Origin of the sequence: Streptomyces sp. 5K101, from assembly GCF_046506645.1 — a bacterium.
In the GTDB taxonomy this organism is placed as follows: Bacteria; Actinomycetota; Actinomycetes; order Streptomycetales; family Streptomycetaceae; genus Streptomyces.
Map to the genome: position 1 here is coordinate 1 of NZ_JBKFFO010000021.1, position 85,801 is coordinate 85,801.

The following is an 85,801-nucleotide window of genomic DNA, read 5'->3' on the forward strand; positions in this document are numbered from 1 at the left end:
GTTTCGGTGGTCATTGCGTTAGGGAAACGCCCGGTTACATTCCGAACCCGGAAGCTAAGCCTTTCAGCGCCGATGGTACTGCAGGGGGGACCCTGTGGGAGAGTAGGACGCCGCCGAACAATCATTGAGCCTCAACCCCCGTACGAGTACGGGGGTTGAGGCTTTTCTGCGTCCTGCTGGTCCCCGGGCGTTCTCCCGGCGTTCCGCTTGCCGGCAGCGGGCGCGGTAGGCGGTCGCACGTTTTGGAAACGCCCGTACGGATGGGCTATGCTTCATCTCGTTGCCGCGGGGAACACCGCGAAAGCAACAGGCCCCTATAGCTCAGTCGGCAGAGCGTCTCCATGGTAAGGAGAAGGTCAACGGTTCGATTCCGTTTGGGGGCTCGGCACTCAAGAAGGCCCCCCGCCATCGTGGCGGGGGGCCTTCTGCGTTCGGTCAGTTCTGGTGCGGCTCGTGGACGCGCATCGCCAGGATCGCCATGTCGTCCGATGCCGGTTCCGCGGCGAAGCGTTCGACCGCCCTGAGCACGCGGGCAGCCACCGCGCCGGCCGTCAGGCCCGTACACGTCGTGAAGACGTCGGCGAGGCCGTCGTCGCCCAGCATGCGCGTGCCCTCGCGACGCTCGGTCACGCCGTCCGTCACGCACAGCAGGACATCGCCCGGATCCAGCGTCACGACCTGCTCGTACAGCTCCAGGTCGTCCATCACGCCCAGCAGCGGCTGCGGGTCCGCCGCCGGTTCCACGGTGCCGTCCTGGCGCAGACGCAGGGGCAGCGGGTGGCCGGCGCACACGACCTTGAGAACGGCACTGCCGTCCTCCTGCGGCCACAACTCCCCGTACAGCAGCGTGAGGAAGCGGCTGCGGGCGCCCTCGTCGAGGATGGCGGCGTTGAGCCGCTCCAGCACCGCGGGGCCGCCGAAGCCCTCACGGGCCAGCAGTCGCAGTGCGTGGCGTGCCAGGCCGGTGACGGCCGCGGCCTCCGGGCCCGTGCCGCAGACGTCGCCGACGGCGAAGCCGTACGCGCCGTCGCGGATCGGGAAGAGGTCGTAGAAGTCGCCGCCCACCTCGTTGCCCTCGCCGGCGGCGCGGTAGATGACCTCGACCTCGACGCCCGGGATCTGCGGCAGTCCCGGTGGCAGCAGGCTGCGCTGCAGGGACTGGCTGATCGCCATGCGCTCGGAGTAGAGGCGGGCGTTGTCGAGGGCCAGGGCGGCGCGGCGCGAGAGGTCCTCGGCGAGTTCGAGGATCTCCTGCCGGAAGTGGTCGTCGGACGGCTTGCCGAGCGTGAGCATGCCGATGACGCGGTTCCGCGCGACGAGCGGGAGGACGACCGTCTCGCCGCCGACGGCCGCGGCCGTCGCCAGCGTCGCGCCGATGCCGGAGGAGACCGGCGGGGTGGAGCCGAGGCCCAGCTCGCGCTTGGAGGCGAGCAGGGCGGCGCGCTGTGCGGTCTCCGCCGGCGCGTTCCACACGCGGGCGCCCGGCGTCGGTACGGGGTCCGGGGGATCGATCCTGGACAGGAGGGCCTTGAGACCGTCGATGCGGTCCTCGTCCTCGTGGAGCACGTAGCTGAGGTACGGCTCCGACGACTGGTCGGCGATCGTGTAGACCGCACACCAGGTGGCGAGGGTGGGGACCGTCATCTGGGCCATCAGAGCCAGGGTCTGGTCGCGGTCGAGTGTGCCCGCGAGCAGGTCGGACGCCTCCACGAGGAAGGACAGGGAGCCGCGTCGCAGCCGTTCCAGTTCGCCGAGGCGGGCCGACTCGACGGCCAGCGCGATGCGGTCGGCGGCGAACTGCAGGCGCAACGCCTCCTCGTTGGAGTAGCGGCCCGCGGATTCGGTGGCCACGCCGAGGGAGCCGGTGAGCCGGCCCTCGACCTTGAGCGGGACGGTGACGACCGAGCGCATGCCGGTGGAGTTGAGGAGAGGTACGGCGCCGGGGACGGCGGTGAGGTCCTCGTGGACGGCGGGCATGCGCGCCGAGCCGTAGCGGCCCGTGCCGGCCTCGACCGGGACGCGCGCGAAACGCTGGCGAGCCGAGGGGAGTCCGGTGGTGGCGCGTACCTCGAGCTCGGTCTCGTCGTCGGTGGCGAGGAGCAGGAACGCGGCGTCGCCGTCGAGCATGTCCCGGGCCCGTTCGACGGTGCGCTGGAGCAGGCCGTCGAGATCGTCCGGGGCGGGTGAGCCGATGAAGACCTCGAACGGGTCGGTCGTGCGGTGCTCCGAGCCGTGGTCGGAGCCCGGAGCACGTTGCGGGGTCTGGAGAATGGCCCGCTCGTCGTCGCGTACGAGGAGACAGACCGTGGACGGCTCACCGTTGGTGTCGCGTACCCGGAGGTGCGAGGCGTAAACAGGGACGACGCGGCCGTCCGTGCCGCGGATGCCGTAGCTGCCTTCCCAGCGGGAGAGTTGCAGCGCCTCGGCGATGCCCGTGCCGATGCCGGGGGTGTGCGGCCAGGCGGCGAAGTCGGTGAGCGGTTTGCCGATGACCTGTTCCGAGGGGTAGCCGAAGAGGTGCTCGGCGTCCTCGTTCCATACGACGATCGTTCCGCTGCGGTCGATCTGGGTGACGGCCACGCGTACCCGGTCGTCGGCGACCGGGAGCATGGCCGTGGGGAGGGCAGGGCCGGCGGACCGGGTGCCGACCGGGCGCTGGGGCAGGTCGAGTTGGAACCAGACCTGCTTGTGCGTGGGCGTGTACTCGACGCCCCAGCGGGAGGCGAGTGCCGCGCACAGCAGCAGGCCGCGGCCGTTCTCCCGGTCGGGGCTGCCGAGCGAGTGGCCGGTGCCCTGAATCGGGATCTCGCGCTCGGGATAGCGGTCGGCGACCTCGATCCGGACACCGTCCTCGCTGCGCAGGCACAGGACGTCGGCCGAGGTGCCCGCGTGGACGACGGCGTTGGTGACGAGCTCACTGGTGAGGACCACGGCGTCGTCGACGACGTCCGAGTACCCCCAGCCCTGGAGGGTGTCGCGGACAAAGGCGCGGGCGGTCGCGACGGACCGCCCGACGGGGTCGAAGCTGGCGGCCGCCCGCGCGGTGATCACAGAACTCCTCTTACGCGTCTCGACGCCCGGCTCTGCCATGATCGGCTTGCCCCTCCCCGTGCCCGGTGGTCGTAGCTGCACCGCACCGCCCCCGCCGGGCGGACCGGGGCGGTTGGACAGCCGGATGCCAGGTTACTTACCTTCGCTGTCCGAGCGGATGCCGGTTGCGGCTGTTTCCGCCCTCCGGGGGTGGGGACGCTATGCGAAGCTGCCGAACTGTTATGGCCTGGTTCCGGCATGGTGAAACACTGGGCAGGCTTCTTGAGTAGGCCCGGGCAGTACGGTCAACCCCTGCGGGAGGGACACGGTGGAGTCTGGCGTGGCGGCGCGCGGCAAGGATGCGCGTGCGAAAGGCGGACGGTCCCGGAGCAATGGGACAACCGAAGTCGACACAGCAGCTCTCAACAGGCTGAAGTCGGCTCTGGTGGCGATGCGCGACGGCAACTTCCGGCGTCGCCTGACGGTGTCCGGCGACGGCGTCATGGCCGAGATCGCGGCGGTCTTCAACGAGGTCGCCGACCGTAATCTGCATCTCACCGGGGAGATCGCACGCGTCCGCAGGATGGTCGGTCGCGAGGGGAAGCTCACGGAGCGGCTGGAGACCGGGGCCTGCGAGGGCTCGTGGGCGGCCGCCGTCGACGCCTCCAACGAGCTGGTGGACGACCTCGCACGCCCGGTCTCCGAGGTCGGCCGGGTGCTGTCGGCGGTCGCCGAGGGTGATCTGGACCAGCGCATGGAGCTGCGTTCGCTGTCGACCGACGGCCAGGACGGCACGGTGCGGCCGCTGCGGGGCGAGTTCCTGAAGGTCGCTCGTACGGTGAACAGCCTGGTGGACCAGCTGTCGGCGTTCACCGACGAAGTGACGCGGGTCGCGCTGGAGGTGGGCACCGAGGGCAAGCTCGGCGGCCAGGCCCAGGTGCGCGGAATGTCCGGTTCGTGGAAGGACCTCACGGATTCGGTCAACACCATGGCGTACCGGCTGACGGCTCAGGTGCGGGACATCGCCCTGGTCACGACGGCCGTCGCCAAGGGTGACCTGTCGCAGAAGGTGACCGTCCATGTGGCGGGCGAGATGTTGGAGTTGAAGAACACCGTCAACACGATGGTGGACCAGCTCCAGTCCTTCTCCTCCGAGGTGACGCGGGTCGCCCGCGAGGTGGGCACGGAGGGCGAGCTGGGCGGTCAGGCGACCGTTCCCGGTGTGGCCGGCGTGTGGAAGGACCTCACCGATTCGGTGAACACGATGGCCGGCAACCTGACGTCCCAGGTGCGCGGCATCGCCGAGGTGACCACGGCCGTGGCCAACGGTGATCTGTCGCAGAAGGTCACGGTCAGCGCGCGCGGCGAGGTGGCGCAGCTCGCCGAGACGATCAACCAGATGACCGAGACGCTGCGGACGTTCGCGGACGAGGTCACGCGTGTGGCCAGCGAGGTCGGCGCGGAGGGGCTGCTGGGCGGTCAGGCGCAGGTGCCGGGTGCGGCGGGGACGTGGAAGGATCTCACCGATTCGGTGAACACCGTCTTCCGCAACCTGACCACCCAGGTGAGGGACATCGCGCAGGTGACGACGGCGGTGGCCAACGGTGATCTGTCGCAGAAGGTCACGGTCGATGTCGCGGGCGAGATGCTCGAGCTGAAGAACACCGTGAACACCATGGTGGACCAGCTCCAGTCGTTCGGTTCCGAGGTGACCCGGGTGGCCCGGGAGGTCGGCGTCGAGGGCCGGCTGGGCGGTCAGGCCGAGGTGCCGGGTGCGGCGGGGACGTGGAAGGACCTCACCGATTCGGTGAACACCGCCTTCCGTAACCTCACCGGGCAGGTGAGGGACATCGCGCAGGTGACGACGGCGGTGGCCAACGGTGATCTGTCGCAGAAGGTCACGGTCGATGTCGCGGGCGAGATGCTCGAGCTGAAGAACACCGTGAACACCATGGTGGCGCAGCTGTCCTCGTTCGCCGACCAGGTCACGCGGATGGCCCGGGACGTGGGCACGGAGGGCCGGCTCGGTGGTCAGGCCCGCGTGGACGGCGTCAGCGGTACGTGGAAGGAACTGACGGACTCCGTCAACTTCATGGCCGGCAATCTGACGTCCCAGGTGCGTCAGATCGCGCAGGTGACGACGGCGGTAGCGCGCGGCGACCTGTCGCAGAAGATCGACGTGGACGCACGCGGCGAGATCCTGGAGCTGAAGAACACCATCAACACGATGGTCGACCAGCTCTCCGCGTTCGCGGAGCAGGTGACCCGGGTGGCCCGCGAGGTGGGCACCGACGGGCGGCTGGGCGGTCAGGCTCAGGTGCCCGGCGTGGCCGGTGTGTGGCGTGACCTGACCGACTCGGTGAACGGCATGGCCGAGAACCTCACCGGCCAGGTGCGCAACATCGCCCAGGTCGCGACGGCGGTGGCGCGCGGCGACCTGTCGCAGAAGATCGACGTGGACGCACGCGGCGAGATCCTGGAGCTGAAGAACACGCTCAACACGATGGTCGACCAGCTCTCCAACTTCGCGGAGCAGGTGACCCGGGTGGCCCGCGAGGTGGGCACCGAGGGCATCCTCGGCGGCCAGGCGGAGGTGCAGGGTGTCTCGGGCACCTGGAAGGACCTCACCCAGTCCGTCAACTTCATGGCGAACAACCTGACGAGCCAGGTGCGCAACATCGCCGAGGTCACGACGGCGGTCGCCAAGGGCGACCTGTCGAAGAAGATCACCGTTGACGCCAAGGGCGAGATCCTGGAGCTGGTGACGACGGTCAACACGATGGTCGACCAGCTGTCGGACTTCGCGGACGAGGTGACGCGGGTCGCCCGCGAGGTGGGTACGGAAGGTGTGCTGGGCGGCCAGGCGCGGGTGCGCGGCGTCACCGGCATCTGGAAGGACCTCAGCGACAACGTGAACCTGATGGCCAACAACCTGACCAATCAGGTGCGCAACATCGCCCGGGTCTCCTCGGCGGTCGCCAACGGTGACCTGACCAAGAAGGTGACGGTCGAGGCACGCGGCGAGGTGGCCGAGCTCGCGGACACGGTCAACACTATGGTGCGGACGCTCTCGTCCTTCGCCGACGAGGTGACCCGCGTGGCCCGCGAGGTGGGCACCGACGGGCGGCTGGGCGGTCAGGCGCACGTGCCGGGCGTCTCCGGCACCTGGAAGGACCTCACCGAGTCGGTGAACTCCATGGCCTCCAATCTCACCGGCCAGGTGCGGCAGATCGCGACCGTCACCACCGCGATCGCGAAGGGCGATCTCACCCGCAAGATCGACATCGATGCGCGGGGCGAGATCCTGGAGCTGAAGACGACGATCAATACGATGGTCGACCAGCTGTCGTCGTTCGCAGAGGAGGTCACGCGCGTGGCCCGTGAGGTGGGCACCGACGGGCAGCTGGGCGGTCAGGCGCGGGTGCGGGACGTCGACGGCACCTGGCGCGACCTGACCGAGTCGGTGAACGAGATGGCCGGGAACCTGACCCGGCAGGTGCGCGCCATCGCGGCCGTCGCCACGGCGGTGACACGCGGCGATCTGAACCTGAAGATCGACGTGGACGCCGCGGGCGAGATCCAGGTCCTCCAGGACAACATCAACACGATGATCGCGAATCTGCGCGACACCACCCTCGCCAACGAGGAGCAGGACTGGCTGAAGGGCAATCTGGCCCGTATCTCCGGTCTGATGCAGGGCCGGCGCGATCTGGACGACGTGGCCTCGCTGATCATGAGCGAGCTCACGCCGGTCGTCTCGGCTCAGCACGGCGCGTTCTTCCTGGCGATGCCGACGGGCAGCGGCCAGGAGGTGCCGGACGGCGGGGAGTCGTACGAGCTGGTCATGCGCGGCAGTTACGGCTATTCGGCGGGGCTGATGCCGACGTCGTTCCGGCCGGGGGAGACCCTGATCGGTACGGCTGCGGAGGAGAAGCGGACGATCCAGGTCAATGTGCCGCCGGGTTATCTGAAGATCTCGTCGGGGCTGGGTGAGGCGTCCCCGGCGTATGTGATCGTCCTTCCGGTCCTGTTCGAGGGGAAGGTCCTCGGTGTCATCGAGCTGGCGTCGTTCCAGCCGTTCACGCAGATCCAGCGGGACTTCCTGAACCAGATCGCCGAGATGATTGCCACGAGCGTCAACACGATCAGCGTCAACACCAAGACCGAGGTGCTGCTGAAGCAGTCGCAGGAGCTCACGGAGCAGCTGCGCGAGCGCTCCGCCGAGCTGGAGAACCGGCAGAAGGCACTCCAGGCGTCCAACGCCGAGCTGGAGGAGAAGGCCGAGCTGCTGGCCCAGCAGAACCGCGACATCGAGGTGAAGAACACCGAGATCGAGGAGGCGCGGCAGGTGCTGGAGGAGCGGGCGGAGCAGCTCGCGGTCTCCATGCGCTACAAGTCGGAGTTCCTCGCGAACATGTCGCACGAGCTGCGGACGCCGCTCAACTCCCTGCTCATCCTGGCGAAGCTGCTCGCGGACAACGCCGACGCCAATCTCTCGCCGAAGCAGGTGGAGTTCGCGGAGACGATCCACGGCGCAGGTTCCGATCTGCTGCAGCTGATCAACGACATCCTCGACCTGTCGAAGGTCGAGGCGGGCAAGATGGACGTCAGCCCGACGCGTATCGCGCTGGTGCAGCTCGTGGACTACGTCGAGGCGACGTTCCGGCCGCTGACGGCGGAGAAGGGGCTCGACTTCTCGGTCCGTGTCTCCCCGGAGCTGCCGGCGACGCTGCACACCGACGAGCAGCGGCTGCTCCAGGTGCTGCGCAATCTGCTGTCGAACGCGGTGAAGTTCACCGACAGCGGCGCCGTCGAGCTGGTGATCCGGCCGGCGGGCGCCGATGTGCCGCAGTCGATCAGGGAGCAGCTGCTGGAGGCGGGGTCGCTGCGCGACGCGGACGCGGATCTGATCGCCTTCTCGGTGACGGACACCGGCATCGGGATCGCGGCCGGCAAGATGCGCGTGATCTTCGAGGCGTTCAAGCAGGCGGACGGCACGACCAGCCGGAAGTACGGCGGTACGGGCCTCGGCCTGTCGATCAGCCGGGAGATCGCGCGGCTGCTCGGCGGCGAGATCCACGCGGCGAGCGAGCCGGGCCGGGGCTCCACGTTCACGCTGTACCTGCCGCTGCAGCCGACCGAGCTGCCGCCGCACGGGTACCCGCAGCTCGAGCCCGGTGTGGGCGATGTGCGGGACAAGGACACAGCCGGCGAGGACGGGGGCGCGCAGGCGCGGACCGCTGTCCCGCGTCCGGCCGCGCCCCCCGTGGGTCCGGCGGCACTGCTGCGCCGGCGCCGCAAGGCTCTGAACGCGAGGAGCGGGCAGCAGGCGCAGCTGGGGGAGGCGCAGGAGCCGTGGGGCGAGGCGACGGCCGGGCAGGAGGGTGCCGAGGAGCGGCGGGTGTTCGCGTTCGACGGCGAGAAGGTGCTGATCGTCGACGACGACATCCGCAATGTGTTCGCCCTGACGAGCGTGCTGGAGCAGCACGGCCTGTCCGTGCTGTACGCGGAGAACGGGCGGGAGGGCATCGAAGTCCTGGAGCAGCACGACGATGTGACAGTCGTACTGATGGACATCATGATGCCGGAGATGGACGGGTACGCGACGACGACGGCGATCCGCAGGATGCCGCAGTTCGCGGGTCTGCCGATCATCGCCCTGACCGCGAAGGCGATGAAGGGGGACCGGGAGAAGGCGATCGAGTCCGGCGCTTCGGACTATGTCACCAAGCCGGTCGATCCCGACCATCTCCTCTCCGTGATGGAGCAGTGGATGCACGTCAAGTGAGCGGGCCCGGCCCGAACCACCGGTTGTTGCTGATCGGTTGCGTCCGAATGCGTGTGGACCTGAGATTTACGGGGAACTATCCGGTCTCCCCCCACGTTTTCGGTACGTGCACAGTGACATCACGGTGACAGGGTGTGGCGACGGGCGGGGTGCGGCTACCATGACCGGCACAAGGACGGGCGACGCAAGGGAGTCGTCCCCTGGGGCGGCGCCCGGTGCGTCCTCCGGCTCTTCGAGCCGGAGGGACCCCATGCCGGGGCGAGGAGGACGGGGCATGGTGCAGAAGGCCAAGATCCTCCTGGTCGATGACCGGCCGGAGAATCTGCTCGCGCTGGAGGCCATCCTCTCCGCGCTCGATCAGACGCTGGTGCGGGCATCGTCAGGGGAGGAAGCGCTCAAGGCGCTGCTGACGGACGACTTCGCGGTCATTCTGCTGGATGTCCAGATGCCGGGAATGGACGGTTTCGAGACCGCCGCGCACATCAAGCGGCGTGAGCGGACCCGTGACATTCCGATCATCTTCCTCACCGCGATCAACCACGGCCCCCACCACACCTTCCGCGGCTACGCGGCGGGAGCCGTCGACTACATCTCCAAGCCGTTCGACCCCTGGGTGCTGCGCGCGAAGGTGTCGGTCTTCGTCGAGCTCTACATGAAGAACTGCCAACTGCGGGAGCAGGCGGCGCTGCTGCGCCTGCAGCTGGAGGGCGCCGGCCAGGTCGAAGCGGGCGGCAGCCGAGAGCCCGCCGGTCTCCTCGCGGAACTGTCGGCACGACTCGCGGCAGTTGAGGAGCAGGCCGAGGCGCTGTCCAAGCAGCTCGACGACGACTCCGCCGATGCCGCGGCGGTGGCGACCGCCGCCCATCTCGAGCGCAAGCTCACCGGCCTGCGCCGGGCGCTCGACGCGCTGGAGCCCGGCACCGGCGGGGGCACGCCGACGCTGCCGTCGCAGAGCTGATCCGCCGCGGGGTCTCGTGACGGCGTCACGCGGCGCTGACGGAGCGTCGGTTCGTCGCCCCTTCAGGCACGACACGAACGGGTGAAGCAGTGGGCACGCGTGTCCACCGGCGTCAACACCGGTAACCTCACCACCATGGCCTCACGTACGTCCGGCAAGGGTTCCCAGGGCACGGCGGGCACCGCGAAGCCGCGCGCCGGCCGTACGACCGGCGCGGCGAAGAAGGCGGCGCCCGCCAAGAAGACCGCCGCGAAGAAGTCCGCACCCGCGAAGAAGGCACCGGCGAAGAAGGCCGCGGCCCGGAAGGCGGCTGCGCTCAAGCCCGCACCGTCCCCCACCGGGGGCGTGCACCGGCTCGCGCGCGCCCTCTGGCTGGGCCTGGCGCACACCGTGGGCGCCATGTTCCGCGGGATAGGGCGTGGCGCCAAGGGACTTGACCCCGCGCACCGCAAGGACGGCATTGCGCTCCTGCTCCTGGGTCTCGCGATCATCGTCGCCGCCGGCACCTGGTCGAATCTGCGCGGGCCCGTCGGCGATCTCGTGGAGATGCTGGTGACGGGCGCCTTCGGACGCCTCGATCTGCTCGTCCCGCTCCTCCTCGGCGCGATCGGCGTGCGCTTGATCCTCTGTCCCCAGAAGCCCGACGCCAACGGCCGGATCGTGATCGGCCTGTCCGCGCTCGTCGTCGGCGTGCTGGGGCAGGTGCACATCGCCTGCGGATCCCCCGGCCGCGGGGAGGGCACCGAGGCCATGCAGGACGCCGGCGGCCTGATCGGCTGGGCCGCGTCCAAGCCGCTGATCTTCATGATGGGCGAGGTGCTGACGGTCCCGCTGCTGGTGCTGCTCACCGTTTTCGGCCTGCTCGTCGTGACCGCGACCCCCGTCAACGCTATCCCCCAGCGTTTGCATCTGCTCGGCTCCAGGCTCGGCCTGGTCGACGCCGCGCCCGAGCCCGGCGAGGGCACCCACGACGACCGGCGCTACGACGACCAGTGGCGCGAGTCCCTGCCCGGCCGACCGCGCCGCTCCGCCGGGCGCCGCCAGGACGAGGCCGCCGACGTCTACGACGCCGACCAGGCCGAGCAGGAGGCGCTCGAACGGCGCAGGCGACCGTGCCGGCCCTCCGCGCAGCCCGCCATGGGGCGCGAGATGGACGCCGTGGACGTCGCCGCGGCAGCGGCGGCCGCTCTCGACGGAGCCGTACTGAACGGCATGCCGCCCTCCCCGCTCGTCGCCGACCTCACGCGCGACGTCACCGCCGAGCGCCGTCGGGCCGCCTCTGCGGTGCCCAGCGCCCGCGAGCCCGAGGAGGCCGGGCCGAGGGAGCCCCAGAGGCCTGCGGCCCAGGGCCCTGTCCCCGACCTGACGAAGCCGGCCCCCGAGGAGTCCCAGCCCCTGCCGCCGCGCGCCGAGCAGTTGCAGCTGTCCGGCGACATCACGTACGCGCTGCCCGCGCTGGACCTGCTGGAGCGCGGCGGCCCGGGCAAGACGCGCAGTGCCGCCAACGACGCGGTCGTCGCCTCGCTCACCAACGTCTTCACGGAGTTCAAGGTCGACGCGGCCGTCACCGGCTTCACCCGCGGCCCGACGGTCACCCGCTACGAGGTGGAGCTCGGCCCGGCCGTGAAGGTCGAGCGCATCACGGCCCTGACCAAGAACATCGCGTACGCGGTCGCGAGCCCCGACGTGCGGATCATCTCGCCGATCCCCGGCAAGTCCGCGGTCGGCATCGAGATCCCCAACACCGACCGCGAGATGGTCAACCTCGGAGACGTGCTGCGCCTCGCGGACGCCGCCGAGGACGACCACCCGATGCTCGTGGCGCTCGGCAAGGACGTCGAGGGCGGCTACGTGATGGCCAACCTCGCCAAGATGCCGCACGTCCTGGTCGCCGGCGCCACCGGCTCCGGCAAGTCGTCGTGCATCAACTGCCTGATCACCTCGGTGATGATAAGAGCGACTCCGGAGGACGTCCGGATGGTGCTCGTCGACCCCAAACGGGTCGAGCTGACCGCGTACGAGGGCATCCCGCACCTGATCACGCCGATCATCACCAACCCCAAGCGGGCCGCCGAGGCCCTGCAGTGGGTGGTGCGCGAGATGGACCTGCGCTACGACGATCTCGCGGCCTACGGATACCGGCACATCGACGACTTCAACCAGGCCGTGCGCAACGGCAAGGTCAAGCCGCCCGAGGGCAGCGAGCGCGAGCTCCAGCCGTACCCGTACCTGCTGGTCATCGTCGACGAGCTCGCGGACCTCATGATGGTCGCCCCGAGGGACGTCGAGGACGCCATCGTGCGCATCACACAACTGGCGCGCGCGGCCGGCATCCATCTGGTATTGGCGACCCAGCGGCCCTCGGTCGACGTCGTCACCGGCCTGATCAAGGCGAACGTGCCCTCACGGCTCGCGTTCGCCACCTCCTCGCTCGCGGACAGCCGGGTGATCCTCGACCAGCCGGGAGCGGAGAAGCTCATCGGCAAGGGCGACGGACTGTTCCTGCCGATGGGGGCCAACAAGCCGACCCGTATGCAGGGCGCCTTCGTCACCGAGGAGGAGGTCGCGGCCGTTGTCCAGCACTGCAAGGACCAGATGGCCCCGGTCTTCCGGGACGACGTGGTGGTCGGCACGAAGCAGAAGAAGGAGATCGACGAGGACATCGGCGACGACCTCGACCTGCTGTGCCAGGCCGCTGAACTGGTCGTCTCCACGCAGTTCGGCTCCACGTCGATGCTCCAGCGCAAGCTGCGCGTGGGCTTCGCGAAGGCCGGGCGGCTGATGGACCTCATGGAGTCGCGCAACATCGTCGGCCCCAGCGAGGGGTCCAAGGCACGTGACGTTCTCGTGAAACCGGACGAATTGGATGGAGTGCTCGCCGTGATCCGGGGAGAGACTCACTCGTGAGGGTTCCGGGAGCAACCGTTTCCCTTGGTCGTACGTCAAGTTGGAGGGAGGAACAGAACGGTGTTCCGCCCTTGGGAACTGCGTCCATTCCGATGGCGTACAAAGTCCCGCCGCCCGGTTGCCCCACCCTTTCGTACCACCCCTAGACTGAACCTCCAGCAGGTGGCTACACGCTCGAAAGGCGCCCCCGTGTCCATCGGCAACTCCCCCGAAGACAACAGGCCTTCCGTCGAAGACGCCCGGCCGTCGATCGGTCACGCCCTGCAGCAGGCGCGTATCAGCGCCGGTCTGACCGTCGACGAGGTCAGCTCCTCCACCCGGGTCCGCATCCCCATCGTGCACGGGATCGAGGAGGACGACTTCACCCGCTGTGGCGGCGACGTGTACGCGCGCGGCCACATCCGCACGCTCGCGCGCGCCGTCGGGCTCGATCCGGTGCCGCTGGTCGAGCAGTACGACGCCGAGCACGGCGGACGTCCTGCGCCGACGCCGGCCGCACCGCTGTTCGAAGCCGAACGCATCCGTCCCGAGCGACGACGGCCCAACTGGACCGCGGCCATGGTCGCCGCCATCGTCGTCGTGGTCGGTTTCGCCGGCTTCACGCTCGTCAGGGACGGCGACACCCAGGGCACCCGGGTCGCCGAGGGCCCGGCGCCCGAGGCCGAGCCCAGCCCGACGAAGGCCGACGTGACCAAGCCGGCCGACCCCAAGCCCGACCCCTCGGACAGCGCCATCGCGGCGGTGCCCAAGGACAAGGTCACGGTGAAGCTGTCCGCCACCCACGACAAGAGCTGGATCTCCGCCAAATCGCACAACGGCAAGCTGCTCTTCGACGGCACCCTGCTCAAGGGCGAGTCCAAGACCTTCCAGGACGACGAGCGCGTCGATCTGATCCTCGGCAACGCGGGCGCGATCGAGCTGTTCGTCAACGGCAAGAAGGTCGAGGACGACTTCGAGATGGGCGGCGTCGAGCGGCTGTCCTACACCAAGGGCGACCCCGCGGCGGGCTGACCGGCCAGGGCGTCGCCCCGCCCACGGGCGGGCGGCGGGAGGCCGACGGTCCGGGGAACCCTCGGGGCAGGGGCGCGGGCCGGGACAAAGTAGTCTTGAGCCCATGCCCGAACGCCGTACCGTCGCCCTCGTCACTCTTGGCTGCGCCCGTAACGAGGTGGACTCGGAGGAGCTCGCAGGCCGCTTGGCAGCGGACGGCTGGGAGCTCGTCGAGGAAGCCTCCGACGCGGATGTCGCCGTCGTCAACACCTGCGGATTCGTCGAGGCCGCCAAGAAGGACTCCGTCGACGCCCTGCTGGAGGCCAACGATCTCAAGGATCACGGCCGTACCCAGGCCGTCGTCGCGGTCGGCTGCATGGCCGAGCGGTACGGCAAGGAGCTCGCCGAGGCGCTGCCCGAGGCCGACGGTGTGCTGGGCTTCGACGACTACGCCGACATCTCCAGCCGCCTCCAGACCATCCTGAGCGGCGGCAGCGTGGAGGCCCACACCCCGCGCGACCGGCGCAAGCTGCTGCCGCTGAGCCCCGTCGAGCGCCAGCAGGCCACCGAGGTGGCCCTCCCCGGCCACGGAGACGTCGCCCCCGCGCCCGAGGACCTTCCCGAGGGCGTCGCCCCGGTGTCCGGCCCGCGCGCGCCGCTGCGCCGCCGCCTCGGCACCAGCCCTGTCGCCTCCGTGAAGCTGGCCTCCGGCTGCGACCGCCGGTGCACCTTCTGCGCCATCCCGTCCTTCCGCGGCTCCTTCATCTCGCGCCGCCCGAGCGACGTGCTCGGCGAGACGCGCTGGCTGGCCGAGCAGGGCGTCAAGGAGGTCATGCTGGTCTCCGAGAACAACACCTCGTACGGCAAGGACCTCGGCGACATCCGCCTGCTCGAGACCCTCCTGCCCGAGCTGGCCGGTGTCGACGGCATCGAGCGCGTCCGCGTGAGCTACCTCCAGCCCGCCGAGATGCGCCCCGGCCTGATCGACGTGCTCACCTCCACGCCCAAGGTCGCCCCCTACTTCGACCTGTCCTTCCAGCACTCCGCCCCCGGCGTGCTGCGCGCCATGCGCCGGTTCGGTGACACGGAGCGCTTCTGGGAGCTGCTGGAGACCATCCGGTCCAAGGCCCCCCAGGCAGGTGTACGGTCCAACTTCATCGTCGGCTTCCCCGGCGAGAGCGAGGCCGACTTCGCCGAGCTGGAACGCTTCCTGGGCGCTGCCCGCCTCGACGCCATCGGCGTCTTCGGCTACAGCGACGAGGAGGGCACCGAGGCCGTCTCCTACGACAACAAGCTCGACGCGGACGTCATCGCCGAGCGCCTGGAGCACCTGTCGAGACTTGCTGAGGAGCTCACGGCGCAGCGCGCCGAGGAGCGCATGAATGAGACCCTCGAAGTACTCGTCGAAAGCGTGGACGACGAGGACGGCGCCGTGGGCCGCGCCGCTCACCAGGCGCCGGAGACGGACGGCCAGGTGCTGTTCACGTCCCCCGAGGGCCTCGTCCCCGGCCGGATGGTCGAGGCGAAGGTCGTGGGTACGGAGGGCGTCGACCTGGTCGCGCAGTGTCTCGGCGAGGAGGCGGGCAGATGACCGGAGTGCCGGCATCCGCGGCGGGCGGCTCCGGGAGGCCGGCGCCCGGCGGCAAGCTGGGCGCTGCGGCCGTCAACCAGGCCAGCCTGTGGAACATCGCCAACATCCTGACCATGGTGCGCCTGGTGCTGGTGCCGGGCTTCGTGGTCCTGATGCTCCAAGACGGCGGCTACGACCCGGCCTGGCGCGCCTGGGCCTGGGCGGCGTTCGCCGTCGCCATGATCACGGACATCTTCGACGGCCACCTGGCCCGCACGTACAACCTGGTCACCGACTTCGGGAAGATCGCCGATCCGATCGCCGACAAGGCGATCATGGCGGCCGGGCTGATCTGCCTGTCCGCTCTAGGGGACCTGCCGTGGTGGGTGACCGGCGTCATCCTCTTCCGTGAGCTCGGGATCACGCTCATGCGCTTCTGGGTGATCCGGCACGGGGTCATTCCGGCCAGTCGCGGCGGCAAGATGAAGACGCTCGCGCAGGGCACGGCGGTCGGGATGTACGTGCTGGCGCTCACCGGCCCGCTGGCGACCCTGCGCTTCTGGGTGATGGCGCTCGCGGTGGTCCTGACGGTCCTCACCGGCCTCGACTACGTGCGACAGGCGATCGTCCTGAGGCGCAGGGGGCTCGCCGAAGAACGGGCGGCGAGGACCGAGACCGAGGGCGCGGAACGGTGAACACGGCGGCTCGTGTGCTGGCTCTGCTTGCGGAGCGTGGCGAGACGCTGGCCGTCGCCGAGTCCCTCACGGGCGGTCTGGTGGCCGCACAGCTGACGGAGGTCCCAGGGGCCTCGCGGTCCTTCCGGGGGTCCGTGACGGCCTACGCCACCACCCTGAAGAGGGATCTTCTGGGCGTGGACGGGGCCCTTCTGGCTGAGCGCGGCGCCGTCGACGCGGAGGTGGCGGCGCAGATGGCGGCCGGTGTGCGGGGCCGTCTGGACGCCGTCTGGGGCATCGCGACCACCGGTGTCGCCGGCCCCGAACCCCAGGACGGACAGCCGGTCGGCACGGTCTATGTTGCCGTTTCGGGACCTTCCGGAGCCGGGAAAGTGGCAGCTTTGCGGTTGAACGGCGACCGGGAGGAAATCCGTAGAGAGAGTGTACGCAGAGTGCTCGACCTGCTCTCTGACGAACTCCACGGGAATGCGCGGACACAGGATACGGAACAGAACGGGGGGACTTGATGTTTGCAGCCCTGAGTGAACACGACATCGCTCCCCGCACGGCCGCGGCGCGAGGCGGTACGGTGGGGCGAGAAGGATGCGGCTACGCGGTCCGAGGAGGGAGCCACCGATGATTCTGCTCCGTCGCCTGCTGGGTGACGTGCTGCGTCGGCAGCGCCAGCGCCAGGGCCGTACTCTGCGCGAAGTCTCCTCGTCCGCCCGAGTCTCGCTCGGCTATCTCTCCGAGGTGGAGCGGGGGCAGAAGGAGGCGTCCTCCGAGCTGCTCTCCGCCATCTGCGACGCGCTTGACGTACGGATGTCCGAGCTCATGCGCGAGGTGAGCGACGAGCTGTCTCTGGCCGAACTGGCCGAGTCGGCAGCCGCCACCGAGCCGGTGCCCGCACCGGTACGCCCGATGCTCAACTCCGTCTCCGTGACGTCGGTGGCAGGTGTGCCGACGGAGCGGGTGACGATCAAGGCGCCCACGGAAGCGGTCGACGTCGTCGCCGCCTGATCCGTAAGGCACTGCACGGCTTTGTTTGGGGCAGGCCCCGAGTGGTACGCGAGTACCGGTCGGGGTCTTCTTCTTGCCCCCGAATGACCCTTTCAGGTAGTTGTGCGATTGTGGAGCGTAGTCGCGTACCCCTAGGGAGGACACGCATGTCTGTCGTGAAGAGCCCTCTGTCCGAGGCGGACCTCAAGACGGTCGGCGACGCCCTGCGAGGCGCGCTGGTCGATCTGGTCGATCTGGCCCTGGTGGCCAAGCAGGTGCACTGGAACGTGGTCGGTCCCCGCTTCAGGTCTGTTCACCTGCAGCTCGACGAAGTCGTCGCCACGGCGCGTCAACACTCCGACACGGTGGCCGAGCGCTCGTCGGCGATCGGTGTGACGCCGGACGCGCGCGCCAAGACGGTGGCGGCGCAAAGCGCGATCGGATCCGTGCCGGACGGCTGGATCAAGGACGTGGACGCGGTGCAGACCCTGGTCGACGCGCTGGCCGCGGTCATCGGCCGGATGCGGGAACGCATCGAAGCGACGGAGAAGCCGGACCCGGTGACGCAGGACATCCTGATCGGGCTGACAGCCGACCTCGAAAAGCACGCCTGGATGTTCCAGGCGGAGGCCGTGTAACGGGCGGCGGGGCTCGGAGAGTTCGCCATGCCGCGCCTGCGGTGCTCGCGGATGAGGGCATTCGGTGAGCTGCTTTGGCGGCTCTCGAAGAGAAGCCGGGCGGACACGGTCGTTCGAGCGCCGGGGGCCGGCACCCGTGCGCCCTCCCGGCGATCGTGCGCGTCCCGCTAGCGTGGCCCGGAGGAGGCGGCATGGCGATACGCACAGCGGTCCTCGTGCCCGTCGCGTTGCTCGGGCTCGCAGCGGGCGCGGTCTGGTGGTGGGCTGTCCTTCGGCTGGCACTGGTGCCGGAGCACGCGGGCGTCCTCGAGGGGGCGGTGGCGGCAGGCGGTTGGGGGCTGAGCCTGCTGCCCGTGCATGTGTCCGCGACCCGCGGTGTCACCAGGGCATCGCGACGCCGCCGTTCGGCCGGAATATCTGACCCGTCGTGAACGACGAGGCGTCGGACGCGAGATGAAGCACCGCGTGTGCGATGTCCTCCGGTTCGCCGACGCGGCGCAGCGGCGACCTCCGGATCATCGCCGTCTCCACTCTGGCCTGGTTCTCTGCATCATGACGGTCCGTCATGGGCGTGCGTACCCAGCCGGGGGCCACCGCGTTGACGCGCACGGCGTGCGGCCCGAGCTCCGTTGCGAGCGTTCTGGTGAGCTGGACGACCGCCGCCTTGGCCACGCTGTAGCAGAGAAGCCCTGCCTGGGACGCATCGACGGCGCTGGACGCCATGGTGATGATCGAGCCGCGGCCGCGGCCTTCGCCGGTGTCGCCCGGCCGCGGGCCATCGGCCGGAGGGCCGGCCGAGGAGATCATGACGCGGGCCGCCTCCTGGCAGGTGTGGAGCACGCCCTTGAAGTTGACCGCCAGGACCCGGTCGAGGTCCTCGTCCCGGGTGTCGAGCACGGTGCTGGTGTGCATGATCCCCGCGATCGCGGCCACGATGTCGAGTCCGCCCGTGCTGTCGACCGCGGACCTGACCTGCGAACGGTCGGTGACATCGAGGGTGTGGGTGACGGCGGTGCCGCCGCTGCCGTGGATCAGGGACTCGGTCTCGGCGAGGCCCTTCTCGTCGATGTCGGCGCAGTGCACGACGGCCCCCGCCTCGGCGAGCAGGACGGCCGAGGCGCGGCCGATGCCGCCTGCGGCTCCGGTGACGAACGCGGTGCGGCCGCTGAGGTCGTACGCCGACAGGCCCATCAGCCGACCGTACGGCCTCATCTGACGGACCGTCAACTAGTCGGTCCCGCCTGACAGCGTGGACACCAGTACGTGGGGCGCTCGCGGCTGCCGTCTCCCTGGTCGGCCTTGCGCACCGGGGCACCGCAGCGCGGACACGGTCGCCCCTCACGGCCGTAGACGTACAGCTGCTGCCCGGGGCCGCGGCGGCCCGTCGTGACGCGTTCGGGACGGGACTTGTTGGCATCGAGGAGCCGCTGGGCGGTGGCCACGAGGCGGGCGAGCGTGTCGGCGGGCAGCTCGCCGACGGGAAGCCAGGGCGTCACGCGGGCGAGGAAGGCAAGTTCGGACTTGTAGACGTTGCCGATCCCGGCGAGATTGCGCTGGTCGAGCAGGGCCTCGCCGAGGGGGCGGCCGGGGTCGGCGAGGAGGTTGGCCACGGCTGTGTCCGGGTCCCAGTCGGGGCCGAGGAGATCGGGGCCGAGATGTCCCACGGCCTGGTCCTCGTCGGCGGTGCGGAGCAGCTCCAGGACGGGCAGGCGGTAACCGACCGCCGTGTACGCCTCGTTGCCGAGGACGGCACGGATCTGGTGCGCGGGGCCGCCGCGCCAGCGCTCACCGGTGCCGTAGACCTTCCAGGAGCCGTCCATCCGCAGATGCGAGTGCAGGGTGAGGCCGCCTTCGATGCGGGTGAGGAGGTGCTTGCCGCGCGGGGTGACGTCGAGGACGGTCCGGCCGGTGAGATCCGCCGTCGCGAACCGGGGCACCCGCAGATCGAAGCGGGTCAGCACGCGGTCGGCCAGTGCGCTGTGCAGGCGGTGGGCGGCCCACCAGACGGTGTCTCCTTCGGGCATGGCATCCATGATGCGCGACGGCGGGGGAGTGGGCTGGTGTCGTTGCCGTCGGGGCGGTGGGGGGCGGGCGCGGGTCCGCACGGCGGGGCGGCCGGTGGTCGGGGGTGGGGGTCTGCGGGGCGGCGGGAGGGCACGAGACGTGCGCCAGGTGGCGCCGGCGTGGGGGTCAGGGGCGCAGGCGCAGCCCCCTCGGGGTGGCATGGAACCCGGCGCTCTCCAGGACCCGGCCCAGTGGCGAGGTGAGGGCCGGAGTGCCGTTGGCCCGCTCCACGGTCACCGTGCCCAGCGCGCCCTCGCGGGCCGCCGTGGCCAGGGCGGTGGCCGCCGCGTGCAGAGCCGGAGCCTCCGGGTCCGTCACCCACGAGAGCAGGGTCTTGCCGCCGCGCTCCATGTAGAGCGTCAGCTCGCCGTCCACCAGGACGACGAGGGAGCCGGCCTTGCGGCCCGGCTTGTGCCCGGCGCCCTCCGGCGGCTCGGGCCAGGGCAGTGCCGCCCCGTACGCGTTCGCCGGGTCGGCGGCGGCCAGGACGACCGCGCGGGGTGCCGTCTGGCCCTCTTCCCGGTCCCGGGCGGTCGAGACGGCGCGCAGCCGGTCGACCGCGCCGTCCATCGCGAACTGGGCGGCTCCCAGGCCCTCGACGACATAGCCCCTGCGGGCCTGCCCGCTGTCCTCGAAGGCCGACAGGATGCGGTACGTCGCGGAGAACCCGCCCTCCACGCCCTCGGCGGCGACCGCGCCGCGGGTGACGACGCCGTGGCGGTCGAGCAGGGTGCGGGCGAGAGCGTGCGCCCGGTGGGTCGGCTCCGGCTCGGCGGCCGGCAGCAGGGACCAGCGGCCGCTCACGGTCGGCGGGCCGGAACGGGAGGTGGGACGGGCCGACGCCGTCAGGGTGCCGTAGCGGCCGCGGGGCACGGTGCGCTTGGCGCGGTGGGCCGTCGAACCCGCTGTGCGGCCCGAGCCCAGCAGGGCGCGCAGGGGAGCCAGGGTGTCGTTGGTGAGCCGGCCGGACCAGGCCAGATCCCAGATCGCGTCCGCCAGTTGGGGATCGGTGGCGTCGGGGTGGGTGGTGGCACGGACCTGGTCGGCGATCTGGCGGAAGAACAGTCCGTAGCCGCCGGACAGGGCGTCGAGCACCGACTCGTGCAGGGCCGTCAGCTCGAGCGGGTGCGGCGGCGGGAGCAGGAGCGGGGCGACGTCGGCGAGGTAGAGGGAGACCCAGCCGTCCTTACCGGGCAGGGCCCCGGCACCCGCCCACACCACCTCGCCCGTCGTGGTCAGTTCGTCGAGGAGCGTGGTGCTGTAGTGGGAGACACGGGATGGGAGGACGAGCTTCTCCAGCGCGGACGCGGGGACGGCGGCGCCCTGCAGCTGCTCGACGGCGCGGGCCAGCCCGTCGATGCCGCGCAGCCGGTTGCTCCCCATGTGCTGCCACTGGGGGAGGAACGCGCCGAGCGCGGCGGGCGGGACCGGCTCCAGCTCGTGCCGGAGCGCGGCCAGGGAGCGGCGGCGCAGGCGGCGCAGCACGGCCGCGTCGCACCACTCCTGACCGATGCCCGAGGGATGGAACTCGCCCTGGACGACGCGGCCCGACGCGGCGAGCCGCGCAAGGCCGCCCTCCGTGACGGCCGGACCGAGCCCGAAGCGGGCAGCGGCCTGGGCCGAGGTGAACGGACCGTGCGTCCGTGCGAAACGGGCGAGGAGGTCGCCGAGGGGATCTTTGACCGGCTCGGTGAAGGCCTCGGGAACACCCACGGGCAGCGCGGTGCCCAGGGCATCGCGCAGCCGGCCCGCGTCCTCGACCGCGGCCCAGTGGTCCGCGCCCGCGATGCGGACGCGGATGGCGCGGCGTGCGCCGGCCAGCTCCTGCGGCCAGTCCGGGTCGCCACCGCGCTCCACGAGCTCCGCGTCGGTGAGGGGGCCGAGAACACGCAGGAGATCGGCCACGCCCTCGGCGTCCTTGACCCGCCGGTCGTCCGTCAGCCACTGAAGCTCCCGCTCCAGCTCGGTCAGGACGTCCGCGTCGAGCAGCTCCCGGAGCTCGGCCTGTCCCAGCAACTCGGCCAGGAGCCGGGAGTCCAGCGACAGGGCCGCGGCGCGCCGCTCGGCGAGCGGCGAGTCTCCCTCGTAGAGGAACTGGGCCACGTAGCCGAAGAGCAGCGAGCGGGCGAACGGTGACGGCTCGGGGGTGGTGACCTCCACCAGGCGGACCCGGCGGGACTCGATGTCGCCCATGAGCTCGGTGAGCCCGGGGACGTCGAACACGTCCTGGAGACATTCGCGGACCGCTTCGAGGACGATCGGGAACGAGCCGAACTCGCTCGCCACCTGGAGCAGTTGAGCCGCGCGCTGGCGCTGCTGCCACAACGGGGTGCGCTTGCCCGGATTGCGCCGCGGCAGCAGCAGCGCGCGGGCCGCGCATTCTCGGAACCGCGAGGCGAACAGGGCCGAGCCGCCGACCTGGTCGGTCACGATCTGACTGATCTCGCCCTTGTCGAAGACCGTGTCCGCGGCTCCCACCGGTGCCTGCTCGCTGTCGTACGCCGTGTCCACGTGGACGGGGTCCTGGTCGAGGAGGTCCAGGCCCATCAGGTCGGCGTCGGGCAGACGCAGCACGATGCCGTCGTCCGCGTGCATGACCTGTGCGTCCATGCCGTAGCGCTCGGCGAGGCGGGCCCCCAGGGCCAGGGCCCAGGGTGCGTGGACCTGTGCGCCGAACGGCGAGTGGATCACCACGCGCCAGTCGCCCAGCTCGTCCCGGAAGCGCTCCACGAGGATCGTGCGGTCGTCGGGGACATGGCCGCAGGCCCGGCGCTGCTCGTCGAGATACGCCAGCACATTGTCCGCCGCCCAGGCGTCCAGACCCGCCGCCACCAGGCGCAGGCGGGCGTCCTCGGGCGCCAGCCCGCCGACCTCGCGCAGGAACGCGCCGACCGCGCGGCCCAGCTCCAGGGGACGGCCCAGCTGGTCGCCCTTCCAGAAGGGGAGGCGGCCGGGGACGCCGGGGGCGGGCGAGACCAGCACCCGGTCCCGGGTGATGTCCTCGATCCGCCACGACGTGGTGCCCAGGGTGAAGACGTCGCCCACCCGGGACTCGTACACCATCTCCTCGTCGAGCTCTCCCACCCTGCCGCCGCCCTTCTTCGGGTCGGCACCGGCGAGGAAGACCCCGAAGAGCCCACGGTCGGGGATCGTGCCGCCGGAGGTGACGGCGAGCCGCTGTGCTCCGGGCCGGCCGGTCACCGTGCCCGCGACGCGGTCCCACACCACGCGCGGGCGCAGCTCGGCGAACGCGTCCGACGGATAGCGTCCGGCGAGCATGTCCAGGACCGCGGTGAAGGCCGACTCGGGCAGCGAGGCGAACGGCGCGGCACGGCGGACCAGTGCCAGCAGGTCGTCGAACTGCCATGTGTCCATGGCGACCACGGCCACGAGCTGCTGGGCCAGCACGTCCAGCGGATTGGCCGGAACGCGCAGCGATTCGATGGATCCTGTGCGCATCCGCTCCGTGACCACAGCGGCCTGCACCAGGTCGCCGCGGTACTTGGGGAAGACGACACCCGTGGACACGGCTCCCACCTGGTGTCCCGCGCGGCCGACGCGCTGGAGGCCCGAGGCGACCGAGGGCGGTGACTCCACCTGGACGACGAGGTCGACCGCGCCCATGTCGATGCCCAGCTCCAGGCTGGACGTGGCGACGACGGCGGGCAGCCGACCCGCCTTCAGGTCCTCCTCGACCAGAGCGCGCTGCTCCTTGGAGACCGAGCCGTGGTGGGCGCGGGCCAGCAGCGGCGGCGCGCCCTGGGCTGCCCCGGACTGCGCCATGATCTCCGCCGGGGGCCCGTCCTCCGGCAGAGGGGCGCCCGTCGCACGCTCGTAGGCGATCTCGTTGAGCCGGTTGCACAGACGCTCCGCGAGGCGGCGGGAGTTGGCGAAGACGATCGTGGAGCGGTGGGCCTGGACGAGGTCGGCGATCCGCTCCTCGACGTGCGGCCAGATCGAGGGCCTCTCGCCGGGCCCCTCGGACGTGTCGGCCGCAGGCGAACCCCCGAGCTCGCCGAGGTCCTCGACAGGGACCACGACGGAGAGGTCGAACTCCTTGCCGGAACGCGGCTGGACGATCTCGACCCTGCGCTGCGGCGACAGGTAACGGGCGACCTCGTCGACCGGGCGCACCGTCGCGGACAGCCCGATCCTGCGCGCGGGGCGCGGCAGCAGATCGTCGAGACGCTCCAGCGACACGGCGAGGTGCGCGCCGCGCTTGGTGCCCGCCACGGCGTGGACCTCGTCCAGGATGACCGTCTCCACGCCGGACAACGCCTCCCGCGCGGAGGACGTGAGCATCAGGAACAGCGACTCGGGCGTGGTGATCAGGATGTCCGGCGGCCGTGAGACCAGCGACCGGCGCTCGGCGGCCGGGGTGTCACCGGAGCGGATGCCGACCCGCACCTCGGGCTCCGGCAGGCCCAGCCGCGCCGCCTCGTGCCGGATTCCCGTGAGCGGGCTGCGCAGATTGCGCTCGACGTCGACCGCGAGCGCCTTGAGCGGGGACACGTACAGCACGCGGCAGCGCTTCTTCGTCTCCGCGGGCGGTGGTGTGGAGGTGAGCCGGTCGAGCGCGGCGAGGAACGCGGCGAGCGTCTTGCCCGAGCCGGTCGGCGCCACGACCAGGACGTCCGAGCCCTCCCCGATGGCCCGCCAGGCCCCCTCCTGCGCGGCGGTGGGCGCGCTGAACGCCCCCGTGAACCAGCCTCGGGTCGCGGGGGAGAAGGAGTCGAGCGCAGTCCTGGCCATGCCCCCCATCGTGCACCCGACCACTGACAACCGTGTCCAGGACGTGGACCGGCAGGTGGCGGCCCGGGCCCGCGACGCAGAATTGCCGTATGGAAACCGACGCGGCACCGGACCGGGAGGACGAGTGGGCGCGGCACTGGCAGTACCCCGGCGTACCCGGTCTCGACCTGCTGCGGGCCCGCTACGTGCGTCACTCCTTCACCCGGCACACGCACGAGGGCTTTGTCCTCGGCGCCGTTCGCCGGGGCATCGAGGACGTGCTCATGCCGGACGGCACGATCAGGGCCAGGCCCGGCACCGTGGTGATGATCAACCCCGAGGTGCCGCACTCGGCGAAGGCGGGGGTCCCCGAGGGGTGGGTGTACTCGACCCTGTACCCGTCGTCCGAGCTGGTCGCGACGATCGCCGAGGAGGTGACCAGCCTGCGCGGCACGGCCGGGTTCGCCGAGACGATCGTCGAGGACCCGGACACGGCCCGGCTGGTGCACGAGGTGCACCGCGCCGCCGAAGCCGGCAACGCACTCGCCGCCGACAGCGTGCTGCGCATCGCGGTGGCGCGGCTGCTGCGACGCCACGGCCGCACGCTGCCCGCCCGCGCGCCGCTCGCCGCCGGGGCCCGCACGGCGGAGCTCGCCAAGCAGCTCCTGGAGGAGCGGATGGCCGACCCGCCGTCCCTGGAGGAGCTCGCGCAGCAACTCGGCACCAGTCCCTTCGCGCTCCTGCGCGCCTTCAAGTCCGCGTTCGGGCTGCCGCCGCACACCTGGCTGACGGACGCGCGCGTGCGCCGGGCCCGGCACCTGCTGGACGCCGGGACGGCTCCGGCGGAGGCGGCCGTCGCGGTCGGCTTCACCGACCAGCCGCACCTCAACCGTCACTTCACCCGGATCGTGGGCGTGCCTCCGGGGGCCTACCGGCGCGAACGCGCAAGAACGTACAAGACGCCCCACCGGAAGCCCGCCTAACGTCCCTGACGTGGCAGAACAGACAGCTCACCCAGAGATATCCACGACCGCGGCACCGGTGTCCGGGCCGCAGGGAGTCACCAAACCGGACTCGGCCGTCGTCCGGGACGCGCTCGGCGTCGGGATCGCCGTCGGCCTGTCCGGATTCGCCTTCGGCGTGACGTCGGCGGGCTCCGGACTCACCCTTCTCCAGACCTGCGCGCTCAGCCTGCTGGTGTTCACCGGCGCCTCTCAGTTCGCGCTCGTCGGGGCCATTGCCGCGGGCGGCAACCCCTTCGCCGCCGCCGCGGGCGCCTTCTTCCTCGGCGTGCGCAACGCCTTCTACGGGCTGAGGCTGTCCCAGCTGCTCGCCCTGCCCCGCTTCGTACGGCCGCTGGCGGCCCACTGGGTCATCGACGAAACAACCGCGGTCGCCCTCGCACAGCCCACACGGCGCAGTGTGCGCATCGGCTTCACGGTCACCGGACTCACCCTCTACGTGCTGTGGAACCTGACCACGCTCCTCGGGGCGCTGGGCGCCGAGGCCATCGGCGACACCGACGCGTGGGGACTGGACGCGGCCGGGCCCGCCGTCTTCCTCGCGCTGCTCGCTCCCATGCTGCGCACGGCCACGGAGCGCGCGGTCGCCGGACTCGCGGTCGTCCTCGGACTCGGGCTCCTGCCCGTCCTGCCCGCGGGGGTACCGGTGCTGGTGGCGGCGCTGGCGGCGCCCGCCGTGCTGTGGCTCAAGGGCCGTGCGAGCGGCCGGGCAGCCCGGGCCGCGGACCGGAGCGACCGCGGAGACGACGAGGGAGAGACCAACGGGGCCGCGCGTACGACGGCCCGCGGGAAGGGAGAGGACCGTTGAGCGTCTGGATCGCGATCGCGGCGACCGCCGTCGGCTGCTACCTCGTCAAACTCGTCGGCCTGCTGGTGCCCGCCGACACCCTGGAACGCCCCCTCGTGCAGCGCATGGCCGCACTGCTGCCCGTCGCCCTGCTGGCCGCGCTCACCGCACAGCAGACCTTCAGCGTCGGCGACGCCCTCGTGCTCGACGCACGGGCGGCCGGGCTGGGCGCCGCGGCGGTCGCCCTCGTCCTGCGCGCGCCCTTCCTGGTCGTCGTCGGAGCGGCTGTCGCGGTCGCTGCGGGCGTCCGGGCGCTCGGGGGCTGAGCGGCCACGCGCGCGTGGCCCTCGTCGTCATCCGCGCGTACGCGCATCGGCGGGCGGATCACGCCGGGCCCCGGCCGCTCGGGCGAGACAGGGCCCGGTGGATCAGCCGATGGCGCGGCCGTACGCCTGGAGCGTCCGCAACGCCTCGATGGTCGCCGACGGCCGGGCCTCCAGCGCTGTCCCCGGTGCCCACGCGCGGTAAGTGATCGGCCACCCGCCGTCCTGCTCCTGCTGCGCCGCCAGGTGCTCCAGGGAACGTTCCATCTCCTCGTCCGTGAACCAGCGGCGGGCGAGCGAGGCCGGCGTGGGCGCGTAGTGGTACGGGAAGTGGTGCTCGCCGGGCGCGTAGCCCGGCGCCACGGGCTGGTCGTCGAGCCGGCGCGGGTCGAGGGCGACCAGCCGCTGTTCGCGGACCATCCGGCCGAGCCGGTTGGCGGCGGCCTCGGCGCGCGAGCGGTCCGGGGCGCTGTCCAGGAAGGCGACCGCCGCCTCGACCTCGTACGGATGGGACTTGTCCAGGGCGTCGACGGCCGCCCAGCAGAAGTCCGTAGCCCGGAACAGCCAGGCGTGCCACACCTGATTGCGGTGCAGCAGGCCGACGACCGGGCCGGTCGCCAGCAGCTCGCTCGGCGGGTTGTCGACGATCGGGAGGAACGGCGCGGCCGGATAGCCACGCTGGGACGGGTGGATGGCGGGCAGCGCGCCGTCCGGCGTCGACACCTGGGTGAAGTAGCGGCAGATCCGCTCCACGCGCAGACCGCCGCAGCGGCCGATGGAGTCCAGCACCCGAAGGGCGTGCGCCGTGTGCAGGGGCTGGCTGACAGGGCCGCGCAGATCGGGCTCGAGCGCGCAGCCGTAGCCGCCGTCCTCGTTGAGGTACGCGGCGAGAGCCGTCTCGACGGCGTCCGAGCCGCCGCCGAGGAAGTGGTACGCGAACCGCCGCTGTTCGAGGACGCGGGCGGTCAGCCAGATGAAGTGCTCGGCGCGGGCGAGAGGAGACGCAGGAGGCGTCTCATGGGTTGCTCCGGTTCCAGCCATGTTCCGACGGTAGGGCGGAAAGGGTTTCTGGCAAGCCCGACGGGCGGGGCTGCACTCTCAGGGCGGGATACTGGGGTCATGCGGTTGACGATTTTCTGGGAGCGGATGGCCGACCACTTCGGCGCGGCCTACGCCGACTCGTTCGCACGCGATCATGTGATGTCCGAACTCGGCGGCCGCACGGTCCACGAGGCGCTGGCCGCGGGCTGGGAGGCGAAGGACGTGTGGCGTGGGGTCTGCGCCGCGATGGACATCCCCGCCGACAAGCGCTGAGACACCGGGCGGGCGCTGAGACGCCGGGCGAGTGGTGAGACGCCGGGCGAGTGGTGAGACGCCGGGCGGGCGCTGAGACACCCGACGTGCGCGGAGACCCCGGGGCAAGCGCTGAGACACCGGGCGGCCCACCCCTTGCCACCGGCGTACGGGACACTTGCCTGGTGGACCGGACCGACAGCAACGCCCAGGACGAGACCGCTGCGGAAACGACCGCGCGAGACACCACCGTCGCCCCCACCACGCCGCCCGGCACGCCCCCGCCGACCACGGCCGGCGGGAACGGCGGCACCGTCCGCATGCCGCGCTGGCTGCCGCGCGCCATGGTGCTGGCCCTCGCGCTCTACGCCTGCTTCCAGCTCGGCAGCTGGGCCTTCCACCAGCTCATCGGGCTGCTGATCAACACCCTGATCGCGTTCTTCCTGGCACTCGCCGTGGAACCGGCCGTGGGGCGCATGGCCGCGCGCGGCATGCGCCGGGGACTCGCCACGTTCCTCGTCTTCTTCGCGGTGCTGGTGGTGGGGGTCGGCTTCGTCGTTCTGCTCGGCTCGATGCTTGCCGGGCAGATCATCGAGATGGTCGAGGACTTCCCCAAGTACCTCGACTCCGTCATCCGCTGGATCAACGGCGTCTTCCACACCGAGCTGTCCCGGGTCGAGGTACAGGACAGTCTGCTGCGCTCCGACTGGCTGCGGAAGTACGTGCAGAACAGCGCCAGCGGAGTGCTCGACGTCTCGGCGACCGTGCTGGGCGGCCTGTTCAAGCTGCTGACGATCTTCCTGTTCTCGTTCTACTTCGCGGCCGACGGGCCGCGGCTGCGCCGCGCACTGTGCTCCGTCCTGCCGCCGACCAAGCAGGCCGAGGTGCTGCGCGCCTGGGAGATCGCGGTCGACAAGACCGGCGGGTACCTCTACTCGCGCGGACTGATGGCGCTGATCTCCGGCGCCGCCCACTTCGTCCTCCTGGAGATCCTGGGAGTGCCCTACGCCCCCGCGCTCGCGGTGTGGGTCGGCCTCGTCTCGCAGTTCATCCCGACCATCGGCACCTACCTCGCGGGCGCGCTGCCGATGCTGATCGCGTTCACCCAGGACCCCTGGTACGCCCTGTGGGTGCTCGGTTTCGTCGTGGTGTACCAGCAGTTCGAGAACTACATGCTGCAGCCCAAGCTGACGGCCAAGACGGTGGACATCCATCCGGCGGTCGCCTTCGGCTCGGTGGTGGCGGGGACGGCGCTGCTGGGAGCGGTCGGCGCGCTGATCGCGATCCCTGCGGTCGCTACGCTCCAGGCGTTCCTGGGGGCCTATGTGCGGCGGTACGACGTGACCGACGACCCGCGTGTGCACGGACACCACCGGCCACGCGCGAGCCGGGCGTTCGCTCAGGTCAGGGGGGCGCTGCGGCACCGCTGGGCGGCACGGGACACGGAGGCGACCGGCCCGGGACGCGTGCCGGAGGCATGACCGGCAGGGTCGTCCGAGCGACGGCCCACCCTTGCCGATGGCCCTGCCGGGCCCGGGCCGGCCGACCGGCGCGGTGCGCTTGACACCAAAATCGAACATCCATTCTCATGGGGTTCCGGCCCGGATCCCGGCGGAATCCCGCGAGTTATCCACAGGCTGGAGGGACGGCGGGGCCCGTTGTCAGTGGCAGGGGTTAGCGTCTTTGACGTGAAGCGATCGACTCAAGCAAATCGGGTGGAACCCATGGCAGGAACCGACCGCGAGAAGGCGCTCGACGCCGCGCTCGCACAGATTGAACGGCAATTCGGCAAGGGCGCCGTGATGCGTCTGGGCGAGCGGCCGAACGAGCCCATCGAGGTCATCCCCACCGGGTCGACCGCGCTCGACGTCGCCCTCGGTGTCGGCGGCCTTCCCCGCGGCCGCGTGGTGGAGGTCTACGGACCCGAGTCCTCCGGTAAGACGACCCTGACCCTCCACGCGGTGGCCAACGCCCAGAAGGCCGGCGGCACCGTGGCCTTCGTGGACGCGGAGCACGCCCTCGACCCGGAGTACGCGAAGAAGCTCGGCGTCGACATCGACAACCTCATCCTGTCCCAGCCGGACAACGGCGAGCAGGCGCTGGAGATCGTCGACATGCTCGTGCGCTCCGGCGCGCTCGACCTGATCGTCATCGACTCGGTGGCCGCGCTGGTGCCCCGGGCCGAGATCGAGGGCGAGATGGGCGACTCGCACGTCGGTCTCCAGGCGCGCCTGATGAGCCAGGCGCTCCGGAAGATCACCAGCGCGCTCAACCAGTCCAAGACCACGGCCATCTTCATCAACCAGCTCCGCGAGAAGATCGGCGTCATGTTCGGCTCGCCGGAGACCACGACCGGTGGCCGCGCGCTCAAGTTCTACGCGTCGGTGCGCATCGACATCCGCCGTATCGAGACGCTCAAGGACGGCACCGAGGCCGTCGGCAACCGCACCCGCTGCAAGGTCGTCAAGAACAAGGTCGCGCCGCCCTTCAAGCAGGCGGAGTTCGACATCCTCTACGGGCAGGGCATCAGCCGCGAGGGCGGCCTGATCGACATGGGTGTGGAGCACGGCTTCGTCCGCAAGGCGGGCGCCTGGTACACGTACGAGGGCGACCAGCTCGGCCAGGGCAAGGAAAACGCGCGCAACTTCCTGAAGGACAACCCCGACCTCGCCAACGAGATCGAGAAGAAGATCAAGGAGAAGCTGGGCGTCGGTGTCCGCCCGGAGGGGCCGGAGGCCGAGCCCGGCGCTGACGCGGCAGGCGCGGCGGCGGCCGAGGACACGGCGAAGTCGGCCCCCGCACCGGCTTCCAAGGCGAAGTCGGCCAAGACGGCGGCGGCCAAGGGCTGATCCATGGCCCGGCGTACCGAATGGCCGGGCGACAGCGCCGACTCGTCGAGGGCCGATGAGGCGCTGCCGCCCCAGGATCCGGTCGAGCGGGCGCGGGCGATCTGCCTGCGCCTGCTCACCGGGACGCCCCGCACCCGCAAGCAGCTGGCGGACGCGCTGCACAAACGGGAGATCCCCGCGGAGGTGGCCGAGGAGGTCCTCTCCCGCTTCGAGGACGTGGGGTTGATCGACGACGCCGCCTTCGCCGGCGCGTGGGTGGAGTCGCGGCACCACGGCCGTGGCCTCGCCCGCCGGGCGCTCGCCCGTGAGCTGCGGACCAAAGGAGTCGACGCCACGCTGATCGACGAGGCGGTGGGCCGGCTCGACGCGGACCAGGAGGAGGAGACCGCGCGGGAGTTGGTCGGGCGCAAACTGCGCGCCACCCGTGGCCTCGACCGCGACCGTCGCCTGCGGCGCCTCGCCGGGATGCTCGCCCGCAAGGGATATCCCGAGGGCATGGCGCTCAGAGTGGTCAAGCGCGCTCTCGAGGAGGAGGGCGAGGACACCGAGGACCTGGACGACACGACGTTCTAGCGGGGAGACGGTTCGAGCGTTCGGGCCCGGATGCCCAGCGGCACCGGGCCTCCGCCTTCATCAAGGGCCCGGTCCGGTCTGGCTTGTGTGCGTCCGCGGGGGCCCGTCCCGGTGCCGCCCGCCCCGTTCCCGTGTGTCTGGGGGCCCTGGCTGTGGTGCTTGCCAGGCCCGGTCCGTGCGCGTCCGAAGGCCCGGCCCCGGTGTCGCCCGCCCCCGTTCCCGGTGCGTCCGCGGGCTCGGCTGTGGTGCTTGCCAGGCCTGGTCCGTCCGCGTCCGCAGGGCCAGACCGTGCGGACCCGCCCGGCCCGGTCGTGCGCGTCCGAGGGGCCCAGACTCGGGCATCGCCCCGGGGCATGCCCGGGGCGGCCTCGGCACCTGCGGTGTCGGCGGCCGGTACGTGCCTCGCCTGGCTCCGTCCCGGAGTAGACCGTGCGGACCCGCAAGGGTCAATTGATGTCCGCCGTGCGGCCGGTGCGAGCCGTGGACGGCGCGCCGCCGCGGACCGTGTCCGCCGCCGAGTGCAGCTCGGCGGGCCGTACACCGGCGAACGCCGCCGCCAGATGCCCGTCCGGCCGGACGAGCAGCACCGTGTGTGCCGCCGCGCCCGGATAGCTCTCCGTCACCAGCAGCTCCGCCGGGACCGGAAGCCCGGTGACGGCCTCCGCCAGCCTCGGCATCACGCCGGCGCTCACCCAGTGCCGCCGGTCCCATACACCGGTGCCCGGCGCGACGAGGACGACCAGGAGGCGTCCCTGCCCCAGCCGGTCCCGCAGCCGTGCGGCCGTGCCGTCGGGCGCCGTCACCCGCACGTCCTCGACAGGGGCGCCCGCCTCCGTGGCGACAGCGGCCGACGGAGCCACCGGCTCGGGCGTGAGCACCGAGTGGCGGTAGACGGGGGGCGCGCCGAGCGCGCCCTGACCGAGATGGCCGTCGGTGAGCAGCGTGTCGTGGCCGCGTGCCGCTCCGGGCAGGTAGGTCCGCAGACCGCTGCCACTGCGCAGTATCGGCAGCGACTGGTCGGCGGCGCGCAGCCGTGCGGCGACGGCGGTGCGGCGCTCCTCCTGGTAGCTGTCCAGCAGGGTGTCGGACGCGCCGTGGTGCCAGGCCTGCGCCAGCTTCCAGGCCAGGTTGTCGATGTCCCGCAGCCCCTCGTCGACACCCTGCGTGCCGAGCGCACCGAGCAGATGCGCGGCGTCGCCGGCGAGGAACGCCCGGTCGACGCGCCAGCGGCGGGCCAGCCGGTGGTGGAGGGTGTGGACGCCGGTGTCGATCAGTTCGTACGGCGGGGTGCCGCCGCACCAGCCCGCCAGGGTGTCCCGCACCCGTGCCACGAGGGCCTCGGGCGTGACCAGTTCGCCGCGCGGCGGCAGCAGCCAGTCCAGGCGCCACACACCGTCCGGCAGGGAGCGCGCGACGACCTCGTCACCCCCCGACGGCCACGGCGGCCGACGGTGCAGCAACGCCTCGCCGGGCCACGGCAGTTCGGTGCGCAGGGCGGCCACCGCATGGCGTTCCACCGCCGTACGACCGGGGAAACGGATGCCGAGGAGCTTGCGGACCGTCGACCTGGCGCCGTCGCAGCCGACGAGATGGCTGCCCCGCCACCAGGTGCCCGAGGGCCCGCGGCTGTGCGCGGTGACGCCGCTTGCGTCCTGCTCCAGCGAGTCGAGGCGGCTGTCGGTGACGAGCCGTACGAGGCGCTGCTCCGCGACCGCGTCCCGCAGGCCGCGGGTGAGCGCATGCTGCGGGATGTGCAGCGGAGCGGGTGTGAGACCGTCGCCGAGTGGCAGGTGCCGCAGCTCCTGCTTGCGCCGCATCGACCGCCAGCCCGTCCAGCGGAGGCCCTCGTCACGCAGGGTGCCGCAGCCGAGCCGTTCCACCAGGGCGGCGGTGTCCGCGCGCAGGACGACGGTGCGGGCGGGCCGCGACTCGTCCTTGCCGTTGCTCTCGTCGAGCACGACGGAGGGGACGCCCTGGGACGCGAGGGCAAGGGACAGGGCCAGGCCGACCGGGCCCGCCCCGACCACGATCACCGGGTCCACGAGGTGACTCCTCGGGCGCGAAGGGTCGTGCGAAGAGGTGCGGAGGGAGCCCGGTGCGCGATCACAGAACGTATGCAACTCACTGCCGCTGCCTGCGTCAAGCGACACCGGGGTGCGGCGAGGGGCGGTGGCCGCACGGCCACCGCCCCTCAGCGGTCGAACATCCGATGAACCGTCAGACGGCGCGTCCGTCATCCGTCTTGCTGACTCCCGGCTCGCCGACGGGCTCCTCCGCGCCACCCGGCGCGGTGAGCACCGCGCCCGTGCTCTTCTTGGCCCGCCGCAGGCGGCGCTCCAGCCACGAGGCGAAGCTGGTGAGGATCAGGTTGAGGACGATGAAGAGCAGCGCGACGACGATGAAGCTCGGGATCGTGTTCGCGTAGTTGGCGGACAGTGTGCCCTGAGCACTGAGCAGCTCCGTGAAGGCCAGGAGCGCGCCGCCGAGCGCGGTGTCCTTGACGATGACGACGAGCTGGCTGACCAGGGCCGGCAGCATCGCGGTGATGGACTGCGGGAGCAGCACGTTCGTCATCGTCTGGCCCTTGCGCAGACCGATGGCCTTGGCGGCCTCCGACTGTCCCTTGGGCAGCGACAGGATGCCGGCTCGGACCACCTCGGCGAGGACCGAGGCGTTGTAGAGCACGAGGCCGGTCACCACGGCGTACAGCGGGCGGACATCGCTGCTGATGGCGTCCGTGTTCGCGTAGAGCTGGTTCGCGAACAGCATCAGGATCAGGACCGGGATGGCGCGGAAGAACTCCACGACGACTCCGGCCGGAAACCTGATCCAGCGGTGGTCGGACAGCCGGGCGATGCCGAAGACCGCGCCCAGCGGCAGGGCGATGACCATGGCGAGCGCCGCCGCCATCAGCGTGTTGCCGAGCCCGGGCAGCAGATAGGTCGTCCAGGCCTGAGCCTCGGTGAACGGCTTCCACAGGGACCATTCGAGCTGTCCGTGGTCGGACATGACGCTCATGGCCCACCAGAGGCCTGTCACCAGCGCGGCGAGGAAGACGACCGTGTAGACGACGTTGCGACGCTTGGCGCGGGGGCCGGGGGCGTCGTAGAGGACGGATGTCATCGCTTCACCGCCACGCGCTTGCCGACCCACCCGAGGATGAGGCCGGTGGGAAGGGTCAGAACCACGAAGCCGAAGGCGAAGACCGCCGTGATGAGGACCAGCTGCGCCTCGTTCTCGATCATCTCCTTCATCAGCAGAGCCGCCTCCGCCACGCCGATGGCCGCCGCGACCGTGGTGTTCTTGGTCAGGGCGATCAGCACGTTGGTCAGCGGGGCGATGACCGAGCGGAAGGCCTGCGGGAGCACGATGTACGACAGAACCTGGGTGAAGCTCAACCCGATGGCGCGTGCCGCCTCCGCCTGGCCGACCGGCACCGTGTTGATGCCCGACCGTACGGCTTCGCAGACGAAGGCCGCGGTGTAGGCCGAGAGTCCGAGGACCGCCAGCCGGAACGCCAGCGCGTCGAAGTCGTCAGCAGCCCCAAGCGTCATCCCGAAGACATCGGCGAGACCGATCGAGGAGAAGACGATGATCACGGTCAGCGGAATGTTCCGCACCACGTTCACGTAGAACGTGCCGAACGCGCGCATCAACGGCACTGGGCTCACCCGCATCGCGGCGAGTGCGGTGCCGAGCACCAGGGAGCCGATTCCGGAGAGGACGGTGAGTTTCACCGTCATCCAGAACGCCCCGAGCAAGTCGTAACCTTCAAGAAAGTCGAACACGATCTCCCGCGCTTCCGCGTGTAGGAGGGCGCGGCGCGCCGCCGTCAGCGGCGGCGCGCCTGGTCAGCCCTGCTTCACTTGACGATGTTGCCGATCTTCGGGGCGGGCTCGTTCTGGTAGTTCGCCGGGCCGAAGTTGGCCTTCACGGCCGCGTCCCAGGACTTGTCCTGGACCATCTTCTCGAGGGCGGCGTTGATCTTCTTGACCATCTCGGCGTCGCCCTTCTTGACGCCGATGCCGTAGTTCTCGTTGCTCAGCTTGAGGCCGGCGAGCTTGAACTTGCCCTTGTACTGGTCCTGCGAGGCGTAGCCGGCCAGGATCGAGTCGTCCGTGGTCAGCGCGTCGACCCGGCCGCTCTGAAGGGCGCCGAGGCACTGGGAGTACGTCGGGTACTCCTGCAGCTGGGCCTTCGGGGCGAAGTCCTTCTTCACGTTCTGGGCGGAGGTGGAGCCGACGACCGAGCAGAGCTTCTTGCCGTTGAGGTCGGCGCCCTTGGCGATGTTGTCGTCGGCGCGGATCAGCAGGTCCTGGTGGGCGAGCAGGTACGGGCCGGCGAAGTCGACCTTCTGCTTGCGCTCGTCGGTGATCGAGTACGTGGCGGCGATGAAGTCCACGTCGCCGCGGGCCAGCGCGGTCTCGCGGTCGGCGCTCTTCGTCTCCTTGAACTCGATGTCGCCCTCGGCGTAACCCAGCTCCTTGGCGACGTACTTGGCGATGTCGACGTCGAAGCCGGTGAACTTGCCGTCCGGCGTCTTCAGGCCGAGGCCGGGCTGGTCGTACTTGATGCCGACCGTGATCTTCTTGCCGCCGTCGCTGCCCGAGCCGCCGCCCTTGTCCTCGGAGCCACAGGCAGTGGCCGTGAGGGCGAGCGCGAGCACGGTGGCCGAAGCGGCGGTGACCTTACGAAGCTTCATGATGTGACTTCCCTATGTTGACGCGAAGTGGTGGATCTGCTGATCCAGGACTCAGTGGTGAAGGATCTTCGACAGGAAGTCCTTGGCCCGGTCACTGCGCGGGTTGCTGAAGAACTCCTCGGGCGTTGCCTCTTCGACGATCTTGCCGTCGGCCATGAACACGACCCGGTTCGCGGCGGATCGTGCGAAGCCCATCTCGTGGGTGACGACCACCATTGTCATCCCGTCACGCGCCAGCTGCTGCATGACCTCGAGGACCTCGTTGATCATCTCGGGGTCGAGAGCCGACGTCGGCTCGTCGAAGAGCATCACCTTCGGATCCATCGCCAGCGCCCGTGCGATCGCGACGCGCTGCTGCTGACCGCCGGAGAGCTGGGCGGGGTACTTGTCGGCCTGCGCGCCGACCCCCACCCGGTCGAGCAGCGCCCGTGCCTTCTCCTCGGCGGCCTTCTTGTCCGTCCTGCGCACCTTGATCTGGCCGAGCGTCACGTTCTCGAGCACCGTCTTGTGCGCGAAGAGGTTGAACGACTGGAACACCATGCCCACGTCGGCGCGGAGCCGAGCGAGCTCCTTGCCCTCCTGGGGCAGCGGCTTGCCGTCGATCGTGATCGAGCCGGAGTCGATGGTCTCCAGACGGTTGATGGTGCGGCACAGCGTGGACTTTCCGGACCCGGACGGTCCGATCACGACCACGACTTCGCCGCGGGTGATCGTCAGGTCGATGTCCTGGAGCACATGCAGCGCGCCGAAGTGCTTGTTCACGTCGCTCAGTACGACCAGGTCGCCCGCAGCGGGTACGGCTTCGTCGCCCTTGGTCACTGACACTCCGCTCATCGGCTTCTTGCTCCGTCCTCCTCGGTTGCAGAGGACCCTAATCACGCACTGCGACGACAGTCATTACATCTGAGGGGAAATTGAGCATAACGATCCGGCCGCAATCGGACACTCTGCGTGAACAGGGCGGGGATCAGGGTACCGGGTGGGTAACGGAAACCCCTGTGTAACAGGATGCCCCTTGACTCGGTGCGGGGACATCGGCGTTCATGCCCTGTTAGGTGCCGGGCCAATGCCCTGACACGCTCACGTCCACAAGATCCCGCGTCGCCGACCGTACGACCATGACGCATGAACGTAGGGGGCCCATGAGGCTGCTGCTCGTCGAGGACGACGACCACGTCGCCGCCGCCCTGTCCGCGGTGCTCGCGAGGCACGGGTTCCAGGTCGTCCACGCCCGCAACGGCGAGGAGGCGCTGCGGGCCGTGCTCCCCGACAGCCACCCGGACAAGCCGCCGTTCGGCGTCGTGCTCCTCGATCTCGGCCTGCCCGACCAGGACGGCTACCAGGTCTGCGGCAAGCTGCGGAAGCTCACCTCCACACCCGTGATCATGGTGACGGCGCGTTCGGACGTCCGGTCCCGCATCCACGGGCTCAATCTCGGCGCCGACGACTACGTGGTCAAGCCGTACGACACCGGTGAGCTGCTGGCCCGCATCCACGCGGTCAGCCGGCGCACCGGAGCCGGTGAGGACGCCTCGCAGGGCACGACGGACGACGCCCTGCGGCTCGGCCCGGTCGTCATCGAGCTGCCCACCCGGCGCGTCAGCGTCGACGGCTCCGACGTCCAGCTGACCCGCAAGGAGTTCGACCTGCTCGCGCTGCTCGCGCAGCGGCCCGGGGTCGTCTTCCGCCGTGAGCAGATCATCAGCGAGGTGTGGCGCACCAGCTGGGAGGGGACCGGCCGCACGCTGGAGGTGCACGTCGCGTCCCTGCGCTCCAAGCTGCGCATGCCGGCGCTGATCGAGACCGTGCGCGGCGTGGGCTACCGGCTCGTCGCGCCCGCCGGGGCGTAAGGCCGGCCGTTCCCGGTGCGTACCCGACTCCTCCCGCTCCTCATCGTGCTCATGGCCGGTGTGCTGCTCGCGCTCGGCTTCCCGCTGGCCGTGAGCGTCGCGGCCGCCCAACAGCAGCGCGTCGTCGTCGACCGGATCGACGACACCGTGCGCTTCGCGGCGCTGGCCCAGTTCGTCACCAAGGATCCGTCGGTGACGGACGAGCGCCGCTCCACCCTGCAGGAACAGCTGGACCGCTACCACGACACGTACGGCATACGGGCGGGCGTCTTCGAACGCGAGATGGACTCCATGGCGCGCGCGCCGCAGACCTGGACGCTGTCGGGGGAGGGCGAGGGCCACGAAGCGTTCAAGGAGGCGCTCACCGGCCGGCGCAGCCAGGACCCGCCGCAGATCTGGCCCTGGCAGCGGGGGGAGCGGCTGGTCGTCGCCTCACCGGTCGTCCGGGACGGGGACGTGGTCGCCGTCGTGTTCACCGACTCGCCCACCGGCCAGCTGCGTTCTCGCGTGCTGCGCGCGTGGCTGCTCATCGCGGCCGGTGAGTGCGCGGCGATGCTGGTCGCCGTGGGCGCCGCGTTCCGGCTCACGGGCTGGGTGCTGCGGCCCGTCCGCGTCCTGGACGCGGTCACGCACGACATCGCCACGGGCCGCATGAACTCGCGGGTCGCCGCCGCGGGCGGCCCGCCGGAACTCAGGCGGCTGGTCCGCTCCTTCAACGAGATGGCCGACAACGTCGAGGAAGTCCTCGAACAGCAGAGGGCGTTCGTCGCCGACGCCTCCCACCAGCTGCGCAACCCCCTGGCCGCCCTTCTGCTGCGCATCGAGCTGCTGGCCCTGGAGCTGCCGGCGGGCAACGAGGAGATCGCCTCGGTGCGCACCGAGGGGAAGCGTCTCGCCCAGGTGCTCGACGATCTCCTGGATCTTGCGCTGGCCGAGCACGCCGCCGCCGACCTCCGGCTGACCGACATCGGTGAGCTGGCGGCGGAGCGGGTCGCCGCGTGGCGGCCGCTCGCCGAGGAGAAGGGAGTCGTGCTGGGCGGGGACACGGCGCCCGTCACCGCGTGGGCGGACCCGGTCGCCCTCTCCAGCGCCCTGGACGCGGTGATCGACAACGCTCTGAAGTTCACCCCGCGCGGGGAGTCCGTCACGGTCGACGTGGCATCGAACGGCACCACGTCCACGATCGTGGTCACGGACGGCGGGCCGGGGCTCACGGACGAGGAACTGGCTCGTATCGGGGACCGCTTCTGGCGCAGCGGCCGCCACCAGAATGTGAAGGGCTCGGGCCTCGGGCTCTCCATCGCCCGTGCGCTGCTGATGGCGGGCGGCGGCTCGATCGACTATGCCCACCACGAGCCGCGCGGGCTGCGCGTGACGGTAACGGTGCCGCGCACGCCGCCGGGCGGCTGATGCCGGAAGGTGTGGGTGCGGCGCACGTAGCCGGGCGACCGAAGGTATCGGTGCCACGCACGTAGCCACGGCGGCTGATCCCGGCGGTGGTGGCCGCCCTCCCCGCACTCGACGGCTACGGCTTGGCCGACCGGTAGTAGCGCCGGGCGCCCTCGTGGAGAGGCAGCGGGGCCGTGTAGACCGCGGTGCGAAGATCCACCAGCTGGGCCGGGTGCACGGTGTTGCCGATGTGATCGCGGCTGTCGATCACCGTCCGCGTGAAGCCCTCCGTCATCGCCGCGTCCGTCCGTTCCGTGGTCACGAGGAGGTTCGCGACCGCCACGGTGGACACATGCGTCCCGCCCTGCGCCTGCATGTACGCGTCCGCCGGCATCACCGCGGAGCGGTAGTAGCTGGTCGTGTCGCCCGCGGCGTGCAGCTTGTCGACGAGTTCCGGTTCGAGCGGGACCAGCCGGATGTCGAACCGCTCGGAGAGTTCCTGAATGCTGTTCGTGGGCAGGCCGCCCGACCAGAAGAACGCGTCCAGGCTGCCGTTCTCCAGCCGCCCCGGCATGGTGTCGATCCCGGCGGGGACGGGCGTGATGTCCCGCTGCGGATCGAGGCCCGCGACGGTCATCAGCCGGTCGGCGACGAGCCGGACACCCGATCCCTGCTGTCCGACGCCCACCACCTTGCCCCGCAGGTCCCGCACCGACGTGACCGGCGACTTCTGCGGCACGATCAGATGCACGTAGTCGTCGTAGAGCCGCGCGCAGCCGCGCAGCCTGTCGGCGCCGGGCAGGCCCTCCCGCTTGTACGTGGCGACCGCGTCGGCCGTGGCGATGGTGAAGTCCGCCTCGCCGGACGCCACGCGCGCGAGGTTCTGCTGCGAGCCCTCACTGGTGACCAGGTCGACCTCCACGTCGGGCATGTCCTTGGCCAGCGCCTGCTCCAGCAGCGCGCCGTACCGCTGGTACACGCCGCTGCGCGACCCCGTGCTGAAGGTGAGCTCCCCGCTCGGCGACGTCCGCCCGATCGGCAGCAGCCACCACAGCAGCAGCCCGAAGGCGACGAGGGCGGCCGCCGACCCTGCGAGGGCACGACGGCGGCTGATGCGGAGGCCGGCCGGGAGCATGCCGCGATCCTGCCAGCTCACCGGCCCTGCTGGCCAGGCCCCTCCGCCGCACACCAGGCCTGCACGCGCGCAGCGGTTCGGCGTGGACGGGACCCACACCCGCGCGTCCGTCCCGCGCGCCGGGCCCGTAGCCCCGGGCCCTCAAAGGCAGGGGCGGGGCGGCCCGGGGACCCCGTACCCTGGTTGGCGCGATGAGTGCGAAAACTTACGAGGTGCGCACCTACGGGTGCCAGATGAACGTCCACGACTCCGAGCGGCTGTCGGGCCTGCTGGAGGACGCCGGTTACGTGCGTGCGCCCGAAGGCGCCGACGGTGACGCCGATGTCGTCGTCTTCAACACCTGCGCGGTGCGGGAGAACGCCGACAACAAGCTCTACGGCAATCTCGGCCGCCTCGCGCCGATGAAGGCCAGGCGGCCCGGGATGCAGATCGCCGTCGGCGGCTGCCTCGCGCAGAAGGACCGCGACACCATCGTCACGAAGGCGCCGTGGGTCGACGTCGTCTTCGGCACGCACAACATCGGCAAGCTCCCCGTGCTGCTGGAGCGCGCCCGCGTCCAGGAAGAGGCGCAGGTCGAGATCGCCGAGTCGCTGGAGGCGTTCCCCTCGACGCTGCCGACCCGCCGCGAGTCCGCGTACGCGGCCTGGGTCTCGATCTCGGTCGGCTGCAACAACACCTGCACCTTCTGCATCGTCCCCGCGCTGCGCGGCAAGGAGAAGGACCGCAGGCCCGGCGACATCCTGGCCGAGATCGAGGCACTCGTCGCAGAGGGCGTCTCCGAGATCACCCTGCTCGGCCAGAACGTCAACGCCTACGGCTCCGACATCGGCGACCGCGAGGCGTTCAGCAAGCTGCTGCGTGCCTGCGGGAAGATCGAGGGCCTGGAGCGGGTCCGGTTCACCTCGCCGCACCCGCGCGACTTCACGGACGACGTCATCGCGGCCATGGCGGAAACGCCGAACGTGATGCCGCAGCTCCACATGCCGCTGCAGTCCGGCTCCGACACGGTCCTCAAGGCGATGCGCCGCTCCTACCGGCAGGAGCGCTTCCTCGGGATCATCGAGAAGGTGCGCGCCGCGATCCCGCACGCCGCCATCTCCACCGACATCATCGTGGGCTTCCCCGGCGAGACCGAGGACGACTTCGAGCAGACGATGCACACCGTGCGCGAGGCCCGCTTCGCCAACGCCTTCACCTTCCAGTACTCCAAGCGCCCCGGCACACCGGCGGCGACCATGGAGGGCCAGATCCCCAAGGAGGTCGTCCAGGAGCGCTACATGCGCCTGGTCGCCCTCCAGGAGGAGATCTCCTGGGAGGAGAACAAGAAGCAGGTCGGCCGCACGCTCGAGGTCATGGTGGCCGAGGGCGAGGGCCGCAAGGACGGCGCCACGCACCGGCTCTCCGGCCGCGCCCCCGACAACCGCCTCGTGCACTTCACCAAGCCGGATGCCGAGGTACGCCCCGGTGACGTCGTCACCGTGGAGATCACGTACGCCGCTCCGCACCACCTGCTCGCGGAGGGCGCGGTGAAGGCCGTGCGCCGCACCCGCGCGGGTGACGCATGGGCGAAGCGCAACGCGGCCGAGGCCGCGAAGCCGGTCGGCGTCATGCTCGGCCTGCCGAAGATCGGCGCCCCGGAACCACTGCCGGCGGCGGCTGCGCCGGGCTGCGGCTGCGACTGACCCGCTCACCGGGCCGCGGCCGGACGTCGCGTCCGGCACGCGCGCAAAGGGACCCCGTGCAGGGCGCGTCGGGTCGGCGACCCCGTGGCACGGCCACGCACTAGGCTGCCGATCATGCTTGTCGCCGCCGCCGTGTGCCCCTGCCCGCCCCTCCTGGTGCGCGACATCGCTGCCGGGGCCGCGCCGGAACTCGACGCGGCCCGCGACGCGGCCTCCGACGCCCTCGGGGTGCTCGCCGCCGCCAGGCCCGACCTGCTCCTCGTGGTGGGACCGGCCACCGGGTCCGAGAGCGGGACGTATCCGGCCGGCACCCGCGGCTCCTTCCGGAGCTTCGGTGAGGGCCTGACCGTACGCCTGGGGGAGGGCCCCGCCCAGGAGCGGCAGCTGCCTCCGTCGCTCTGCGTGGCGGCATGGCTGCTGGAGCGTGCGCACTGGGCCGCCTCTCCGGTCGAGGGCATCGGCGTCGACGAACGGCTCGCCCGCGACCGCTGCACAGCCACCGGCCGCGAGGCGGCCGCCCGGGGCGAGCGGATCGCGATGCTGGTGATGGGCGATGGGAGCGCCAGCCGGACTCTGAAGGCCCCGGGCTACCTCGACGCCCGCGCGGAGGGCTTCGACCGCGAGGCGGCGCGGGCGCTGGGCACGGCGGACACCGAGGCCTTGGCGGCCCTGGACGCGGGACTGGCCCAGGAGCTCAAGGCCGCAGGCCGTGCCCCCTGGCAGGTGCTCGCGGGGGCCGCCGAGGGCGCTGGGCTGCAAGGACGTCTGCTCTACGAGGACGCGCCGTACGGGGTGGGCTACTTCGTCGCGACCTGGTCCTGACCCGCAGAAGCGCCGACGGCCGCGGAGCACATCGCTCCGCGGCCGTCGGTCGTTCGCGTCAGGCTGTTGGTTGTTCTGCGTCAGGGAGTCGTCGGCGGCGTGGTGCCGTGGCCCTTCTCGTCGGGGTGCGCGATGCGGCCCAGGGCCTCCTTGGCCTTGCCTCTGCCCGTCTCGATCTTGCTGCTGTACTTGCCCTTGGTCCTGTCGTCGACCGTCTTGGCGGCCCTGTCGAGGCCCTTCCCGATCCTGCCCTCGTGCTGCTGGGCGAGGTCGGTGACCTTGTCCTTGGCCGGGGCGAGCTTGGCCTTCAGGGTGTTCAGGAAGCCCATGGTTCACCTTCCCTCGTCATCCCTTGTCGGGGACTACTTACGGGCGCCCTCGCCGGCCTCGCTGTCCGCCGCCTCCTCGGCGGACTGCTGCTTGGGAATGTCCACCCCGGTGGCGGCCGTGCCCTCGCCGAGCGTGCCGTCGGCACCGGTCTCGGAGCCGGACGGGGCACCGGCCGAGGACTCGCTCGCCACGGTGGCGAGAGCGGCCTCCTGGTCCGACGCCTCGGCGGTCGCCGCAGGCTTACCGCGAAACCATGAAAAAACGCCCATATCTGCTCCATAGCGTACTCGTGAGGGCGAAGTTCCGCGCCGCCCGGAGCGCCCCTTTGCGCCGCTCGCGGGTACCGGTCCGAAACCGGCGACCGGAACCTCGCAACAGGCAACGACTCCCGCACCCCGTCGTCACTTCGCTCGTTCGGGGAGCGGTGCCCGGATTTGCGAGACTGGGGCGGTGAGAAGTACAGCTCCCGCACCGCGGGTCATCGCCGTCGTCGGTCCCACCGCGGCCGGAAAGTCCGATCTGGGGGTCTTCCTGGCCCAGCGACTGGGCGGCGAAGTCGTCAACGCCGACTCCATGCAGCTCTACCGTGGGATGGACATCGGCACCGCCAAGCTGACGACCGAGGAGCGCGGAGGCGTCCCCCACCGCCTGCTCGACATCTGGGACGTCACCGAGACCGCGAGCGTCGCCGAGTACCAGCGGCTCGCCAGGGCGGAGATCGACCGACTGCTCGCCGAGGGGCGCACCCCGGTCCTGGTGGGCGGCTCGGGGCTGTACGTACGCGGGGCGATCGACGCCCTCGAATTCCCGGGCACGGACCCCGACGTCCGCGCCCGGCTGGAGGAGGAGCTGACCGTGCGCGGCTCCGGCGCGCTCCACGCCCGTCTCGCCGCCGCGGACCCCGAGGCGGGGCGCGCCATCCTGCCGAGCAACGGCCGTCGCATCGTCAGGGCCCTGGAGGTCATCGAGATCACCGGCAGGCCCTTCACCGCCAACCTCCCCGGGCACGACTCCGTCTACGACACCGTGCAGATCGGCGTCGACGTCGAGCGGCCCGAGCTCGACGAACGCATCACCCTGCGCGTGGACCGCATGTGGGAGGCGGGACTCGTCGACGAGGTGCGCGCCCTGGAGACCGAGGGGCTTCGCGAAGGGCGCACCGCGTCCCGCGCCCTGGGCTACCAGCAGGTGCTGTCCGCGCTCGCGGGGGAGTGCACCGAGACCCAGGCGCGCGAGGAGACGGTGCGCGCCACCAAACGCTTCGCACGCCGCCAGGACTCCTGGTTCCGGCGCGACCCGAGGGTGCACTGGCTCAGCGGCGCGGCCGAGGACGGCGCGGAACTTCCGCAGCGGGCGCTGGCGTTGATCGAACGAGCGGTCACAGCCTGATCACGTGATGGCATCGGGACGCTCCGCCCGTCAGTCCGGCCACCTGGAGCGTGCCATCATCGAGCATCGATCGACAGCTGAGTCCGAGTTGGGAGGGCGCGTGGCGATGGAGGCCGGCCCTCGCGACACCGAGCGGGAGCGCCGAGATGCCGCCGAAGGCACCTCGGGGCTGAGCCCGGACGGTCCCGACGAGCAGGACGTGCTCACCGACGAGGTCGAGGTGGAGCTCCGTCCGCAGCGGCGCCTGCGCATCTGGCAGCTCGCCCCGATCGTGGCGCTCGCCGCCGTCGGCTCGCTGATGTTCGCCTTCCCCCTCGCTTTCGGCACGGGGGACGGCGGCGCGGTCGTCGCCATGCTCGGACTGCTGATCTCCTGCTGTGCGGCCGGGTGGGGCGTGATGGCGGCCCGCCGCGTCGGGCACACCTGGCCCGGCCTGCCCGTCCGGGGCTCCGGTGAGCGCCCGGACTGGCGTGTCATCGCTCTCTACGTCGGCGTCGGCACGGTCCTCGTCGCGCTCGCGGTCTGGCGCGTCGCGCGCCTGCGCTGAACCCCGCCGGCGTACGCAACCTGGCTCGCGCCCTGCCCCGCGTACGCGCCCCCGCCCCTGACCCAGCCCGCGTTCAGCCCGCCCGCCACCGGCCGACGGCCCCGTCCGGTCGCCACGTGCACCCGGGCCGGGTCCCGCCCGGACCGCTGCCCCGGCACGTGCGCCCAGCCTCGCCCTCGCCTCCGTCGGCCACGCCCCGCCCCGCGTACGCACCCCCGCCCGCGCGCCAGCGTCGCCCTCCGTCGGCCGCGCGCGCCGTGTCCGTCGGACCTGACCGCGGCCCCGCCCCCGAGCCACCAGGTGCTCCGTTGTCGGACCGCCCTCGTACGATGGGGGGCGTGACCACCTCGCAGACCGCACCCATCGCCTTCCTCAAGGGCCACGGCACCGAGAACGACTTCGTGATCGTCCCGGACCCGGACAACGGCATCGACCTGCCCGCGGCCGCCGTCGCCAGGCTGTGCGACCGCCGCGCCGGCATCGGCGGTGACGGTCTGCTGCACGTCGTCCGCTCGGCCGCCCACCCCGATGCGCGGGACATGGCGGACGAGGCCGAGTGGTTCATGGACTACCGCAACGCCGACGGCTCGATCGCCGAGATGTGCGGAAACGGCACCCGGGTCTTCGCCCGTTACCTCCAGCGCGCCGGCCACGTCGAGGCCGGCGACATCGCCGTGGCGACCCGAGGCGGCGTCAAGAGGATCCACATCGACAAGACCGCCGATGGTGTGGACACGGGTGACATCACCGTCTCCATGGGGCGCGCGCTGCTCCCCGAGGACGGCGTGACGGTGACGGTCGACGGCCGCAGCTGGCCCGCGACGAACGTGAACATGGGCAACCCCCACGCGGTCGCGTTCGTCGACGACCTGGCCCACGCGGGGACGCTGTACTCGGCTCCGCCGTTCAGCCCGGCATCGGTCTACCCGGACGGGGTGAACGTGGAGTTCGTCGTCGACCGGGGCGAGCGCCATGTCGCCATGCGCGTGCACGAGCGCGGTTCCGGCGAGACCCGCGCGTGCGGCACGGGCGCGTGCGCGGTCGCCGTCGCGGCGGCCCGCAGGGACGGCGTGGACCCGTCCGCCACCGGCACCGCTGTCGCGTACACCGTGGACATGCCTGGCGGACGCCTCGTCATCACCGAACACCCCGACGGGGAGATAGAGATGACGGGCCCGGCCGTTATCGTCGCCGAGGGGTACATCGAGCCCGCTCTCCTCGAAACCGTGATCGCGTAGAGCTTCGCTCGAATGGGTGATCCGTTTCACGCTGGGCGAGAGCGGCACTGCGCCACGTGGTGGGCTCGGTAGCATCAAGCACCGGCCCGGAGGCACGACCTGACCTTCCACCGCCGGTCGAAGCAGCCGGAGGTGCCCATGAGTGCAGAGGCCGCCAACTCTGGCGCCCACAGTCGCAGACGCGGCCGCCCCAGGATCGACCTCCGCCGGATCGGGCGCGCCGCTCTGCTGGGCCCCACCGGACGTGACCGCCTCCCCGACGCGATCGGCCACGTCGTCGACGCGCACCGCGCGCACCACCCGGACGCCGAACTCGCCCAACTCCACAAGGCATACGTGCTGGCGGAGTCGTCCCACCGCGGTCAGTTCCGCAAGAGCGGCGAGCCGTACATCACCCATCCGCTCGCCGTCACGCTCATCCTCGCCGAACTGGGCGCGGAGACCACGACCCTGACGGCGTCGCTGCTCCACGACACGGTCGAGGACACCGAGGTGACGCTGGATCAGGTGAAGGCCGAGTTCGGCGCCGAGGTCGCCTATCTCGTCGACGGCGTCACCAAGCTGGAGAAGGTCGACTACGGAGCCGCCGCCGAGCCGGAGACCTTCCGCAAGATGCTCGTCGCCACCGGCAACGACGTCCGCGTGATGTCGATCAAACTCGCCGACCGGCTGCACAACATGCGCACCCTGGGCGTCATGCGCCCCGAGAAACAGGCCCGCATCGCCAAGGTCACCCGCGACGTCCTCATCCCCCTGGCCGAGCGACTCGGCGTGCAGGCCCTGAAGACCGAACTGGAGGATCTGGTCTTCGCGATCCTGCACCCGGAGGAGTACGAGCGCACCCGCGCCCTCATCGCCGAGAACGCCACCGCGTGCAACGCACTCGCCGCCATCGCGGAGGACTTCCGCACCGTGCTGCGCGACGCGGGCATCACCGCGGAAGTGCTCATCAGGCCCCGGCACTTCGTCTCCGTGCACCGCGTCTGCCTCAAACGCTCAGAGCTGCGCAGCACCGACTTCGGGCGCCTGCTCGTCCTCGTCGCCGAGGACGCCGACTGCTACGGGGTGCTCGGCGAGCTGCACACCTGCTTCGCCCCGGTGATCTCCGAGTTCAAGGACTTCATCGCCGCCCCCAAGTTCAACCTGTACCAGTCGTTGCACACCGCCGTCGCGGGCCCCGATGGCGCGGTCGCCGAAGTCCTCATCCGCACCCACCAGATGCACCGGGTCGCCGAGGCCGGGGTGGTCGCGCTCGGTAACCCGTACGTGCCGACCGACAGCGCCGAGCCGCTCGACGGCGAGCGCGCCGACCCCACCAGACCCGGCTGGCTGTCCCGCCTCCTCGAATGGCAGCAGTCCACTCCCGACCCGGACACCTTCTGGATCTCCCTGCGCGCGGACCTGGCGCAGGACAAGGAGATCACCGTCTTCCGGGCCGACGGCCGGGCGCTCGGCCTGCCGGCCGGGGCCACCTGCGTCGACGCGGCCTACGCCCAGTACGGCGAGGAGGCCCACGCGTGCATCGGCGCCCGGGTCAACGGCCGGCTGGCCACCCTGAGCACCCAGCTCAACGACGGCGACACCGTGCACGTCCTGCTCGCCCAGGACGCCTCGTCCGGACCGTCGCCCGACTGGCTGGACCACGCCCGCACCCCGGCCGCACGGATCGCCATCAGCGGATGGCTGGAGAGCCATCCCGAGGGCGCGAGCGCCCAGGCGGCCGCTCCCCGGCGCCCCACCCCGCGCGCGGCCGACCGGCCGGCCGCCGCGAACGCCGTCGTCGACCGTCCGGACGCGACCGTCCGGCTCGCCGGCTGCTGTACGCCCGTACCGCCCGACGCCGTCACGGGTTTCGCGGTGCGCGGGGGCGCGGTGACCGTCCATCGCGTCGAATGCGCCGCGGTGGCCCGCATGGAGGGCCTCGGCCGGGCACCGGTGGCCGTACGCTGGGGCGACGCCGCCGAGTGCCGGGTCACTCTGGTCGCCGAATCGTTCGGCCGACCCCGCCTGCTCGCCGATCTCACCGAGGTCATCGCAGGCCAGGGCGCGGCCATCGTCTCGGCCACCGTCGAGCCGCCGAGCCAGCAGCGCGTACGGCACAGGTACACCCTCCGACTTCCCGACGCCGCCGGGCTTCCCGCCCTGATGCGGGCCATGCGAGACGTCCCGGGCGTGTACGACGTGAGCAGGACGCAGCATCCGGCCTCGACTGCCTGACCTCGTTCGGGTGGGCACACGGTCCCCGTCGCGCGCCGCCGTGGCCGCCCAACGGCGTGCTGGTAGCGGTAGGACATGCTGCACACTCCCCGACGCCGACTGCGTGCCGTAGTGCTGGCCGCAGCATCGGCCACGCTCGTCGCCGCGACGCTGCCCGAGCCGACCGCCCTCGGGATCGGCGACCCGCTCTTCCCCCAGCTGGGCAACCCCGGCTACGACGTCATCGCATACGACATCGACTTCACCTACCAGGGCAGCAACACCAAACCCCTGGACGCCGTCACCAAGATCGACGCCTGGGCGAACCGGCGACTCGGCCGGATCAACCTCGACTTCACGCACGGCACGGTCCGCTCGGTCGCGGTGAACGGGAGCACCGCCGATTTCGCGTCCGCCGGCGAGGACCTCGTCGTCGAGCCCGCCACGGCCGTCGCCGCCGACTCGCGCATGCAGATCACCGTCACGCACACCAGCGACCCGCGCGGTGCCAAGGACGCCGGCGGGTGGGTGCGCACCGGCGACGGAGTGGTGATGGCCAACCAGGCCGACGCGGCGCACCGTGTCTTTCCCTCCAACGACCACCCTGCGGACAAGGCGTACTTCACCTTCCGCGTCACCGCCCCCAAGAACCTGACCGCCGTCGCCAACGGACTGCGGGTCGCCCGTTTGCGGAAGGGCGCGAGCACCTCCTGGATCTACCGCACGGGCCATCCCATGGCCACCGAGCTCGCCCAGGTCGCCATCGGGCGCTCCGCCGTCGTCGAACGGCAGGGCCCGCACGGACTGCCCATCCGCGACGTCGTCCCCGCCGCCGACAAGGCGAAGCTCGAACCATGGCTGAAGAAGACCCCCGGCCATGTCCAGTGGATGGAGGACAAGGTCGGCGCCTACCCCTTCGAGACGTACGGAGTGCTGGTCGCCGACGCCGACACCGGGTTCGAGCTGGAGACGCAGACGCTGTCGCTCTTCGAGCGCTCCCTGTTCACCAACCCCGCCCACCCGAAGTGGTACGTCGACTCGCTGATGGTCCACGAACTGGCCCACCACTGGTTCGGCAACAGCGTCTCCCCCCGCACCTGGTCCGACCTGTGGCTGAACGAGGGCCACGCCAGCTGGTACGAGGCCCTGTACGCCGCGGAGAAGGGCAAGCAGCCGCTGGTCGAACGGATGAAGCAGGCCTACCGCCTCTCCGACGGCTGGCGGGCCGCCGGCGGAGCGCCCGCGGCCCCGCAGGCACCGGCGCCCGGACACAAGCTCAGCCTCTTCCGGCCGGTGGTCTACGGCGGCAGCGCCCTCGTCCTGTACGCCCTTCGGCAGACGATCGGGGAGGCCGCCTTCGAACGACTGGAGCGCGAGTGGGTCGCCGAGCACCGGGACTCCACGGCGAGCACGGAGGACTTCACGCAGCTCGCATCCCATGTCGCGGGGCGTGACCTCGGCGACTTCTTCCAGGACTGGCTGTACGGAAAGAAGACGCCGCCCATGCCGGGTCACCCGGACTGGCGCAGCGAGGCGCCCAAGGCGCGCGCCGCCCGCTGAAAACCGGGGTGACGGCCCCGGCAGGCCCATGGGACCATCGACGGGCCGACGACGTGGCCCGGACCGGGGACTCCCGGGGAATCTTCCGGGGCTGTCACGCGTTGTGACTGGCAACGGGGCATACGAGTCCCTGCGGGTCTCCGGCCCGCATCCGCTCATTCCATCGACGTTAAGGATCCAATGACCTCCTCTTCATCCCCTTCCCAGGACAAACAGAGCTTCGCGGAGACGCGCACCGAGAGCCTTCGGGCCGATGCCCTGATGGAAGAGGACGTCGCCTGGAGCTACGAGATCGACACCGAGCGGGACGGCGATCAGTACGACCGCTCCGATCGTGCCGCTCTGCGGCGCGTGGCGGGCCTCTCCACCGAGCTCGAGGACGTCACCGAGGTCGAGTACCGGCAGCTGCGCCTGGAGCGCGTCGTGCTGGTCGGCGTCTGGACCTCGGGGACCGTGCAGGACGCCGAGAACTCCCTCGCGGAGCTCGCGGCGCTCGCCGAGACCGCTGGCGCCCTGGTCCTCGACGGAGTCATCCAGCGCCGCGACAAGCCGGACCCGGCCACCTACATCGGGTCGGGCAAGGCGACCGAGCTGCGCGACATCGTGCTCGAGACCGGAGCCGACACCGTCGTCTGCGACGGTGAGCTCAGCCCCGGCCAGCTCATCCACCTCGAGGACGTCGTCAAGGTCAAGGTGGTCGACCGCACCGCCCTGATCCTCGACATCTTCGCCCAGCACGCCAAGTCCCGAGAGGGCAAGGCGCAGGTCGCTCTGGCGCAGATGCAGTACATGCTGCCCAGGCTCCGCGGCTGGGGTCAGTCGCTGTCCCGTCAGATGGGTGGCGGCGGCGGTGGCGGCATGGCCACCCGTGGTCCCGGTGAGACCAAGATCGAGACGGACCGGCGACGGATCCGCGAGAAGATGGCGAAGATGCGCCGGGACATCGCGGAGATGAAGACGGGCCGCGAGATCAAGCGCCAGGAGCGCCGCCGCAACAGGGTGCCGTCGGTCGCGATCGCCGGCTACACCAACGCCGGCAAGTCCTCGCTGCTCAACCGCCTCACCGGCGCCGGCGTCCTGGTGGAGAACGCCCTGTTCGCCACCCTGGACCCGACCGTCCGCCGGGCCGAGACGCCGAGCGGCCGGATCTACACCCTCGCCGACACCGTCGGATTCGTCAGGCACCTGCCGCACCACCTGGTCGAGGCGTTCCGCTCCACGATGGAGGAGGTCGGTGACTCCGACCTGATCCTCCACGTGGTGGACGGTTCGCACCCGGCTCCGGAGGAGCAGCTGGCCGCCGTGCGCGAGGTGATCCGCGACGTGGGCGCGCTGGACGTGCCCGAGATCGTCGTGATCAACAAGGCGGACGCGGCCGACCCGCTGGCGCTGCAGCGGCTGCTGCGCATCGAGCGGCACGCGATCGCCGTGTCGGCCCGCACCGGCTCGGGAATCGGTGAGCTCCTGGCTCTGATCGACACCGAGCTGCCGCGGCCCGAGGTGGAGATCGAGGCGCTCGTCCCGTACACCCAGGGCGGGCTCGTCTCCCGCGTGCACGCCGAGGGCGAGGTCGTCTCCGAGGAGCACACCACGGAGGGCACCCTGCTCAAGGCGCGGGTCCACGAGGAGCTGGCTGCCGCACTGGCCCCGTACGTCCCGGCGGCCCACTGACACGGCACAGCGCCCGCAATCGGACGGAAGGCCCGCCTCCCCTCGGGGAGGCGGGCCTTCCGCATGATCCGCCGGGTTCGAAGGGCCTACTGCCCCGCGAACTTCTCACTCATCATCGTGAAGATCTGCTGCGCTCCCCGGTCCAACCGCGGGCCGGCGAGCCAGCCCGACGTGACCGGGCCGATCGACGTGTTGGAGACGAGCACCGTCTTCCCGTCGGGTTGCCGGACGAACCAGCCGCCACCCGAGGATCCGCCCGTCATCGTGCAGCCGATACGCCACATCGTGGGCGTGCCGGGGGCGATCGAGAGCCGTCCCGGCTGGTCCAGGCACTTGTGCATGATCGCGCCGTTGTACGGCGGGGCCGCCGGGTAACCCCACGCGCCCATCGTGCCGATGCTCTTGGCGTCGGGAGCCTCGAAGTCGACGTCGAGCGCGGCGCCCACCGTCTCCTCGAGCGACTTGGAGCCCTGCTCGGGCTTCACGTGCATCACGGCGTAGTCGTACGCGGCGCCGGTGCCGCCCGTGGGACCGCCCTGGTCGATCCACTCGCCCGACGTCGCGACCCAGTCCGCCCAGTAGACGCCGTACGGGGCGATCTCCTGCGGCTGGGCGTTCTCCAGCGCGGCGGGGGACTTGCCCTTGTCGTTGTAAGCCGGGACGAAGGCGATGTTGCGGTACCAGCCGCCCGCCCGGCCGGCGTGCACGCAGTGCCCGGCGGTCCACACCAGGTTCGAACGCCCCGGGTTCTTCGGGTCCTTGACGACCGTCGCCGAACAGACCATCGAGCCCTCGGGGGCGTCGAAGAACACCTTGCCGACCGGTGCGGCGTTCTGGTGGTAGGGCTTCTTCTCCTCCTGGGCCCGCACCGGGCGCGGCTCCGGGTCGGTGACGTCCTGGTCACCGGAGATGTCACCGGCGGAGAGCGTCTTGGCCGGCGCCTTGGCCGTCGTCATGCGCTCGGGCTTCCACAGGCCCTCGATCACCGGGTTGACGAAGTCCTTGGCCTCACGCAGCCACTTGTCCTTCTCCCAGTTCTTCCATTCGCCGTTCCTCCACTTGTCCAGGTCGACACCGTGCTCCTTGAGCTTGTCGGCCAGGTCGGCGGGAAGTGCGGCGTCTGCGCCGCTGTTGTCTGCGCCTGCTGCGGAGGCGGCGGGCTTGTCCGCCGCCTTGTCCTCGCCGGGACCGCAGGCGGTCGCCGTCAGCGCGAGAGCCGAGACGAGGCCGGCGGCAGCCAGCAGCGGACGTATGGATCGCATGGAAACGATTCCCCCTGAAGTGCTTGTGAAATGTGCCATGAACGCGGCGCACCGGCACCTGCCACAACACGCGGTCCCATGCGCGGTTGCCATGAGCGTGTCATGCGAAGGGCGGCGGCCTTCCGGAGCCGCCGCGGGTGCGGGCATTACTCTAATCCGGTGCGTGGACCCGCAGTTGAGGCCGGCCGGCAGCTGCACCGAGTCTCCACGTGACGATCAAGGGGCCGATGCCCCGAAGCCCGTGCCCCCGTGCACAGGGGCGTCCGGCCGGCCGAACGCCCCTGCCTCGCCAGAGGACCGCCGCGCCGTGGCGTCAGGTCACTGGCCCGCGAACTTCTTGCTGACCGCCGTGTAGACGCCCTCGGCCTCCTTGCCGAGCCGCGGACCCGCCAGCCAGCCGGCCGTCACCGGGCCGATGGACGTGTTGGACACCAGCGCGGGCCGGCCGTCCTGTCCCTCGGCCACCCAGCCGCCGCCGGAGGAACCGCCGGTCATCGTGCAGCCGATGCGGTACATCGTCGGCTCCTCGGCCTTCAGCGAGAGCCGGCCCGGCTTGTCGGCGCACTGGAGCATCTTCTGGCCGTCGTACGGCGGGGCCGCCGGGTAGCCGGTCGCGGTCATGCTCTTGATCTCCGGCACGGCCGGGGCCTTGAAGTCGACCGGCAGAGCGGCGCCGACCGTCTCCTCGAGCGACTTGCCCGTGCTGCCCTTCTCCGGAGTGACGTGGATGACGGCGAAGTCGTACGGCGCACCCTGGCCGCCGGTCGCCGCGCCCTGGGCGATCCACTGCTCGGACGTCTGGGCCCAGTCGCCCCACCACACGCCGTACGGAGCGATCTCCTCCTTCGAAGCCTTCTCCAGCTCCGAGGTGGGCAGCGCGCTGTCGTTGTACGACGGGACGAAGGCGATGTTGCGGTACCAGCCGCCGCTCTTGCCGGCGTGGACGCAGTGCCCGGCGGTCCACACCATGTTCGACTTGCCGGGGTTGGCCGGGTCCTTCACGACGGTCGCGGAGCAGACCATCGAGCCCTGGGGGCCGTCGAAGAAGACCTTGCCCGCCTCGGCGGCGCTCGAGTGGTAGGGCGCCTTCACGGGCACGGCGTCGACGGGCTCCGGCGTCGGGTCGGTGACACCCTCGTCACCCGAGATGTCCGGGTCGACGGGCTTCGCCGGCGGCTTCTCGGCGTCGCGCATGCGGTCCGGGTCCCACAGGTCCTCGATGATCGGGTTGACGAAGTCCTTGGCCTCACGCAGCCACTTGTCCTTGTCCCAGTTCTTCCATTCGCCGTTCTTCCACTTGTCCAGGTCGATCCCGCGCTCCTTGAGGCGCTCCTTGAGATCGTCCGGAATCGTGATCTTGTCATCGGCGGTCGCACCGGCCGATGCGCTCGGCTTGTCGCCCGCGGTGTCCTCGCTCGGACCGCACGCGGTGGCGGCCAGCGCCAGCACGGTGGCAAGGGACGCCGCTGCCAGCGTCGGGCGAATGGGTCGCATCTCGTGATCCCCCTGGGACTTCGGTGCTGCTGTTCTGTCTGAACTGAGCCACATTCCGGCAATGTCGGTACTACTTCCGCGGACAGTCCGCGGCAGCCCCGGCGAGTTCACCCGCCGGGTGCGGCCCCCCACTATGCCGGTGCGGATGGGGACGGCATGCACCAGGTCCGCGGTTCCGCCCCCGCAAGGATCTTCCGTACGCCCGTGATCCCCGGCCCGTCACGTCGTTGGTACGGGCGGGGGACACCGGGGCGGCTCAACTCCGAGCGGTCGCAGGGCCGAAGCCGTACCCATGGGAAACGCAACCGTGACAGCGGGAGGACCAACAGCCGTGGCCGTGACCGAGCCTGCCCCGATCGCCCCGGCCGCCGCCCACGAGGGCATTCTGCGTCGGCAGTCGCTCCGCGAATCGGCCGCCCGCACCTATGCGCGCTCGCTGCCCATCGTGCCCGTACGGGCCCGGGGACTGACGATCGAGGGCGCCGACGGCCGCCGCTACCTCGACTGTCTCTCCGGAGCCGGAACGCTCGCGCTCGGCCACAACCACCCCGTCGTCCTCGAAGCCATCAAGAAGGTCCTCGACTCCGGGGCGCCGTTGCACATCCTGGACCTGGCCACACCCGTCAAGGACGCTTTCACCACAGAGCTGTTCGCCACGCTGCCGCCCCGGCTCGCCTCCGACGCCCGGATCCAGTTCTGCGGTCCGGCGGGCACCGACGCCGTGGAAGCAGCACTCAAGCTGGTCCGCACCGCCACCGGCCGCCACGGAGTCCTCGCCTTCACCGGTGCCTACCACGGCATGACAGCGGGCGCCCTCGACGCATCGGGCGGCGCCACCGACGTCCGCGTGACACGACTGCCCTACCCGCACGACTACCGCTGCCCCTTCGGCATCGGCGGTGAACGCGGCGCCGAACTCGCCGCACGCTGGACCGAGAACCTCCTCGACGACCCCAAGGGCGGGACGCCGCCCCCCGCCGCGATGATCGTCGAACCGGTGCAGGGCGAGGGCGGCGTGATCCCCGCACCTGACGAGTGGATGCGCCGGATGCGGCGGATCACCGAGGCCCGCTCCATCCCGCTGATCGCCGATGAGGTGCAGACCGGAGTGGGCCGCACCGGCACCTTCTGGGCCGTCGAGCACAGCGGAATCGTGCCCGACGTGATGGTCATGTCCAAAGCCCTCGGCGGCTCCCTCCCGCTCGCGGTCATCGTTTACCGGTCCGGACTCGACACCTGGCAGCCGGGAGCACACGCCGGCACCTTCCGCGGCAACCAGCTCGCGATGGCGGCCGGAGCAGCCACCCTCGCCTACGTACGCGAGAACCGCCTCGCCGACCGAGCCGCCACCCTCGGCGCGCGCATGCTGGCCCGGCTCCAGGGTCTCGGCGCCGCCCACGCCTGCATCGGAGACGTGAGGGGCCGGGGCCTGATGATCGGCGTGGAGCTCGTCGACCCCGACTCCACCGCCCCCGACGCGCTCGTCCCCCCACCCGCTCCCGAACTCGCCGCGAGGGTCCAGCGGGAATGCCTGAACCGCGGGCTCATCGTCGAACTCGGCGGACGCCACTCCGCCGTCGTACGCCTCCTGCCTCCGCTCACCCTCACCGACGAACAGGCCGTGGCCGTCCTCGACCGCTTCGCGGACGCACTGGCCGCCGCAGAACGCTCCACCCCACGCCGCGCCGACAGCGGGCAGTCGTACTGACCCCGGACCCCCCGTCACAAGGAAGCCTCCGTGAACACCACCCCCGCACCCGAAGTGCCCGAGTCCCATGGCCTCCCGACCGCCGCTCACCGAGCCCACGGAGCCATGAGCGGGCCGCTCACGGCAGAGGCGGCGACGGTCCCGCGCCAGCAGACCGGGGGGTTCGAGGACGAAACCTCGCCCCCTGCCCGGCACGTCCCCGCGAGTCCCGAAGCCGCGGACCACGTCGACGATCCGGACCCCAGCCGTGCGGCCGATGCCGCCGCGGTCGAGAATCTGCTCCGCTGCTGGGTGCGCGAGAACAACTTCCCCGAGCCCGACGGCAACACCCTGCGCATTCCCCTCCACCACAGCGGGACCGCCCTGCTCGTCCCCGTCCGCTACTGGTCACCCACCGGCCGGCACCGCTTCGGCCTGCCGGCTCTCGAGAGCAGCCCGCACGACGCCACCACCGCCGACGCGGTGACCGTCGCCGCGCTCCTCGGCCGGGAAGCCGGCGGCACGGACGGGGCCGACCTCGTCGGCCGCGTAGCCGATTCCACCCGGCGCACGGCCCAGTTCCTGGCTCACCGGCGCAGGCACCCCATCGCACCCGAGGGCGCGGACCTCTTCCTCGATGCCGAACAGTCCCTCCTCCTCGGCCACCCGCTCCACCCCACACCGAAGAGCCGCGAGGGACTCTCCGACGCCGAATGCCGGCTCTACTCGCCCGAGTTGTACGGCTCCTTCCCGCTGCACTGGTGGGCAGTCGACCGCTCCGTGCTCGTAGCCGACTCGGCCTGGACCGACCAAGGACGCACACTCGCCGCCGAGCAGCTCACCTCCCGCCTCGCCGGCGACCTCCCCCTCCCCGCCGACTGTGCCGCGCTGCCCCTGCACCCCTGGCAGGCACGCGACCTCCGGCACCGGCCCACCGTGGCCGCGCTGCTGGACGCCGGCCTGCTCCACGACCTCGGTCCCCACGGAGCGCCGTGGCACCCCACCTCCTCCGTCCGCACCGTGTACCGGCCCGGGGCACCCGCGATGCTCAAGCTGTCCCTCGGCCTGCGCATCACCAACTCCCGCCGCGAGAACCTCCGCAAGGAGCTCCACCGGGGAGTGGAGGTCCACCGGCTGCTCCGTACCGGACTCGCGGAGCAGTGGCGAGCGGCCCACCCCGGATTCGACATCGTGCGTGATCCGGCCTGGCTCGCGGTCGACACACCCGACGGCGAACCCGTCCCCGGACTCGACGTCATGCTGCGCCACAACCCCTTCCACCACAGCGACGACGCCGTCTGCATCGCGGCCCTGACCTCGCCCCGGCCCTGGCCGGCGCGCACCGGCACGCACTCACGCCTCGCCGTCACGGTCGAGCGTCTCGCCGCCCGGACAGGCCGGCCCGTCCCCGCGGTGGCGGCGGAGTGGTTCCTGCGCTACCTGGACCACGTCGTACGTCCCGTGCTCTGGCTCGACGCCACGGCGGGCATCGCACTCGAAGCGCACCAGCAGAACACCCTCGTGCTCCTCGACCCCGACGGCTGGCCGGCAGGCGGCCGCTACCGGGACAATCAGGGCTACTACTTCCGGCAGTCCCACCGTGACGCACTCGAGCGCCGCCTCCCCGGAATCGGCGCCCACAGCGACACGTTCGTCTCCGACGACGTGACGGACGAGCGCTTCGCGTACTACCTGGGCATCAACAACGTGCTCGGTCTGATCGGCGCCTTCGGAGCGCAGCACCTCGCCGACGAACGGGTGCTCCTCGCCGCCTTCCGACGATTCCTGGCGGCCAATTCCTCCCTCGGTTCGCCGCTGCCTGCTGTGCTGCTCGAAGCCCCGACCCTGCGTTCCAAGGCCAACCTCCTCACCCGTGTGCGCGGCCTCGACGAACTCGTCGGTCCCGTCGACACCCAGTCCGTCTACGTCACCATCACCAACCCGCTCCTTTCCTGAACACCGTGCGGATCACCGGACGCCGAAGACCCTGACCCCGTCCGAACGACGAGAGGAGAGCGCCACCGTGCCTCGCCCCGAAGCCGTGACCGACCCCGGCACGGAAGAGGCGTCCCCGCCCGCCGCGGGTTTGGAGGACACCCTCGACCTGCGGTTGCCCGACGACTTCCTCGCGCTCCTCCGCGAGGACGCCGACGGCGGAACGCCGTTGGCGCACAAGGTCCCCCGAGCCGCGCAGGAGCCGGGGGCCACCTCCTCAGACCTGCTGGACGCCCCTGCGGACTGGGGGCCGGTGAAGACCCCGGCCGGTGACTTCCACCTCCTCCCCGTGCGCCCGGAGCGGGACCTCCCCTTGATCACCCGCTGGATGAACGACCCGGCCGTCGCCGCCTTCTGGGACTTGGCCGGGCCCGAGACCGTCACGGCCGCCCACCTGTACGGCCAGTGCGACGGCGACGGCCGAAGCTTCCCCTGTCTCGGTGTCCTCGACGGCACACCCATCAGCTACTTCGAGATCTACCGTGCCGACCTCGACCCTCTGGCCCGCCACTACCCGGCCCGGCCGCACGACACAGGCATCCACCTCCTCCTCGGCGGCGTCGCCGACCGCGGGCGGGGGCTGGGGTCCGTGCTCCTCAGAGCCGTTTCCGGCCTCGTGCTCGACCGCCGCCCCCGCTGTGCACGCGTCATCGCCGAACCCGACCTGCGCAACACCCCTTCCGTATCAGCGTTCCTCAGGGCCGGCTTCCGCTTCTTCGCCGAAGTCGACCTGCCCGACAAGCGAGCCGCGCTCATGGTCCGCGATCGCGGTCTGCGGGACCTGATGTGAACACCTCGCTGCTGCCTCATCTACACCGCTCGAACCGCATCGGTTCCCTTCGAGGAGTCCCCGTGCCGAAGCCGCCTGCCACCCACGACTCCACCGCGCCGACCGACCCCGCGGCCCCGACCGATCCCCCTCGCCCCGCATGCGCCGGTGCCGCCGGACCTGAACCGCTGTCGGCCGGGCTGCACCTGCCGCCCGGCCTCGACCGCGAGGCGTGGGAACGGGCCGCGGGCCGCCTCCTGGCGAAGATGCTCGGCGAGTTCGCCTACGAGGAGATCATCGAGCCGGTGATCGCGGAGCCGCCCGCCGGTCCGGCCGACCGCCACGACGTCGGTCGTCCCGCCGCCCCCCGCCCCAGCCGCGCCGCACCGGGCCGGCGCTACGTCCTGCCTGTCGGCGGCGCGGGAGACCTGACCTTCCTGGCGCGGCGAGGCGCCTACGGAAGCTGGCGCGTGGACGCCGCCTCCGTCGCATGGGACGGGAAGCCGTTCGCGGACCCACTCACCTTCGTCGCCCGAGCGCAGGAGACCCTGGCACTCGACGGTGCCACCCTCGGCCACTTGCTGCGCGAACTCTCCCTGACGCTCACCGCCGACACCGCGCTCGATCACACCGCTGCCACGGCGGCCGAGCTGGCCGACCTCGGCTACGCCGAACTCGAAGGGCACCAGACCGGACATCCCTGGCTCGTCCTCAACAAGGGCCGTATCGGCTTCTCCGCGCTCGACGCCGCCCGCTGGGCCCCCGAGGCCCGCCGCCCCGCCGCACTGCCCTGGATCGCCGTCAGCTCCGCGCTCTCCCGTTACCGGGGCGTCTCCCGCCTCGCCTCCCCGGACGATCTGTACCGCCATGAGCTCGACGAGCCCGTGCGCGCGGCTTTCGATGCCGCTCTGCGCGCGAGAGGACTGGATCCGGCGGCGTACCTCTTCCTCCCCGTGCACCCGTGGCAGTGGGACGAAGTGCTGCTGCCCCTGTACGCGCCGGCCATCGCGCGCCGGGAGGTCGTGCCCCTATGGCAGGACGGCGACCTCCGGCTGCCCCAGCAGTCCATCCGCACGTTCGTGAACGTCGACCGCCCCGACCGGCACATGGTCAAACTGCCGCTGTCCGTTCTCAACACCCTGGTGTGGCGCGGCCTGCCCACCGAACGCACCCTCGCGGCACCGGCCGTCACCGCCTGGGTGCACGGCCTGCGCGATGCCGACCCCTTCCTCCGCGACGAATGCCGCGTGATCCTCCTGGGCGAGGTCGCGTCGGTCACCGTCGAGCATCCTCTGTACGACCGCCTCGACGGCGTGCCGTACCAGTACAAGGAACTTCTCGGCGCCATCTGGCGGGAACCGCTCCAGCCCCGCCTGGACCCGGGCGAGCGGGCCCGCACTCTGGCGGCGCTGCTCCACACCGACCCGCGGGGCCGCGCATTCGCGGCCGAGCTCGTCGAGCGGTCGGGGCTCGCCCCGGAGGATTGGCTTCAGCGGCTGCTCGCCGCGCTCCTGCCTCCACTGCTGCATTTCCTCTACCGCTACGGCACCGTCTTCTCCCCGCACGGCGAGAACGCGATCGTGGTCTACGACGAGCACGACGTCCCGGTGCGGCTGGCGATCAAGGACTTCGTCGACGACGTCAACATCAGCGCCCGGCCGCTGCCCGAGCACGCTTCGATGCCCGACGAGGTCCGCCGGATCCTGCTGACCGAGGAGCCCGCGTTCCTCACCCAGTTCATCCATGCCGGTCTGTTCGTGGGCGTTTTCCGCTACCTCGCTCCGCTCTTCGAGGAGCACCTGGGAATCGCCGAGGGACCGTTCTTCGCACTCGTACGGGCGGAGATCCTGAGGTATCAGGCCCGCTTTCCCGCACTCGAGGAGCGCTACGAAATGTTCGATCTGCTCACGGAGCGCATCGAGCGGCTGTGTTTGAACCGCAACAGGCTCCATCTCGACGGGTACCGTGACCGGCCCGAACGCCCCCACGCGGCCGTGTACGGCACCGTACCGAACCCCCTGGCCGTGCCTGACTGGCCAGAAGTGTGATCCCGGTGTCAGTGGTGCCCCGTAGGGTGGTCGGGCTATGACGAAGCCATCCCTCCCCGAGCTCCTCCACGCCGCCGTCACCGCCGTCGGCGGGGTGGAACGGCCAGGCCAGGTCACCATGGCCGAGGCCGTGGCCGAGGCCATCGACGACGATTCCCACCTTCTGGTCCAGGCCGGCACCGGCACCGGAAAGTCGCTGGGATATCTCGTCCCGGCTCTTGCGCACGGGGAGAGGGTGGTGGTCGCCACGGCCACTCTCGCGCTGCAGCGCCAGCTGGTGGAGCGCGATCTTCCGCGCACCGTCGACGCGCTTCATCCCCTGCTGCGCCGGCGGCCCGAGTTCGCCATGCTCAAGGGCCGCTCCAACTACCTCTGCCTGCACCGGCTGCACGAAGGCGCGCCGCAGGACGAGGAGGAGGGCCTCTTCGACCAGTTCGAAGCCGCCGCGCCGACGAGCAAGCTGGGCCAGGACCTCCTGCGCATGCGGGACTGGGCGGACGAGACCGAGACGGGCGACCGCGACGATCTCACGCCCGGCGTCTCCGACCGTGCCTGGAGCCAGGTGTCCGTCTCGTCCCGCGAATGCCTCGGGGCTTCCAAGTGCGCCTACGGCGCGGAGTGCTTCGCCGAAATGGCCAGGGAGCGGGCGAAGCTCGCCGACGTCGTGGTCACCAATCACGCGCTGCTCGCGATCGACGCCATCGAGGGCGCCCCGGTGCTGCCGCAGCACGAGGTTCTGATCGTCGACGAGGCGCACGAACTGGTCTCGCGCGTGACGGGAGTCGCCACCGGCGAGCTCACCCCCGGCCAGGTCAACCGTGCCGTGCGCCGCGCGGCGAAGCTGGTCAACGAGAAGGCGGCGGACGCGCTCCAGACCGCGTCGGAGACGTTCGAGCGCGTCATGGAGCTCGCGCTTCCCGGCCGCCTCGAGGAGATCCCCGAGGACCTGGGCTACGCCCTCCTGGCCCTGCGGGACGCCTCACGTACGGTGATCAGCGCGCTCGGTTCCACTCGGGACAAGTCGGTCCAGGACGAGGACGCGGTGCGCAAGCAGGCGCTTGCCTCCGTCGAGAACATCCACGCCGTTGCCGAGCGCATCACGCTCGGCTCGGAGTACGACGTCGTCTGGTACGAGCGGCACGACCGCTACGGCGCGTCCCTGCGGGTGGCTCCGCTGTCGGTCTCCGGGCTGCTGCGCGAGAAGCTGTTCGCGGAGCGGTCTGTTGTGCTCACGTCCGCGACGCTCAAGCTCGGCGGCGACTTCAACGGTGTGGGGGCGTCCTTGGGGCTCGCTCCGGAGGGCACCGGGGGAGAGGAGGTGCCGCAGTGGAAGGGGCTCGACGTCGGATCGCCCTTCGACTACCCCAAGCAGGGCATCCTCTACGTCGCCCGGCACCTGACGACGCCCGGCCGTGAAGGCTCGCGCGGCGACATGATGGACGAGCTGGCCGAGCTGGTGGAGGCAGCGGGCGGGCGCACTCTGGGGCTGTTCTCGTCCATGCGGGCCGCCAAGACGGCTGCGGAGGAGCTGAGGGGGCGGCTCGACAAGCCGATCCTGCTGCAGGGCGAGGAGACGCTCGGCGAGCTGATCAAGACCTTCGCCGCCGATCCGGACACGTGCCTGTTCGGCACGCTCTCCCTGTGGCAGGGCGTCGATGTCCCGGGTCCCGGGTGCCAGCTGGTGGTCATGGACCGGATTCCGTTCCCCCGGCCGGACGACCCGTTGATGAGTGCGCGGCAGAAGGCGGTGGAGGAGGCCGGAGGCAATGGCTTCATGGCCGTCGCCGCGACGCATGCGGCCCTTCTGATGGCACAGGGCGCCGGCCGTCTGGTGCGAGCCACGGGGGACCGCGGAGTGGTGGCCGTACTGGATCCGCGGTTGGCCAACGCTCGGTACGGCAGCTATCTGCGGGCCTCACTGCCCGACTTCTGGTACACGACGGACCGCAACCAGGTGCGCCGGTCGCTGGCCGCGATCGATGCGGCGGCCAAGGCGGAAGGCAAGTAGCGCGAGGTCCGGCATCGCCCCGGGGGAGCCGCGGCAGCCTCCGGGGCGCGCCACAGGAGCCCGCTGGTGAGGACGCAGCAGGACCCCGGGACCGGCGCAGTGGGTCCCGGGGTCCGGTCCGAGCCGGCGAGTCAGACGCGCCGAAGCACTGCCACCACCTTGCCGAGGATGGTCGCCTCGTCACCGGGGATGGGCTGGTACGCGGCGTTGTGCGGAAGCAGCCAGACATGGCCGTTCTCCCGCTTGAAACGCTTGACGGTGGCTTCGCCCTCCAGCATGGCGGCGACGATGTCCCCGTTCTCCGCGACGGGCTGGCGGCGCACGGTCACCCAGTCGCCGTCGCAGATGGCGGCCTCGATCATCGAGTCACCGACGACCTTGAGCACGAACAGCTCGCCGTCGCCGACCAGCTGGCGGGGGAGGGGGAAGACGTCTTCCACGGACTCCTCGGCGAGGATCGGGCCACCGGCGGCGATCCGGCCGACCAGCGGCACATAGGAGGCGGCGGGCTTGCCCGTGGTGTCCGTCGGCTGGGTGCTGGGCTGGTCGGAGCCGCGGACCTCGTAGGCGCGAGGGCGATGCGGGTCGCGGCGCAGGAAGCCCTTGCGCTCCAGCGCCATGAGCTGATGGGCGACGGACGAGGTGCTGGACAGCCCGACGGCCTGGCCGATCTCGCGCATGGACGGCGGGTAACCCCGCCGCTGCACAGAGTCGCGGATCACCTCGATGACACGCCGCTGCCGGTCCGTGAGGCCGGAGCTGTCCGCACGGATCCCTGGAGGTCGGCCGGGCATCGAGCGGGTGGGCTTGGGCCCCTCCGGGGTCGTGGCTGCGTCATTCATGGCATGCACCGGCTCGAATCGGTTCTGGGAGCGGTCCTGGGCAGTGATGGCGGCACTGTCAGCGGTGGTGGTCACGTCGGCCCCTCTCGAATGGTCTCCCTAGCTGGACAACGGTAGTTGGTTTCGAAAGGTTGCGCCAAACACACGTTCGAGTGAAAAATCGCGGATTGCCTGACGTGGCCGCTCAGCTGGGTGTATGTGCGAACGCCGATGGGTGTATGTGCGAACGCCGGAAAAATGGGCCGCCGAGAGGATCTACGGTAGCCTCCGCCGCCGAAGGCGAGGGGGCCGGGCCCGCTTCAGTCTGGCACTCGCTCGTGATCGACGCCCGGCGCCGCGCCCCCGGCGCCCGCGCTCGGCGCGTCGTGTGCCCTCCGTGAGCGCGTGCCATACGGCGCGTACGCGGCCGGTTCCGCAGCGGGCACACGCGACACGCTCTACGGCCCAAAAAGGCGGCCGGACCCCAGATCTAGTGGTTGGATTGTGACTGCCACCCAGAAGTTGTGGTCCCCGGTCCGTCGGAGCTCGGGCCATCGCCTATGCTTGTGGCTGCTTCGGGGGGCTCGGCGAGCCAGTTGAGGCTATTCGGTCGTGCTGTGAAGGAGGGGTTGGGAGCCATGCACTGTCCCTTCTGCAGGCACCCCGACAGCCGCGTCGTCGACAGTCGGACCACCGACGACGGAACGTCGATCCGACGCCGCCGGCAGTGCCCCGACTGCTCCCGTCGCTTCACGACGGTGGAGACCGCGTCGCTGATGGTGATCAAGCGCAGCGGTGTGACGGAGCCCTTCAGCCGTACCAAGGTCATCTCCGGCGTGCGCAAGGCGTGCCAGGGGCGGCCGGTCACGGAGGACGCCCTCGCTCAGCTCGGCCAGCGGGTCGAGGAAGTGGTGCGCGCCACCGGCAGTGCCGAGCTGACCACCCACGACGTGGGTCTGGCCATACTCGGCCCCCTGCAGGAACTCGACCTCGTCGCGTACCTGCGGTTCGCGTCCGTCTACCGGGCGTTCGACTCACTCGAGGACTTCGAGGCCGCCATCGCCGAACTGCGCGGCGAACGGCCACCTGCACAGGAGCGGAGCGACGGGGCTGTCGAGGTCCCCGTCCCCGCCACCGCCGCCGACTGAGCGGCACCCGCCGAGCGGGCGGAGCCGTGCGTCACGGATCCCACCCGCTACCGGGCGGCACACGACCTGTCCCGGGCGCTGGGCAGCGCTCCAGGACAACAGACACAAGCAGTGCCACGGGAAGAACTGGGCACTTCAGGGCGTTTTTGCCCGTATATGGGAGGCGGCATGACCGAGACGACGAGCGGCCCGGCACGAGGGTCCCGGACCAAGGGAGCCAAGGCGAGCAAGGGCCTGCGTATCGAGCGGATCCACACCACCCCCGGCGTGCACCCCTACGACGAGGTGGTCTGGGAGCGCCGTGACGTCGTCATGACGAACTGGCGTGACGGCTCGGTGAACTTCGAGCAGCGTGGCGTCGAGTTCCCCGACTTCTGGTCGGTGAACGCGGTCAACATCGTCACCAGCAAGTACTTCCGCGGGGCGGTCGGCACCCCCCAGCGCGAGACCGGTCTCAAGCAGCTCATCGACCGGATCGTGAAGACGTACCGCAAGGCCGGCGAGGACCACCACTACTTCGCCTCGCCCGCCGACGCGGAGATCTTCGAGCACGAGCTCGCGTACGCCCTGCTGCACCAGATCTTCAGCTTCAACTCTCCGGTGTGGTTCAACGTCGGCACGCCGCAGCCGCAGCAGGTCTCCGCCTGCTTCATCCTGTCCGTCGACGACTCCATGGAGTCGATCCTCGACTGGTACAAGGAAGAGGGCATGATCTTCAAGGGCGGCTCCGGCGCCGGCCTGAACCTCTCCCGTATCCGCTCCTCCAAGGAGCTGCTGTCGTCGGGCGGCAACGCCTCCGGTCCGGTCTCGTTCATGCGGGGTGCCGACGCCTCCGCAGGAACGATCAAGTCCGGCGGTGCCACCCGCCGCGCGGCCAAGATGGTCATTCTCGACGTCGACCACCCCGACATCGAGAACTTCATCGAGACCAAGGTCAAGGAAGAGGAGAAGATCCGCGCGCTGCGTGACGCGGGCTTCGACATGGACCTGGGCGGCGACGACATCACGTCCGTCCAGTACCAGAACGCCAACAACTCGGTCCGCGTGAACGACGAGTTCATGAGGGCCGTGGAGTCCGGCGGCAGGTTCGGTCTGCGTGCCCGCATGACCGGCGAGGTCATCGAGGAGGTCGACGCCAAGGCGCTCTTCCGCAAGATGGCCGAGGCCGCCTGGGCATGCGCCGACCCGGGCATCCAGTACGACGACACGATCAACCACTGGCACACCTGCCCCGAGTCCGGCCGCATCAACGGCTCGAACCCGTGCAGCGAGTACATGCACCTGGACAACACCTCGTGCAACCTCGCCTCGCTGAACCTCATGAAGTTCCTCAAGGACAACGGCGAGGGCCACCAGTCCTTCGACGTCGAGCGCTTCTCCAAGGTCGTCGAGCTGGTCATCACCGCGATGGACATCTCGATCTGCTTCGCGGACTTCCCGACGCAGAAGATCGGTGAGAACACGCGCGCCTTCCGCCAGCTCGGCATCGGTTACGCCAACCTCGGCGCCCTCCTCATGGCGACCGGCCACGCGTACGACTCCGACGGCGGCCGCGCTCTCGCCGGAGCCATCACCTCCCTGATGACCGGCACGTCCTACAAGCGGTCCGCCGAACTCGCCGCGGTCGTCGGCCCCTACGACGGCTATGCCCGCAACGCCGAGCCGCACCAGCGCGTCATGAAGCAGCACGCCGACGCCAACGCCAAGGCCGTCCGCATGGACGACCTCGACACGCCGATCTGGGCCGCGGCCACCGAGGCCTGGCAGGATGTGATCCGTCTCGGCGAGAAGAACGGCTTCCGCAACTCCCAGGCGTCCGTCATCGCCCCGACCGGCACCATCGGTCTCGCGATGTCCTGCGACACCACCGGCCTCGAGCCGGACCTGGCGCTGGTCAAGTTCAAGAAGCTGGTCGGCGGCGGCTCGATGCAGATCGTCAACGGCACCGTGCCGCAGGCCCTGCGCCGCCTCGGCTACCAGCCGGAGCAGATCGAGGCGATCGTCGCCCACATCGCCGAGCACGGCAACGTGATCGACGCGCCCGGCCTGAAGACCGAGCACTACGAGGTCTTCGACTGCGCCATGGGCGAGCGCTCCATCTCCGCGATGGGCCACGTCCGCATGATGGCGGCCATCCAGCCGTGGATCTCCGGCGCGCTCTCCAAGACGGTCAACATGCCGGAGTCGGCGACCGTCGAGGAGGTCGAGGAGATCTACTTCGAGGCGTGGAAGATGGGCGTCAAGGCGCTCGCGATCTACCGCGACAACTGCAAGGTCGGCCAGCCGCTCTCCGCGAAGAAGAAGGACATCGGCAGCGCCGCGAAGGCCGAGGTCACCGAGAGGGCCGAGGAGACGATCCGCGCGGCGGTCGAGAAGGTGGTCGAGTACCGCCCGGTCCGCAAGCGCCTCCCCAAGGGCCGGCCCGGCATCACCACCTCCTTCACCGTCGGTGGCGCAGAGGGCTACATGACCGCCAATTCCTACCCGGACGACGGTCTCGGCGAGGTCTTCCTGAAGATGTCGAAGCAGGGCTCCACCCTCGCGGGCATGATGGACGCCTTCTCCATCGCCGTCTCGGTGGGTCTGCAGTACGGCGTTCCGCTCGAGACGTACGTCTCGAAGTTCACCAACATGCGCTTCGAGCCGGCCGGTATGACGGACGACCCGGACGTGCGGATGGCACAGTCGATCGTCGACTACATCTTCCGCCGCCTGGCGCTGGACTTCCTGCCCTTCGAGACGCGCTCCGCGCTCGGCATCCACTCGGCGGAGGAGCGCCAGCGTCACCTGGAGACCGGCTCCTACGAGCCTGCCGACGACGAGGTCGACGTCGAGGGCCTCGCGCAGTCCGCTCCGCGCCAGCAGGAACTGAAGGCCGTCGCCCCCCCGAAGGCGGAGGTCCCGGCTCCGAAGCAGGCGCACACCTCGGCCGAGCTGGTCGAGATGCAGCTCGGCATCAGCGCCGACGCACCGCTCTGCTTCTCGTGCGGAACGAAGATGCAGCGGGCGGGCTCCTGCTACATCTGCGAGGGCTGCGGCTCCACCAGCGGCTGCAGCTGACACGGCCGGCACGACACTCGCCATGACGCGGCCGGTGTGACACGACGGGCAGCGGACCCGCCGATGCGCTGAGGGCGGGGAGACCTCCCAGGAGGTCTCCCCGCCTTCGCGTGTCCGCGGCTTGCCCGGGGCCTCGTGCGGGGCGGCCCGCCGTCAGCCGCTCATCAGGCCGACAAAGGCCTCAGGGGCCGTGTCGAAGCCGCGCACGGATGGGTGGAACTGCCAGTTCCCGGCCGCACCGCGCGTGAACTCGCAGATGACGGCCGCAGTGGACTGTGCGACCGCGGCGAAGTCGCACGTCGCCAGCTCCTCGTGCCCTTCCAGGACCCGTACCAGCGTGTTGGCGACGTCGCCGAACACCTTCCGGCCGGCGCGCTGCTGAATGACGACCCCCACGACGACACGCTCGTACACCGGCGCCAGCCGGTCGAACTCCAGCGTCATGACCTCGTCGGCGCCGAACCCCTGGCCCGTCTTGCTGTCCCGGGCCAGGATGATCGTCCCGTCCGGCGACCTGCTGTCGAAATGGACCACGTACGCCGGCTCACGCGCGGCATCGGCGCGATACGTCGCTGCCACGAGGTCGAGGTCGTGGGGCGGCTCCCCCATGGGACTCGGGTCCCACTTGAGTGCCACCTCGGCCTTCCGGACCCCCTTGCTGAGGCTGCTCACCGGATCTCTCCTCCCCGTAACGTCCTTCATTCCTACGGGAGTTGACCGTAGTCGCTCAGTGGGGGATGCGGCGAGGCGGCCACCGGTGCGCCCGGGCGGTACGGGATCACGGCACGGAACATGGCGGATCGGTGCATGACCAGCGCACTGTCGCACGCGTGGATGCACTCCCGCCGACGGGGAACGGCCTCCTGGTCCGGGCCGTACGATGGCGCGGTGCTGGTCAAGTGGACTCGCTGCATCGTGGTGGACCGTCGAGGGTTCGAGCGGGGGCAGCGGAAATGGGCGGGGCTGCTGGGTGAGCCGGGATTCCGGGGGCAGGGCGGCGGTTGGAGCCGGATACGGCCCAATGTCGCCCATGTGTTCGCCTTCTGGGAGAGCCGCCCTTTCTACGACTCGTTCATGGCGCGGTCCCACGACCGGCTGGCGGCGGGGCAGTCGGGCACGTACAAGGACATCCACGCCAAGCTCTTCGACTACCGCTTCGACGTGAAGACGGGGTTCGAGCCGCGCTTCTCGGACGCGGACGTGGTGCGGGTAGCCCACTGCCGTGTCCGCGAGGACCGGGTCGAGCACTTCTCGCTCATGCAGGAGAAGGTGTGGAACCCCGCGATGGCCGGGTCGCCGGGGATGGTGCGCGGACTGTTCGGTGAGGCACCGGAGAACGAATTCCTGGTGCTGTCCATGTGGCTGGCGGCAGCGGAGCACGGCAAGTACCGCAGGGAGCGCATCGAGCGGCTGCTCCTGCGCGCGCAGACCGAGGCCGACGTCTCCGCACTGGCCGGGGACGTCGTGGAGCTGGAGCCGTCCTGGACCGTCTGATCAGGCTCCGGTGTCTGCCGGCGGTTGGGTGGATGCCGGTGCCTGTGTCGATCCGTGGGCCGAGAAGACACCGGCGCGGAGTGCCGCGATCGCCGCTGCGGCCGACCGGTCGGCGAAAGCCGGGTCCACCGGCTCACGGGTGATGAAGAGCCGGAAGAACAAGGGTGCGGACACCGCTCGCACGACGTCGCCCGCGTCGGAGTCCGCGGGCGCTTCGCCCCGGGCGACCGCTCGCTCGACGACAGCCGCCGACCGTCTGAATCGCTCCGCGTAGAAGGCGCGCAGAGCATCGGCCGCGCGCGGGGACCGGAAGGCCGCCGCGACGAACGCGGCAGGCGCTGCGGACGCTGCCGGGTCGTCGAAGGATTCGGCGACCTCCTGTGCGAGCGCATGAAGATCCCCTTCCAGACTGCCCGTGTCCGGCGGTGTCCAGCTGTCCTCCCCGGCGAGGTCGAGCGCATCGGCGACCAGCTCCTCGACGCCTCCCCACCGGCGATAGAGCGTCGTCTTGTGCACACCCGAATGCGCGGCGACGTAATCGACGGTGAGGCCCGGGTAGCCGTGCTCGCCGAGGCCGGTGAGGACGGCGTCCCGGACGGCCGCTCGGGTGCGGGCGGTGCGGCCGCCGGGGCGCTGGGTGCCCGGAGGCGGTGCCTTCTCAGTCAATTGCTACTCCTGTTGCGTTAGTGGCCTTCATGGTGGCACACTCATGGGTAATGCGACAACAGTTGCGTTAACCGGTGCGGCGTCCTGCCGCTCTTTCACGGGGGTGCTCTTGTCGACTTCTTGCACGGGGCCGGCGTCGGCGGCGCTTCGCCGGACGGATACGCCGGATGGACTCGGGGTGGCCCGTCGGTCGCTGACGGACGGGCCTAGGGTCGTCCCATGGCACGACCGCGACGCATCGTCCTTGTCCGGCATGGGGAATCGGTGGGCAACGCCGACGACACGGTCTACGAGCGCGAGCCCGATCATGCGCTCCACCTCACGGCTCGGGGGCTGGCGCAGGCGGAGCAGACCGGGCGGCGGCTTCGGGAGATCTTCGGCCGCGAGCGTGTCAGCGTCTACGTCTCTCCCTATCGCCGGACCCACGAGACCCTCCAGGCATTCGGGCTCGATCCGGAGCTCGTGAGGGTCAGGGAGGAGCCGAGGCTCAGGGAGCAGGACTGGGGCAACTGGCAGGACAGGGACGACGTCCGCCTGCAGAAGGCGTACCGCGACGCGTACGGCCACTTCTTCTACCGCTTTGCTCAGGGCGAGTCCGGTGCCGATGTGTACGACCGCGTCGGGGCGTTCCTGGAGAGCCTGCACCGCAGCTTCGAAGCGCCCGATCATCCGCCCAACGTCCTGCTGGTCACTCACGGGCTCACCATGCGGTTGTTCTGCATGCGCTGGTTCCACTGGTCGGTGGCGGAATTCGAGTCACTCGCCAATCCGGGCAACGGGGAGACCCGGATACTGCACCTGCGCGACGACGGGCGCTACGCCTTGGACCGCCCGTTCGAGCGCTGGCGGACCCCCGAGCCGTACGGCGTCACCGGGATAGAGTGGCGGGAAGATGACCGCTGACTCCTCTCGCGACCGGCGCTTCGCACGCGCCCTGGACAGCCTGCGCGGACTGTCCGTGGGAGACGCCCTGGGCTCCCAGTTCTTCGTACCTTCGAACTATCCCCTGCTGAAGCGGCGCGAGCTGCCACCGGCCAGCTGGCAGTGGACCGACGACACCGAAATGGCCTGTTCGGTGCTGGCGGTGCTCGCCGAGCACCATCGTGTGGACCAGGACGCGCTGGCCCGCTCGTTCGCGGAGCACCACGATTTCGACCGTGGTTACGGCCCCGCCGTCAACCGGATGCTCAGGCTGATCAGGGAGGGAGGCGACTGGCGCGAGCTGGCCGCCGCTCTCTTCAACGGGCAGGGCTCGTGGGGCAACGGCTCGGCGATGAGGATCGCCCCGCTCGGGGCCTGGTACGCGGACGATCCCGAGCAGGCGACCCACCAGGCCGAGATCTCGTCCTACACGACCCATCAGCACCGAGAGGCGGTCGTCGGGGCCATGGCGGTGGCAGCGGCGGCCGCCCTGGCCGCCCGGCCGGCCGGGCCCCCGGAGCCCACCGAGCTTCTGGACGGTGTGATCGCCCTGGTTCCTCGCAGCGCTGTCGGGGCGGGGCTGCGACGGGCCCGGGACATGCTGGACTACGACGACGCCGGCACCGTGGCGGCCGTGCTCGGCAGCGGCCGGCGCACCAGCGCCCATGACACCGTGCCGTTCGCGCTGTGGTCCGCCGCACGGTCACTCGGAGACTTCGAGCAGACCTTCTGGACGACCGCGCAAGTCGGCGGGGACGTCGACACCACGTGCGCGATCGCCTGTGGAGTGGTCGCGGCGGGCAAGGGGGGCCGGCCGCCCGCCCACTGGCTGGAGCGGACCGAAGCGCTTCCGGGCTGGCTGCCCGAGGGCCCGGGCTGACCGGATCCGGTCGCTCCTGTGGGTACCGGCCGTCCCGCACGGCCGGTACCCGGCGACCAGGACCGGTTCGCGTGGCCCGGCCTATCCCGCGTGTGCGCCCGGCTTGGCCGTGCCGCTCAGCGCTTCGAGGTCGCTCTTGCGGACCCGGATGACGGCGACGGCGGCCAGGACGGCGAGCCCGACCAGTCCCACACCGGCCCAGAAGGCGGTGGAGATTCCCTCGGCGAGCACCTGGTGCCCCCACGGCGGCGGAAGCTCGTGCGTCGTGGCGAACGCCTCCTTCTGGGCGGGAGTCGACTCGGCGAGGAACGAGGGAAGCTGTCGCTCGCCCTCGGTCCGGCCGGCGGTCCCGAAGACGGTCATGAGGATCGACAACCCGAGGGAGCCACCGACCATCTGCGTCGCGTTGAGCAGACTGGAGGCCGCACCCGACTCGTGCTGCGCCACACCCGAGACAGCTGTCAGCGTCGCGGTGACGAAGACGAGCCCCATGCCGAAGCCGAACAGCAGCATCGGGCCCAGGATCCCTCCGAGGTAAGAGGTGTCCGGGCTGATCCCGGTCAGCCACGCCATACCGCCACCGGTGAGCACGGCACCCACGATCAGGAAGGGTTTGGGGCCGAGGACGGGCAACAGCTTCGAGGAGATCCCGGCGGCGGTCACGATCATCACGGTGACCGGCAGGAAGGCCAGGCCGGAGGTGATGGGGCTGTACCCCAGCACGTTCTGGACGAAGAGCACGATGAAGAAGAACATTCCGAACATGGCGGCCGAGAGGCTCATCATGATCACGTACGTGCCCGAGCGGTTGCGGTCGGCGAACATGCGCAGCGGCGTGATCGGCTCCCTCGCCCTGCGCTCGATCAGGACGAACGCGGTGAGCAGGACAGCGGCCACGCCGAACGCGCTCAGGGTCAACCCGTCGCGCCAGCCGTCCTCGGACGCCCGGATGAAGCCGTAGACCAGGGACGCCATGCCCACTGTCGAGGTGAGCGCGCCGGAGACGTCGAACCGGCCTGAATGGCGCTCGGACTCATTGATGAAGACGGGAGCGAGGACCGCGATCAGGACACCGATGGGCAGGTTCACGTAGAACACCCAGCGCCAGTCGAGCCACTCGGTGAGCATGCCGCCTGCCAGCAGGCCGATCGCCGCGCCGCTGGCCGACACGGCAGCGAAGATGCCGAACGCACGGTTGCGTTCCGGGCCTTCCCGGAAGGTCGTGGTGATGAGGGCGAGCGCGGTCGGAGAGGCGATGGCGCCACCCACGCCCTGAAGGGCGCGTGCGGCCAGCATCTGCCACGGCTCCTGGGCGATGCCGCACAACAGCGAGGCGGCCGTGAACAGGAGCACGCCAAAGACGAAGACGCGGCGCCGGCCGAGTATGTCGCCCGCTCTGCCGCCGAGCAGAAGCAGGCCGCCGAAGGTGAGCGTGTAGGCGTTCACCACCCACGAGAGCTGGGTCGTGGTGAACTCGAGTGCTCCTTGGATGTGCGGGAGCGCGATGTTCACAATCGTGGTGTCGAGGACCACCATGAGCTGGAGAGCCGCTATCACCGCGAGAGCGATCCCGGGGCGGCCCTGCCGTCGGGCCGCGGCGGGTTTGTCCGGAGCCGTCAACTGAGAGGTTGTCACGTCAAGTCCCCCACACATGAGTTAGTGAACGAATCCGTTCACTTTTCCGTCAACCGTAGAGAATCCCCGTCAGTGAACGCAAGCGTTCACTAGACCTCCAGTCCCCAACGGAGAGAACAAGATGGCCACTTCGCGCTGTTCCCCTGGTGCGCAGGCCCCGCCGGTTCCGCTGCGCCGGCGAGGGCTCGTGCTGGAACGAGCGATCCTGGAAGCCGCCCTGGAGCAGCTCAGCACGGTCGGCTGGGGAGGGCTCACGATGGAGGGCGTCGCCTCGAGGGCCCAGACCGGCAAGGCGGCCGTCTATCGCCGCTGGCCGTCGAAGGAGGACCTGGTCGCGGACGCACTGGAAGCGGGGCTGCCGGCGCTGGACGAGGCCGCCGACCACGGCGGCATCCGCGAAGATCTCTACCAGCTCTGCTGCCGGGTCCGGGATGCCATGTTCTCCCGCTCGGGCATGGCGCTGCGATCAGTGATTCACGAGTGCGACACCGCATCCGCCGAGCGCTTCCACGGCGTGATCGTGAACCGCGTCGTCGAACCGTCCAACCGCCTCTTCCGGGAAGTGGTCCGCCGCGGGGTGGCGCGGGGCGACGTGCGCGCCGACGCCACGTGCGACCTGGTCTTCGACGTCATCCCCGGCTTGCTGATGTACCGCTCGAAAGTGTGCGGAAGCGAATGGCCGGACGAGGACATCGCTCGGATGATCGACCAGGTCATGGTGCCCCTGTTGCGGCCGGGCTCCCGCTGACGGGTGGTGCGGAGAGCCCTAGGGGTATCCGGGTGTCGCTGGGCCCCTCCAGCGGCGTAACCTTGCTGGCGCCATGCCGTACGAACCACCTACTCACTCAGTCGAGCGCTCGATCCGGGCGACCACGGGCGCCAAGATCGTCGCAGGCATCGACGAGGTCGGTCGTGGGGCATGGGCAGGGCCGGTGACCGTCTGTGCGGCGATCACCGGACTCCGCAGACCGCCTGCCGGGCTCACCGACTCCAAACTCATCACCCCGAAGCGCCGCACGGAGCTTGCGGGCGAGTTGGAGTCCTGGGTCACCGCCCACGCTCTCGGTCATGCGTCGCCCGAGGAGATCGACGACCTCGGGATGACCGCTGCACTGCGGCTCGCCGCAGTCCGGGCTCTCGACGGTCTGCCCGTGCGTCCCGACGCCGTCATTCTCGACGGCAAGCACGACTACCTGGGAGTGCCCTGGCGAGTGCGTACGGTGATCAAGGGTGATCAGTCGTGCGTTTCCGTGGCCACGGCATCGGTGATAGCCAAGGTTCGCAGGGACGCCATGATGGCCGCTCTCCAGGAGGAGTTCGCCGTTTTCGGCTTCGCCGAGAACGCCGGATATCCCTCGCCCATGCACAAGGCGGCTCTGAGGGAGCTGGGACCCACCCGGTACCACCGGCTCTCCTGGGCCTACCTGGACGCGCTGCCCCAGTGGCGGCACCTCAAGAAGGTCCGCCTCTCACCGGAGGCGGCCGCACTGGAAGACGGGGGCCAGCTCGGCTTCGACTTCTGACCCCGCCCTGCCAACAGCCGGGTCGCACTTTTGTGCCCACCCGCCGATGCCGTCGACACCGGCATTTGATAGACATCCACCCATGCCTCTCATTCCCGAGGAGCCTCAGATTCACGAGAGCGCCCAGGGTCCCCGCGTGACACCGGCCGCAGGCCGCCCCACGCCGACCCCTCGTCCTGTACCCGGTCCGCGTTCCGCGGCCTCGCCGCGTCCCGGACATCCGGGACCTGGTCCGGCCAGGCCCGCATCCCCCGCGCAGCGCCCGCCGGCGGCGGGGAAGCCGCCGTCACCCCGGAAGGAGAATCGTTCCGGACCGCAGATCCAGCTCATCCCCGCTCCGGCGGACGGTGCCCTGGACGCCGCCGGCGAGGCGGTCGACCTGCTGCTCGACTCCGGGCGCGCGCCCGGCGACATCCTGGTCCTCACCATGGGCGAGCTGCATCCGTGGGCGGCTCACGAGCTGTCCTTCGGCGAGTCCGCCTACTGGGCCCAGCACGATGCCCGTGACGACGTGTTCTACGCGGCCGCGGCCTCGGTGGAACGGGCTTCCGCCCGTCCCGTCGTGGTCGTCGCGGTGAACGGGGGCGACGACTCCGCCGCCCGAGCGCTGCCGAAGGCCATGGCGAAGGCCTCCGCACTCCTGATCGTGTGCGGTGACCCGAAGCGGATCAACAGCGCCTTCGGCGCAGGCGTTTGACACCGTTCAGCGGTCGCGGACCGAAGGTCCGGTCGTGACCCGGCTGCCCTGACCACGGGCAGCCGGTGGATGACCTGTCAGCGAGCAGCGGTGCGCCGCAGCGCGTCCACCGCTCCGCCGGCCGTGCGCAGCGGAACGGGGTCGGCCTCCATGCCGACATCGGCCAGACGGCCCGGGGGCGACGTCGAGCTGGGCTGTCGGCCACCACGACCTTCGCCCAGCACCTGCCAGCCGCCACGTGTCAAAGTGATGTACGCGCCGCAGCGCAACCCGTGCAGCGTGCAGGCGTCGCGCAGTCCCCACATCCAGGCCCCGTCCTCTTCGGTCCAACGCTCGTCGCCCTCACGGCAGTAGAGCAGGACCGCTGTGCGCACCGGGGTCCGACGGCGCAGGTCGTGCGGGATGACGCGACGCAGATGGGCGAGCAGCGCATTGCGGAACTCCCAGCCGTCCACCGGAACCGCATGCCGGGAGAACGACGCGCTCGCGGCCAGCCGCTCCTCGTGATCGAGTACGGCGACGACGGCGGTCGCAGGCACCGGGCGGTGCCGGCCGTGCAACCCGCTGACCACCTCGCGCGGATTGCGCAGCAGCGGGATTCCTGCTGCCGCCCACTCGGCGGGCTCGAGCAGCCGAGCGAGGCGGCTGGCCGAGTTGGCCGATGCGGTGATCGAGGTGGCTGCGGACGAAGCGAATCCGAAGGTCACGGTCCTCCCTTCGCATACGCGCCCACAGTGCGGGCAGGGTCGGGTGAGGGCGCACCGCAACAGGGCCCTCAGAGCCAAACAGGCCTGCGCGGGGAGCAGTTCAATTCTTCCTGGCGCGTGAGGATGCGGCAACGAGCAATTTGGCGTGACCGACGGGAATCGGCGGGTATGAGGCTCATATCCTTCCCTTCTTCCTTGCTTCCACGCGCCCCCACCGACCCCGTCAGGACTGGACGGCAAGAACCAGGGGAAATACGCCCTTTGCTCCCGCACGGCGCAGCAGGCGCGTGGCCACCGCCAGAGTCCAGCCACTGTCCGCGTAGTCATCGATCAGGAGCACGGGGCCGTCGACGCCTGCCACGGCTTCAGCGAGCTGCGGTGGCACCACGAACGCCTCGTGCAGGGCGCGGACCCGCTGGGCGCTGTTGGTGCGGGAGAAGCGCGAATCCAGAGCCTCCGGCGCGTACTCGACCGAACCGAGCATGGGCATCCGCCCGACCTCGGCGATACGGCCGCCGAGCGAGCCGATCAGCCTGGGCCGTGAACGGGACGCGACGGTCACGACCCCCGCCGGCCGCGCAGGGGCGTCGACGGCGCCGGAAGCCCAGCCGCCCGGTCCCTTGGCCCAGTCGGCGAGCACGGTCACCACCGCGCCCACCATGTCGTCGGGGACCGGAGCGTCCGGTGCCTGAGGCGCGACCATGGGGCGCAGGCGATTACCCCAGCCGATGTCCGACAGGCGCCCGAGTGCCCGTCCCGTGAAAGCTTGTTCACCTTCGGGGATACGGCCCTTGAGACTCACGCCCACAGCTGCCAGACCCGTCGGCCACATCTTCCGCGGCTCCAGGTCGACGCCGGGGCGGCCCAGCTCCCCGCGCGCCGCGTCGAGCGCCGCTGCGGACACCTTGTCGCTGAACCGCGCGCCGGAGCAGTTGTCACAGCGGCCACACCTCGAGGCCTCCTCGTCGTCCAGCGTCGTCCTCAGAAACTCCATCCGGCAGCCGGTGGACCGGACGTAGTCCCGCATCGCCTGCTGCTCGGCCGCACGCTGCCGGGCGACCCAGGCGTACCTCTCCGTGTCGTAGGACCACGGCTGACCGGTCGTCGTCCAGCCGCCCTTGACCCGGCGCACGGCACCGTCCACGTCCAGCACCTTCAGCATCGTCTCCAGCCGTGTGCGCCGGAGCTCGACCAGCGGCTCCAGCGCGGGCAGCGAGAGCGGCCGGTCGGCCTGGGCGAGCACATCCAGCGTGCGCCGCACGAGCTCCTCCGGCGGAAAGGCGACCGAGGCGAAGTACTGCCAGATCGCCTCGTCCTCCTTGCCGGGCAGCAGCAGCACCTCTGCGTGGTCCACTCCGCGGCCCGCCCGGCCCACCTGCTGGTAGTAGGCGATGGGGGAGGAGGGAGAACCGAGGTGCACGACGAATCCGAGATCGGGTTTGTCGAACCCCATACCGAGCGCGGACGTTGCGACGAGCGCCTTCACGCGGTTGGTGAGGAGGTCGTCCTCGGCCTGCTGGCGATCCGCGTTCTCCGTGCGGCCGGTGTAGGAGGCCACGGTGTGACCGCACTGGCGCAGATATGCGGTGACTTCCTCGGCCGCCGCCACCGTCAGGGTGTAGATGATCCCGGACCCTGGCAGCTCACCGAGGTGATCGGCGAGCCAGCCGAGCCGGTGTGCCGCGTCGGGAAGCTGCAGCACGCTCAGGCTGAGGCTCTCCCGGTCGAGAGGGCCCCGCAGCACCAGAGCGTCGGTGCCCGCGCCGGTGCCCAGCTGCTCCGCGACATCCGCTGTCACGCGGGCGTTGGCCGTGGCGGTCGTCGCGAGCACCGGGACACCGGTCGGCAGGTCCGCGAGCATTGTGCGCAGCCTGCGGTAGTCCGGCCGGAAATCGTGGCCCCAGTCGGAGATGCAGTGCGCCTCGTCCACCACCAGCAGACCGGTCGCCGCCGCGAGCCGGGGCAGAACCTGATCACGGAAGTCCGGATTGTTCAGCCGCTCCGGACTCACCAGCAGCACATCCACATCGCCGGCCACGATCTCGGCCTGGACGGACTCCCACTCCTCCGTGTTGGAGGAATTGATCGTGCGGGCCCGGATGCCTGCCCGGGCCGCGGCCTCGACCTGGTTGCGCATGAGCGCCAGCAGCGGTGAGACGATCACCGTGGGTCCGCTGCCGGCCGCCCTCAGCAGCGACGTGGCGACGAAGTAGACCGCGGACTTGCCCCAGCCAGTGCGCTGGACGACCAAGGCCCGGCGCTTGTCGGCAACGAGCGCCTCGATCGCCCGCCACTGATCCTCGCGCAGGCGGGCGGAGCCCGAGGGGTCACTGACGAGTCGTGCGAGTACGGCATCGGCGGCGGCCCTGAGCTCCGCACGGTCTGCGTTGGTCATGGCCCCATGCAACCCGATGGCACCGACAAAGCGCGAACGAGCCCGACAGCCTGTGGATAACGTTATCCACAGGGGTCGCGGCAGGTCGCCGGTCCGCGAGACGGTCCTGCCATGAACAAGCACCACGACTTCGCCGCCGGATCCGCCGACGACCAGCAGATCACCCTGCGCAGCCCGGCCGAACTGGCCGACGCCCTCCCGTACATGATGGGCTTCCACCCGAGCGACTCGATTGTGCTGGTCGCCCTGCACGGAGGGCGAGGACGGTTCGGCGGTCGGCTCAGGCTCGGCATTCCCTGCTCGCCCCGCGAATGGGAGCCGGTGGCCCAGCAGCTCGCCGAGTGCCTGATCCACGGCAGCGAGCGCCGCGGGACACGCCCGGACGGGATCGTCGTCTTCCTCTGCCAGGAGCCGGCCCACGGCGAGAGCGGACTGCGCGTGATGGAGCGGCTCCGCCCGCTCGCCCAGCGGCTGCGCACCGCCTGTGGGGCCCTCGATGTGCCCGTGTACGAGGCGCTGTGCATCTCCGACGGCCGCTTCTGGTCCTATTGCTGCCCCGACGCGCGGTGTTGCCCGCCCGACGGGACGCCGCTCGCCCTCCCCGGCACCTCCGTGATGGCCGCGGCCGCTGCTTACGCGGGCATTCAAGTGCGGGGCAGTCTGCGGGAGATGGAGACTCGGCTGGTGCCCTGGACCGATGGGGCGGCAGCGGAGCAGCAGCTGGCCCTCGACCAGGCCGGCACAGCCCTCGTGCCCCGGATTCTGGACGAGCAGGGGCGTCGGCGCCTCGCGGCGGACACCCTGGAGCTCGCCCGAAGGGTGCTGGGCCGACTGGCACAGGCTCCGCGGACACCACAGGCTGCCGCATCGGACGAGGGCGATGGGATGGACGACCGGCTCATCTCCCACGAGGAGGCCGCAGAGCTGATCCTTGGTCTTCAGGACCGCCGGACCAGGGATCGCGCAGCTCAGTGGATGGAGGGCCCGGACGCGGGTCCCGCGCTTCGGCTGTGGCGTGCTCTGTCCCGGCGCTGCGTCGGAAGCTACGCCAGTCATGCCGCCGCGCCGCTGACTCTCGCCGGATGGGTGTCGTGGTCACTCGGCGACGAGCCCGCGGCCCGGGTCGCCCTCGGCCTCGCTCTCCACGCCGACCCCGAGTACGTCTTCGCGCGTCTGCTCCACCAGGCCTGCAACGAGGGGCTCGATCCCGAGACGTTGCGGCACTGTCTGCGTCAGGAGCAGGACTGGCCGACCGGGAGCGGTACTTCGGCGGTCGTAGCGGCAGCACCAGGCGAAGAGCGCCCGGCCGTTGATCACCGGGAAGTCTCCGGCGAGCAGTCATCGGCCGATCACCCGACGGGGGCGACGGCCGCCGGCAATGAGCGGCCCCATCACCGCAGGCGCCGCGCCCAGGTTCGTTCTGCCGCCCGTGCCGCCCGTGCCGCCCGTGCCGCCCGTGCCGCCCGTGCTGCCCGTGGGCCGGGTGCTGTCTCCCGTAACCGGCCCGCCTCGGGAAGCGTCCAGGTGCGCGTGCGCGTGCGCAGGCGCAGCGGGCAGCGGGGCAGCGGGAGCGGGCGATGACGCCCATGACCTGGGCCCTGCCCAGCGCGGCGGCATGTGCGTCGCCCTGCCGGGACGGGGCGAAGGAACCTGTGCCGCACATCAGGAAGGCTGTGTTTATCGTCAGGCAGACGACTATGATCGCGGCATGTCTCCCTACGACCCGTCGGCCTTTCCGCCCTTCGCTGTCACCGTCGACCTGGTCGTGCTCACCGTGCGTCGCCACGCCCTCTGTGCGCTGGTTGTACGCCGAGGTGAGCCGCCGTTCCAGGGGCGATGGGCGCTGCCCGGAGGATTCGTCCGGGCGGACGAGGACCTGGCGGCCGCGGCGGCGCGTGAGCTCTCCGAGGAGACAGGACTGTGCGCCCATGACCCCGCCTCCCCGGCGCCGGCCAACGGGGCGCACCTGGAGCAGCTCGCCACCTACGGAGACCCCAAGCGCGACCCGCGTATGCGTGTGGTCAGCGTCGCGCACCTCGTTCTCGCCCCGGACCTGCCGGCCCCGCGCGCCGGTGGCGACGCGAACAGCGTCCGCTGGGCACCCGTGGAAGAACTGCTCGGCCAGGAGAACGGATTCGCGCGCGAGGACGAGCAGCAGGGTCCGCTCGCCTTCGACCATGCGCTGATCCTGGCGGACGGCGTGGAGCGTGCCCGTTCCAAGATCGAGTACTCCTCGCTGGCCACGGCATTCTGCCCGCCGGAGTTCACGGTCGGAGAGCTGCGCCGGGTGTACGAGGCGGTGTGGGGTGTGGCCCTCGACCCGCGCAACTTCCACCGCAAGGTGACCGGTACGCCGGGCTTCCTGGTGCCGGCGGGCGGCACGACGACCCGGCAGGGTGGCCGGCCCGCCCAGCTGTTCCGGGCCGGCGGGGCCACTCTGCTCAACCCTCCGATGCTGCGTCCCGAGGTCTGATCCCGGACGACGCCGTGACCCGGCTGACCGGCGCCCTGCGTGCGGCCGCGGCGGCACGTACAGCCAGGGCAACCGCCTCCACGGGGTCGCGGATCCCGCATGCGAGGCCGGCGTGCGCGCGGCTGGCGGTGGCGGTCGGCGTCCAGGCCCTGCGTCTCGCCCATGGCACAGACTTGGGAGTCGAGCCCGTGAAGCCGACTTGGGGTTCGAGCCCGTGAAACTGCTTGCACTGGTGCTGGTTTCGGCCGGCCGCAGTGTGGCTGCGTTTGCCTCGTGAGGCGGAGCGGTGGTCGGCGGCGGCGCCGATCCAAATGGTGGGGCAACCTGTCGGAGCGGCCCTGGTGTTGGTCGTTGTCGGTCCCGATCTGCGCGCATCTGTTCATGACGGTTCGACGCCGTGCGTCTTGGTGGTCAAGGTCGACCGGTCGGGCGTCAACTGCCCGCAACTTCCTTGAGGCTGCCCGATTCCTTACGATAAGGCGTCAATTACGGCGCGAGCGCCGATCACCCTTTCGTGTGCTTTTCACCAAAGACCTCAAGGGGCTCGGAAGCGGAGCCGACAAAGGATGCGTGAGTACCCTTGCGCACACCATGATGACCGCCGCCCGCCCCTCCGAGACCGGCCTCGCAGGCCCGGGCGAACTCCACCGATACCCCTACGCGGAGTCGCCGGGCGCCGACCGCGTCGGCCCTCCCTCCTGGGAAGGCGCGGACGCGGAGCTGGGCCGGGTCGCCCGCCGGGCGGCAGGCAGCCGCGGCCGTGGTCTGCACGGCCAACTCGTCCAGCAACTGGGGCAGATGATCGTCTCCGGCGACCTCGGCGCCGACCGTCCGCTCGTCCCCGAGGAGATCGGCCAGCGTTTCGAGGTCTCCCGGACCGTCGTCCGCGAGTCCCTGCGTGTCCTCGAGGCCAAGGGCCTGGTCAGTGCCCGGCCCAATGTCGGCACCCGCGTGCGCCCGGTGAGCGACTGGAACCTGCTCGACCCCGACATCATCGAGTGGCGCGCCTTCGGCCCCCAGCGCGACGACCAGCGCCGAGAGCTGAACGAGCTGCGCTGGACCATCGAGCCGCTCGCCGCCCGCCTCGCCGCCGGGCACGGCCGCGACGACGTCCAGCAGCGACTGGCCGACATGGTCGAGATCATGGGGCACGCCCTGACTCAGGGTGACGGCCTCACCTTTTCGCGGGCGGACGCCGAGTTCCACTCCCTGCTCATCCAGCTCGCCGGCAACCGCATGCTGGAGCACCTGTCGGGGATCGTCTCCGCCGCCCTCCAGGTCTCCGGCGGGCCGGTCACGGGCTGTGAGCGGCCTACGGAGGCCGCCGTGGCCCAGCACGCCCGTATCGCCGAAGCGCTCGCCTCCGGCGACTCGCAGGCCGCCGAATCGGCCATGCGGCAGCTGCTCACGGTTCACCCGGAAGTGGAGCGAGTGGTCCCCGCCCCGCGCGAGCACTGACCGCCGCGGCGGGCGGGAGTGCGGAGGCGTACGCACAGCGTGTCGCCGGATTCTGCCGAGATCCGACGACATGCTGTGCGATGAACGCCCCCATCTGGCCGTTTCATGGCATATGGGGTGTGACTCGGGCCACGCGGATTGGGCGTAACACTCCTCGAAACCGTGCGATGACCTAAGAGGTGACAGCCGAGGAGGGAATACAGCCGCCATGGACGGCGCTGTGACAGCTCCGAGGTTCCGCCCGCGCCACCGGCACATCCGCAGCCCGGTGGTCGTCGGCTCCGGCCCGATCATGGGCGGGGCCGGAAGCCGTTTTCCATCGTTCCGAGAGGTTGTTCGTGTCGGCCAGCACATCCCGTACGCTCCCGCCGGAGATCGCCGAGTCCGAGTCTGTGATGGCGCTCATCGAGCGGGGAAAGGCTGATGGGCAGATCGCCGGCGATGACGTGCGTCGGGCCTTCGAGGCTGACCAGATTCCGCCAACCCAGTGGAAGAATGTTCTGCGCAGCCTCAACCAGATCCTCGAGGAAGAGGGTGTGACGCTGATGGTCAGTGCAGCGGAGTCGCCGAAGCGCGCCCGCAAGAGCGTCGCAGCGAAGAGCCCGGCAAAGCGCACCGCCACCAAGACCGTCGCCGCCAAGACGGCTCCGGCGAAGACCGTCGCTGCCACCGCGGCGCCGTCGGCCGAGACCGTCGATGTCACGGCGGACGAGTCGGCGGCCGCCGCTCCCGCCAAGAAGACAGCCGCAAAGAAGACGGCGGCGAAGAAGACCGCGGCGAAGAAGACCGTCGCCAAGAAGGCGGCGACGAAGAAGACCGCAGGCAAGAAGGACGCCGACGAGATCGTCGAGGGCGAGGAGCTGCTCGACGAGGTCCAGCCCGGCGGCAAGGGTGATGAAGAGGAGACCGAGGGCGAGAGCAAGGGCTTCGTCCTCTCCGACGACGACGAGGACGACGCGCCCGCTCAGCAGGTCGCTGTCGCCGGTGCCACCGCCGACCCGGTCAAGGACTACCTCAAGCAGATCGGCAAGGTCCCGCTCCTCAACGCCGAGCAGGAGGTCGAGCTCGCCAAGCGCATCGAGGCGGGCCTGTTCGCCGAGGACAAGCTGGCGAACTCGGACAAGCTCGCCCCCAAGCTCAAGCGCGAGCTGGAGATCATCGCCGAGGACGGCCGCCGCGCCAAGAACCACCTGCTGGAGGCCAACCTCCGACTGGTCGTCTCGCTGGCCAAGCGCTACACCGGCCGCGGCATGCTCTTCCTGGACCTGATCCAGGAGGGCAACCTCGGTCTGATCCGTGCCGTCGAGAAGTTCGACTACACCAAGGGCTACAAGTTCTCCACGTACGCCACCTGGTGGATCCGTCAGGCGATCACCCGCGCCATGGCCGACCAGGCCCGCACCATCCGTATCCCGGTGCACATGGTCGAGGTCATCAACAAGCTCGCGCGCGTGCAGCGCCAGATGCTCCAGGACCTGGGCCGCGAGCCCACCCCGGAGGAGCTGGCCAAGGAGCTCGACATGACCCCCGAGAAGGTCATCGAGGTCCAGAAGTACGGCCGCGAGCCCATTTCGCTGCACACACCGCTCGGCGAGGACGGCGACAGCGAGTTCGGTGACCTCATCGAGGACTCCGAGGCGGTCGTGCCGGCCGACGCGGTCAGCTTCACGCTCCTCCAGGAGCAGCTGCACTCCGTCCTGGACACCCTGTCCGAGCGTGAGGCGGGCGTCGTCTCGATGCGTTTCGGTCTCACCGACGGTCAGCCGAAGACTCTCGACGAGATCGGCAAGGTCTACGGCGTGACGCGTGAGCGCATCCGTCAGATCGAGTCCAAGACGATGTCGAAGCTGCGTCACCCGTCGCGCTCGCAGGTGCTGCGGGACTACCTCGACTAGGTCGTCGGCACGCCCTCGCGGGCAATGCCGGCAAAGGGCCCGGTCCCCACGGGGACCGGGGCCCTTTGTCGTGTCCAGGTTCTTTCGCGGTGCGGTCGGCGGCGCTCTGCACCACTCTGAGTGCACATCGTCCACGCAGAGTCAGGAGGCCGTATGCGTCGCCCCACCGCCCGAGCAATGGCCGGGGTTCCGGCCCTCGTCGCCGCCGCAGTCCTGACACCAGTGGCTCTGCCCGCACCCGCAGCCGCCGACCGTGTGGTCGTCGGCGGCTTCGAGGTGAGAGCCGAAGAGAGTCCCTGGGTCGTCGCCCTGTCCAGCCGTGACCGGTTCGGCCCAAAGCGGGCGGGGCAGTTCTGCGGGGGCGTCGTCGTGGCGCCCACGAAGGTGATGACCGCCGCTCACTGCCTCAGCCCGGCCGTGCTGGGCAGGGAGGTGAGCGCCGTGCGCGATCTGCGCGTCATCTCCGGCCGGTCCGCGCTGGACGGGCCGGGCGGACGGGAGGTCGCGGTGCACTCCAGTTCGGTCTCGCCGGCCTACGACCAGGCCACGAACAGCGCCGACCTGGCCGTCCTGACCCTCTCGGAGGCCCTGCCCGAGGCCAGTGTGCTTCCGGTCGCGACGGCGGGGGAGGGCGTGTACACGCCGGGCACAGAAGCCACTGTCTACGGCTGGGGCGACACCACAGGCGGCGGCGGCTATTCGCCCACGCTGCATGCGGCGCGTGTCTCCGTGCTGTCGGACGGAGCCTGTGAACGGGCCTATCCGGGGGGACTGCGTGGCCGGTACATGAAGGGCACGATGCTCTGTGCCGGGGCTCCGAATGGTGGGCGGGACGCCTGTCAGGGGGACAGTGGCGGCCCCCTGGTCGCGGGCGGCCGGCTCATTGGCATCGTCTCGTGGGGCAGCGGCTGCGGCCGTCCCGAGGCGCCCGGTGTCTACACCCGGCTGTCGACCGTTGCCCCTTCGGTCATGGGGAACGGCCTCTTGGGCCACTGAGCGCTGCCGCGGTCAGCCGCCGCGGTCACGGTATGAGAGCGGGCGGCGGCCCCTGTGTCCAA

66 protein-coding genes, 1 tRNA gene and 1 rRNA gene are annotated in these 85,801 nt (G+C 70.8%); 47 read left to right on the plus strand and 21 right to left on the minus strand.

Going from position 1 to position 85,801, the window contains the following annotated elements; all coding sequences use genetic code 11:
* Positions 1–2: 2 nt before the first annotated feature.
* Both rrf and ACLB9X_RS29055 read left to right on the plus strand, forming a co-directional pair.
* Positions 3–119: ribosomal RNA gene (gene rrf / locus ACLB9X_RS29050) — 5S ribosomal RNA — on the plus strand.
* A gap of 191 nt (positions 120–310) precedes the next feature.
* Positions 311–383, plus strand: a tRNA-Thr gene (locus tag ACLB9X_RS29055).
* 52 nt (positions 384–435) lie between these two features.
* Here the strand turns inward: ACLB9X_RS29055 and ACLB9X_RS29060 are convergent.
* Entirely contained in the window at positions 436–3,090 is a 2,655-nt protein-coding gene (locus ACLB9X_RS29060; protein WP_410363389.1) for a SpoIIE family protein phosphatase, read from the minus strand.
* A gap of 268 nt (positions 3,091–3,358) precedes the next feature.
* On the opposite strand from ACLB9X_RS29060, the gene ACLB9X_RS29065 reads away from it, so the two are divergent.
* The 10 genes from ACLB9X_RS29065 (at position 3,359) to ACLB9X_RS29110 (ending at position 17,985) form a co-directional block, all read left to right on the plus strand.
* Positions 3,359–8,818, plus strand: coding sequence for a HAMP domain-containing protein (locus tag ACLB9X_RS29065; RefSeq protein WP_410363390.1), 5,460 nt, complete (start codon positions 3,359–3,361; stop codon positions 8,816–8,818).
* A gap of 274 nt (positions 8,819–9,092) precedes the next feature.
* Complete coding sequence (locus tag ACLB9X_RS29070; protein WP_410363391.1) at positions 9,093–9,776, plus strand: two-component system response regulator; 684 nt, start codon at positions 9,093–9,095, stop codon at positions 9,774–9,776.
* A gap of 135 nt (positions 9,777–9,911) precedes the next feature.
* The gene (locus tag ACLB9X_RS29075) at positions 9,912–12,683 is read left to right on the plus strand and encodes a DNA translocase FtsK (RefSeq protein ID WP_410363392.1); all 2,772 of its coding nucleotides are present in this window, start codon (positions 9,912–9,914) and stop codon (positions 12,681–12,683) included.
* A gap of 189 nt (positions 12,684–12,872) precedes the next feature.
* A complete protein-coding gene (locus ACLB9X_RS29080) occupies positions 12,873–13,694 on the plus strand; it encodes a helix-turn-helix domain-containing protein (protein ID WP_410363393.1) in 822 nt (273 codons plus the stop codon).
* A 103-nt stretch (positions 13,695–13,797) separates the two neighbouring features.
* Positions 13,798–15,264, plus strand: a complete 1,467-nt coding sequence (rimO, locus tag ACLB9X_RS29085) for a 30S ribosomal protein S12 methylthiotransferase RimO (RefSeq protein ID WP_410363394.1) — start codon at positions 13,798–13,800, stop codon at positions 15,262–15,264.
* Positions 15,261–15,938: a CDP-diacylglycerol--glycerol-3-phosphate 3-phosphatidyltransferase gene (gene pgsA, locus ACLB9X_RS29090; protein ID WP_410363395.1), complete on the plus strand. Its 678-nt coding sequence runs from the start codon at positions 15,261–15,263 to the stop codon at positions 15,936–15,938. The genes rimO and pgsA overlap by 4 nt, the downstream gene beginning before the upstream one ends.
* Complete coding sequence (locus ACLB9X_RS29095; RefSeq protein WP_410363396.1) at positions 15,935–16,444, plus strand: CinA family protein; 510 nt, start codon at positions 15,935–15,937, stop codon at positions 16,442–16,444. The genes pgsA and ACLB9X_RS29095 overlap by 4 nt, the downstream gene beginning before the upstream one ends.
* 109 nt (positions 16,445–16,553) lie before the next feature.
* The gene (locus tag ACLB9X_RS29100; protein ID WP_177151709.1) at positions 16,554–16,937 is read left to right on the plus strand and encodes a helix-turn-helix domain-containing protein; all 384 of its coding nucleotides are present in this window, start codon (positions 16,554–16,556) and stop codon (positions 16,935–16,937) included.
* A gap of 146 nt (positions 16,938–17,083) precedes the next feature.
* Positions 17,084–17,554: a Dps family protein gene (locus ACLB9X_RS29105; protein WP_410363397.1), complete on the plus strand. Its 471-nt coding sequence runs from the start codon at positions 17,084–17,086 to the stop codon at positions 17,552–17,554.
* A 191-nt stretch (positions 17,555–17,745) separates the two neighbouring features.
* Positions 17,746–17,985 (plus strand): hypothetical protein, encoded by a 240-nt coding sequence (locus ACLB9X_RS29110; RefSeq protein WP_410363398.1) that lies wholly within the window; start codon positions 17,746–17,748, stop codon positions 17,983–17,985.
* Here ACLB9X_RS29110 and ACLB9X_RS29115 read toward each other — a convergent pair.
* The 3 genes from ACLB9X_RS29115 to ACLB9X_RS29125 all read right to left on the minus strand — a co-directional run bounded on the left by ACLB9X_RS29115 (position 17,933) and on the right by ACLB9X_RS29125 (position 24,370).
* Positions 17,933–18,745, minus strand: a complete 813-nt coding sequence (locus ACLB9X_RS29115) for an SDR family NAD(P)-dependent oxidoreductase (RefSeq protein WP_410363449.1) — start codon at positions 18,743–18,745, stop codon at positions 17,933–17,935. The genes ACLB9X_RS29110 and ACLB9X_RS29115 overlap by 53 nt on opposite strands.
* A 32-nt stretch (positions 18,746–18,777) precedes the next feature.
* Complete coding sequence (locus ACLB9X_RS29120) at positions 18,778–19,578, minus strand: Fpg/Nei family DNA glycosylase (protein WP_410363399.1); 801 nt, start codon at positions 19,576–19,578, stop codon at positions 18,778–18,780.
* Between the two features lie 166 nt (positions 19,579–19,744).
* Positions 19,745–24,370: an ATP-dependent helicase gene (locus tag ACLB9X_RS29125; protein WP_410363400.1), complete on the minus strand. Its 4,626-nt coding sequence runs from the start codon at positions 24,368–24,370 to the stop codon at positions 19,745–19,747.
* Between the two features lie 89 nt (positions 24,371–24,459).
* Here ACLB9X_RS29125 and ACLB9X_RS29130 point away from each other — a divergent pair, with 89 nt between their 5' ends.
* The 3 genes from ACLB9X_RS29130 to ACLB9X_RS29140 are packed head-to-tail and all read left to right on the plus strand — an operon-like array spanning position 24,460 to position 26,484.
* Positions 24,460–25,332 (plus strand): AraC family ligand binding domain-containing protein, encoded by an 873-nt coding sequence (locus tag ACLB9X_RS29130; RefSeq protein ID WP_410363401.1) that lies wholly within the window; start codon positions 24,460–24,462, stop codon positions 25,330–25,332.
* Between the two features lie 10 nt (positions 25,333–25,342).
* Positions 25,343–26,179 carry an AzlC family ABC transporter permease gene (locus ACLB9X_RS29135; RefSeq protein ID WP_410363402.1) on the plus strand — a complete coding sequence of 279 codons (837 nt, stop codon included), beginning with the start codon at positions 25,343–25,345 and terminating at the stop codon, positions 26,177–26,179.
* On the plus strand, positions 26,176–26,484 hold the full coding sequence (locus tag ACLB9X_RS29140; RefSeq protein WP_410363403.1) for an AzlD domain-containing protein: 309 nt from the start codon (positions 26,176–26,178) through the stop codon (positions 26,482–26,484). Before ACLB9X_RS29135 ends, ACLB9X_RS29140 begins: the two co-directional genes overlap by 4 nt.
* Positions 26,485–26,586: 102 nt before the next feature.
* Here the strand turns inward: ACLB9X_RS29140 and ACLB9X_RS29145 are convergent, their stop codons facing one another.
* Positions 26,587–27,522, minus strand: coding sequence for a hypothetical protein (locus tag ACLB9X_RS29145; protein WP_410363404.1), 936 nt, complete (start codon positions 27,520–27,522; stop codon positions 26,587–26,589).
* A 78-nt stretch (positions 27,523–27,600) separates the two neighbouring features.
* Here ACLB9X_RS29145 and ACLB9X_RS29150 point away from each other — a divergent pair, with 78 nt between their 5' ends.
* From ACLB9X_RS29150 to recX, 4 genes are all read left to right on the plus strand, one after another.
* Positions 27,601–27,795 carry a DUF3046 domain-containing protein gene (locus tag ACLB9X_RS29150; protein ID WP_410363405.1) on the plus strand — a complete coding sequence of 65 codons (195 nt, stop codon included), beginning with the start codon at positions 27,601–27,603 and terminating at the stop codon, positions 27,793–27,795.
* A 299-nt stretch (positions 27,796–28,094) separates the two neighbouring features.
* Entirely contained in the window at positions 28,095–29,255 is a 1,161-nt protein-coding gene (locus tag ACLB9X_RS29155) for an AI-2E family transporter (protein ID WP_410363450.1), read from the plus strand.
* A 243-nt stretch (positions 29,256–29,498) separates the two neighbouring features.
* Positions 29,499–30,623 carry a recombinase RecA gene (gene recA, locus ACLB9X_RS29160; RefSeq protein ID WP_410363406.1) on the plus strand — a complete coding sequence of 375 codons (1,125 nt, stop codon included), beginning with the start codon at positions 29,499–29,501 and terminating at the stop codon, positions 30,621–30,623.
* Positions 30,624–30,626: 3 nt separating this feature from the next.
* The gene (gene recX, locus ACLB9X_RS29165; RefSeq protein ID WP_410363407.1) at positions 30,627–31,196 is read left to right on the plus strand and encodes a recombination regulator RecX; all 570 of its coding nucleotides are present in this window, start codon (positions 30,627–30,629) and stop codon (positions 31,194–31,196) included.
* A gap of 446 nt (positions 31,197–31,642) precedes the next feature.
* On the opposite strand, the gene ACLB9X_RS29170 is transcribed toward recX, so the two are convergent.
* From ACLB9X_RS29170 to ACLB9X_RS29190, 5 genes are all read right to left on the minus strand, one after another.
* Positions 31,643–33,238 (minus strand): FAD-dependent monooxygenase, encoded by a 1,596-nt coding sequence (locus ACLB9X_RS29170; RefSeq protein ID WP_410363408.1) that lies wholly within the window; start codon positions 33,236–33,238, stop codon positions 31,643–31,645.
* 175 nt (positions 33,239–33,413) lie between these two features.
* Positions 33,414–34,319 carry an amino acid ABC transporter permease gene (locus ACLB9X_RS29175; protein WP_410363409.1) on the minus strand — a complete coding sequence of 302 codons (906 nt, stop codon included), beginning with the start codon at positions 34,317–34,319 and terminating at the stop codon, positions 33,414–33,416.
* Positions 34,316–34,984 carry an amino acid ABC transporter permease gene (locus ACLB9X_RS29180; protein ID WP_410363410.1) on the minus strand — a complete coding sequence of 223 codons (669 nt, stop codon included), beginning with the start codon at positions 34,982–34,984 and terminating at the stop codon, positions 34,316–34,318. Before ACLB9X_RS29180 ends, ACLB9X_RS29175 begins: the two co-directional genes overlap by 4 nt.
* Before the next feature lie 74 nt (positions 34,985–35,058).
* Positions 35,059–35,898, minus strand: a complete 840-nt coding sequence (locus ACLB9X_RS29185; RefSeq protein ID WP_410363411.1) for a glutamate ABC transporter substrate-binding protein — start codon at positions 35,896–35,898, stop codon at positions 35,059–35,061.
* Between the two features lie 51 nt (positions 35,899–35,949).
* A complete protein-coding gene (locus ACLB9X_RS29190) occupies positions 35,950–36,732 on the minus strand; it encodes an amino acid ABC transporter ATP-binding protein (protein WP_410363412.1) in 783 nt (260 codons plus the stop codon).
* 308 nt (positions 36,733–37,040) lie between these two features.
* Between ACLB9X_RS29190 and ACLB9X_RS29195 the strand changes: the two genes are divergently transcribed.
* A complete protein-coding gene (locus ACLB9X_RS29195; protein WP_410363451.1) occupies positions 37,041–37,748 on the plus strand; it encodes a response regulator transcription factor in 708 nt (235 codons plus the stop codon).
* Between the two features lie 15 nt (positions 37,749–37,763).
* Entirely contained in the window at positions 37,764–39,158 is a 1,395-nt protein-coding gene (locus ACLB9X_RS29200) for a sensor histidine kinase (protein WP_410363413.1), read from the plus strand.
* Between the two features lie 115 nt (positions 39,159–39,273).
* On the opposite strand, the gene ACLB9X_RS29205 is transcribed toward ACLB9X_RS29200, so the two are convergent.
* Positions 39,274–40,272, minus strand: a complete 999-nt coding sequence (locus ACLB9X_RS29205) for a TAXI family TRAP transporter solute-binding subunit (RefSeq protein WP_410363452.1) — start codon at positions 40,270–40,272, stop codon at positions 39,274–39,276.
* 191 nt (positions 40,273–40,463) lie between these two features.
* Between ACLB9X_RS29205 and miaB the strand changes: the two genes are divergently transcribed.
* Both miaB and ACLB9X_RS29215 read left to right on the plus strand, forming a co-directional pair.
* Positions 40,464–41,954: a tRNA (N6-isopentenyl adenosine(37)-C2)-methylthiotransferase MiaB gene (gene miaB, locus ACLB9X_RS29210; RefSeq protein WP_410363414.1), complete on the plus strand. Its 1,491-nt coding sequence runs from the start codon at positions 40,464–40,466 to the stop codon at positions 41,952–41,954.
* Positions 41,955–42,068: 114 nt separating this feature from the next.
* Complete coding sequence (locus ACLB9X_RS29215; protein WP_410363415.1) at positions 42,069–42,776, plus strand: class III extradiol dioxygenase subunit B-like domain-containing protein; 708 nt, start codon at positions 42,069–42,071, stop codon at positions 42,774–42,776.
* Between the two features lie 80 nt (positions 42,777–42,856).
* Here the strand turns inward: ACLB9X_RS29215 and ACLB9X_RS29220 are convergent, their stop codons facing one another.
* Complete coding sequence (locus ACLB9X_RS29220) at positions 42,857–43,105, minus strand: antitoxin (RefSeq protein WP_410363416.1); 249 nt, start codon at positions 43,103–43,105, stop codon at positions 42,857–42,859.
* Positions 43,106–43,138: 33 nt separating this feature from the next.
* Positions 43,139–43,375 carry a gliding motility protein gene (locus ACLB9X_RS29225; protein WP_410363417.1) on the minus strand — a complete coding sequence of 79 codons (237 nt, stop codon included), beginning with the start codon at positions 43,373–43,375 and terminating at the stop codon, positions 43,139–43,141.
* 181 nt (positions 43,376–43,556) lie between these two features.
* Here ACLB9X_RS29225 and miaA point away from each other — a divergent pair, with 181 nt between their 5' ends.
* The 6 genes from miaA (at position 43,557) to hflX (ending at position 51,707) form a co-directional block, all read left to right on the plus strand.
* Entirely contained in the window at positions 43,557–44,495 is a 939-nt protein-coding gene (gene miaA, locus ACLB9X_RS29230; protein ID WP_410363418.1) for a tRNA (adenosine(37)-N6)-dimethylallyltransferase MiaA, read from the plus strand.
* A 106-nt stretch (positions 44,496–44,601) separates the two neighbouring features.
* On the plus strand, positions 44,602–45,042 hold the full coding sequence (locus ACLB9X_RS29235; RefSeq protein ID WP_410363419.1) for a hypothetical protein: 441 nt from the start codon (positions 44,602–44,604) through the stop codon (positions 45,040–45,042).
* A gap of 329 nt (positions 45,043–45,371) precedes the next feature.
* A complete protein-coding gene (dapF, locus tag ACLB9X_RS29240; protein ID WP_410363420.1) occupies positions 45,372–46,280 on the plus strand; it encodes a diaminopimelate epimerase in 909 nt (302 codons plus the stop codon).
* A 138-nt stretch (positions 46,281–46,418) separates the two neighbouring features.
* Positions 46,419–48,497, plus strand: a complete 2,079-nt coding sequence (locus ACLB9X_RS29245; protein WP_410363421.1) for a RelA/SpoT family protein — start codon at positions 46,419–46,421, stop codon at positions 48,495–48,497.
* Between the two features lie 75 nt (positions 48,498–48,572).
* Positions 48,573–50,036: a M1 family metallopeptidase gene (locus ACLB9X_RS29250; RefSeq protein ID WP_410363422.1), complete on the plus strand. Its 1,464-nt coding sequence runs from the start codon at positions 48,573–48,575 to the stop codon at positions 50,034–50,036.
* Between the two features lie 180 nt (positions 50,037–50,216).
* Entirely contained in the window at positions 50,217–51,707 is a 1,491-nt protein-coding gene (hflX, locus tag ACLB9X_RS29255; RefSeq protein ID WP_410363423.1) for a GTPase HflX, read from the plus strand.
* An 86-nt stretch (positions 51,708–51,793) separates the two neighbouring features.
* On the opposite strand, the gene ACLB9X_RS29260 is transcribed toward hflX, so the two are convergent.
* On the minus strand, positions 51,794–52,969 hold the full coding sequence (locus ACLB9X_RS29260) for a trypsin-like serine peptidase (RefSeq protein ID WP_410363424.1): 1,176 nt from the start codon (positions 52,967–52,969) through the stop codon (positions 51,794–51,796).
* Positions 52,970–53,287: 318 nt separating this feature from the next.
* Positions 53,288–54,463: a trypsin-like serine peptidase gene (locus ACLB9X_RS29265; protein WP_410363425.1), complete on the minus strand. Its 1,176-nt coding sequence runs from the start codon at positions 54,461–54,463 to the stop codon at positions 53,288–53,290.
* 331 nt (positions 54,464–54,794) lie between these two features.
* On the opposite strand from ACLB9X_RS29265, the gene ACLB9X_RS29270 reads away from it, so the two are divergent.
* The 5 genes from ACLB9X_RS29270 to ACLB9X_RS29290 all read left to right on the plus strand — a co-directional run bounded on the left by ACLB9X_RS29270 (position 54,795) and on the right by ACLB9X_RS29290 (position 62,970).
* Entirely contained in the window at positions 54,795–56,171 is a 1,377-nt protein-coding gene (locus tag ACLB9X_RS29270; protein WP_410363426.1) for a diaminobutyrate--2-oxoglutarate transaminase family protein, read from the plus strand.
* Between the two features lie 30 nt (positions 56,172–56,201).
* Positions 56,202–58,106, plus strand: coding sequence for an IucA/IucC family protein (locus ACLB9X_RS29275; RefSeq protein WP_410363427.1), 1,905 nt, complete (start codon positions 56,202–56,204; stop codon positions 58,104–58,106).
* A 67-nt stretch (positions 58,107–58,173) separates the two neighbouring features.
* Entirely contained in the window at positions 58,174–58,935 is a 762-nt protein-coding gene (locus ACLB9X_RS29280) for a GNAT family N-acetyltransferase (protein ID WP_410363428.1), read from the plus strand.
* Positions 58,936–58,997: 62 nt separating this feature from the next.
* Positions 58,998–60,962, plus strand: a complete 1,965-nt coding sequence (locus ACLB9X_RS29285) for an IucA/IucC family protein (RefSeq protein WP_410363429.1) — start codon at positions 58,998–59,000, stop codon at positions 60,960–60,962.
* Positions 60,963–60,999: 37 nt separating this feature from the next.
* Positions 61,000–62,970 carry an ATP-dependent DNA helicase gene (locus ACLB9X_RS29290; protein WP_410363430.1) on the plus strand — a complete coding sequence of 657 codons (1,971 nt, stop codon included), beginning with the start codon at positions 61,000–61,002 and terminating at the stop codon, positions 62,968–62,970.
* Between the two features lie 131 nt (positions 62,971–63,101).
* On the opposite strand, the gene lexA is transcribed toward ACLB9X_RS29290, so the two are convergent.
* Positions 63,102–63,887: a transcriptional repressor LexA gene (gene lexA, locus ACLB9X_RS29295; RefSeq protein WP_410363431.1), complete on the minus strand. Its 786-nt coding sequence runs from the start codon at positions 63,885–63,887 to the stop codon at positions 63,102–63,104.
* A gap of 542 nt (positions 63,888–64,429) precedes the next feature.
* Here lexA and nrdR point away from each other — a divergent pair.
* Positions 64,430–64,939 (plus strand): transcriptional regulator NrdR, encoded by a 510-nt coding sequence (nrdR, locus tag ACLB9X_RS29300; RefSeq protein ID WP_410363432.1) that lies wholly within the window; start codon positions 64,430–64,432, stop codon positions 64,937–64,939.
* Between the two features lie 168 nt (positions 64,940–65,107).
* A complete protein-coding gene (locus ACLB9X_RS29305) occupies positions 65,108–67,999 on the plus strand; it encodes a vitamin B12-dependent ribonucleotide reductase (protein WP_410363433.1) in 2,892 nt (963 codons plus the stop codon).
* 153 nt (positions 68,000–68,152) lie between these two features.
* Here ACLB9X_RS29305 and ACLB9X_RS29310 read toward each other — a convergent pair whose 3' ends face one another.
* The gene (locus ACLB9X_RS29310; protein ID WP_410363434.1) at positions 68,153–68,671 is read right to left on the minus strand and encodes a TerD family protein; all 519 of its coding nucleotides are present in this window, start codon (positions 68,669–68,671) and stop codon (positions 68,153–68,155) included.
* Positions 68,672–68,887: 216 nt separating this feature from the next.
* Between ACLB9X_RS29310 and ACLB9X_RS29315 the strand changes: the two genes are divergently transcribed.
* Positions 68,888–69,493 (plus strand): YdbC family protein, encoded by a 606-nt coding sequence (locus tag ACLB9X_RS29315; protein WP_410363453.1) that lies wholly within the window; start codon positions 68,888–68,890, stop codon positions 69,491–69,493.
* Here ACLB9X_RS29315 and ACLB9X_RS29320 read toward each other — a convergent pair whose 3' ends face one another.
* Positions 69,494–70,159, minus strand: a complete 666-nt coding sequence (locus ACLB9X_RS29320) for a TetR/AcrR family transcriptional regulator (RefSeq protein WP_410363435.1) — start codon at positions 70,157–70,159, stop codon at positions 69,494–69,496. It lies immediately after the preceding gene.
* A 219-nt stretch (positions 70,160–70,378) separates the two neighbouring features.
* On the opposite strand from ACLB9X_RS29320, the gene ACLB9X_RS29325 reads away from it, so the two are divergent.
* A complete protein-coding gene (locus ACLB9X_RS29325; RefSeq protein ID WP_410363436.1) occupies positions 70,379–71,062 on the plus strand; it encodes a histidine phosphatase family protein in 684 nt (227 codons plus the stop codon).
* Positions 71,052–71,960 (plus strand): ADP-ribosylglycohydrolase family protein, encoded by a 909-nt coding sequence (locus ACLB9X_RS29330; protein WP_410363437.1) that lies wholly within the window; start codon positions 71,052–71,054, stop codon positions 71,958–71,960. Before ACLB9X_RS29325 ends, ACLB9X_RS29330 begins: the two co-directional genes overlap by 11 nt.
* Positions 71,961–72,041: 81 nt before the next feature.
* Here the strand turns inward: ACLB9X_RS29330 and ACLB9X_RS29335 are convergent, their stop codons facing one another.
* Positions 72,042–73,595 carry an MFS transporter gene (locus ACLB9X_RS29335; RefSeq protein ID WP_410363438.1) on the minus strand — a complete coding sequence of 518 codons (1,554 nt, stop codon included), beginning with the start codon at positions 73,593–73,595 and terminating at the stop codon, positions 72,042–72,044.
* A gap of 121 nt (positions 73,596–73,716) precedes the next feature.
* Here ACLB9X_RS29335 and ACLB9X_RS29340 point away from each other — a divergent pair, with 121 nt between their 5' ends.
* The 3 genes from ACLB9X_RS29340 to ACLB9X_RS29350 all read left to right on the plus strand — a co-directional run bounded on the left by ACLB9X_RS29340 (position 73,717) and on the right by ACLB9X_RS29350 (position 75,815).
* Positions 73,717–74,343: a TetR/AcrR family transcriptional regulator gene (locus ACLB9X_RS29340; RefSeq protein WP_410363439.1), complete on the plus strand. Its 627-nt coding sequence runs from the start codon at positions 73,717–73,719 to the stop codon at positions 74,341–74,343.
* A gap of 73 nt (positions 74,344–74,416) precedes the next feature.
* The gene (locus ACLB9X_RS29345; RefSeq protein WP_410363440.1) at positions 74,417–75,118 is read left to right on the plus strand and encodes a ribonuclease HII; all 702 of its coding nucleotides are present in this window, start codon (positions 74,417–74,419) and stop codon (positions 75,116–75,118) included.
* Positions 75,119–75,200: 82 nt separating this feature from the next.
* Positions 75,201–75,815 (plus strand): hypothetical protein, encoded by a 615-nt coding sequence (locus ACLB9X_RS29350; RefSeq protein ID WP_410363441.1) that lies wholly within the window; start codon positions 75,201–75,203, stop codon positions 75,813–75,815.
* A gap of 77 nt (positions 75,816–75,892) precedes the next feature.
* Here ACLB9X_RS29350 and ACLB9X_RS29355 read toward each other — a convergent pair whose 3' ends face one another.
* Together ACLB9X_RS29355 and ACLB9X_RS29360 are read right to left on the minus strand one after the other, a co-directional pair.
* Entirely contained in the window at positions 75,893–76,522 is a 630-nt protein-coding gene (locus ACLB9X_RS29355) for a hypothetical protein (RefSeq protein ID WP_410363442.1), read from the minus strand.
* A 223-nt stretch (positions 76,523–76,745) separates the two neighbouring features.
* Positions 76,746–78,917, minus strand: coding sequence for a RecQ family ATP-dependent DNA helicase (locus tag ACLB9X_RS29360; protein ID WP_410363443.1), 2,172 nt, complete (start codon positions 78,915–78,917; stop codon positions 76,746–76,748).
* Between the two features lie 111 nt (positions 78,918–79,028).
* Here ACLB9X_RS29360 and ACLB9X_RS29365 point away from each other — a divergent pair, with 111 nt between their 5' ends.
* From ACLB9X_RS29365 to ACLB9X_RS29385, 5 genes are all read left to right on the plus strand, one after another.
* Positions 79,029–80,498: a DUF4192 domain-containing protein gene (locus ACLB9X_RS29365; protein WP_410363444.1), complete on the plus strand. Its 1,470-nt coding sequence runs from the start codon at positions 79,029–79,031 to the stop codon at positions 80,496–80,498.
* A gap of 127 nt (positions 80,499–80,625) precedes the next feature.
* Positions 80,626–81,390: an NUDIX hydrolase gene (locus ACLB9X_RS29370; protein WP_410363445.1), complete on the plus strand. Its 765-nt coding sequence runs from the start codon at positions 80,626–80,628 to the stop codon at positions 81,388–81,390.
* Between the two features lie 570 nt (positions 81,391–81,960).
* Positions 81,961–82,848 (plus strand): FadR/GntR family transcriptional regulator, encoded by an 888-nt coding sequence (locus ACLB9X_RS29375; protein WP_410363446.1) that lies wholly within the window; start codon positions 81,961–81,963, stop codon positions 82,846–82,848.
* Positions 82,849–83,186: 338 nt separating this feature from the next.
* Complete coding sequence (locus tag ACLB9X_RS29380; RefSeq protein WP_410363447.1) at positions 83,187–84,743, plus strand: RNA polymerase sigma factor; 1,557 nt, start codon at positions 83,187–83,189, stop codon at positions 84,741–84,743.
* 153 nt (positions 84,744–84,896) lie between these two features.
* Entirely contained in the window at positions 84,897–85,739 is an 843-nt protein-coding gene (locus ACLB9X_RS29385) for a S1 family peptidase (protein ID WP_410363448.1), read from the plus strand.
* The last annotated feature ends 62 nt before the right edge of the window (positions 85,740–85,801 follow it).

What these genes read in the sequence shown, in the direction of transcription:
- ACLB9X_RS29060 (WP_410363389.1), bottom strand. Translation starts at nt 3,090, where the DNA reads ATGGCAGAGCCGGGCGTCGAGACGCGTAAGAGGAGTTCTGTGATCACC.
- ACLB9X_RS29070 (WP_410363391.1), top strand. Translation starts at nt 9,093, where the DNA reads ATGGTGCAGAAGGCCAAGATCCTCCTGGTCGATGACCGGCCGGAGAAT.
- ACLB9X_RS29075 (WP_410363392.1), top strand. Translation starts at nt 9,912, where the DNA reads ATGGCCTCACGTACGTCCGGCAAGGGTTCCCAGGGCACGGCGGGCACC.
- rimO (WP_410363394.1), top strand. Translation starts at nt 13,798, where the DNA reads ATGCCCGAACGCCGTACCGTCGCCCTCGTCACTCTTGGCTGCGCCCGT.
- pgsA (WP_410363395.1), top strand. Translation starts at nt 15,261, where the DNA reads ATGACCGGAGTGCCGGCATCCGCGGCGGGCGGCTCCGGGAGGCCGGCG.
- ACLB9X_RS29100 (WP_177151709.1), top strand. Translation starts at nt 16,554, where the DNA reads ATGATTCTGCTCCGTCGCCTGCTGGGTGACGTGCTGCGTCGGCAGCGC.
- ACLB9X_RS29105 (WP_410363397.1), top strand. Translation starts at nt 17,084, where the DNA reads ATGTCTGTCGTGAAGAGCCCTCTGTCCGAGGCGGACCTCAAGACGGTC.
- ACLB9X_RS29110 (WP_410363398.1), top strand. Translation starts at nt 17,746, where the DNA reads ATGGCGATACGCACAGCGGTCCTCGTGCCCGTCGCGTTGCTCGGGCTC.
- ACLB9X_RS29115 (WP_410363449.1), bottom strand. Translation starts at nt 18,745, where the DNA reads ATGGGCCTGTCGGCGTACGACCTCAGCGGCCGCACCGCGTTCGTCACC.
- ACLB9X_RS29120 (WP_410363399.1), bottom strand. Translation starts at nt 19,578, where the DNA reads ATGCCCGAAGGAGACACCGTCTGGTGGGCCGCCCACCGCCTGCACAGC.
- ACLB9X_RS29125 (WP_410363400.1), bottom strand. Translation starts at nt 24,370, where the DNA reads ATGGCCAGGACTGCGCTCGACTCCTTCTCCCCCGCGACCCGAGGCTGG.
- ACLB9X_RS29130 (WP_410363401.1), top strand. Translation starts at nt 24,460, where the DNA reads ATGGAAACCGACGCGGCACCGGACCGGGAGGACGAGTGGGCGCGGCAC.
- ACLB9X_RS29145 (WP_410363404.1), bottom strand. Translation starts at nt 27,522, where the DNA reads ATGGCTGGAACCGGAGCAACCCATGAGACGCCTCCTGCGTCTCCTCTC.
- ACLB9X_RS29150 (WP_410363405.1), top strand. Translation starts at nt 27,601, where the DNA reads ATGCGGTTGACGATTTTCTGGGAGCGGATGGCCGACCACTTCGGCGCG.
- ACLB9X_RS29155 (WP_410363450.1), top strand. Translation starts at nt 28,095, where the DNA reads ATGCCGCGCTGGCTGCCGCGCGCCATGGTGCTGGCCCTCGCGCTCTAC.
- recA (WP_410363406.1), top strand. Translation starts at nt 29,499, where the DNA reads ATGGCAGGAACCGACCGCGAGAAGGCGCTCGACGCCGCGCTCGCACAG.
- recX (WP_410363407.1), top strand. Translation starts at nt 30,627, where the DNA reads ATGGCCCGGCGTACCGAATGGCCGGGCGACAGCGCCGACTCGTCGAGG.
- ACLB9X_RS29175 (WP_410363409.1), bottom strand. Translation starts at nt 34,319, where the DNA reads ATGACATCCGTCCTCTACGACGCCCCCGGCCCCCGCGCCAAGCGTCGC.
- ACLB9X_RS29185 (WP_410363411.1), bottom strand. Translation starts at nt 35,898, where the DNA reads ATGAAGCTTCGTAAGGTCACCGCCGCTTCGGCCACCGTGCTCGCGCTC.
- ACLB9X_RS29190 (WP_410363412.1), bottom strand. Translation starts at nt 36,732, where the DNA reads ATGAGCGGAGTGTCAGTGACCAAGGGCGACGAAGCCGTACCCGCTGCG.
- ACLB9X_RS29195 (WP_410363451.1), top strand. Translation starts at nt 37,041, where the DNA reads ATGAGGCTGCTGCTCGTCGAGGACGACGACCACGTCGCCGCCGCCCTG.
- ACLB9X_RS29205 (WP_410363452.1), bottom strand. Translation starts at nt 40,272, where the DNA reads ATGCTCCCGGCCGGCCTCCGCATCAGCCGCCGTCGTGCCCTCGCAGGG.
- miaB (WP_410363414.1), top strand. Translation starts at nt 40,464, where the DNA reads ATGAGTGCGAAAACTTACGAGGTGCGCACCTACGGGTGCCAGATGAAC.
- ACLB9X_RS29215 (WP_410363415.1), top strand. Translation starts at nt 42,069, where the DNA reads ATGCTTGTCGCCGCCGCCGTGTGCCCCTGCCCGCCCCTCCTGGTGCGC.
- ACLB9X_RS29220 (WP_410363416.1), bottom strand. Translation starts at nt 43,105, where the DNA reads ATGGGCTTCCTGAACACCCTGAAGGCCAAGCTCGCCCCGGCCAAGGAC.
- ACLB9X_RS29225 (WP_410363417.1), bottom strand. Translation starts at nt 43,375, where the DNA reads ATGGGCGTTTTTTCATGGTTTCGCGGTAAGCCTGCGGCGACCGCCGAG.
- ACLB9X_RS29235 (WP_410363419.1), top strand. Translation starts at nt 44,602, where the DNA reads ATGGAGGCCGGCCCTCGCGACACCGAGCGGGAGCGCCGAGATGCCGCC.
- dapF (WP_410363420.1), top strand. Translation starts at nt 45,372, where the DNA reads ATGGGGGGCGTGACCACCTCGCAGACCGCACCCATCGCCTTCCTCAAG.
- ACLB9X_RS29245 (WP_410363421.1), top strand. Translation starts at nt 46,419, where the DNA reads ATGAGTGCAGAGGCCGCCAACTCTGGCGCCCACAGTCGCAGACGCGGC.
- ACLB9X_RS29250 (WP_410363422.1), top strand. Translation starts at nt 48,573, where the DNA reads ATGCTGCACACTCCCCGACGCCGACTGCGTGCCGTAGTGCTGGCCGCA.
- hflX (WP_410363423.1), top strand. Translation starts at nt 50,217, where the DNA reads ATGACCTCCTCTTCATCCCCTTCCCAGGACAAACAGAGCTTCGCGGAG.
- ACLB9X_RS29260 (WP_410363424.1), bottom strand. Translation starts at nt 52,969, where the DNA reads ATGCGATCCATACGTCCGCTGCTGGCTGCCGCCGGCCTCGTCTCGGCT.
- ACLB9X_RS29265 (WP_410363425.1), bottom strand. Translation starts at nt 54,463, where the DNA reads ATGCGACCCATTCGCCCGACGCTGGCAGCGGCGTCCCTTGCCACCGTG.
- ACLB9X_RS29290 (WP_410363430.1), top strand. Translation starts at nt 61,000, where the DNA reads ATGACGAAGCCATCCCTCCCCGAGCTCCTCCACGCCGCCGTCACCGCC.
- nrdR (WP_410363432.1), top strand. Translation starts at nt 64,430, where the DNA reads ATGCACTGTCCCTTCTGCAGGCACCCCGACAGCCGCGTCGTCGACAGT.
- ACLB9X_RS29305 (WP_410363433.1), top strand. Translation starts at nt 65,108, where the DNA reads ATGACCGAGACGACGAGCGGCCCGGCACGAGGGTCCCGGACCAAGGGA.
- ACLB9X_RS29325 (WP_410363436.1), top strand. Translation starts at nt 70,379, where the DNA reads ATGGCACGACCGCGACGCATCGTCCTTGTCCGGCATGGGGAATCGGTG.
- ACLB9X_RS29330 (WP_410363437.1), top strand. Translation starts at nt 71,052, where the DNA reads ATGACCGCTGACTCCTCTCGCGACCGGCGCTTCGCACGCGCCCTGGAC.
- ACLB9X_RS29340 (WP_410363439.1), top strand. Translation starts at nt 73,717, where the DNA reads ATGGCCACTTCGCGCTGTTCCCCTGGTGCGCAGGCCCCGCCGGTTCCG.
- ACLB9X_RS29345 (WP_410363440.1), top strand. Translation starts at nt 74,417, where the DNA reads ATGCCGTACGAACCACCTACTCACTCAGTCGAGCGCTCGATCCGGGCG.
- ACLB9X_RS29350 (WP_410363441.1), top strand. Translation starts at nt 75,201, where the DNA reads ATGCCTCTCATTCCCGAGGAGCCTCAGATTCACGAGAGCGCCCAGGGT.
- ACLB9X_RS29360 (WP_410363443.1), bottom strand. Translation starts at nt 78,917, where the DNA reads ATGACCAACGCAGACCGTGCGGAGCTCAGGGCCGCCGCCGATGCCGTA.
- ACLB9X_RS29365 (WP_410363444.1), top strand. Translation starts at nt 79,029, where the DNA reads ATGAACAAGCACCACGACTTCGCCGCCGGATCCGCCGACGACCAGCAG.
- ACLB9X_RS29370 (WP_410363445.1), top strand. Translation starts at nt 80,626, where the DNA reads ATGTCTCCCTACGACCCGTCGGCCTTTCCGCCCTTCGCTGTCACCGTC.
- ACLB9X_RS29385 (WP_410363448.1), top strand. Translation starts at nt 84,897, where the DNA reads ATGCGTCGCCCCACCGCCCGAGCAATGGCCGGGGTTCCGGCCCTCGTC.